We start from the raw sequence: 115,343 nt of genomic DNA on the forward strand, positions 1-115,343 counted from the left end.
AAAAATAAAAGTGAGGTGGATGGTTTTTACCGAGCTAAAGGTAGCAGTGAAGAATTTCTTATTAAACAACCCAAGGATAAAAAAGAATTATTTACTGAGCTATTTGCTGGTCTTTTATTAAAGGAATTTACTAATCGAATAGTAAAAGCTTTAATTGCAGAAAAAAAACTGCCCAAAGGCTCTGAAAAATCACTTATCTTTGCCGATCTTATCCAACTTGATGACGACTCCTATGCCCTCATTCAACCTAAAATTAATTTTATCGAATTATTTAAAATCATCGGTACTGGCTATAAAGATGGCTCTGATCGCGATCCTTTCTGGGAGATGGTAAATGGTCCTTCAGCTTACCCAGCGCTTACACAAAATGGCGAGTATTTTGGCCTATCCTTGTCAATTATGTTTTCTTTGCTGTTTTGTGCTCATAGTGTTCACAGCGGAAATATAGTTTGCCTGAAGCCGCAAGGTACCCATCCTCTAGAGCAGATTATTTCTCAGTTTGGTCGCATAGACTGGGGGGATGCTTTCCGCTTTTTTGCCACAAATGCCAATAATGAGGAAGAAAATATTCTTTTCCCCGCAGAATATGAGGGACTTTTAAATTTAAAAAAATATACGAAAGGTTATGTTCAAAATTATCGTAATATTGCAGGCTTATTCACAGCAATTGCTGAAAAAGGGAAGCGTTTCGCCAAAAAAATGGAAGAAAAAGGAGAGCAATTGATACAGCAGTTTGAGGCAGAAGAAAAAGAGGCCTTACAAAAAGCGAGCGAAGCAACAACATTGGCTATGGAAGAAATTAAAGATGAAAAGAATCTTTTAGTAAAAGCAGCTCAGGAAAAAGCAGAAAAAGCTCGTAAATCAGGTCCAATGGCAACTTTTCTGCTGGATATAGTAACAAGTGCTTTTAGTCAAATACCAGAAGATTTATTGGATGCACAGACTAAGAAAAAATTGGCAGAATACCTTGATATTCCAGCTTTTGAACATGTGATCTTTGGAAAAAAAGATGGGAATTATTTCCAGGTTACTGAAGAATTTGCCAGAGTTTTAAAGCATCGTATGGGGAGAATTACTCAATTAAAAGAACAAGTTTCTCTGCAGCAAATAAAAGAAACTGATCTCTATCAGAGCATTCTTTACACATCAACAATTGATTTGTCTAGCAAAGTAAACAATGAAACTGTTTTTTCTGATTTCGTTGAGGATTTAACAAACTTTGTCAACTATAAAGATGAACTCAACCTGGCACAGGCCATTTGGATTGACTTTAGTAGAATCAATTTGCAACAACTTGCAAAGCAATACAACCACTATATCGATCTACTTACCCAACAGGCTGAAATTTTTAATTTATGGCAACATCACCCATCTCGTAATTTAAACGCGTTAGTTCCTTATAATGCAAAGAGGACTGATGAGTTACAAGCCGGGCATGCTTTCGTTCCCTACTACCGTGAAAGCACGATTTTACGCCGCCTGTCTACTATAGAACCGCAAAGCTTAGGTCTTTATCGTTTTCAACCCTATGAAGAGCCTGCACGCCAATACAGCCAAGAGAACCCTACCTGGAAAAAACTGCAAGATATTACTTCTGCAGGAAATCAAATTATAGGTTTTTTAAAAGCAGCACAGGGCCAATATAATTTTATAACAGAAGAGATTCAATCCAGTAAAATTAAGCTTAATCCACAAGAGATTAAAATAAAATACGAGAAAGGCATGCAAGATGTTTTAAAACACTTATCAGATGCCATTATCGCATTTAATGAAAGAAGAGAAACACTAATGCCTCTGTTTACGTCTTCGACCTTAGACAAATCTTTCTCATTTGACAGTAATTTTTTCTATCCTATCAGTGATGAAGAATTGTCTGCTTTAAATGGGGTGCAGCTAGCTACTATTTGTCTCGAGGAGTTAAACGCTGCGGAAAGTCGTTTATTATTTCGTGTTATTAATAATACTGCTTTATGGCAAACTATGAGTGATGCGCTTTCTGAGAATGAGGACAAATTTAAAGCCAGAGCAGACAATATTCCCTTTAAACTAGCTCGATTAGGTGAGTTACGCGAAAGCCTGGTTTCTTTTAATACACAAAAAGAAGCTTTTAACAACGCGACCACCTTGGATGAGAAAAATGTAGCCTTAGAACGTTTACAGGAAAAAGCCGAGGCACTTCCTGAGGTATTTCAGACAGAACTTGCTAAAATCATTGAAACAGCACAGAACGAATTACAAGAGCAACGAAGACTTTTGGAGGAATATAATGTCGCGTACACTGCTTTTGAAAAGGCTGATAACCAGGCTGAAGTATTTTCAAAAATACGCGCTGCCTATGATAAATTACCTTCTTATGTACGAGATTTAGAGCTGGAACGGCTTAAGGCAGCTACACAATCAGCTTTTAACGCTTGTGTTGCCTCATTTGATGCCGTAATTATTGAACCGACGCTGGAAGAAGTGGATAAAAAACTACAACAATTTACTGCTTTGCAAACTTTCTTCACTTCATTGCCTGAATTCCTCGCCGAGGGCTACCGCACCGAATTTGCGCAAAAAGAAAAACAACAGAACTTTTATCAAGCATTAAAAACTTACAACAGTTTACAAACTCTATCGCAAAAAGTAGACGGTTTTAATGCCTTGGCGGCTAGTAAGAGAGCGCTTGCCGATTCTGATTCAGTAAGTAGTTATTATCCAGCGTTGGAAGAAATTCATAGAGCATTAACTACACTACTGAAGGAGCAAACCGTCCAGGTAAATGCGAAAGTAGCGCCCTTGGAACAACAGTTGACTAAATTAAAAGCTCATCTTAGCTCAATTCCAGAGCCTGAGAAGTCTCTATTCCTGCAGAGTGCTTTAAAAGATAAAACACTTTGGGAGGCTGTTGCCTCTTGCGAGAAAAAGCAGTTTTCTTCAGGGCTGGTTGCTGACTTGTTAGCCCTTAAAAAATTTCATGATGATAAGCTGGATTCCAATGAAGATAGCCAATTTGGTCAAGCCTATACAGATTCTTTGAATAATTTTTATAAAGAGGCGGTAAGGATTCGCTTATCCGATAAATCAGCTAAAGAACAGGCAAGCGCTATTCTTAAGACTGCTCACAGTGAATTTATTCATCGTCATGATAAGGAGCGCCTGATTGCTGATGTCATCATGGTTGTTAGTATTATAGGCCTTGTCATTGGTGCCGGACGATTGCTTGCTGGAAAATCCTTCTTCTTTAGCCAGGCCAAAACTGACCGTGAGGCTGAGTTTGCCAATCAGTGGCTGAAACAATTACCTGATGAAAATGAAGAAAGTGATCAAACTCGTCTGATATCTCCTCCTGCTGCATAAAGCATAGCAAGCAGGCAAAGAGAGGCTGGGGGCTCAAAATCAGCGGCGTTACCCTGTCCTCTCTCATGCAAGGATTGCGATAAGACTTCTCTTCATGTTAGCTTAGTCATAGAAAAAGTGATTCCTCCTGTTCTGGAGGCATGTTGATAAGTAAAAGGAATTTATGAAAGCATTGTTTTTAGTTTGTCTGACTTTTGCAACGCTCGCCTCAGCCTCCATAGTAAATCAACCAACTGATTTCAAAGACAAAGCAGTTCAGCAATTATTGCAAGAACATTTGCAAAAATATGGTACCATGGAATCCTTTTCAGCCATTCAAGCTTCAATTAAAGTGAAGGATGAATTATCCACCTATGTGACAGGACATCGCGATAAAAAACCTGATAGTCCCCCTATTGATGCCAACTCTCTTTTTGACATCGGCAGTATTACCAAATCGTTTACCGCAGCCATTGCTCTGCTTGCTGAAAGTGATTCCAAGCTCAAACTGACAACGACTTTAAGTACTTATTTACCGCAGTATCCACATTGGGGAGATGTCAGTATAATGAGCTTGATGGATATGAGTAGCGGTCTTCCCAATTATTCTGATGCGCCTAAAATTAATTACTTCATGAGTAAAAATTTACGTCAGTATTGGAGTCAGGATGACTTAATTAATCTGGTGTACTTTAAGGAGTTTAACCCACCTCGAAAACCTGGATTTTTTTACAGCAATACAGGCTACATTTTAATGGATAAGATATTGAGTAAAGCTTACAATACTCCCTTTCAAACCCTGATTATTGATAAAATCATTCATCCTCTCAATTTAAAAAATACGTTTTATCCAATACCTGAATATCCTGCTAATGTCTTACCACGCCTGGTTAGAGGTTATTCCTACAATGTCTATGATAATCCTGAGTTACTGGGCCAGGATGTCACTGAAAATAATTTAAGTTGGGCCGGTGCTGCCGGTGCCATCGTTGCTAATAGTGAAGATGTGGTTCATTGGGTAGAACATTTATTCATTGAAAACAAACTCTTGACTAAAGCACAACAAGAAAAAATGCAGCGACTTATCTCAACGAGCTCAGGACTACCTATTTCTGCTACCACCGAGCAAAATCCCTATGGCTTTGGTCTTGGAATTATTCAGGGCTATGATGCCAAAATTGGACGCTATTGGTTTTATGAAGGCGAAACTTTAGGCTATAGAGCCGTTTATATGTACGTACCTTGTAATCGAGTCATTATTGCTACTTTATTTAACAGCGCCACCAATCACGACAATGACCATTCACGTGAATTGATACTAAAAATTTATAATCATCTGCTTGAGACAGATGAAATGCTTATTTGCGGTCAAGATAAGATGGATGTATAACCTTGAATACAACTTGACAGAATTTCTAAAGGCTTTAGTATTTGCTTTTTATTGCGACGGGAACGCGCCAGAGGGGATGGAATGAAAAAAAGAGTGGTCATCACTGGGATGGAAATTGTATCTTCCATCGGTAATGGGCTTGAGGCTTTCTGGCAAGCAGCATCAAAGGGAGAGTGTGGCATAAGGCGCATTCAAGCTTACGACCCTTCCCCCTATCCAACACAAATTGGTGGAGAAGTTACGCTCTCTTTAGCTCATTTACCCAATTTTGACAAATCAAATCGTTTTCCTCGTGTCGCACAATATGCCTTATATTGTGCCCATCATGCCATTGAGCGAGCAGGACTTACGTCAGAAGAGCTCAGTAAAGCAGGGACTTACATTGGCACCAGTCTTGGCGGCACACCTGAACTTGAGCCTGCTTTTAATACATTTTTTACGCAAAGCTGGAAAAAAATCCCACCGCTTAGTGTGATTCGTGGCATGCCCAATTCTGTAGCCAATCATATTGCAATCGCTTTTGGTCTTGGAGGACCTAATTCCACCATCTCCAATGCCTGTGTCTCATCTGCCGAAGCAATTGGCTATGCCTACCAACAGATTGCCAATGGTCAATTGCCTCTGGCAGTATGTGGTGGTACTGAATCTCTACTCTGGGAAACAATTATGGCGGCATGGTGTAAATTACGCGTTATGTCGACACAAAATGAAAATCCGAAATTAGCCAGCCGACCTTTTGATAAACATCGTGATGGGTTAGTCATGGCTGATGGGGCTGGTATTTTAATTCTCGAAGACTTGCAACATGCCAAAGCCCGAGGAGCCAAAATTTACGCAGAAATTATTGGCTTTGGCGCCAGCTGTGATGCCTATCATGTCACAGCGCCCAATGTACAAGGACAGGTTCGTGCAATTCACGCTGCCCTGGATGACGCTAAACTTGCCATAAGCGATGTGCAATATATTAATGCTCACGGCACAGGCACTCAATTAAATGACATTACAGAAACAGAAACAATAAAAACTGTCTTCGGCAAACGCGCTTATGAAATACCTGTAACAGCACAAAAAGCAATGACTGGGCATGCCATTGGTGCTGCTGGAGCAATGGAAATTATTGCCACTACCTTAAGTTTACAGCACGATTTTTTATTACCAACCATTAATCTGGAAGAGCCCGACCCGGCTTGTGATTTGGATTATGTAGCCAATCACGGACGCAAGCAGCAAATTGATATAGCCCTGTCTAATCACTTTGCGTTTGGTGGTGCAAATGCCGCGTTGCTGTTACGGCGGGTATAAAGATTCACAATTGAAGCAGCATCGCGCTATAATCGCTCTATTTTGCACGATTATAAGGTACATTAATGAATGCTTTGCTATGTGAGGTTGCCAATCTAGTTAACGGAGTCGTGATTGGTGATGAAAAAATTCAAATTTCTTCATTGGCACCTATTGATAATATTATTGAAGGTTCACTGGTTTTTGCAGAAGGCCCTGATAATATTAATCTGGCCGAAAATTCTGCTGCAGCTGCCATTCTGGTAAACCCTGCGGTTACAAGCAACAAAAAATCAGTCATTCAGGTGGCTCATCCCTTCAAAGCGTTTATCCAACTGCTGAACTATTTCTATCCAGCCAGGAAAACACCTGCTGGCATTCATCCCACTGCTATTATTGCCGATGATGTTGTATTAGGCAAAGATGTTGCTATAGGTCCCTATGTCACCATTGAAGCGGGAACACAGATTGGTAACAATTGTGTCATAAAAAGCCATGTTTCTATTGGTGACAATGTAACAATTGGTCCAGACACCACCATTCATCCTCATGTTACTGTGTATAACGATTGTCAGATTGGAGCACGAGTGGCTATTCATGCTTCCTCAGTCATCGGTTCGGATGGTTTTGGCTATACTTTTATAGATAACCAGCATTTAAAAGTTCCTCATGTAGGAAATGTAATTATTGAAGATGATGTGGAAATTGGTGCCAATACTGTGGTTGACAGAGCAACTTTGGGTTCAACCGTTATTGGTGCTGGTACAAAAATAGATAATCTCGTGCAGGTTGCTCATTCCGTAAAACTGGGTAAACACAATATATTGTGTGCTTTTACTGGAATTGCAGGCAGCACAACCAGTGGAAATAATGTAGTTTTTGCTGCAAATGTCGGTGTTAGCGATCATGTGCGTATTGACGATGGTGTTGTCTTGGCCGCACGTGCCGGTGTACCTCCTAAAAAACATCTTAGGAAAGGGAATATATACTTAGGTAGTCCCGCCAGACCTAGAGAGAAAGCAATTGAGCAGGAATTAGCCGTAACACGCATTCCACTCATGCGCAAAAATTTAAAGAGTTTAAGCGACCGAGTTGAAGAACTTAGTCAGCGTTTAGCCCAACAAGAGACAGACTAATGGCCGCACCACTAATTTTAATTGATGGCTCCTCCTATTTTTTTCGCGCATTTCATGCGCTTCCCCCGCTGACTACCTCCAAAGGACAACCAACAGGTGCTGTCTATGGAGTAGCCAACATGGTCAAACGCTTAATCAAAGATTATAAACCCGAACAAATTGCTGTAGTTTTTGATGCCAAAGGAAAAACCTTCAGGGATGATTGGTACCCTGAGTACAAGGCACATCGTGCGCCGATGCCCGATGATTTATATTGTCAGTTTCAACCATTACTCACTTTATTGGAAGCCATGGGTTTGCCCATTTTAATTATCGAAGGTGTTGAAGCTGATGATGTCATTGGGACTATTGCCCATTGGGCAACTGCACAAGGTCAAGCGGTTTTAATTTCAACCAGCGATAAGGATATGGCGCAATTAGTTAATGAGCATGTAACACTCATTAATACGATGACTAATCAAGTACTCAATATAGAAGGGGTTAAAAATAAATTTGGCGTGGCTCCTTGTCAAATGATTGACTATCTCACTTTAATTGGCGACAGCGTTGACAATATTCCTGGCGTAACCAAATGTGGGCCCAAAACAGCGGCCAAGTGGTTACTTGAATATCAAACTCTCGATAATTTATTGGCCAATTCATCAGGCATTGGTGGTAAAATTGGCGAATACTTACGAGAGAGCCTGCCCCATCTACCGTTATCCAAACGCTTGGTAACCATTAAAACTGACGTGGCATTACCTTTAACCCTGTCCGATTTAGCCGTTAAACAAGCGAACCGTGAGCAATTGATTGCACTAACTCGCGAAATGGAGTTTAAAGCCTGGTTGAAAGAGCTCCTGGGTGAAGAAGAAGCAGAAACGGCAAGTATTGGCTTAGGACCACCTTTACCCGTTCATTTTTCCATTATTAACACCGAAAAACAATTAACTGATTTGGTGGCACAGCTTAAAAACTGCCAGCAGTTTTGTCTTAATATTGAAACAGACAATAAAAACTCGTTGGACGCAGCCATCATAGGTATTGGCTTGATTTTGGAGGAAGATAAGCCTCTTTATATTCCATTGGCTCACCGAGACGACAGTATGCAACTGGCGCGTGAGAAAGTATTAGTGACATTAAAACCAATTCTTGAAAACTCACAAATTGGCAAAATAGGCCAGAATTTAAAATACGATTACAATGTTTTAAAGAAGCATGGGATTCATTTAAAAGGCATCGCTTTTGATATCATGCTCGAATCCTATGTGCTTAACAGTAACGCAAGCAAACATGATAGAGATTCACTTGCATTGAAATATTTGGGACATAAAACCATCAGCTATGAAGATATTGCTGGCAAAGGGGGCAAACAGCAGGCTTATGATCAAATTCCAGTGACGCAGGCAGCACCTTATGCAGCAGGAGCCGCAGACGTTAGCCTAAGGCTGCATAATAAACTTTACCCCATGCTGGATGAATCTCTGAGAAAGGTGTTAAAGGAAATCGAAATTCCTTTATTAACTGTACTTGCCGAAATGGAATTGCAAGGGGTATTAATTGATGAGAAAACCCTGGAGAAACATGGAGAACGTTTAAAATTACGCATGGCAGAACTTGAGCAAGAAGCCCTAGAGCTTGCTGGCCTTCCTTTTAATTTAAACTCTCCAAAACAGTTACAAGAAGTTCTTTTCGATAAGTTGAAACTGCCTGTATTTAATAAAACACCAACTGGTCAACCCTCTACTGCTGAATCGGTTTTACAAGAACTCGCTTTTGATTATCGCTTGCCAGCGGTGATTCTTGAATATCGAAGCTTAAGCAAATTAGTCAGTACTTATATTGAAGCATTACCCAAATGTATTAATCCTCTTACTCATCGGGTGCATACTTGTTATAACCAGGCAGTAGCTGCTACAGGTCGCCTCTCGTCAAGTGAGCCTAATTTGCAGAATATCCCCATTCGAAATGAAGAAGGGCGTTTAATTCGCAAAGCCTTTGTTGCTCCTCCTGAGCATGTGCTAGTTGCAGCCGATTATTCACAGATTGAATTGCGGATCATGGCCCATCTATCGCAAGATGAAAATTTATTAAAGGCGTTTTCCATGGGTTGGGATATCCATACCGCCACTGCCAGTGAAATTTTTCAGGTTCCTTTAGAAGAAGTGAGCCATGAACAGCGCCGCCGCTCCAAAGCAATCAATTTCGGCTTAATTTATGGCATGTCAGCCTTTGGTCTTTCAAAACAACTCGGCCTTGAACGAAAGGATGCGCAAAATTACATGAATACTTATTTTCAACGTTACCCGGGCGTTTTGGAGTATATGGAGCGTACGCGAAAGCAAGCGCATCAACAAGGCTATGTTGAAACACTGTTTGGCCGTCGTCTGCATTTACCAGAAATTAATACCCGTAACATGGTTCGCCAAAAAGCGGCTGAGCGAATGGCTATTAATGCACCTATGCAAGGTACGGCTGCAGACATTATTAAAAAGGCCATGATTGCTATTGCCAAATGGCAAGAACACCAACAGCAATCTCACTGCAGAATGATTATGCAAGTCCATGATGAATTGATTTTTGAAGTACATCAGGCTTATGTCGAAGCAACCATTCATACCATTCGTGAATTAATGGAACATGCGGCAAAATTATCGGTCCCTCTACAAGTTTCAATAGGCGTGGGACAGGATTGGGACGAGGCACATTAATCTCAATATTCCAAACCTGGGTACAGATCCAGAGAACTAAGCCCAGGTCTATATTGTGTTGCCCAGCCTACATTTCTGGCTTAATTAAATAGCTATCTATGACACGATTAGGCACTAAGACTAATAAAATTGGTGCGCTTGGTAAAAATTACCAAATATTGAATGAGGAAATTGGCCATAAATATTAGAAATTCAGCAATGATTTTGCTGAGGTAAATGCTCAACCCCGTGTAATGAATTAAATTCATTACGTAAAATGAAGACACACTCATTATTACAACCAAAACACTATATTGAAAAGCAGACACTAACAGGTTTTTTTTTGATTTAAAGGACAAATTTTTGTTTAAAATAAAATTGACCGGGGCGGAAATAAGACGGGCACCAAATACGGCCCAAGCAGCTTGTTGGCTGACAAAATAAATCAGCGAAAACAAACTGAAATCCAGCAAAAAAGAAAAGATAGCCACCGAGCAAAAGCGCAAAAAGATAAAATAAATCCTGAGCGAATCCAAGAAGGGATTGAAATGAGAGCCTTTATTGTTATCAATGTAAATCGTTTCAATCGGTAATTGCTCTATCGACAGACGGAGTTTTTTTGCAATGAAAAACATTTCAAATTCAAACTCATAGCGCTTCGTGGAGGTCATTACCAAGCGGCGAATTAATTGATTAGGGATTCCTCGAAGACCTGTTTGCGTATCTTTAACCTTGCTGCGCGTAATTAAATTAAAGAGAAACTTAGTGAGAACATTACCGAATCGGCTGCGTAAAGGAATAGTCGCCTTAGCCATTTGACGAATCCCTAAATATAATTTTGAAGGCTCTGCATAAAAGCACTGGCTAAGACGGATAATATCCTGGACGCTATGTTGTCCATCAGCATCGGCAGTAATAACCCCAGGAGATTTATCCGAAAAAACAGCCAGGTAATAATTCATCGCCGTTTTAAGCGCCGCACCCTTACCTTGATTTTGCTCATGGTGCAAAACAATATAACCGTTTGCTTCCAATTGTTTAAACACGTTTAAGGAGTCCGCGTTAGAACCATCATTCACAATAATGCATTGTTGCTCTGGAAAAAGCTCACGATGTTTGTTTAATAATTGAATAAGCCCTTCATCAGGGTTATACGCTGGAATAATTAAAACTGGATTTATGGATGGCATAAACAGGACTTCCTGGTTCACGAAAGTCGATGGTTAAATGACTTCGTTCATTACTTCGGGCACAATTAAACTGCCTTTTAATTTAGGGCTTGTTTTCAAATAATTCTCGACGTCCCGCGACTTGGTTGTAAGATCTAAAAATCTTATTGTATCACTGGAATTTGTGGATAAACCCCGAAACTGGCAATCAAGAATTTTCCCTAGGCAAGTACTGCCAACAGACCTTACTTCTATTTACTTTTTATTGAACTAAGCAGATGATAAGCAACTTTTTGGTTCAATAAGTAAAGCAACGTTAGTTCGGCTAAGCTAACAAATTTCATGGGAGAGTTCAATCTTCCATAATTTAATTCTTATCCGGGCAGAGGATAATTATGGTACTGCTGTTTTGTATATTATTCTGTTTTATCTTGATTGGCTGGGGATTTTTCTTTACACGCTTACTAAAATGCACATTGTCTGTCGGTTTGGTAAACGCTACCAGTTTTTCAGGTTTAGTGATTTTTTACAGCTTTTTAGGAGCAGTTCCACAACCGGCAAGCATAATTTTGCTTGGATGTGGTGGTCTATTTTTTATACTTTATTTAAGTTATCTCATAAAAAACTCCCAGTGCAAACAGTTCATCCTTACCACACTGGCCTATTTGATTTTATGCGGTTTGTGCTTTTCCATCGCCTATGGCCTTAAATTCAGAAGTATCGACGATTATTCCTATTGGGGTACTATCAGTAAGTATTTATTCATCTTTCATGCATTACCAGACAATGCTAATTACATTAATCCTAGCTTTCTTACCTATATTCCAGGAATGGCCAGTGTCCATTATCTGCTTTATACCTTGGCTCACCAATACTCCCAACTGTTAGGCTATTTTGCGCAAGGATTAATACTCGTTTCAGCCATGATGGTACTTTTCGATCCCAAAACCATCGCTCGCTCGGTCGTTCGTTTAAGTCTTTGGTTAATTCTGTTTACGCTGGCCTATGGTACTGTCTTTGCCCGCATGGAAGTTGATGCCTATGTTGCTGCTTATTTATTGGCAATTACCTGGTTGATTTATAACAAAGAACACCCTGTGTCGATAGTTTTACCCATCCTCTTTCTTTCCATTATTAAAGAAATAGGCCTTGCCTTTTCCATTCTTTCTTTAGTTTTGTTGGCCTTGGTTGAATCACACAATCGCAAAATTTTGCTCCATTGCCTAAGCATGTTGATTGCCGTATTACTGACAAAATTTCTATGGAAATTTCATGTTAGCAGCTATGATTTTCACAGTTTTTCCCAAGAGGTTTCGTTAAAAACAGCCACTGCGGCACTTAACCCTTTCAATCCTGCCTATCACCAAGTACAACAACTGTACATTAAGGAAATGCTATTCGCCAGTTTTGATTATCTCATTAAGCTACCTTATCTATTACTTTATTTGTTCATTGCGGGGCTATGGTATTGGTCTTTAAAAAACGAGGATATCGATAAAGTCAGGCTCAACAGGGCGATGATGGTTTTTATCCTGTTTGCTGTCTTATATTTACTGATGTTGTATTGCCTGCAAGCCATTGTTTTTGCAGTTGGCCATGAAAATAAAAAAATATTAGGGTTTCATCGTTACTTTAATATGCTTTTTCTACCTTGGTTTTGCTTACTTATTTTTGCAATCCTGGATGCAACAAAATCACCAGCATGGGATAGTTTATCAAAGCCAGCTCCGCTAATGGTGATTATTGTCGCTGTTACTCTTTTGATTGGCGGAAAGATAGAGAGAATTAGAAAATTTTACCAGCCGCACCAACTCTATCAACTTCAGGCTTTAATTGAGGCGCAGGTGCAGCAGCTAAACAATAATAACTGGTCCATTTGTGTCATTAACCCGCCTAAACCAGCTTATCAAGTGACAATGCCTTTAAGCTATTTTTTCATGCCGAATCGAATTCTTTATCCGATTGATACTAAAGAACTTGCTAATTGCGAGCTGAAATTGGAGTGGGCTAAGGATGATAAACTAGTGGTTCGCACCCATTAGCCAGTAGCCGTGTAATTATGATTGGAAATTATGCTGAATCTTCTTTTCCACCTCTTCTTGAGCCACCCTAACTGAACCTTCCACACTTAAATGAGCCCAAGGTTTAACCGGTAGAAAGCGATTAATTAGTCGAATCAGCGTATCCCATATTCGATTGATCGTGGGAGCAGTAAATTTATTAGCGGGAAGTCTTTCGCTGATAATATCACGCAAGTCACCCATAATTTGCCGAGCAAAATTAAAATCCTGGCAAGTATCTTCATTTGCCTGTGTGATTTTGGCTTTTAAAGCATATAACGTTTTCGGTTGTTTTAAATGCACTGCAGTATACTCCTCATGCATGCCTAAGGCTTTTTCAATGGCTTCTTTTTCCAAAGGTTTTGCAACTTTAATTCTATCTTCTAACATGACGATGAGATCATTAACCATTTCTGCAACATTGTTTACCACGCTAGGTACTGCTGGAATTTTTAATATTTCTTTATCGTAAGTTTCCAGCATTTCGCTAAATTCATCAGGCTTAAGTCTTTGTGTGGGACTTTCCTTGATCATTTTTTTTATGATTTCCAATAGTGTGTTAATTTGCTCAGAATTTAAGTTAGGGAAAGCTTTAGCAAATCCTTTTTCCCAGTCACCAATGGGCCTAAGTCTTATTATATTTGTTTCCTGATTGGCTAGGATCAGTCTTTCTTTTTTTACTAGATGCAGTCCCTCAAGTATGCTAATACCGGCAGAATAAATATCCGCTGTTTGATTAATTGAAATTCCAATAAATAATTCCAAAGGAGAATAAAGTGGTGTACCACGAGATACCGACTCACCATGACCTTTAATAGCCGAAAAACCATAATCAACTGCTTTGACTGTAAAATCAGTATTTACAATAAAATTGGCTGGTTTCACATCTCCATGAATCACGCCCGCTTGATGCAGTCGATAGATTTCTTGGAACATACCGCGCATAATTACCAGAAAGTCTTGGCCGCTATACTTACCTTCTTTAATGAGTTCATCCATATTCGTACCAGGACAATACTCATTAACCATAATAGCCTTGGTCAAGCTTTCTCTTTTTTTGCTCGGTTGAAAAAAAAGGCCCTCTGTATATCCTAAATGAATACCGACTGACGCTTCTCTTTGAATATCGTCTTTTAGTTCAGCACTATTTGGTTTATGAGCCTCTATTTTTTGTACTTTAATTGCTTTAATAGTCCCTGTTTGTGAATTCCTTGCCTTAACCACTTTCCCCCAAGCCCCTTTACCCAGGGTATGAATTTTATCATAGGATTTTTTTATGCTTGTGTTTGTTACAGTAATTACTTTCTTAGGTTTATTTTCTACAGATTTAGTCATGATATATCTTTGTCCGAAGTGATTAGAATCTTATTAATACTGAATAATGCCATTAGAACCTTAATGTTTTCTTAAGAGTTGAATATTTTTTGCACTAAATGAGATAAATTAATAGAAACTTTGACTTAAATTTATGAATGACAAAATAGGTCGGCATTGAGCCCACCTATTAAATAGCTTTAAATTAATTCGCCCCGGAGTCGCCTTAGACGAGTTCAAAATCACCCAATAATATATTCCTGTCTTACCCAGGCTGATAGCTCGGATGTAACTCTAGAGGCATTACCTGTTGTAAACGTTCATAAACAGCAAGTAATTGCGTGCAAAAAACATGGAACTGCTGTCTGTCTTCCCAAAGTTCGTAATCATAGCCTCTTCGAAAAGCTTGCGATCTCGCCAAATTTTTAATAATTTGACGGTCTTGGCCCGGCAATTCCAGATCACTATTTAACTCCACCAACTCCATAAGCCGTTGAGGCTGATTTATTTTTTTATGTTCATGTAAAAGATAGGCCTTTAACGTTAATTCAAATGCTGTATACATTAATGAAGCAACTGCTGTTAATGCATCACTGGTTTCATAGCCCATTCCAGCTACTTCACCATTGTTATGCAATAAATGTTGCGCACAATAAGCATGCTCAGTTGCTATTTTAAGTAACTCCAGAGGCGAAAGATTTTTTTTATCCATGGATAACTCTCTTCAACACTAAATATTAAAAACTACATCCCTACATTTGAGGTATAATATAGTCCTCTTTGACGTTTTTATTTTTTATGCAACGCTTTTTAAATAGTTCTCTAACTATTGGTTCACTACAGTTGCCAACTCGTTTAATTCAAGGACCTTTAGCAGGTTTTAGTTGTGCTCCATTTCGTGAACTGTTTATGACATTCAAGTCCCCCGCTTACTGTGTCAGTGAAATGATTTCTGCGCACGATGTATTATACAAACATAAATCAAATTCCCGTTATCTTTTTCGTTCACCCCAAGAAGGATTACTTTGCTATCAAATTGCAGGCAATGAGCCTTCAGTCATGGCTGATGCTGCCGTACTGTTGCAACAGCATGGTGCTGATCTCATTGATATAAATTGCGGTTGTCCTAAAAGCAAAATTCGAAAAAAAGGAGCAGGGAGTGCTTTACTCGATAATCCGTCATTGTTAATTGCTATTATAGCTGCTATTCGACCAAAACTTAGCATTCCGTTGACGGTAAAAATTCGTCTTTCAGAAAATAACTATGATTTGACTTTAGCAAAAAAAATAGCAGAAGCCGGTGCCGATGCACTCATTGTGCATGGGCGGCATTGGTCAGAAAATTATGCCAAGCCCTGCAATTTGGCACAAATAAAACAAATTAAACAGGCTGTCGCTATACCTGTTATTGCCAATGGCGATATTAACAATCGACAATCGCTTTTAAATGCCGTAACTGTGAGTGAATGTGATGGCTATATGGTAAGTCGAGCTGGCACAGGTCAACCTTGGCTTTATAAAAATTTATTGCACGATTTACAAATTACGGTGGATGATGAGTGGCACAAGGCACTGTATATGCAACATCTGCTAGGACTTGCGCGTCTGGAAAATGATTACAAGGCGATGCTACAAAGCAAGTCATTGTTTCGCTATTATTTTAAAAACCGAGTGACTCAACAACAACTTCAAGCTTTTTATAGACTGGAAACATTATTTGACATTGAGTGTACGCTTAAAACTCTCAAACTTACTGAATAGAAATAGTCCGATATATTATTTTTACTCATGTCTGAAATTTTTTGGTGTCAAGACTGTTTTTTTAAAATTTATTTGGTTATTATGACAAACCCAGTTGAAGCTATTATTCTTAAGTTCTCTGTGGATAACTTTATTCTCTATTCGATTTTATTCTCTTGCTTAATCCCTCTTAAATTTTCCAATTGTCAAGTTACGCATGACTTTAAAGCTATTCTTCATTCTACAGTTTTGCAATCTTTTATCCACAAAATCTGTGGATAAAACTGTGTATAGACTGTAAAGTTGCTCAGGAAATACTACGACCTCCATCAACATTCAAAATTTGACCAGTAATAAATGGGTTTTCCACCAAGGCCAATACTGCCTGAGCAATAAATGCAGGATGACCATGACGTTTCAACGGTGTTTGTGCAATAATTTGTTGTTGGATTTCCAACTTAAGACGGTTGCCATGCTCAGGCCACATAATAGCCCCGGGGGCTACTGCATTAACACGCACCTTAGGTGCAAACTCTCTGGCTAAAGCTTTTGTCTGCATTACCAACGCTGCTTTGGTTTGGCTATAGACAGCGTACTCTTTAAGCGGTTTTTCAGCATGAATATCCGTTAGATTAATAATAACACCTTCCTGTTTTGCTAAATGAGGAAATGCCTCGAGACTTAAAAAAAAGGGTAGCTTGACATTTAGATTAAATAATTCATTCCAAGCGTCCTCATCTTGGGTTGCCAAATTCGTGCGATTGAAGATAGAGGCGTTATTTACCAGTAAATCAAGGCGCCCACCCCAGTCCAAAGCTGCAGCGATAAGCGCATTGGCGGCATCTGACGCATTTAAATTCTGTGCAATCACAACAGCACTGTCTTGACGTTGATTATTGAGTGAAGTTGCAAGTTGTTGTGCATCCTTTAAAGATTGATGACAATGAATAACTACTTTAAAATTGGCTGCATGTAATTTAGAAACAATAGCGGCTCCAATCCGTCTTGCAGCACCGGTCACCAAGGCCACTTTTACTGCTGGTTTATTGGCTTGAGTCAAAGTATTCCCCATTTATTAGTTAGCAATTATGAGCCTATTTTCTCTGATATGTGAACAAATTCAACAACAAGGCGCGCTACCTTTCGTTGAATTTATGCAGCAAGCTTTATATAACCCCTATTACGGCTATTATAGTGCCGGCTTGCAAAAATTCGGGAGTCAGGGAGATTTTGTCACCGCTCCAGAATTAACTCCCTTGTTTGGCTATACCATCGCGAATCAATGCCAACCAATTCTCTCACAACTTAAAGAGCCAATCTTATTTGAATTTGGTGCCGGTTCAGGCAAACTCTGCGTTGACATGTTGCAACAACTCGAATATTTAAACTGCCTCCCTCATCAATATGTTATTCTCGAAGTAAGCAGCAATTTAAAACAACGTCAGCAGTCTTTTATCCAGGAAAAAATTCCGCATTTGTTTTCACGCATTCTCTGGCTTGAGCGATGGCCTGAGAAGCCTTTTAAAGGCATCGTGATTGCGAATGAAGTACTCGATGCCATGCCCGTACATCGTTTTCTGCAAACTGAACAGGGTTTGCTGGAAAGCCATGTGGTATTGGATGAGCAAATGCAATTAGCAGAGACTTTTAAACCTTGTACTAACGAGCGCTTGCTCAACTATATTCAACAGGTCTTTCCTCGTGAATTGTTTCCCTATCAATCCGAAGCCAATTTATTCATCGATGACTGGATAAAACAATGTGCATTAATGCTTGAGCAAGGCGTTATGTTTCTCATTGACTATGGCTTTCCCCGGCATGAATTTTATCATCCGGATCGTAACACCGGCACCTTAATGTGCCATTATCGCCATCTTGCACACAGCAATCCCTTTATTCATCTTGGCGAACAAGACATTACCGCGCATGTTGATTTTACTCATATTGCAGAGGCAGGTTCTCAGGCGGGTTTTAATATCGCAGGCTACACCAATCAAGCCTCTTTTTTACTAGCCAATGGTTTGTTAAGCTTGCTAGATAAGCTAAACGATGAATTACTTCGCGTTCACGCAAATCAGGCAGTGAAACAACTACTGCAACCTAGTGAGATGGGCGAACTGTTTAAAGTCATTGCTTTAAGCAAAAATCTTGACATCCCTTTACTTGGTTTTCAATTGCAGGACAAACGAGCGAGTTTATGATGAAGAAATATTTGACTACAGTAGAACTGCAAAAAGAATCCATGAAATTTTCCGCAGGCCATACTACCATTTTCTCTGCGACAGAAAGAGAGCCCCTGCATGGACATATGTATGGTGTCTATTTAGCACTGACAACCTGGGTTGAAGAAAATGGCTTAACCTTCGATTATCGCTATTACAAAGAACGCATCCATAAACTTTGCCGCTATTTAAATCAAACCTTTCTAATGCCGCAATTCTCTCCCTTCTTGCAATTTGCAGAAGATGAAGACTATTACTATTTTACCTTTAATAATAAAAAAATCCCTTTTTTAAAAGAAGACGTTACCCTCATGCCACTCACCAATATTACCGTCGAGGAGCTCTCGCGATGGTTTGTGCAAGAGTTAATCAAGGATACTGCAGAGCTTAATAAGCATCGTATTGAAAAAGTAGTCGTGAAAGTATTCTCTGCACCAGGACAATCTGCTAGTCATGAGTGGTATCGTCAGCAATGATAAGTCAATTGCTTTATTAAATGAAAACGTCGATGGACAAAGTCTATAAAATTTGTATCCCCCATACCTCGCGTGATTTTTTTGACTATCACAGTGCTTCACCACTTTGCATGGGCGCGCGTGTCTGGGTGCCTTTTCGCAAACAGACACGTCTAGGATTTGTAATGGGTGAACAAACATCCCCATCCCATGAAAAGCTTAAATCAATTACTGCAATTGTTGATGAAACTCCTCTGCTAACCCCAACCATTCTGAAGTTGTGTCAGTGGGTTTGTAGTTATTATCAATCCCCTTTATCGGAAGTTATTCCCTTAGCATTACCTAAAAATTATCGGCTGGGCAAGCCCCGTCAATTGCCAATGGTGGAGCATTTTTATTTGGCCAGGCCTGTTCAGGAAGCTTATAACAGCATTGGCTTAAGAGCTCATAAAAAGCGCGCACTTCTTGATTTTCTTCACCAGCAAACTCATCCTGTAACCAAAAAGGAAATTCTACAGGCAGGCTTTACACAAGCACAATTAAATGGTCTGTTAACCCTAAAGTTAATCACAAAAAAGCAGGAATTAGCCCTTCCTCTCAATGAGAAAAAAAATAAAGATACACCATTACTCCTGAATGAAGAACAACGATTAGCGGTACAAGCAATAACAGCCCAATTAAATGATTATCATTGTTTTTTATTACAAGGTGTCACTGGCAGTGGCAAAACTGAAGTTTATTTGCAAGTTATTGCTGACGTTTTGGCGCAAGGAAAGCAAGTTCTTGTACTGGTTCCTGAAATTGGCTTAACACCTCAGCTACTTTCTCGTTTTACGGCACGTTTTAATGAACCCATGGTTGTTATTCATTCAAATTTAAATGAAACAGAACGGCAATTTGCCTGGCAGCTGGCTCATGATAATTTAGCAAAACTGGTTATTGGAACACGCACAGCAATATTCACTCCCATGCCTGCTTTAGGTTTAATCGTTATTGATGAAGAACATGACGCGTCGCTGAAACAGATGGATGGGGTGCGCTATTCCGCGCGCGATGCGGCCTTAATGCGAGCCTATATGAGCAACCTACCTATTATTCTTGGCTCGGCTACTCCAAGTCTTGAAAGCTTGTATAACTGCCATCAAAAGAAATATTCTTTACTGCGCTTAAAGCAAAAAGCCTTAAACACTACCCCCTTGCATTATCAGATTATTGATCTGCGTAATGTTCCCTTGCAACAAGGCCTGGCACCACAAACGTTGCAAATGATTGCAACGCATCTGCAGCAGGGTAATCAAGTCATGGTGTTTATTAACCGCCGGGGCTTTGCACCGGTGTTATTGTGCCATCACTGTGGTTGGATAGCCGATTGCAAAACCTGCGATAGTCACCTTACCTTACACCGTCAACTTAATCGTCTGGTCTGTCATCATTGTGGTCGCACAGAGATGATTCCTGCACAATGTAAGGCTTGCCATAATAGAGAATTAATTCCGATCGGTGCGGGGACACAACGGATTTATGATTATTTAAGTCACCAATTCCCGGACACTAATCTGTTGCGCATCGATCGTGATGAAGTACAGAAAAAAAATGCGCTGGAAAATCATTTGGACAGTATTCATCGAGGCGATGCGCAATTAATTGTGGGCACACAAATGTTAGCTAAAGGACATCATTTTCCCAATCTAACCTTAGTGGTCATACTCGATACGGATGCCGGTTTTTACAATCAGGATTTTCGGGCACTTGAACGTTTAGGACAATTGTTAACCCAAGTGTCAGGACGAGCAGGGCGCGCCGAACACCCAGGACAGGTGGTTATTCAAACGCATCTGCCTCACCACCCGTTGTTAACGACGTTGATTCAACAAGGGTATGACTCTTTTGCACAGGCGTTATTGGATTCAAGACAGCACGCTGAATTACCTCCCTATCATTTTTTAGCCCTAATTCGTGCGCAAGACAAATCAGCCAGCAAAGTATTAAACTTCTTGCACACTTTAAAAGAACAATTGTTAATGCAGGGTATCACTACCTTAGGTCCTGCTCCCGCACCTCTTGCCCGTAAAGCAAACCAACATCGTATGCAATTACTGCTAAAATCACCTTCCCGTAAAATTCTGCAAACTAGATTGACGCAGCTCAGGGAGTGGCTGACAATAATAAAATTAAATCATCATGTCCGCTGGAATGTGGACGTCGACCCTATGGATTTATCATGACTGAACATAAGATAGCTGTACATCAACGAATTTTTCCCATTGAGTGGGGTGACATGGACGCCTTGGGCCATGTTAATAATGGGCGCTATTTTGATTATTTCCAGCAATCACGCATTGAATGGCTAGAAAGTCTTCATTTAGACATGAAACAGCCAATTGGTCCTGTGGTCATTCATGTCGCTTGTACTTTTCTAAAGCCCATTGTTTACCCAGCAACATTAACTTTGGTAAGCAGTGTACACAGTCTTGGAAATTCCAGTATCATGATGGATCATGAAATTTATCAAAATGAGGTGTTAATGACGCAGGGAACCAGTAAAATTGTTTGGGTTAACTATATAGAAAATAAATCGGTTCCTATCCCTGATTCCATTCGCAGCTTATTTGTTCGACCATAAACCGCCATTTTGGAAAATTACATGTCGACACAGGATAATCAACATTTAATTTCTCATGCTCAAGATAAAAAATCCTTGGAATTATGTGTAAATAATATAGCGGCACACTTAAAAAAGGACATTGAATCATCTGAGGTATTAGGACAGTACCTGGATTTACTCCATCAATTACAACAATTTGACTTTGGGCGTTTCCTCATCCAAAACCAGGGTATTAACGGTTATTGGACTCACTACATAACCACTCATCCTTTCCATGGGCGAAAAACCGGTAAAAATAATCGTGAAGAGCCTTTTTCCCCATTGGAAATATTTTTGCTTGATAAGGCACCCATCATAGTAGCTACCCAGGAACGATTTGAGATTTTTCTTCGTGAAAATCAAAAAGCAGTGAGAGAAGGAGCAACGCTGGCGTGTATTCCTTGTGGCACAATGAGCGAGTTACTTTATTTACAATTACAGCAATCTAAAAACATTCGTCTGTTAGGCTTCGATTATGATCGCGACACGTTTGCCGATGCTCATAAGCTTGCTGAAAAACTAAAAATATCACATCCACTTGAATTGCATCATGCCGATGCCTGGCATTTAGGGATTCAAGAGGAATTTGATCTTATTTCCAGTAATGGCCTTACTATCTATGAACCGGATGAAGAGCGAGTTTTAGCCTTGTTTGAAGGGTTTTATCAGGCTTTAAAACCCGGAGGAAAGCTGGTAACCAGTTTTTTGACCCCTCCCCCGGTACTCACTGAACAATGCGAATGGGACATGTCTTCGATTAATTCACATGATTTACAGTTACAGCGAACCCTGTTTGTTGATATTTTAAAGGTAAAATTTCAGTGTTACCGCTCCACGGAACAAACAAGAAAGCAATTAAAGGTGGCAGGCTTTATCAACATGGAATTTTTTTACGATAGGGCGAAACTATTTCCCACAGTAGTTGCCTATAAGAAATAAGCAAGTTTTACCTCGCTTATTTCAATCATCGCTCATCACAAACCGTGTAATAACCATGGCGATAAGGATTGCTACGGGCTCGGAATATATAGTCACGGCATTGCTGCCCACGATCATCGGTATAGCGTTTATCCAAACGAAACGCGAAATCTTTAAAATCCATATCCTGTTGCCACTCACGTTCCTGACGAGCACGATCTTCTGCTTCCATTTTATTCAAAAATTTGCTTAGTTTGCTGGCATAACCTACTGAAAGGAACATTGCAGCAATTAGAAGAAAAATAATTTTTTTCATTATCGATTCCAAAAAACACAGGAAGGGCAATTTTAAATCATATTTGGCTGAATTACCAATTTTTGGCCATTCCTTCAAATAATATTGTTCCTACAATCATCGATACGTAATGGATGCATGGCACTAGCTAAAGAGGCAGAAATTTGCAGTTAAATCGATCCCCACTTACAAGGAGATGACCCATGTCTACATTCCGCGCTTTCTGCGCGAAATCCAGACACCTACCTCGATACAGGAGAATGTATCCCAAAAGCCGCGGCAATAACAAAATCAACCTTCTAATATTAGATGCATATGCTCATAATACTGTTGTTGGTTGCGATGTGGTTGTATTGAGTAAAAGTGGTTAAACTGTATGAAGTAGAAATATAAGGCTTAGCAGCTAATCAAGGATGTATTATGGCAGAAAAACTACCCCAAATGGGTATACTATTGTTCTTTTTAGGCGCAGCCTTTTATTTGGCTGTTTTACCCTTTATTGCTTATCCTGTTAACAGCTTTATAAAACCTGTTCCGATTTTTTTATTAATTATTATTAGCTGGCTAACCACCTCCGATAAAACAACCAAATTGTGGTTAATAACAGCCTTAGTGTTTTCATTGTTAGGTGACATCATTCTCACCGTTGCCGCTGAATGGGCTTTTAAATTAGGTATTCTTTTATTTGTACTCGCCCATTGCGCTTATATTCGATTGTATATCCAAGACGCTCAATTTAAGCTAACTCGTACTCTTTATTTTCTCCCGGTGCTGTTGTTTGTTATAGTCAGTTACTGGTTTATACTACCATCCTTGGGGCAAATGACCATCCCTGCCACCATTTACCTCTGCTTTTTAAGCTTTATGGTTTTTACTGCCTTTCAAGTTAAACAATATCCAGTATTAATTAGTGGTGGCTCCTGTTTATTTTTACTGTCTGATTTTATTCTTGCGCTCACGCAATTTGTGCTTGTAGAAACCAATATTACTAATTTTTTAATCATGGTGACTTATTACTTGGCACAATTTCTTTTAGTCCTGGGCATAACCAAGAGAAAAGTAGCTATTTAAACGTTGTTTCGTTTTGCTTTTAATGATTGCTTATTATCCCCATACCCCCCATATTGCTATTTTTTTATTAACCTTGCTATATAATTTAAATAAATTGCTATTTACATTAATAGAGAAAGATACAAGGAGACCTTTACTATGTTTAAAAGCACTACGGAAGAATACGACAAGAAATATGCCGGGGAACTCAGTAGGGATGAGGCAGTGAAACTCTTAAACTCTATGGAAGGAAAAACACCTTATATCTTTAGATACTCCCCCAATATAAAGGAACTAGTAATGAGCATAAAAGGCTTGGATGAACAGGGATTTTCAGGAATAACGCATTTTACTTTAGGTGTACTCGGGAAAATAGATAGGAATAATCCAGAACAACTTGAAGCCGCAGTAAGAGTTTCTCGTGATTTTATCGAAAATTATCTATCAGGTAACACAAAAGAAAAAAATATAGGAAAATATCTAACTGGCGAAGAATTAAAAAACGCTCTTTCAGAAAGCTCGTATGGAGAAAAGTACTTAACGGGTGAACAAACAACATTTCATCTTGGCAAGAAATAAAACATAGAAGAGGGAAACTTTTATTTTCTCTTCTTCTAAAATGAAACGTCTAAGGCTATCTACTATTTTTAGATATTCGCTCCTCACCCAATAAAAAATATTCTTCGGATAAAATAAAAACTACCTTCCCACCCCGCCTAAACAGCAATAGGCGCTTTTATTGTTGGGTGTGACTGATAGTTCAGAAACTCAAAGTCAGCAAATTCATAGTTAAATAAAGAAGCCGGCTTGCGTTTAATTCTTAATGTAGGCAGTGGCAAGGGCTGACGACTTAATTGTGTGTGCGCTTGCTCCAGATGATTGAGGTATAAATGGCAGTCGCCACCAGTCCAGACAAATTCACCCACTTCCAAGTCGCATTGTTGTGCCACCATATGCGTCAATAATGCATAGGAAGCAATATTAAAAGGTACGCCTAAAAAAACATCGGCAGAACGCTGATACAATTGGCAGGATAACTTTTTATCAGCGACATAAAATTGAAATAACGCATGGCAAGGCATTAGAGCCATTTTATCAAGTTCACCCACATTCCATGCACTGACGATTAAACGACGTGAATCTGGATTGGTTTTGATCTGCTGTACCACTTCTGTTAGCTGATCAATAGAGCGGCCATCGGGCGTAGGCCAAGAGCGCCACTGCCGCCCATAAATGGGGCCTAAGTCACCCTTGCTATCAGCCCATTCATCCCAAATTGTGACACCATTTTCATTCAGATAAGCAATATTGGTATCGCCTTGTAAAAACCATAGTAACTCATGGATAATGCTTCGCGTGTGCAATTTTTTTGTAGTCACTAAGGGGAAGCCTTCATCCAACTTAAACCGCATTTGATAACCAAACACGGAAAGGGTTCCTGTGCCAGTGCGATCAGTTTTCTCAACACCATTTTCAAGAATATGCTCTAACAAGTTTAAATAGGTTTTCATCGTTTAGCCCACCATAACCATAAGCCAATAACAAGCATTGGCAGTGATAATAATTGTCCCATTGTTAGCCAATTAAAGGCTAAAAAGCCTAGCTGTGCATCTGGCTGGCGAAAACATTCCGCTATTAAGCGACATAGAGCATAACCTATTAAAAACACCGCCGAAACACAACCTGCAGGTCGTGGTTTAGAGGCATACCACCATACTACAATAAACAACAGTATACCTTCTAATCCTAATTCATATAATTGAGAGGGATGACGCGGCTCACCATCAGAATTAGGGAATACCATCGCCCAGGGAACATCAGTTACTCGCCCCCAGAGTTCACCATTAATAAAATTGCCTGCTCTTCCTGCAGCAAGTCCCAATGGAACCAAGGGCGCAATAAAATCGCCTACTTCCAGAAAAGGTTTTTTGGTCTTACGGGAAAATAGCCATAGCGCGATAGCAACTCCGATTAACCCGCCGTGGAATGACATTCCACCTTCCCATAATTTAAATAATATCCAGGGCTGCGTAAAAAATTGCTCTGAGTTATAAAAGAGCATGTAACCCACTCTGCCTCCAATAATAACTCCCAAGGCCGCGTAAAAAATTAAGTCGCCGATTTGCTCTGAGGTCCAACTGAGTTGATAGTGCTTTGAGCGCCACAACGCTAATAACCAGGCGCTTACAAAACCCACTAAATACATTAATCCATACCAATGCACCTTAAGGGGCCCTATGGAAAAGGCAACAGGGTCTATATTAGGAAACACTAACATTCAGTCACCTCAATGATTCCAGAATAATAATTAAACAAGCAAATTACCCGCAGATACAAATAAAACAAATACAAAAGCATATTTTAATTGCTTTACCGGGATGTTGTAAGTCATTTTTGCCCCCAAAGGAGCAAATAGCACACTTAACGTGGCTAAACAAATGACCGCAGGCCAATAAATATACCCAGTGCTGTAGGTAGGTAACATGACTTCCTGACTTCCGATAATCATAAACGCAATTGCACCTACCATGGCGACAGTCAAAGTACAGAAAGCAGAGATAGGAATAATTTTGCGCAACTCGACACCACAATAATTGAGGTAGGGGACAATCAGAGTGCCACCACCAATGCCTAATAAACCTGAGTGCAAACCAATTAAGAAACTGACTGAGCTCATACTCTTCCATGCGGGTAAACGCTGCAATGGAGTAATTGCTCTCTCAAAGCACATTTTTATTCCTACCGCAATTAAAAATAGCCCTAATAAAATTTTAAGTCCATGCGTAGGTAATTGTTTGGCAAGTAAAGCACCAACAATGGTTCCGGAGATGATACCGGGAGTCAAGCGCTTATAAATATTCCACGAAATCCCATGGACTTTTATATGAGCACGCAAAGTCGACTGCGTGGTAAATACCATAACTGCCAAAGAAGTACCCACGGCCATATGCATTACTAGATTAGGAGGGAATGCGGGATTATGATAAAAAATAAAAAGGAGACAAGGGACGATAATAATGCCCCCTCCTATACCAAGCACCCCGGAAATTAAACCTGCAAAAGTGCCAGCCAGGGCATAAATACTGCCACTAAGAGCCATCGATAAAATCACGATTTTCCTGCCCGGATTAATCCACCCAGACCCTCTTCCTCTAAAGCTTTTTGCAAATACAATCTTATTTCAGCAGGATGTTCAAATTCTAATACATCGGCCAGCACCTTACGGGCATGGGCTAGAGAAATATTACGAATAACCCATTTCACACGCGGTAAACTCGTTGAGTTCATACTTAAGGTATCAAAACCCATGGCTAAAAGCAGAATTACCGCCAGTGGGTCACTGGCCATCTCACCGCAGATGCTTACTTCCACACCCGCAGCATGTCCTCCTTCAACCACCTTCATCAGGGTGCGTAGCATTGCCGGATGAAAGGAATCATAAAGACCTGCCACTCGAGCATTATTACGATCCACAGCTAGCAAATATTGTGTTAAGTCATTGCTACCTACAGAAATAAAATCCACACGCTTCGCCAGTTCACGCGCAAGATAAACTGCTGCTGGAACTTCTATCATCACGCCAAGCTTCGGTTTTTCAATGAGACAACCTTCTTCCAGCAATTCCTTAAATGCTTGATCAATCAAAAAGGAAGCTTCTTCAACTTCACTTAAGGTTGTCACCATAGGTAACATGATGCGTAAATTATTCAATTCCTCACTGGCACGCAACATGGCACGTACTTGCATTAAAAAAACCTCTGGGTGATCCAGGGTAACGCGTATTCCACGCCAACCAAGGTAAGGATTATCTTCTGCAACTGGAAAATACGGCAGTATTTTATCACCACCTATATCTAGTGTGCGCATGGTCACAAAACGCGGTGCAAATGCCTTTAGAATTTGGCGATAAATAATGTATTGTTCATCCTCGGAAGGAAAACGATCACGACTCATAAAAGGCACTTCCGAGCGATACAAACCTACCCCTTCTGCACCAACACTTAATGACAAACCGGCATCCATGGCAAGTCCTGTATTGACCTGCAAGGAAACGCGATAATTATCAAGCGTTTCAGCAGGCTTGTCGCGCAGACTTATTAAGCTTTGATTAAGTTCTTCCTCTTCTTGGGCTAATTTTTTAAATTCTGCGAGAACCGCTCGTGAAGGAGAAATGTAAACATGTCCATAGTAACCATCAACAATCACTGCTCGTCGTGAAAGATGCTCTACTTTAAGACCTCGTACCCCCATTACAGTAGGTACGCCTAATGCACGTGCCAGAATGGCTACATGAGAATTATTGGCACCTTTTGCAGAAACAACAGCCGCCAAGTGTCCTTCAGGCACCTCTGCCAGCGCAGAGGCAGTGATTTCTTCACCAATTAAAATAGTGCGCCGGGGATAGATGATTTCCTCGCGTTGTGATAATTGCAGTTCAGCCAGCACCCGACGCCCTAAATCACGAAAATCACTCGCACGTTCACGCAAGTAATCATCTTCCATATGTTCAAACTGCTGCACGTGCTTTTTAATGACAGAGGAAAGTGCGGCCTGGGCACTTAACTTTTCTTCACGAATAACTGTTTCAACTTCAGCGCCCAAGCTGTCTTTATCCAGTATACGCAAGTAAACGTCGAAAAGTGCATGTTCGTCTTCCGCAACGGTTGATTTTATGCGACGGCTTAGGCGTTGCATATCCTCTCGTGCTGCTTGCAGCGCTTCCATGAAAATAGCAACTTCTGCATCAATATCATCAACAGTATGACGAGGTACCGCATCAATATCAGCAGGTGGATAAATCACCACCGCGGTACCAATACCAACACCAGGAACGCTACCAACCCCGGTAAGCGCTGTAGATGTAACTTCCAGCTTACTGGAACCTAAGGGTTTAGGCTGTGTTAATAAGGCTAATTCTCCCGTTGCTTCAGCATGAGCAATAATGCCACCAAGTTGTGCAGCCAGGGTAATTAAAAAAGCCTCCTCAGCATCATCAAAACAACACGCTTCCACCCGCTGAGCCACTAGCACACCGTAAAGCTTACGATGCTGAATAATGGGGACGCCTAAAAAACCCTTTAAGTGTTCTTCACCTAATAAAGGATTTGCATAAAAATCAGGATGAGAAGGAGCATCTTCAATATTGATAGGCTCTTCGCGACGACCCACTAAACCAATCAAACCTTGATCAAGACCGACGCGAACTCTATATTCTGCCTGTTTATTTAACCCATCAGTCGCAATTAAAACATATTGAGCGTGCTTGTTATCAATCAAATAAACGGAAACGGACTCAGCAGCAACAGCTTTACGTACTCGCTGTACTAAAACTGCCAGTGCTTCACTTAGATGATTTGCCGTAGTTACATCTTGTACAATTCGCTTTAATATTTTTAACATTTATCGACTATGATTACCTCGCTTACGTCGCGCACCAAAAGGGGTACGCCGTCTTTTTAGCAAGTGCTCCAATTCCTTCATAGCCTGGGAATACACCTGCCTTTTAAAAAAAATAACCAGCTCTTGTGGCTCGTGGTAATCAATCCAACGCCAACTATCGAACTCAGGTGAATCACTTAAATCCAGGCGAATTTTTTGCTCAGAAGCAACTAATTTTAACAAATACCATTTTTGCTTCTGCCCAATAACCAATGGTTCACTGCCATGGCGTAAATATTGTTTGGGTAAACGGTATTTTAACCAGCGCTTGGTTGAACCGAGGACTTCTATATCCCCTCGTTCCAAACCAACCTCTTCTCGTAATTCACGGAACATTGCTTCTAGTGCCGTTTCACCGGCGGCGAGTCCACCCTGAGGGAATTGCCAGGCATCATGTCCCTGTCGTCTTCCCCAAAAAACTCGACCCGAGCCGTTCACCAGAATAATGCCGACATTTAACCGGTATCCGGCGCGATCAATAACCATAGTAACACTGCTTTAGCTAAACTTTTAATACATTGATTTTTCCATAAAGTGCAAGAGTTTGGCAAATAAATCTCTATTTTATACCTTAAAATTTCATATAAAGTCTCTGTTGTTTCCTCCGTTCTACGTGAATTGTGTAAGTTTAATCAGGCAAACTCTCAATATAAGGAAAATATACTAATTCAGATATCCTCATTAAGGGTAATTTTTACGCTGCGCTTCAATTTTTAATCGACTGGACAATCTTAGTTTCTTCAACAGCTTCACTAATAATTCTGATTTAAGTATAGATAATTTATGCCTTAATTCCCCAGACTGTACTTGAGCGTTATAATTCGCTTACTCACTAAAATCTGCGACTCATTTATGAAAAAGCGTATTTTAATTATCAACACCGGCGGTACCATCAGTAGTCTTAAGACCTCACGAGGCTACGAGCCTGCAATCGGCTATGTACAAACTGCTTTGGCACAAATTCCTGCGTTGAAAGGTCCACAGATGCCGGATTATCTCATTAAGGAATATGAGCCGTTGCTCGATTCATCCAATATGACGCTTACTGATTGGAATCGCATTGCTACTGATATCGCCAATGAATATCAACATTTTGATGGTTTTGTTATCTTTCACGGCACCGATACCATGGCTTATACGGCGTCGGCTTTATCTTTCATGCTTGAAAATTTAGGAAAACCCGTTATTGTGACCGGCTCACAAATTCCCTTGTCTGAGGTTCGTAACGATGCATTGGATAACATCATTACTTCCTTATGGTTATGCGCACATCAGCCCATTCATGAAGTCTGTATTTATTTCAATCAACAGCTATTAAGGGGTAATCGCTCACAGAAAGTGAGCGCGCAACGTTTTAATGCCTTTGAGTCACCTAATTATCCGCACTTAGCCAATATTGGCATCAACATTGAATTGCACAAGAAGGTCATGTTACCTAAACCTACAGAGTTATTTCACCTGCAAACACTAGAGCCCCAATTTATCGCCAACTTCCGCTTATTCCCAGGATTTGCTACCAATGTATTGGATTACATCTTACAACAACCCTTGAAGGGTCTGGTTTTGGAAAGCTATGGAGCCGGTAATGCACCAAATAATGATCCGCATTTCCTGCACAGTTTAAAAGAGGCTTGTGAGCGCGGTGTTGTCATTGTCAATTGCAGTCAATGCCAACAGGGTCATGTCGAAATGAGTCAGTACGCCACAGGGTATACCTTAAAGCAAGCAGGCCTCATCAGCGGTCATGACATGACACCCGAAGCCGCTCATTGCAAGTTACTATATTTATTTAGTAAGAATTTAAGTCTCCAACAAGTGAAAGAATTAATGGAGACTAATTTGTGTGGGGAATTAATGAATTAGACTAATGCTAAAGAGGTTGAATACTTCGGATCAATTTCATCCATAGCACTTCTTATACAGGTTTCTAAAAAACCACTATCAGGTTGTAAAGTAGGCAAACTAATGTTAATAGTGGAAAATAAAGCTATTGAAACTGGAATGGATAATGTTGAACCATATTTTTCACAAAGGTCTACATTAGCCCGTTCTAATTTACTTAACCATTCCAACACGCGACTTTTTTTAGTAGTTTCATATTCGTCATGCTCAACGTCTAAAGTTCCCAAATCTTTTTCACAGGCTTGCAGAATAGTGACAATTAAAGCTTCTTTTTCTTCTGCAAGTTTAACAAAGTAGGTCAGCTTGGGATTCTGAAGAAAACGACCAAAAGCACTAATATTATGTGAATCATGTATTTTTTGCGCATAATAGCGGGCAGCATAGAAACGAAAACAATTAAGAGGTTCATTATCATGTGGCGTGTCAGTTATCTTCGCTTCCTTTAGTTTCTCATAAAGGTTTTCCAATAACAGAATGACTTTTTGCATTCTAGGCCCAAATTTTCCTTCGCCGTAGTTTTTTTCTCTACTTTTTTTAGCAGCCTCTTTTTTACATTCAAGCAGTAAATTTTTAAGTGCTTCGAAAGTTGCTGCATCATCCTCTTTGTGTTGTAAGTCATGCAGCTTGATTAACAACTCATCTGCCAGATCACGCTTTGATTTTGATAGCTCTCCGTCACGCCCTAAACTTATCCAATTGAGAAGGGTATTGGCGGTACTTTTATCAGCACTGACGGACTTATCTCGGATTGCTGTAATGGCCTCCTTAAGAATGGGCTTGGTAATATCAAGAAAAATGGTCATGGCACTACTCCTTTGCTCATAATTTTTTTATCATATCCACTAATTGAAATCTTCGCAACATAAATGCAGACTGTATAATTAGCTTACTTTTTTGAATAAGTGTCTGTCTATAAAGAGGAATAATAAAAATCTATGTCATTACACATTGTCATTTTGGCAGCAGGCCAAGGAAAGCGAATGCTTTCTAAAACGCCCAAGGTACTTCATCAACTCGCGGGAAAACCCATGCTTACTCGCGTTGTGGAGACCGCTCAACAATTACATCCTGATGCCATCCACGTCATTTATGGTAACGGCGGTCAAAAAATTAAAAATGCCCTACCTGATTTAAATGTCAACTGGGTTCTTCAAGAAGAACAGTTAGGCACTGGTCATGCCGTGATGCAGGCTTTACCACATATCCCCTCCAGCTCTCAAATACTGGTTCTATCTGCTGATGTGCCCCTCATCCGCGCACAAACATTGAAAGCACTGATTGATTGCAAGAAAGATCAAGTAGGGCAGTTATCTCCCTTAAGCTTATTACTGGCTGCTGTTGATAACCCCACAGGCCTTGGCCGCATTGTTCGCGATGACCAAGGTCAAATTCGCGCGATTGTTGAGGAGCGCGATGCAACGGTTGAGCAAAAGCAAATAAAAGAGATTTACAGTGGTATTTGCTGTGCTCAGGCTAGCGATCTGGCACGCTGGTTACCGGCATTGGGTAATAGTAACGCACAAGGTGAATATTATTTAACAGAAATCATTGCCCTTGCCGTCAAGGAAAATCTTCCCATCACTTCTATGCAGGCTTTAGACAATCTTGAAATTCAAGGTGTGAATGATCGTTTACAACTGCATCAGCTGGAACGAGTATGGCAACAGAATTTTGCCAAGCAACTCCTACTGTCAGGGGTTAGCATAGCGGATGCCAATCGCATTGATGTTCGCGGCGAATTGCATTGTGGTGAAGATGTGTTTATTGATGTCAATACGGTATTTACTGGCAAAGTGGTTTTAGGCAATGGTTGTCTAATAGGTCCTAATTGTGTACTAAACAATGTTCAACTTGGTGATAATTGTGAAATTTTGCCCAACTCAGTGCTGGATAATTGTAGTATTGGCAGCAATTGTCATATTGGCCCCTTTGCCCGGCTAAGACCCGGAACCACAATGGCAAATGATTGCAAAGTTGGCAATTTTGTTGAAACTAAAAATACTCACTTTGCAGCAGGCAGCAAAGCCAGCCACTTAAGTTATTTAGGCGATGCAGAGATCGGCAAGGAGGTGAATATTGGTGCTGGCACTATTACTTGTAATTATGATGGCGCAAACAAGCATAAAACCGTCATTGAGGAAGGTGCTTTTATTGGCTCTGATACGCAATTAGTAGCTCCAGTTACTGTTGGTGCCTATGCAACAATAGGTGCAGGAAGTACTATTCGTAAAAATGTTCCTCCGGGTGAATTGACATTAACAGAAACCAGACAAAAAACCATTATGGGGTGGAAAAGACCTGTAAAAAAGGAGGATAGCAATTAACTTTATGCTTGTTTAATGGTGGAAAGACTCTTTTGCACCTGCTTACTAAAAAGATTATATAGCCACAAGGCAACGGGTAAGCCAAGTGTTATGGCAACCAATTTATAAATCCAGGCATTCACTGCCAAGTGGAAAATTTGTTCATAAGGATAAATTCCGCCGAACAGCAGACTATAGTTAACCAGACATAGTAAAGAAGCAGCCAGCACATTAGCAATTAAAATTCGCCAACTACGACTCTGTCCAAGTTCGGTTTTCTTTAGATGCTCAAGGCATAAGGCGTTGCTTGTAAAAGTAACAAACAAAGCCAATGTAGCAGCAGGGACACGTCGAGGGACAATAAAAGAATAAAACGGATTGAGATTAAAGAATTCCGGTGATGGTAATGCCACAGCACCCATTAATAATAAATCAAAGAGCAACTCAGTTACTAGTAAAACCACCGTTAAATACAGGTTTGCCCTATAGCCGTATAATTCCCCTATCAAATTACTAATTAGAAACGTAAGTGGGAATAGAAGACCGCTTGCTGCCAAAGTCCATTCATTTGACAAAGACACTAGCCGGTACTCACAAGCCAGACAGATTAACATGATAGTAACAGCAAAGCCGACCAGATAATGATAAAGAGTATGTGATAAATAATCAGGCAAAAATTTTCTAAAAGGCCAATGAAGCTGCCTGACAAATAGTAAACAACCAAGATAAATAATTCCTGCAGAGAACAAGATACCTGCAGCAATCATCAAGGAATCAATGTAAATCCGATTGAAGCTATGCACATGGGGTTCTGAAAAGAGTAAATAGAAATCCAATGAGAAAAAGAAAAAACCACCACTTAATGCTAATAATAATCTTTTTTTGGGAGAAAGTAGTACTTCTTTTCGTTTAGCACAGCAGAGTAAATGGGGCAAATAAAAACTTAACCCAAATGCCAACGTCGATGCAAAAAATTTTTTAGGAATATCTTCAAAAACAATTTGATAAGCCGGATTATCATGCATGTATTCAGCTGCAGGTAAATTAACCAATAAATAAATTCCGATAGAAAATAAGTAAAGGGCCAGTAAAGACTGATGCAGGACATGCCGCTGCTGAACAAAATTACATTGTTTTAACACAAGCAGGTAAATAATTGCCACAAGTGGACAAACCAAACTACTTGCAGTAAATACCATTCCCTGGATTTGAATTATTTTAAAAGAAACATTAATTAAAAGGATGAGGCAGGCCATCATGCTTATAGTAAGCGGTAAATAGCTTCGCGACTGTGGCGCTGCTGAAACAGTAGTCATAAAGGACAGTACTCATATTACAACGAAGGACTCACCATGCACGGCTTCCCTTAATATGTGCAGTAATATACCATCATTGCTTTTCTTTTTGCAAATTTATCCAATGCAGGACAAAGTCTTCATTGAGTATGACGTCTCATGCGCCTGCCAAGAGAAAAGAGATTTATAACATGCCCCTATACAGAGGCATGGATAATCAATAGTGGAGGTTCGAGGTATTTGTTTTTTGACGAATAGTATTTTCCGGTAAAAGTTTTCCTTCTGAACTTTGTAAAAAAAACTGCTTGGAACGCCCACTTACTGGTCTTCTTTTTATAACCATGCTTGGGTCAAGACTTACTGCCCCAGGGCCAGTTAAATATTGATTACTCTCTGTATTTTTCTTCTCTTTAACCTCTTCTGTAATTTCAACTATTCTTGGTGAAAATTTCCTGGATGGTGACATTATATGGTCTGGCGAAAGCAAGATTGAGGATTCTCTCTCATTCGTAATAGCCGCTGAAAAAGTAGCCATTTCATGGGTTTGACCCCCTAATAAAAATGCATCACTCTGCTCGGGTAACGGCGGAAGCTCTCCTGGACACAACCCAGCAATATAATTACGAAATGTACCCAACTTCAGCATAACCTCTTCATTTTTCATTAGGTTTAAAAGTAACTCCACCACAGCTTTAGGTGTTCCAAAGATAGGCCGTGCGATTTCGGCAGTGATACTGGGAGAAAGAAGTGCAGCTGTTGTTAATGGGTGTGCTTTAACATCTTCAATGTTTTTGATAGCAGCCAGTATACGTTCTTGCAACGGTAACCAGGGTATGACAGGATCATTAATAAATGCTTTTTCGTTACGAAGCATACGAGGAATCAAAAGCGGTTTAATTACATTTTCCGAAACAGGATTATTCCATGCAACTTGTGCATAAGCTGGAATTTTTTCCCAAGGAATAACTGGTACTGTTTGCTTTTTAAGCATTTCTGGAATTTTTTTCTTTAATCCCAATGCAGTGGTATCAACAACAAAACCTATAGCACTTTCATAAGCCGCAATAGGATCAGGTATATTTCGTTGGGAATCTTCCACTGCAGGAGGCAAGGTCATTTGTGAGGCAATGCCTATTTGTGAGATTAAAAGAAATTGTCGTACAGTAGACTCGTAGAATACAGCGGGAATTCCTGAATAGTATTCAATCATAGAGCACACAAACTTCGACAGTACATAATGCATTATACCGTTTGCTAACGCCAGCTCAGGATATTCGCGCAAATAACGTTCTTGATCGGGCTCACATAGCTCTGACAAAACAAGGGTAGTAACATAACGTCCATTGTGATAAACATCAAAGGCAGCTGCAAGCCCTTCACCCACAACTGGCACATAACCCACGAAAACAATAGCCGCTTTTGTAGACCAATATTTAATAAGATCACGAAAAGAACCTTTTAGAAAACGTAAGGTAGTACATTTTTTTTGCACACATAAATCCATGGGGGGTGTTTGTCGTATGCTCTTAAAAGCGCCACCCGCTTCCAGCGCCAGTATCGTGGTGCGTACCGTCAACTGTGTCTGCTTGCGGGCACTATAAATCCAGTGGACTCCCCACAGTAACCATAGCCCCATAGAAAGTGCAGTATTTGGAGACAACCAGGCTTCATCGGGATTATCTTCCAGGTAATCTTGTCCTTGCTGTGCTAAAATTTGATAAAAATAGGAAATCACTGCTAAGGGAATGGCATCCTCAATAATAATGCGCCCCCCTCCCTTGGCTACATGACTTAGCTTTTCTTTTGTTTCTTCTGGAATAACGGAAAAAGCAGCCCGCGTCAATCTCAATGCTGCCGGCACCCCCTCCAATACCCTACTTATCGTATTATAAGTAAAATTAGCCATTCCATTTACTGCACCCGTTAAAGACGCGTTATTCCATGCACTTTTCCCCCATCCTGAGACAGTATCCTTTGCTGTAGTCCATGTGTCCCACCAACCCATATTCATGCTCCTGCAAATAGTCGGAAATTTCATTCTAGGGGGAATGCTAAAAAATTACCAGAGTAGTAGATTTGAATGCAAAAGACGACGTGCTTCTTGTGAGTTTTACAAATACTGAAATTAGGACGAAGACGGTGGCATTAAATTTTTGTCGGGAAATTCACACAAATCACAAATGAGGCAGCGATAGCATTTTGGCTTGCGCGCGATACAGACATAACGACCATGTAAAATTAACCAATGATGCGCATCGTGCAAAAACTCCTTCTCCACATGTTTAAGAAGTTCATGTTCAACTGCCAAGGGAGTTTTCCCCCTCGCAAGACCCGTGCGATTTGCTACACGAAAAATATGCGTGTCCACTGCGATGGTAGGCTGGCCAAAGGCTGTATTTAATATCACATTGGCAGTTTTCCGTCCTACTCCTGGTAACTCCTCCAGCGCTTCACGTGTAGTGGGAACGCGACCTTCATGTTTGTCTACTAAAATTTGACAGGTTGAAATAACATTTTTTGCTTTGTTGTTATAAAGACCTATTGATTTAATATAATCTTTTAATTTTTCTTCACCGAGCTTAAGAATAGCCTGAGGTGTATTTGCCACGGGAAATAGCTTTGCCGTCGCCTTATTAACACTTACATCCGTTGTATGAGCCGATAACATCACGGCAATGAGTAATTCAAAGTGAGAACTATAATTTAACTCGGTTGTAGGATGTGGGTTTTGCGCACGGAAGCGTTCAAAAATGGCTCGTCTTGCTTGCTTATTCATTATTTTTTTTCGCTTGTACCCGAGCGAGTGCTTGCAGAATATAAGCTTGTTTTGCTTTAATATCTTGCAAATTATCCTCAGTTTTCTTGGCTAACTGTCGTTTTTGCCGATAGGTTTGTTGCTTCTCCTGTTCTTCACGTAATAAACGCGCCTGCCGCGCATTAAACCGCTCTCGTGCACGTTTTTTGTCATAAGTGGATTCAGCAACAGAGACCAATTCAATGCAATCAACGGGACAAGGTTCAATACAAAGCCCGCAGCCAGTGCATTCATGCGAAATAATGCTATGCATCAGCTTCCCACTTCCCACAATGGCATCAACAGGGCAAGCTTGAATACATTTGGTACAACCTATACACTCTGTTTCACGAATTAACGCCACCGTCGGGGCACGCCTATTTAATTTGGCTTCAGCAAGATAAGGAGTAGCATCAACGCCTAGCAACTCTCCTAACGCTTTAACAGTGGTCTCTCCACCAGGAGGACAACGATTGATGGGAGCTATTCCCTGGGCTAATGCTTCTGCATAAGGCAAGCAGCCTCCATAGCCACACTCTTTGCATTGTGTTTGTGGTAAAAGTTCGTCGATGGTTTTAACTGCTACCATTATTAACCTATTTAACCTTCATTCCAGGTGTTGCTCCTGAGTCAGGCTGCAACAAAAAGAGTCCTTTGCCATCTCCTGCAGCTAATACCATCCCCTCTGAAACTCCAAAACGCATGGTACGCGGTGCTAAATTGGCTACCAGGACAGTAAGTCTTCCTATTAAATCAGCGGGTGCATAAGCAGATTTAATACCCGCAAATACTTGTTTTTGAGAATCCCCAACATCCAATTGCAAACGCAACAGTTTATCAGCACCTTCTACTGCTTCAGCGGCAACAATACGGGCAATACGTAAGTCTATTTTACTGAAATCCTCTATGCTAATGGTATTTGCTGTATTTTCGACTGGCTTTTCCGCTTCGGACACGACACTATTCTCCTTCGTTTGTGTAAGCATAGCATCTATTTTCTCACGTTCCACACGTACCATTAAAGGGGTGAAGAGATTGATACGATGGTTCAGCAGAGGTTTTTCGATATTTTCCCAAGTTAAGGGTTCACAATTTAAAAATGATTCGGCAGCCTGTGCCATGAGTGGTAATACGGGTTTTAAAAAACTCATGAGTAAACGGAATAAATTGAGTCCAGTAGTACAAATCGCTTGAACTTCGGCTAATCGTTCAGAATCTTTTGCCAGCACCCAAGGCTTGTTGGTATCAATGTATTGGTTAACCCGATCGGCACACTCCATAATTTGACGAATAGCACGTGCATAGTCACGTTGAATGAAGCCATCAATAATATCCTTGCGGGTTGTCAAAAGCGATTCATACAAAGCTGGCTCGCTTAATTCAGTACTTAATTGATTATCAAATCGCTTGTTGATGAACCCGGCACAACGACTGGCAATGTTGACAATTTTTCCTACCAGATCAGCATTCACACGGTTGATAAAATCCTCAAAATTTAAATCCAGATCGTCCACTCGCCCATTTAACTTGGCCGCAAAATAATAACGAAGGTATTCAGGATTTAAATAATTCAGATAAGTGCGTGCCTCAATAAACGTACCTCGTGATTTGGACATTTTCTGTCCATCAATGGTTAAAAAGCCGTGCGTATACACTGCAGTCGGTAATCGGTGGCCACTGCCTGCCAAAATTGCAGGCCAAAATAAAGCATGAAAATAAACAATGTCTTTCCCTACAAAATGATAAAGCTCTGTGGTTGAGGTCTTGTCCCAAAACTCTGCAAAAGAAACTCCTTTTTCATCGCAATACTTTTTAAAACTGGCCATATAACCGATGGGAGCATCCAGCCACACATAGAAATATTTATCGTCAGTACCCGGAATTTTAAAACCAAAGTAAGGGGCATCGCGGGAGATGTCCCACTGCTTAAGACCTGCTGCAAACCACTCATCCAACTTGTTCGCAACTTCTATTTGTAAATGACCTTTACGAGTCCAATTTCTTAACAACGCTTCATAGCGAGGTAAATCAAAAAATAATGTTCCGAATCTTTCTCAATGGGCTTGGCACCTGAAATGGCAGAGACAGCATCAATTAAATCAGTTGGTGAATAGGTTGCGCCACAAGATTCACAGTTATCCCCATATTGATCCAAAGAACCACATTTAGGACAGGTTCCTTTCACATAGCGATCAGGCAGGAACATTTGTTTGACGGGATCATAGGCTTGGCGAATGGTTTTTTTAACAATATCCCCTGAATCCTGCAACTGTTGATAGATTTGGCTTGCCAACCACTGATTTTCTTCAGAGTGGGTGGTGTGATAACAGTCATAATCAATAGCAAAGGCCTTGAAATCTTGTTCATGGCTTTTTTTTATCTGAGTGGTTAATTCTTCAGGCGTTATACCCAACTGTTCAGCTTTTAGCATAATGGGAGTGCCATGGGCATCATCCCCACAGACACTGATACAGGCATGTCCGAGCATTTTATGGGTACGCACCCATATATCCGTTTGAATATGCTCTACCAAATGACCCAGATGCAAATGACCATTAGCATAGGGCAATGCACTGGTTACCAGCATTTTACGAACAGTTGTCATATCACAAGCCTAATGAATAAAATGGGAGATTATAACGCATCCGTAAGCAGAATACTGCTTTCTATCATTAGATTTTTTGCAGCCTAGAGAAAGGTTGGAAGATTATCCAATAAAAAACGCGGCTTAAGCCGCGTTTTTTATTCAGAAACTATCTTAGTTAGAAGAACCAAGATTTAAGCTTGAAGAGTTTTCTATACTCTCATCTTTTTGTGGAGGTGTGACAGAATTATGACGTGGTACAGGACTGCTGAAATTTTCAGGGTTGGTCAATTCTCTGGGCGCATCCTTCTTAGGACAGCACTTGGTGCGAAGAGCACTAAGAGGATTGCAACGTCTAGTTTCTTCTATGTCTGCCTCTTCGTCTTCTTCGTCCTCTTCAACTACTTTAACAGAAGGTTTGATAGTATTAGCAGGAGTAATTTTAGCATTCATGAAGTTATAAACACCAACCACTGCATTGAATACAGTACTAGCAGCTAAACTTGCAGCAAATGTCATAGCACCAATTGCAGCAACAGCAGCTGGGGTTGCCATGGTAGCCAGGAAGGCAAAAGGTGTAAAACCAAGAAAGCTAAAGCCAGCAATTGCAAGAATTGATGGTGGGAAGAGAATAACAGCTGTTACAGCAGCAGCGGCAGTTAATAATGCCAGGAATACTGCAGCAGAAGCTGCCCAGTGTTGACGTAAAAATCTGATAAAGCCCATAGTTTTTTTACTCCGTTGGTTAAAAAATCGTGCGAATGATATCAATGTATTAGGCAGAAGTGAACCGAAAATGCGCAATATGTTGTAACATTTTTGTAAAGATCACTGTGCATTTGTAGAATTTACTTATCCTAGGCAGCACAGTATTTTAGACATATAAGTTAAACAAAAGACGGAGTAACGACATTTGAATTTTTACCTTTCAGACAGAAAAAACCGCGCGGGAAAGAGGCATTTATTTATAATAGGTTGGATCAGGTAATTTGGCTGCCTTAAAACCTTGTTTACGGAAAGTACAGCTATCGCAAACACCACAAGCTTCGCCATTCTCTGTAGCCTGATAGCAGGATACAGTCAGTGCGTAATTTACTCCTAAACTTGTTCCTTTTAAAATAATTTCTGCTTTATTTAAAAATTGTAGCGGCGCATGAATTTTAACAGCATGGCCACTAACAGCAGCCTTTGTTGCCAAATTAGCAGCTTTTTCAAACGCAGCTATAAATTCCGGACGACAATCCGGATAGTGAGAGTAATCAATGGAGTTCACTCCAATAAAAATAGCGTTAGCCACTATTGTTTCCGCATACGCTAAAGCCAGGGCAAGAAAAATTGTATTGCGGGCAGGTACATAAGTGACTGGAATCTCTTGCGCTCCGGAATATTCGGGCACAGCAATGGATTGATCAGTTAATGCGGAGCCTGCCAGTTGTCCAATGTCCAGATTGACAATACGATGCTCCACTACATTCAAATGTTGAGCAACGCGAGTGGCTGCTACCAACTCAGCGGTATGTCGTTGACCATACTGAAAACTTAAAGCATAACAGGCATAACCTTCTTGTCTGGCAATCGCCAGACAAGTGGCAGAATCTAACCCGCCAGATAACAAAACAACGGCTTTTTTCATGTTGAACCCATAAAATTTGTCTCTATCTGCAGAATCTTTAACAACTCGTTACGCGGCATCATAGTGTAAAAATCAATAGTGTATTTTAAATATCCTCCAGTCGCAAATCATCCACTTTCGTATAAACTGCTTTTATGCACAGAAGTTAGACTTTTGCACCCTTATCTCGGCATAGCACTACTTTGTATAAATTCAAGCGCTTAGTTTCAGTAAATTAGGTTTCAAATGTGTAAATTTAAAAGCCACAGGCTTGTTCCTCGATTCCATGCTATGTTATAAAAAAGAACAGTTTGAACATTTCTGTAATATTTTTAAATCAGTCACCAGGCTCTTTATTAATTGAGGTGATATCATGGCCGCGAGCAAAGATTCAATGAATCATACTTCGATATTGTTTAATTTATCAGATCACCTCTACCGCCACCTTAATACAAGTAATAAAATGAGTGTGGATATTGCACAACTAGCAAAACAACGCACAGCAATTGGCAGTTTGTTGGGTTATTATCTTGTACAATTAGGTAGCATGAATCCAGTCATGTTTAACTTTTTAAAACCTGCACAAAGGGAGCAGGTTGAAAAACAGTTAATGTTTACACTTTATTTGTTAGCTGCCCAGACTCATCTTGATGACGCCGAAGATAGGACAAAAAATTTACCATCGTCTATTGATGGCATTAATCTGTGTTTAAAGCGTTTAGGGGAATTGAAAAAAGCAACAATCCCCGATGAAGATGAAAGAGAGAAGCAATTAGCGGAAGCCCGGCAAAGTTCAGAAATGTATTTGAAGTATTTGGGCTTAACTATTCTCGCTCCCTGGCTTGTGTCCCGCATGACAGAATTTGCTTTTAATGAAAAGAAAGCTTCAGAACAAGAAGGAAAAACTTCAGAAAAACCTGACGACAGTCCTGCGAATCATCCTTATTCAATGGCTATTAAAAAGCAATATTCTGACGCTATCGCGCCCGGCAAAAAAACTACCTTATTGGTTGAGTGGATGAGTCTGGTTAATTTTCGCCGTCTTTACTGGGTTTGGGGTGGTGGCATGCTGGCCTCCGCCTTGGATCTCATGGCGTTTCAAGGCACTTTACCCATTGACCAAATTGATCAGGCTCAACAGCATTTGAGTATACCTTCTCCTGCCATGGGCTACATGAGCTGGGTACTCTATTATACTCGCTTTGGTATTAGTCTTGGTTTGTTATTAAAACATACCATTGCAGGCCCATGGATGAGTGACAAAGAAGCGAACATTCCTGCCTGGGAGCGTTTTAAAACCCAATGGAATCAACGCAAATTTGCTCTACTGAATGATGCCATCTGGGCTACTGCCAATCTGGTCTGTTTCTTCTGGTTACGAGGCTCAGGCATGCTTGGCTATGCCGGTAATGTCGTGACAGCTTGTTTACTATTAATGGATTTAAGTTTGAGCATTTGGAGATTTGTTGAAGAAAGCACTAAGCATAATCAGGAAATGGCAGCCTTTATTGAGCGAGAAAAAGAATTAACCAAGCAAATTGAGCTACTTGCTGGTTCTGTTTCTGGAATTAAAAAAAGCTTAGAGCAATTTAGAGCCAAAATTGTCAATTTTGATGAGGACGAGGATGTAAAAAAACTCAAGCAGCAGCAAGAACAGTATTTACACCAACAAGCAGTATTGGAAGCTGAGCGTAAACAACTGCAAAAAACAAAAAAACAAGCTGAAATGGCCTGGAGATACAAAAAATATGGCTTAATTAATGATACCGCTTATGCAGCAGGATTGTTATTTGCCTTCTGCCTGTTCTGCTGCTTTTTCTTCCCTCCTGCAGCCTTGGCTCCTGCTTTGGTTTTGATAATGGGAGTAGCGGGGGCCGCCTTATGCTTCACCTTAACAGTTCTTTATGCGGCGGTGAGTGGTGGACTTGACATTGCCAAAAGCAAAGAGTCCATTAAAGATGCTCGTGCTGAATGCAAAGAATTAATGGTGCAGTTTGCCAACGAAAGTGATCCAGATATTAAAAAGCAACTTTATCTGGAAATGAAGGCATTAATGGCTGAGTCGGAATATCAAGAAAAAATGATTCGCTTTCAGGCCATTCAGTTAGCTCGTAGCATCTTCGTTGATGCTTTCATTCCTGCACTGGTATTCGCCTCATTGGTTTTTATGCCTTTAGGCATTGGTCTTGCCGTAATGGCAGCAGGTTTTGCGGTGGCTGTGATTTCTCATATCATTATTAATCGTTTTAAACCAGAAAATAAAGCGGCAGAAGATTTGCAAAAGTTGAGCCTTATCACTGTTGAATCTGATTTCAAAAAGTTTCAGGATAACTTTAATAAAGAATTTGCGGAGGCGCCAAAAGAAATTTCGGATAAACAATTGCTGGCATTTTTTAAAGAACCAAAGGTTGAATCCGAGGTTAAAGAGTCTAAGAAATCATTGTGTTTTCCTTTCTTTAAAGATTGCTCAAAAGAGGGTTATCAAAAATTACCTGAAGAAACTGGTAACGATTTTGATCCTGGAACAGAAATTCCGGGTAATGTAGCCACTAAATAGCAAACCACTTAACTTGAATGCCCAACTTGGGTTTGGGTATTCTGTTAAAAAAGTGTATAATTGCAAGATTTGTTGCGCAATTATTTTTTCTCATGAATTTAGAAAAACATTACGATGTGATTGTCGTTGGTGGTGGCCATGCCGGTACTGAAGCAGCACTTGCTGCTGCACGATTAGGCGCACAAACCTTATTGCTCACCCACAATATGGATATGCTCGGCCAAATGTCTTGCAACCCAGCGATTGGCGGAATTGGCAAAGGACATCTTGTGAAAGAAATCGATGCGCTTGATGGCGCTATGGCGTTAGCTGCTGATAAAGCAGGTATTCAATTTCGCATTCTTAATGCCTCCAAAGGTCCCGCAGTAAGAGCAACACGTGCGCAAGCGGATCGTGTCCTTTATCGCCAGGCAATTCGCCAGCAATTACAAAGTCAACCTAATTTAACTCTATTCCAGCAAGCCGTTGATGACTTGCTGGTCGAAGGCTCTAAAGTAACAGGTGTCGTCACACAAATGGGACTCACGCTAAAAGCACGGGCCGTTGTTCTCACCGTTGGAACTTTTCTAGGTGGTAAAATTCACATTGGTATGAAGCAGCATGCCGGTGGACGCGCAGGCGATCCTCCGGCAATTGCCCTTGCCAATCGTTTACGCGAGCTTGACCTGCCTGTGGGCCGATTAAAGACAGGGACCCCTCCTCGTATTGATGGTCGCTCACTGGATTACAGCCAAATGACAGTACAACCGGGTGATGAACCAGTACCTGTATTTTCCTATTTGGGCACTACGGCCTTACACCCTCAACAAGTGCCTTGCTACATTACGCATACTACAAATTTAACCCATGAGATTATTCAGGCGAATCTACATCAATCACCGATGTATGCCGGTGTTATTGAGGGCATTGGTCCACGCTACTGTCCTTCGATTGAAGATAAGATTGTCCGTTTTGCCGATAAATCCTCCCACCAAATTTTTGTGGAGCCTGAAGGATTAACGACGGATGAAATTTACCCCAATGGCATTTCAACCAGTCTACCTTTTGAGGTACAAGTGCAATTTGTCCGCACTATTAAGGGATTTGAAAATGCTCATATCACACGCCCCGGTTATGCCATTGAATATGATTATTTTGACCCACGTGGATTAACTCCCTTTTTACAAACTAAACCACTCAGCAATCTTTTCTTTGCTGGTCAGATTAATGGCACCACGGGGTATGAAGAGGCTGCGGCACAAGGTTTAATAGCCGGAATGAATGCTGCACTACAAACTCAAGATAAAGAATTGTGGTGCCCACGCCGAGATGAAGCTTATGTCGGGGTGCTAATTGATGATCTTATAACTTGTGGAACCCAGGAACCTTACCGCATGTTTACCTCAAGAGCAGAGTACCGCTTGCTTTTACGCGAAGACAATGCCGATTTACGCTTGACAGAAAAAGGACGTGAATTAGGTTTGGTGGGTGATACACGTTGGAAAGTATTTTGTGAAAAGCGTGAAGCCATTGCGTCAGCACAAGCACGTCTTAAAGCCAGTATTGTTCGCGTGGCTCATAGTGAAGCTCTAGGCCCTATTCTTGCCAACCCATTGCAACAGGATTGTAAAGCAGCAGAATTATTAAAACGTCCTGAAGTGAGTTATCATCATTTGCAAGCCATTTCTGCCCTGGATTTACCAGCATTAAGCGACGATGTCGCCGAGCAAGTCGAAATTCAAAGTAAATATGCAGGTTATATTGAGCGTCAAATGCTGGATATTGAACGCTTGCGCAAACATGAAAACACTCAACTACCGGCGACACTCGATTACAGCAAAGTGTCCGGTTTGTCGACTGAGGTGATGCAAAAATTAACTCGAATAAGACCCGCTACCCTGGCGCAAGCGGGCCGTATTTCGGGAGTAACACCAGCAGCATTATCATTACTTTTGGTACATTTAAAAAAATATCGAGAATCAGCATGACCCAGTCTGCTGCTCTCGTACATCAGCTTGACGAGGGACTTGCCAAGCTAGGTATGCAAATGGAAATTACCCCGCTGCTTCAATATTTGTATTTGCTGGATAAATGGAATCGTAGCTATAATTTAACGGCAATTCGTAATTTGGATACGATGATTACCCGTCATCTGCTGGATAGTTTGGCCATTGTGCCCTGGCTTTATGGCACACGCATTCTTGATGTTGGTACTGGTGCTGGGTTGCCAGGCATTCCCCTGGCCATCCATAATCGCCAATTACAAGTCGTCTTATTAGACAGTAATGGTAAGAAAATTCGTTTTTTACAAGAAGTAAAGCGTGTGTTGGGCCTTGATAATGTTGAAATTGTACAATCCCGCGTTGAGAACTACCACCCGCAACAAGGTTTTGATACAGTAACAAGTCGAGCCTTCAGTGAATTGGCGCAAATGATAAAATGGACATCTCATCTCATTAGCACCAACGGTATTTGGCTTGCTATGAAAGGGCGCTATCCTGAAACCGAATTGGCGAGCATCCATCAACCTTATCAGGTCGAATCTTACGCCGTACCTGGTCTGGAGGGTGAGCGTTGCTGCGTCATTATCAAAAATGCAATTAAGGAATAAACCATGGCAAAAGTCATCGCCATTGCCAACCAAAAAGGAGGCGTGGGGAAAACAACTACAGCAATTAACTTAGCAGCATCCATTGCCGCAAATCGTCAGCAAGTGTTATTGATTGACCTGGATCCGCAAGGTAATGCCACGATGGGCTCAGGTGTTGATAAAAATACACTGGTGCACACGACGAATGATGTGTTATTGCGCGATTGTCTGGCTGAACAAGCCTGTCTTACTACCGCTTGCGGTTTTGATTTAATGCCTGCTAATGGTGATTTGACTGTTGCTGAAGTAAGCCTAATGGAAAGAAATCATCGCGAGACCTTTCTTTTTAAAGCTTTACAATCTGTGCAGAGCGTTTATGACTTTATCCTCATCGATTGCCCCCCTGCTTTAAACACGCTCACGATTAATGCCCTCGTTGCTGCAGATTCCGTTTTAATTCCCATGCAATGTGAATATTATGCCCTGGAGGGATTGGCTGCATTAATATCAACCATTGAACAAGTCAAAGCCAGTGTAAATCCACGTTTGCACATTGAAGGACTGCTGCGCACCATGTATGATGCGCGTAATCGCCTGTGCTCAGAAGTTTCAAAGCAACTCCTTGAACATTTCAGTAATAAAGTGTACCGCACGGTGATACCCCGCAATATTCGCCTGGCCGAAGCCCCAAGTCATGGCATGCCGGCGCTACAATACGATAAAACCTCTCCTGGCGCTGCAGCTTATATGGTTTTAGCGGCGGAAGTTATCAGTAAACAGGTGGTAACCGTTTAAATTGAGGTAAATATGACAGTTAAAACCAGAGGTCTTGGACGAAATTTATCCGCGCTGTTAGGAACTGCTGGCGCTACCTTGACTGCTGAAAAACCAGCCCCTTCTGAATCTGCAGTTTTAAAGCTGGCCATTAACAGCCTGAAACCCGGAAAATACCAGCCTCGTGGTGAAATCGAAGAAACAGCACTTGCGGAACTGGCTGCCTCTATTAAACAGCAAGGTATATTGCAACCCTTGGTGGTACGTGAAATTGCCGATGATCAATATGAAATTATTGCAGGGGAGCGTCGATGGCGTGCCTCCCAATTGGCAGGTTTAACTGAAGTTCCCGTTATTCTTCGTCAAGTAGATGACGAAACTGCCATGGCAATTGCTCTTGTGGAAAATTTGCAACGAGAAGATTTAAACGCGATGGATCAAGCCCGCGCTATGTACCGCTTAACAACGGAATTTGGGTTAACTCATCAGCAAATCGCTGAATTGCTTTCTAAATCCCGAGCCGCCGTCAGTAATTTTTTACGCTTGCTACAGCTAACACCGGAAGTTAAACGATTTTTAGAAAATGGTGATATGGATATGGGGCATGCTCGTGCTCTGCTGATGCTTGATGATAAACAACAAATACAAGTGGCGCAATTAATAGTCGCCAAAAGTCTCTCTGTGCGTGAAACAGAAAAATTAGTTGCCAGAGTCAAGACGGGGAAAACTGAAACCACAGCCAAACATGAAATAAACGCTTGCTTACAAGAACAAGTAGATACTTTAGCGCAACGTTTAAATGCCGCGATTAAAATTAAGCATGGCAAAGCCGGCAAAGGTACCTTGGTGATTCATTATGATAATTTACAGAATCTGCAAGCGGTTATTGAGGAATTAATTGGTGACTAAGCTCAAGTTTTTTCCAACTCCGCCGACATAAATCAATATGACGCGCGGAGTGCTATCATGCAAATCCAACCCGTGCAACCTGTAGCCGTCAAACTTAAATGCGGACATACGCAGGCCTCCTGTTTGTTAGTTGAATTGACTGACACAGAGATGCAGGTGACGAGTCCTGATTATTTGGATAAAAACAGTCCAGTAATTTTTAGTGCGCAGTTTTTTCATGGTGAAGCAGTGATTACTCATATTCAATTTTTAAACTATCGCTTCACTTATACTTTGAGTATTAATAACATTAAATATCAGCCTGGATTGCTGGTAAATAAGCAGCTTTGATCAAGATTAATATCCAAGCGTGTAATTTATCTAATTCCTGACGACGCACATTAAATTTATCCATCAGGAGTTAAAATGAGTTGATAAATTAAATAATTTTTCTTGGTGCTCGTTAAACACAAATTCTTCTATTAATCCAAAATAGTTTTCCACATGCGCCTTATAGGAAGGCAAACGTCTTACTTCTTCTGGAATAACTTGCTCATAGAATTCTAATAAATTATTTTTCTCTTCCAGCTCTCCAATAATAAAACTCAAGGGTCTTAGCACTTCAAAAAATGAATGATGTCCAAGCGCAATGGTAGCGGATGCAATTAAAATTCCTAAAAGTTGATATTCTTTTTTTGAAAGCACAAGAAGAGAGCTTATCTTGCTTATAATTTTTCCGATACCACCCGATGCACCAGAAATAACAGGCAGGTAATGCTTCCTAAGCCATAGCGCCATTAGACTATCTTCTTTAGGGCTATAGTATTGGCGGGAGGGAAAGTGGGAAGATAAAAAATAATCTTTTAGATCATTGGGTGTGTCCGTAGGAGATAAGATACCCAGGTTTCGCGTTTTTATTTCACTATCGAAATCATCCACTGCTACTACGCCCCTATTTTTATCTGAAAACAGGTAATCCGGTCTCATTTTATCTAAGAACTGCGCTTCCCCAAATTGTTTTGATTTGAATAATGACTGTTGGGCTAAAGCACTGAGAGAGGGTGGCTGTATAGAATACTCCAGCTCTATATTGGGTAATTTTAGTGAGGGAAGTGACATGACACCTTCAGTAAAAAATTTACATAGCGTATTAAAAACAACCAGCGAGTTAGATTGTTTAACTGCATTCATATCGCTTATATGGGGGTGCTCCTCTATCAGAGTAGAGAATGTTGAGAACAGCATCCTGTTGAACAGGTAATTTTCAGAGTTACTAATAATAACTTGTTCAATTGCGTTAAGAATTTTATCAATGAGTGGTTTAAAGATTTCAGGATGCTCAATAAAATACTTTGCCAGATAGCTTTCGAATAAACCTACCTCAATAATATTGTTTTTGTCATCAAATATCATAAATATTGATCAAATAATTCAATTTATTACCCAAATGAGAATTCTACTGCACATTGAAAGCAAAATAAATGCATCATGATCAAAAAGAGACAATTTAAGATCTAGTTCCCTCTTAGCGCCAATAGCCATTAATAAATCTCCTAGATATTTTGGTAAATCTAAGGATGCATAGTAATCACTGGCCTGGCAAAACTAACTCTTCTTTCTAAAGAGCGTTCTATTTTTCTATGCAAATTAACCTTACCAATCATACCCCGATGAATCCCCTCCACTACCGCTTCGATAAGGGTACTGCAATTAAATACTTCACGGGTGTGTTTTAAATACTTTTCCACGGTATAGGGGCTAATTTTAAGAAGTTGAGCAATTTGTTTTACGGAATTACCCTGAGCGGCAAGCCATAAACATTCCTGTTCACGAAGCGGTATGGATTCTTTTTCAGAATAGCCCCCTTTTATAACCGCATGTCGGTGTGTCTTGTTAGTCAGGATAAACGAATACTTGTATTTCGTATTAGGAAACTAGTACAAGCTATATTATTCTTTGAGTAGTTACAATCTACTCATTTGGCCACAAATATAACCAATACGCATAATATTCTTCGGAAAATTTTTTATAATCATCAGAAAATAAAATATCGATTGGATTAGTTAGAATTTCCTGTTTTGTTTCAAGAACAAGAATACTTAATGTGGTTACCTTCTTTAAGTAATTTAAATTTCTCTTTTGAATTTAAGCTTTAAGCTGAAGTGGTCAAGGAAAATGTTACACCCCAGTTAAGCAATTTTCATAAAAGAATCACTCTGTTTTTCAAATTGATTTGGGCTTAAATATCCTAAATAAGAATGCAATCTGTGGCTGTTATAGAACATGGTGATGTAATTCAAGATGTCCTGTTGAGCTTCCCATCGAGTTTGATAGTTTCGCCATTGAACTCGTTTTTTTTTTAAACTTCCAAAGAAGCTCTCAATAACCCTATTATCCCAGCAATCTCCCTTTTTACTCATGCTACCAATATAACCTTTATTCTTTAATAAATTACGGTATGGGTAACTTGCGTATTGAGCTCCCTATCTGAATGAACAACGAGTCCTGATGATGGTTTTCGCTGCCAAATAGCCCTATTCAGAGCATCACAGACTAATGTTGCTTTCATTCTGGAACCCATACTCCAGCCCACTATTTTTCTTGAAAATAAATCCATAACAACCGCTAAATAAAGCCAGCCTTCTTGAGTCCATACCTAAGTAATATCGGATACATAAGCTTTATTTGCTTCTTTAACATCAAACTGTCTATTTAAAACGTTTTCATAAACCGGTTGTTTATGGCTGCTATTTGTTGTCACTTTGTATTTCTTCCGATAACGAACAAAAATTTGCGCCTCTTTCATTAAACTTTAAGTTCGTCTTCGACCTACTGGATAACCTAATGCATTTAAAGCATTCTTCATCCTGCGGCTTCCATAACAATAGTGGCTGGCTTCAGCTATTTTCTTGACCCATTCAATAATCTCCTGATGGTCAGGATTATCAGGTTTATTTCTTTGACGTTGCTGATAACTGTAATATCCATGTCGTGAATACCCATTAATTGGCACATTACGCCAACTGGCCAGCTCTTATGTTGGGCCACAAACGAATATTTTATTTCGCTTCTTGAGCAAAGAAGAGCGCCGCCTTTTTTAAGATTTCCTTTTCCATTTTAAGGCGTTTATTTTCTTCTTGCAGGCGGCGTATTTCTAATCGCTCTCCAGTTAACTTGCCATTGCCTCGAAATGCTTGGCTATCTTGCTCTTTATGTTCTTTTATCCAACGGCTTAATAATGCTTGAGCAATGCCTAAATTATTTGCAGCTTCCGTGACCCCATAACCTTGTTCCAATACCAGGCTAATGGCATCCTGTTTAAATTCTTTTGGGTATTCCTTTCTTATCGTCATTACTTTCTCCAGTTAAGTAAATTATCTCTTAACTGGGGTGTACAGATCTATTAAACCACTTCGAAGAAACAACCTTAAAAATAATTTTTTATTATATGACACAGCTCGCTATTTGTTCGAAATTTTACTGGAGGTAAAGCCCGGATTTGCACCCGCTAGTGATAATGCAATTGTACCACTAGACATTCTGCGTGAAGCCTATACAGAATGTTATAAACTAGAATATGAACCAATTATTATGGTTTCAAGTAAATTCAATCATCAGACAGGAAGCACTGTTTATTACTCGCTTCAACAACCCTCCTTATGCACCTATTCACCAAAAGCAAGAAATGCCTCGACGGCAATTACTGACTTAATTGAGCTCGTCGGAGTTGTAGGGAAATACAAAACAGATTTTTCGCTGCCAATCAGAGAATGTAAAATACTATCCTAGAAAAAATAGCTAAATACGCATGTTTTGAATATTATCACAGCCATGCTGATGACGATGGAATTATCAAATCTCCAACTGAACTACCTGAGAAAGATTCCAGATTTAATGTTTTTTCTAAAAAATTTCCCTTAGATGCAAAATTTTTTAAGGGATGCATTGCTCTAAATCTGAGTGATTTAAATAGCTAATAATTAAAGAGATAGTTACCACTGTAGCTGCAATTAAACTTGCTAAATACCAACAAGAATTAAAACTATAGTGATGCATTAACCATCCAGAAATAAGTGGCCCTACCATCAATCCAAGAGAGTAGGCTATTCTCCAAGAACCAATGGAAAAACCCTTTTTTCTTTCATCTGTTGATTCAAAACACAACACAGATGAGGCAGGCATAAACAACATTTCGCCCAAAATAAAAACAACTATAGCTAAAATTACACCGATTAAAGTTTTTACAATAGCAAGCAAAAATAAACCCAAGCCAAGAAACATTGCTCCTATAGCCATTACCATATTTAGTTTTATTGATGAAAACAGGTGAGTGACTTTTATTTGGAATAAAGACACAATAATAGGATCTAACCAAAATAATAGTCCAGTAGTAAAATAACTATTAAATCTTTCTTGCAAAAATAACGGATAAGCAATGCGTTGTTGAGCGAACAATATTCCAATTAAAAATACGCTACTAATAGCATAAAAGAATGTAGATTTTTTACCTTTTCTATTTTGAATCAGTCTATTAGCAGGATTTACAACATCCACTACATTTAATTCTTTTTTAATTATTTTTGCAGCTAAAACACCCAATACCAATAGTGTAATACCTAGTATTTGAAATATAGTCGCGTAATTTTGTGCTGCAAAAAACATAATTAGAAGAATAGAAAAACTGCTTCCGATATTTTCAGTGACTGCTTTTAGACTTTGCACAATTCTTAGTTTTTTTTCATTACGTGAAACTGATTTTAAGAGAAGAGTATTGTTACAAGAAATGAAGAGACTGGTAGATATTCCAATTAGCAGAGTACAAAACGCATAATAATAGCTTTCCCTACACATTGGTATAAAATAAAATCCTATGCTTCCCATTAATAAACTTACAACTACTATACTACTGGGACATATTAAATCAATTACTGCAGCAGATATTATTCCACCTAGTAAAGAGCCGAAACCTACAAAGAAGCCTATTTGTCCAATTTCCAATTTGGTTAGAAATGTTTTTGTTCCCAAATATAATGATATATAATAGACAATCCCCCTGCAGCAGCTTCAACCAGAGAAAAGAATAGCAAAATCCAGCAAATAGTAGGTAAGCTTCTAGATAAATTATTTTTCTTTAAGTATACCAGACTCATTATTTTCCTATAAAAAATCTTTTCCTGTAAGAGAAAGTAGGCTCATCATCTGTGTGTCCAATCTATTATTCTCAAGCGGTCTTATATAAAGAGTGGATAGCGTTGTAATTTTTTAATGTAAAATAATATTAAAGCGGTAAATTATCTAATTGCTCTCATATGTTCTAATCGTCGCCAGCATTATTTCATACAGAAGTTTAATTCTCCATTACTTAACTATTATTTTGTAAGTACTGGTTTCTTTCAATAAAAAATAGCCCTTATTCTATAATTAGGAGCACTCATGACACCTACATAACCTATTGGGTTGGCATTTATTAAATCATGTGCACTACATCACCAACAAAGAAGGTATTTTTGCATAATTTTAGAAAATATATTAAAGCCCTATTGCTTATTGACATACTTCTCTAGAGACGAAGATTCAGTTAATTGGCTAATTTGGTAATAAGTTGTGTAAATAATATAACAAATCGCACAAAATGAAATGATTAAGCTTCCGTAGTATAAAAGATTTTTTCCTGAGGAATGATGCAGCACCATGTCCATAAAAAGTAATAAAGCAAGATAGGAAATCCAAATAATAACCATTCCTAAAGATAACGAGTTCTTTAAATTGAAGTAATAACTGTGCAATATGCTTAACAAGGACAAAACCAGAAAAAAGGGAAATGATACAAAATAAAAGTACAGCTGCATTCCTGAAGGTTCATAGGAAATATAAAAAACATTATCCACCTTGGTAGAGCCAATTATTAATATATACCAGTATATTAAATATAACGCGGAAAAATTAATGACTACTAAAGAACAGAAACCGAATATTTTTTTCATATCCGAGGAATTCCTATGAATAGAATGACGATAAAGCTCGGGAAGAGCGCCGATTCCAAAAGTAAGTAATAATTCGTTTAACCTGTGGTTAATTATCATTTTTCTTTGCGCGTGAAGCAAAAAGAAAAACCCAAGCGGATAAGTCCTCTTGCTTTCAAAACAGCGATATAATCTTTTACTAGATTTAACATATTGACGACGCATCTCAAACTGCAATAGCCTTTCTCCTCCATCGCTTTATAAAATAGCTTATGGCCTGAAATTAGAGGTAGAGGAAACTACAGTTTTGTTGTCCAAGCTTTGATTTTTATTGGCACTTGAATTAACAAAGCTATTGGAATTTATACCACTTGAAATGGAGCGACGATATTGAGAATATTCTTCCATTAAAGTAAGCTGGTTGCTAAGTCTGCTCACTAGAGAAAGGTTGTCCTTATAATTCTGTTGATTTAGTGTAAATTGTTGCTTTACAAATGCACTGATTTCTTGTGGAGTCATTGGCTGATTTTGTTCAGATCTTAATTTTTTTTCATCATTTAACTCCGTTGTAGCCGCTGCCTGCAAAGCATGACAGATCATTAATTCAGGATTAGTACCAAGTACTTCAATAAAGTGATTTATTTCCTTTTCGCTTATACCCTCTAGCTCTCCCTGAGAAGCTGCATAGAGATTAAATGCTTTGAATACCGCTTGAAAACCCTTTATTTTCAAATTAGTCATAAATTCAGCAGAGACTCTTCCGGTGGTATCATTTTGTAGCCATTTATAGTAATCCTCAGCTTGAACACTTTGGAAAATAAGCAAACCTTTTGTATACATCCAATCAGAAGAGGAAATAGATAAGCGTGCATCTAGTTGATTTACTAAGTTTCTTACTTCCTTTTCCCAAATTCCAAATGTTGTAAACATACTACTTCCCCTCTCCAGAATTAAAGGCAAAATAATACCACTAACACAATATCATTGTCTTTAAGCCCTATTTAATACACTATAGGCAAAATTAACCACCTCTGAGTTACTTATGAGTCAAGAGAAAAAAGAGCTGTCTCCTCTGGAAACCCTAAATGAAGATCTCTTTACACTCATTTCCAGTTACCTGGATAAAACTGACGAACCCCAAGAGCTGAAAAGTAGTCGCAGGAAAGAGTTTCCCTTCTTTCGCTCTAGCCTTATGCAAAAAAACCGTATATTGGCCAAATTAGCACAATATGCTGCCGAAGGTAACGTGAAGCGAATTGTGGCCCTGCTAATTATACGCCCCGATTTAAGAGTACAGGTACTCTTTACTCTGGCTGGTTTGGCTGCGCAAGATGAGATGGAAACAATATTAAAGCAACACCCTGAGGATTTATTAGTGAAGGCTCCCTTAAGAGATATTTCAGGAAGAGTCTTTGAATCCATCAGTATTTTTCAGCATGCTATTTGGGCAAAGGATGTGCGGTATATGGCAAAAATGATGTTAAATTGTCTACCTCAGAATCCTCAGGGCGAGCAGATAAGACTTAAGCTACTAGAGCAATATAAAGAACTAAGAGATAAAGGGGTAGTCTATCAATTAAAGGGAGTAAGGCATGAAAATGAGCGACATTTTAGTCTAGACTCTTTGATTGAAGTACTCTGTAATTATAAAAAAGAATTTTATAATTTGAGATACAATGAGCGACAAACCTATTGGAGTACCATAATTGGCAGTCCCCAGGCTTTAACTCCTGCCCATATACGTCATCACTATTGTGATTCGCAAAATTTGTTTTCAAAAACCTCGAGCATTGAGGCACCACAGTTAAAGCGCTCACTCGAACTTCATAATTTTGAATTAAATAAGCGGCAATTGTGGACTGAAAATTTAGTGGAGCTTGGTAAGACGCTGGGTATTTGCAGCATGACCTATGGATCTGCTCCAGCGTATGCGCTTTCAGTTTACGGTGTAACTGAACCACCAGAATTGCCAGAAATAGAAACTTTACGCGCCTTAGACGAACACCGAACAAAAATTGATTTGCCGGCGCTTATAGAGCAGTTACAGACGCCGATACAAAATCTGGAAAAATATTCCGGTATTGAGACTTGTCCTTAAGTATTCTTAAAGTGAACAATTACTCTGCTTGTTGAGGCTGATGTTGATTGATGTATGGTTTTTTATTCATAATACATTTAATTTCCTTTTAAACAATTTTCGATTTTTGTTTAAAAGGAAATTACTTGTCTTTTCAACACATTACTTGCATTTCTGGTGTTGTGGAAAAGAGCAAATGCTGCAATGCCTCTGATAAAGACAATTATTGGAATAATGATTATCATCGTCACTCAACGTATAATAGCAGCAGCTATGATTCATTAACAATCGATTTTAAATACATTATGTCTATAACGCTTTCAGATCATGAGAAAGAAATAATTCGTTTGGTAGATAACCAAGTGAAGCTATGATTGAAAGAAAAGCCCCGATCATGTAATTATTTCGCCCCTGATTGATCTTTTACGGCCAATGGGAAGCAGAAAAATTTCTTCTTTGCTTGATCCAACTATTTTTTTGTTAAAAAGATGGTTCCATCACCCGATGATTTAGAGCGAATGGGGCAACAATGTCTGGGTAATCTATTTAATGAGAATAGCGAAGATAAAAAAGAAGCCCCTTAATACATAGCCATGGCTTTTGAATCTTGTTGGTGTGGTTTCGATAGAATGATCTTTCGAACATGTATAATCAACTCTTAAATCCTCTAAGTTTCAATAGCCGCACACTTAATCTCAGATTAGCTTGGCGTTGCTAACCTGAGATTGAGCATTTATAACCAATAAACAAAGATAAAAAGGAAGAGCCAAACGACGTCCACGAAGTGCCAGTACCAAGCTACGGCTTCGAAGGCAAAGTGGCGTTCGGGAGTGAAGTGGCCACGGATGCAACGGATAAGGATTACAATGAGCATGATGGTACCAATAGTTACGTGCAAACCATGAAAACCGGTTAGCATGAAGAAGGTGGTACCATAAATACCTGCGTCTAACGTCAAATTCATTTCAGTATAAGCTTCATGATACTCGTAAGATTGGAGAGCTAAAAAGAGAATACCAAGGGCGATAGTAAAAATCATCCCAACAATTAATTGCTTGCGCTTATTTAATTTTAAAGCCCAATGTGCCCAAGTGATAGTCGCACCGGAGGTTAATAAGATAAGCGTGTTTACCGCTGCCAACCCCCAAGCCTTCATCCCCTCATCGGCACCCACGAAAATCTGATTGTTGGGGTTAATAAGTAGCGGCCAATTTGCTTTAAAATCATTCCACAAAGTGATGTGAGTAATGGGATGGATTTCACCGCCTAAGAGAGGTATTGACCACCAGCGAGCGAAGAAGAGTGCGCCAAAAAATGCACCGAAAAAGCATACTTCAGAAAAAATAAACCAGCACATCCCCCATCGAAATGAACGATCTACTTGCAAATCATAAAGCCCTTTCTGATTTTCATAAATGACTTGACCAAACCAGCCAAACATCATAAACACTAAAATACCTAGACCAATAGTAAAGATATAGGGACCATACCAGTCATGATGCAACCAGGATGCTGCACCTACCAACGTGGTTGTTAAACCAATTGAGCCAACCAGAGGCCAGTGACTGGGTTTGGGTATGTAATAAGTGCCATGTGCTCCCATTCTTTAAAATTCTCCTCTCTATAGCTCACAATATTATTTTTATGTGAGTTTTTAATTAATTACTCTATTTGTTACGTCAAACAGTGTATAAGCCAATGTAATTGTTTTTACATTAGCAGGTAAGTCTGTATCTAAATGGAATAAAAGCGGCATATCCATCGCTTCATGCCCATTTAAAGTTTGCTGAGCGAAACAAAAACATTCTGTTTTTTTCAAATATTTCGCAGCAATGCCGGGTGTCACACTGGGAATGGCCTGCACCGTCATCCGGTGATTGGTTCTATTCTCTGCGTAAAACGACAACTTGGCAATTTCTCCTGGATGTACTCTGACTTTGGTAGTCTTGGGATAAAATGACCAAGGTAAGTTGCCATTATTGGTTGCCACAAATTCAACAAGCACTTCCCTGTCAGTAGCAATTTTTGCAGTCTTACTGTCATAGTGGTCAACTTGCATGCTCACTTTCCCATTAATGCCTAAAACCTTGCAAAGGCTATTGTAAATAGGTACCAGAGCAAAACCAAAGGCAAACATTCCAAGGACTAAGGTTGCCAAAATTACAATTAATCTTGTATGACTTTTCTGAGCCATTTTACGTCTCTCTCTCAAAAACTGTCATCTCACGCGCCGGAGAACCAGCTAAAGCATTAGGCCCTGAGATCTAATGCTTATTTATTACGTTTAGTGGATTTCAGGCGGTATGGTAAAGCTGTGATAAGGTGGTGGCGATGATAATGTCCACTCTAAACCACGGGCACCTTCCCAAACTTGTGCACTCGCTTTTTTACCGCCGCGAACTGTGGCGATGACATTGTAAAGGAATAACAACTGTGAGAAGCCAAAAATAAACGCACCGATTGTTACAACCACATTAAAATTGGTAAATTGCAGGGCGTAGTCAGGAATTCGACGAGGCATTCCCGCAAGACCCAAGAAATGCATGGGGAAGAAGGTCACATTGACTGAAATGACAGATAACCAGAAATGCCATTTCGCCAAACCTTCATTATACATGTGACCAGTCCATTTTGGTAGCCAATAGTAGGTGGCTCCCAGGAGTGCAAAAATAACACCAGGGACTAATACATAATGGAAATGACCCACCACAAAATAGGTATCCTGGTATTGATAATCGGCAGGTACCAAGGCAAGCATCAAACCAGTAAAACCACCAATAGTAAATAGAAATACAAAAGCTACCGCAAATAACATCGGTGTTTCGAAGGTCATTGCTCCCTTAAACATGGTGCTGACCCAGTTAAATACCTTTACCCCGGTCGGTACCGCAATCAACATGGTGGTATACATGAAAAACAATTCACCCCCTAGCGGAATACCCGTTGTAAACATATGGTGTGCCCATACGATGAATGACAAAAAGGCAATACTTGCAGTCGCATACACCATAAAATGGTAACCAAACAAAGGTTTGCGGCTAAAAGTAGGAATAATTTCCGATACCACACCAAATGCCGGTAGCACTAGTACATAGACTTCAGGATGTCCAAAGAACCAAAATACGTGCTGAAATAACACCGGATCACCGCCGCCTGCTGCGTTAAAAAAGCTGGTGCCGAAGTGTCTGTCAGCCAACATCATGGTAACAGCGCCTGCCAATACAGGCATAATAGCAATCAACAAAAATGCAGTAATTAACCAAGTCCATACGAACATCGGCATTTTCATTAGTGTCATACCCGGTGCACGCATATTAAGAATGGTTGCAATGATATTGATTGAACCCATAATGGAAGAAATTCCCATCATGTGAATGGCAAAAATCATAAAATCAGTACTAGGTGGCGCATAGGTTGTTGACAGTGGCGCATACATCGTCCAACCAAAATTAGGACCACCTCCACTATGAAATATGGTTGAGCCTAGCAGTCCAAAAGCAAAAGGCAATATCCAAAAACTCCAATTGTTTAAACGAGGCAAGGCCATATCAGGCGCCCCTATCATCATGGGAATTTGCCAGTTTGCCATGCCAGTGAAGGCTGGCATTACCACCCCAAATAGCATAATTAATCCATGCAAGGTGGTCATTTGATTGAAGAAGTTAGGGTCCACAAACCGATGGCCCGGCTGGAAAAGCTCTGCTCTGATAATCAGCGCCATAGTACCAGCCACAAAAAAACTAATTAAGGAAAGCCACAGATATAAAGTACCAATGTCTTTATGGTTAGTGGTAAACAGCCATCGTTTAATAAAACCAATTACCCCTTTACCTTGTTCAGGACCATGCTCATGTTCTTCATGATCCACATCGTGCGTTATCACTTGACTCATCGCAAACCTCCAGCTTGAGCTTTATTCACCATTGTGGGTGCTTGATTGTCGCCTTGACGTACTTTAGCGACGTCTGCGGGTTGTATCTCATCGTCTGTATTATTTTCCCAGGCATTACGCTCATAGGTGGTAATTGCTGCAACTTCAGCATCAGTTAGCTGATCTTTGAAAGCTTGCATTGCCGTACCTGGTACACCATTTAAAATAATACTGATATGACGCTCAATAGGCTTGCCCACAGCAACAGAACTACCCTTCAATGGCGGATACATTGGAGGAATACCTGTACCGTCAGGACGATGACAAGCACTACAAATTTGATCGTATTTCTGCTTACCCAACTTCATTAGCTCTTCGCGTGTCATTTTAACTTGGGCTTCAGGTTTTGCTTCTGTTTCTGCATACTGATCCCTTACTTTGGTTTGCTGAGAAACCCATTGATCAAATTCTTCTTCACTCACTGCCTTAACAACAATAGGCATAAACGCATGATTTAATCCGCAAAGTTCGGCACACTGTCCACGATAGACGCCAGGTTTTTCTATCCTTGCCCAAGCTTCATGCATAAAACCAGGCATGGCATCACGCTTAATACCGATTTCAGGTACCCACCAGGAGTGTATAACATCATTTGAAGTTACCAGAAACCGAATCTTTTTATGCACAGGAACAACCACAGGTTTATCCACTTCCAACAAATACCATTGTCCCTTAGGTGCCTGATTTTGGATCTGTTCGTAAGGTGTGGACAGATTGCTAAAAAAGCTAATTCCCTGATCAAGATATTGGTATTGCCATTTCCATTGATAACCCACCACCTTAATAGTAACGTCTGAGTCGCTTGCATCTTCAAGGTGCATCAATACTCTAGTAGCTGGAATAGCAAGACCAACAAGGATTAGAAAAGGAATGATTGACCAAACAATTTCTACACGCATGTTGTCATGGAAACTTGCCGGTTGAAAACCTTTTGACTTGCGGTGATGTATTAATGAATAAATCATTACACCAAAAACTGCAACTCCAATAATGGCACAGACAACCATGGCAATCATGTGCAAATCATACATGTCTTTGCTAAGAGGAGTGACTCCTTTGTACATGTTCATTTGCCAATTATCTGCTGCAGCCATTGCAATTTGGCTTATCCCCAGTCCAGTCGCAGTAGCAAATATTTTGCTTAGCCTCAACCCATTTTGCATCCCCATATCACCTCTTATAATGTCAGGTTTATTTTTAGAATGACTTTAGCTACAACTAAAGTCATTCACATGACAACCATGACTAATCATCAATTGTCTTAATCGAAATTTGAATTTGTTACCACAAAGAATAATTTCCTTCGGTTTTTGACTGGCTTACCATGTACTTAATTGCCTCAAGTATTTCGCCCGTGGTGCATTTTTTACAGCCACCATTCTTGGGGTGATACGGGCCACGTATCGTGTTTTCGACCAGTACATCAATATTCTTCTCGATAAGCGGCTTCCATACTGCTTTATCACCCAATTTTGGTGCACCTTGCTTACCCTCGTTATGGCACATGCTGCAGTTTTCATTGTAAACGTCTTTGCCATTAGCAGGATATTTTGCAGCACCGCCAGTTTCTAAATCGCGCCACTGAGAGCGAGACAGTGAAGCATTTAAAATGTAATCGACTGCTGAAATAACATCGTTATCTGAGCAAGTCACACAGGCACCTTTTACTGGCATACTGTTATAACCATGGATAGCATGACGATAAAGTCCGGTTAAACCTCGCGCCTTTAAACGTTCATACCAACCAGGACCGTTTCCTATAAGTGGTGCTCCCATCTCTCCACGTTGGTGACAAATAATACAAGCATTAACATAAACTTGCTTTCCACGCTTTAACGTAGGCTGGCTTTCTGAGGGAGGTACTCCTAGTGGTTCCTCACTGGTTACTGTCTTTAAATAGGTAGCGATTGCCAAGCGATCTTCTTCAGTAAGATAACTCAAACTATTATGATTAACTTCTGCCATTGGTCCGGCTACCGGTCCTGCTTTATTAATCAGTTGCCCTTGAGCAAATACGTCCGCTACTTCATAACGACTTGCTGAGCGCAACCCATATTTAGTAATGTTTGGTGCCCAGTAACCATCAATAAAGGATCCCGTCAGGTAAAATCGATTTTTAGCCGCACCGAATATATTTAAGGGTGTATGACACATGCTGCAATGACCTAAGCTATCAACGATATATTTACCGCGATTCCAGAGTGGGGATTTATCGGCTTCGTAAACCACACTATTGTCGTCAGGAAAGAAAAACAACAAATTCCATCCCCACAATGCAAAACGTGATCCCGGCACATTAAATGGGAAGGGCAAAGGCTTGTTCTTTTGTTTTACCGGGGGAATACTCATAAAATAGGCATAAAGTGCACGCGCATCATCGTCTGTCATTTTGGCGAAATAGACGTAAGGAAATACCGGAAAGTAATTGCGCCCCTTGGGATCACGCCCTTCTTTTAGAGCGCGAATAAAATCTTTTTCTGTCCAGTTGCCAATCCCTGTTTCTTTATCAGGAGTTATATTAGGACTATAAAAGGTACCGAAAGGGGTATTAATAGGCAAACCACCAGCAAAAGCAGGAGTGCCTCCTTTAACGTCAGTATGACAAGCAATACAATCACCCATTTTTGCCAGATACTCACCACGTGCTACTAACTCGGCTTGTACTCCGGGTGCCGGTTTAGTGGGTGGATAGGCAGGATAATAGCCATCGATTAAGGGTTCAACCGGTCGATTTCTATGATCAACGGCTTTAAATTCAACCGCTGACGCAGGGGTAGTACTTGTGGCCGCTGGAGCTGTGGTATCTGTTGAGACTGGAACTGCTGCATTCGTACTGCCATTTTCGGGTGTAGTTGCGGCAGGTGTCTTTGTTGTCTTATCTGTTGCAGCATTCCCTTGAGTAACAGGTGTTGCCTTGGGATTTAAAACAGCGTTAGTTTCCGGAGTAGTATTTGATGGAGTAACGGCCTTTGTGGGCGTAGTAGTCTGTGCTTTTTGAGTGGACTCTGCTTTATTCGCTGCGTTCACAGAGCCAAACAACATGCTATAGGTTACCAAAAAAGAGGCAACAATTGCGTTTTTTTTAAACAAAGAGCCCACGCTCCCTCCTTTAAATTTATTACCTTAAGGTAAATCACACTGGCAGGAAAATAATCTCGGGCATTTTATACCCCTCCCCACGCAACTGCAACGTTGATCATAAGGAGTTTTTAATTAAAATAGTTTGAAGCTGGCTGACAAGCTAAATCTGCACTGCTATTATGCACTTTTTAATAAAAGCGGAACTTTTATGGTTTGGAAAACAGCTATCAATTTACTACGTCTCCAGGATATAGAGCGCGAGACTCTCACCATCGATAATCATAAGATCCTTTTTATATGGCACAAAGAGCAAGTTCATGCGCTACAAGCACAATGTCCTCATTTTAAGTTACCTCTTCACAAAGGCAAAATCAATGAGGAATGTGCCATTGTTTGTCCCTTCCATCGAAGTGAGTTTGATTTGGAAACTGGTGCTGTAAAATGCTGGACTCCCTGGCCTAAAGCTGTAGGAAATTTACTGGGAAAAATGGTCAAGCCCAAGCACTTGAAAATTTATCCGACACGAGTGACTGAGGGTATGGTAGAAGTAGAAATTACCTAGCTTTCGTGACTCGCTTCAGAATTACTTATATTAGAAATTGCCTGGCTCCTTCTTCTACTTTTCTAATGAACTGTTGATATTGCTTTGCTGGTAGCTGCCAATAGTGCCAATATAGTGGTATTGGCCAACGCATAGCGGCTGAAATTTCCTGGAGCAGCCCTTGCGCCAGTTCATGAGTAACATCCAAAGCAGGTATCCAGCCATAGCCATAACCTTGCAGAGTGAATTCCTTATAAGCCTGGACTGAAGGAACCATATGATAGCGGCTAAGCGGCAATGGTTTTTTAAAAAAATGCTTAAAGAAGTGTTCTGGTAATCTGTCTCGGTTATCAAAAACAATTGCAGGAGCATGTGTTAAATTTTCCTCTAATGTTCTTTTATTATTAAAATGACGATTAACAAATTCGGGGGAAGCAACCAGTAAGTAGGTCATATGTCCCAATAAACTGCATTCACAGCCAGGTAAAGCTCGCTCGTAGCTGGTTACACAGGCAGAGACTAACCCTTTACGAAAATAATCAATCGTTACCTCCTGATCATCAGTAATAATATCAATATTCCACTTTTCAAGAAGACTTAATGTGGGTAATGCACGCGTAAACCAGGTTTCCAGACTATCGCGATTTAATGCAACAGAAAGACGGGCAGGCAATTCCTTATGAATTTCTTGTAGTAAATGTTCTTCCAACAAACGAGTACGACGTAATAAGCTTAGTAGCTTTTCTCCTAAAGGTGTAGCCTGATAAGGGAGGCTGCGAACTAAGAGCGGTTGACCAAATTGGTTTTCCAGTTGCTTGATTCGTTGTGTCACCGCTGGTTGAGTAATAAACAATTGTTTGGCAGCGGCGGCAAAACTCTGAGTTTGAATGACGGCATCCAGGGCCTGTAAACCACGATGATCGAGTCTCATAAGAAAAATTTATTAATCATTAAAATTATTAATTTTAATTATAATCAAAAATGATCAATAATTGCCACTCCTAAACAAAGAGTAAACAGTATTATGATGGTATATTTCAATGGCTTGATGTTGGGATTATCCTTAATTACAGCACTGGGTCCACAAAATGTATTTTTAATTCGTCAGGGTGCCTTGCGTCAACATGCGATACTTTCTGCTGCTATTTGCTTCTTATGTGATATTATTTTGGTGTGCGCAAGTGTTGCGGGTCTTCATCATGTCCTTGAACTTCATCCTACTCTGCAAATTTGGATAACCTGGTTTGGGGTAGCCTTTCTTCTTTATTATGGAAGCAAGGCGCTAAAGCGCGCCCTGTTCTATAAAAAAAGAGAGGTGACGCCTCCCTCCAATGTCACTACCCGCTGGCAAATTATCGCCTTTGCGCTGGGGTTTAGTTTACTCAATCCCCACGCCATTATTGATAGTCTGGTCATTATTGGTGGCGGCAGCACGCAATTTCCAGGACATCAACAAGCATTTTTAATGGGAGTAGTCACTTCAAGTTTATTTTGGTTTTCAGCCCTTACTTTTACCACCCATTATTTTTCCGAATTGCTTTCTCGGCCTCACGTTTGGCGACGTATTGAATTTGCCAGTGGTGTTCTCATGCTAGTTTTAAGTTTAAAACTAGCTTTGAGTTAAATTAATTTATTGTAATTTTAAAAACGCTGTAACCGCATCAGGAGCACATTTTTTTACAGATCCTAAGGCCAATTCTTTAAGATAAGCATTCGCTGCGGGAATTAAATTATCAGTGCCATCCTGCCCATAGACTGAAAACCAAATATTGTTGATTGCTGTTCCTTCCGCAAACTCCTTTAATTTTGCTTTCAATTTTTCCGAAGGCTCTATCCCACGTGAGGTAAATGTACCTGCAACAACATCCCTTTCTTCCCAAACGGCAATCGTGTCTTTTTTAGCCCAGGGGCCCAGGGTAGTAATCATTTCCTGAATCTCAAGAACACCAAGCTTATACCAGGTATGCTTTTTATTACTCATAGACCAGGTATACACGTCAAGTAAATCATTCAGTGCTTCACGGTATTGGGTAGTCAAGCCTGAGTTTGTGCGATTTCCTAAGAGATAACATCCATAACCACAGCTGGCCAAGGAAATAGTCCATAAAGGCAACGGCAGGGGTAATATTCCACCAGTCCAACTGGCAGCACTCACAGCCAGAGCCCCTATGATTTGATTATCATAATGAAATAATGCTGCTTGTGCTTGTTTAAACCGCAGCACGCGATTTTTGATAATTTCAATATGTGATGAATTGCGATAATCAAAAGCTGTTGAAGTGTCTAATTTAATGGAAGGGGGAATAGGGGCCGTTTTAAAAAAGCTGGTTGTATAGTTAACCATGCTACCAAACGCTTTTAACATGTTTCACTCCATTGATTTTTGAATAATCTTTTTAACGTATGGTAGAAAAAAATGCAAGATATAATGATTAATGACATGAGAAAAGAAAGGGCCAATCAGTGTGTCGCCAATTGACCCAGTGGAATGACACATAGCAAGTCCAACCTCGCAATCGAAATATCTCATAGATGTAGGAAGATTGTCAATATTTTAAGCGATTGATTAAATCGATTGTTGTTCTGCAACTCCTGCGCTAGACTCCACACATGAGAGATGATGATAGATAAGCTTATGTTCTACGGTGATAGCGTTCAAAATACTCGGCAACTTTTCTTTACAAGCTGGCAAAAATATCTCACCAAACAACCCCTGCTACCTTTGGAGCAGCAAATTGTCGATGTAATCATTGCACACCCTGAATATCATGCCTTGTTAGAATCCAACAATAAGGAACAAGCCTACTTTCCTGAGATGGGACAAACTAATCCTTTTTTGCATATGGGCCTGCACCTTGCCATTCGTGAGCAAGTTAGTACCAACAGGCCAGAAGGTATCACTAAAATTTACCAACAGTTGCTAAAAAAATATGCGGATGCCTTGGCAGTAGAACATTCGATGATGGATTATCTTGCCGAATGTTTATGGCGGGCCCAGCGAGATAATACTTTACCCAATGAAGCCGATTATCTACAGGCTTTAAAGCAGTTATTAAATTAATTCAGGGCTGGTACGATTAATTTTTTGAGCCCGCCACATAATAAACATGGGGAGAGCAACTGCGCAAATGCTGCTGAAATACATAAACAAGCCTCGCGCATAAGAAATATGCATATAAAAAGAGGCAATGAAAGGACCAATCATGGCTCCGACACTATAGGCAAGCAGTAAACTTTGCGTGCCAGCTACGATGTCGCAGTCATGCAGCTCATCACAGGCACAACTAATACTGATAGGGTATATTGTAAATGTAAACCCACCAAACAATGCCATGAGGATGACTATAAACCAGGTATTGTGATATCCCTTTATGAGTAAAATGGAAACAATGACCGTTGCCAGGGTAAGCAAAATTAAAACAATACCTCGTTCCATGAGATCCGATAGTTTGCCCACGGGATATTGCAATAGCATGCCACCAAAGATGATTACAAACATAAGTTTTGCAACTTCAGCCTTCTCATGAAAAATATGATTTAAATACGTGGGCATAAAACCAAACAGTCCACCCATAATTAGCCCTGAGAGTAAACAACCTACTAACCCAGAGGGTGATACCCGTAGTATTGTGGCAAAATTCAATGTCGAAGGCTTATCAAATTTAGGAGAGCTGACATAAGACATGGCGATAGGAATAATCGATAACGAGCACATCATAGAGGCGATGACATAGGGTATTAATGATTGCGTTTCGCCCACATTCAAAAAGAAATGGCCCAAACTTTGTGCACCGTAAAAGGAGATCATATACAGGGATAACACTTGGCCACGATTCACTTTAGTGCTTTTGCAAAGAAGCCAACTTTCAATGACAATAAATAGACCTGCTATAATAAATCCACCGATAAAGCGTAAAGCAAGCCATAAATTAACATTGTAAAAAATACCATGTATCAGACAAATGATTGCCAAGGTAGAAGCAAACACGGCATAAGCATTCCCATGACCTACGCGGGTAATAAAGCGTTCTGCTCGCAATGAACCTGCTACCAGGCCTGCATAATAAATTCCAGTAAGCGCACCAATTTCCACGGGAGAAGCATGATTTAAAGTCATGTTTAATGCGAGCAGGGTAGAAAAAAAACCGGCTCCCAATAAAAAGATAAACAGGCTCAACAAGGGCACGAAAGTTTCAAATAGGACAGTGATCATGACCGGTCTGCTTTAGTAGTACGAAGGGATTAGTAAAAGATTACAAGTTTATTGTGAAAAATAATAGTAGCCTTATAAAGGCTAGTGACAATCTCCTCATTAGTGTTGTCATTTTCGTTGGGTATACGGCCTCAGATAGGTTAATATAGGTCACCTGCGAATTTATATACCTATCAATGACCGATAACGAGAAATTGACTCATTTTGGCTTCGAATCTGTAGCTTGGAATGAAAAAGAGAAAAAAGTAGGTGCCGTCTTTAAATCGGTAGCTGAAAACTATGATCTCATGAACAATATTATGTCCATGGGAATCCATCATCTGTGGAAACGTTTTACGGTAGAACTTAGTCATGTGCGTCCAGGACAGAGCGTGCTTGATCTCGCAGGAGGGAGTGGCGATTTGACGCGGTTGCTCAGCAGAAAAGTTGGCCCTCAAGGGACAGTAATTCTGGCAGATATTAATGCAGCCATGTTGGCAGTAGGCCGCGATCGTCTTCTTGATGAAGGCTTATATCAAAACCTTGAATTTGTGCAGGCAAATGCACAGACATTGCCGTTTAAGGATAATAGCTTTCATTGCATCACCATTGGCTTTGGATTGCGCAATGTAACTGATAAAGAAGAAGCATTGTGTTCAATGTACCGGGTATGTAAACCCGGTGGAAAGGTCATGGTGTTGGAGTTTTCAAGCCCCACTTTGCCTGGTTTGAAACCAATTTATGATTGGTACTCTTTCAATGTGCTTCCTAAACTAGGTGAATTTTTTGCACAAGATGGAGACAGTTATCGCTACCTTGCCGAATCCATACGCATGCATCCTTCACAAGAAGGCTTAAAATCAATGATCGAGAAAGTAGGATTTGAAGATTGCCATTATTATAATTTAAGTGGCGGAATTGTTGCCTTGCATATTGCTTACAAATATTGAGGTGTTATGATTAAAAAATATTCATTAAAAGCGCTGCAAAAAGCGATTAATCATGCGCTTGCCCTGGATGAGTCAATACCGGATAAAATTATCGCATTGCATGGAAAAGTGCTTGAAATTATTGTTGCACCACTTGGCGCGAATTTCTTTATTTTGTTTGAGCAGGAACAATTGAAGTTGCTAGCCCATTATGACGGAAAGCCGGATACCATTATTCATAGTAGCCCTCTTGGCTTAATTCGCTTAAGTTTTCTGCCGGCTTCCAAAGCACGTTCCTTGTTTAATGATAAAATTAGACTCTCAGGCGATGTAGAGCTGGGGCAGGCTGTTAAAAACCTGTTTGATGAATTGGATATTGATTGGGAAGGTCATTTGGCTCATTTTACCGGTGATGTGGTTGCTCACCAGGTTGGTTCCCTGTTTCGCCAAGGCTTTGCTTTTAAAAAGCAACTCCAGGAATCCTTCCATCACAATATGGCGAATTATCTGCACGAAGAATTGCGTCTTTTCCCTTCTCGTGAAGAGATAGAGGATTTTTACAAGGATATTGATCAATTGGCGCTAGACGTGGAACGCTTGCAGGCTCATGTTAACCAATTCAAGGGAAAACATGAAATCGATTAAACAATTAATCCGGCTTCTCCATATTAACACCATCCTGGCTAAGAATGGACTGGATCAGGTTATTGTCTCTATTCGTCTTTTTTCACCCTTTCGTTTTATTGTTTACTTAAATCCCTGGAATTGGTTTCGCCGAGAAAAATTAACACGCGGCGAAGCGTTGCGAAAAACGTTAGAAGAACTGGGGCCTATTTTTATTAAGTTTGGGCAGGCTCTTTCTACACGCCCTGATATTTTACCTCCGGATATCGCACTGGAATTGTGCAAGTTACAAGATGATGTGCCGCCTTTCGCCAGTGAAAAAGCACTAGCTATTTTTGAATTGGCTTTTGGTCGCTCTGCATTTGATGTGTTTGCGGAATTTGACCCTGTCCCTCTTGCTTCGGCTTCGATGGCCCAAGTTCATGCTGCCAAATTAAAAACAGGCGAGGATGTCGTTGTAAAAATTTTACGCCCCAATATGCGCAAAATTATTGAGAAAGATTTAAGTATCATGCATACCATTGCTAATCTGGCTGATAGATATTGGTCAGAAAGCAAGCGCTTGAAACCTAAAGAAATTGTCCAGGAATTCGAGCACAATTTGCTGGATGAGCTTGATTTGCAACGGGAAGCTGCCAATGCAGCACAATTACGCAGAAATTTTAATAAATCTCCCTTACTTTATATTCCTGAAATTTTCTGGGACTACACTCGTGAAAATATCCTGGTTATGGAGCGCATTCATGGGATACCTGTAGCCGATGTCCCTTCATTAAAAGAACATGGGGTAGATATTAAAAAATTGGCAGAACGTGGCGTTGAGATTTTTTTCACTCAAGTTTTTAGAGACTGCTTTTTTCACGCGGATATGCATCCTGGTAATATATTTGTTTCACCATTGCGTCCTTATGATCCGCAATATATCTGTATTGATTTTGGTATTATTGGCACCTTAAGTGACAATGACAAACGTTATCTAGCCGAAAATTTATATGCCTTTTTTAATCGCGATTATCGCCGAGTTGCCGCTTTACATGTCGAGTCGGGATGGGTTGCACGTGATACGCGTGTCGAAGAATTTGAAAGTGCCATTCGTACGGTGTGTGAGCCTATTTTTGAGAAACCGTTAAAGGAAATTTCCTTTGCACAGGTTGTCTTGCGACTTTTCCAGGTTGCGCGACGCTTTCAAATGGAAGTACAACCGCAATTGGTTTTATTACAGAAAACACTGTTGGCTATCGAAGGGCTCGGCCGGCAACTTTATCCTGAGCTGGATTTATGGACAACAGCCAAACCGTTTCTGGAAAAGTGGCTTAAAGAGCAAATGGGCCCACGTGCCTTTATCAGACAATTGCGTGAAAATCTTCCTTTTCTATCAGAGCAACTGCCACATATGCCCCGTCTTTTAAATGATGTCTTGCAGCTAACCCGGGAAGAAAAAATACGCCATTTAATTCGTGATAATGAACGAATAATTACGCCTACACCGTCACCTTGGTATAAGGGCTTTGGCATTGGTATTTTTGCAGCCTTGGTTACCGTAGGTATACTTGATGTCTTGAATCAAGATAAACTGGCAGCGATGGCATTATCAGCTGCCATTGTAGGTGGGGTTTTAACTGTCCTTAACCGAACAACCAGGAGTTAATATGGGCTTAAGTGGCGTCAGTCCTCTATCATTACTACTAGTATTACTCATTGTTATCGCTTTATTTGGCACTAATAAATTAAAAAATATAGGCGCTGATTTAGGTGCAGCCATTAAAAATTTTCGTCGTGCCATGAATGAAGAAAGCGATAAAAAAGACGATAAAAATGAGTAGCGGCGAGCTCTTATTAATTTTGCTTGTTGCCATTGTAGTTTTTGGCCCCAATAAATTGCCTATGCTGGCGGAACATTTGGGTAAATTGTTCCAACACTTGAATCAATTCAAACAACAGGCAAAAGCTTTTTGGCAAGCACAACTAAATGAGCAGCAATTGCTCGAAAACACGCGCAAAGCAGAAAAAGTTGATGCACTTTATAAAGCCGGTACAAAGAACTCGGAAAATCAGGCGGAAAGCTCCAAGGCAAAAATTAACAGGAGTTGACAGTGAACAGGGATAAAGATGAAACTCACCCTAAAAAACTATAAAGAAAGTCACTTGGGAAAATTAAGATTTAATACAGATGCTAGCCCAGACCAAGTAGGTCCAGGCAAAGGATCACAACCTGGACACCAACATCAGGGTCAACAACCTGGTCATTCTGGTAAAAGTATTAATAAATTTTAATAACAAGCAAGCGGCTTTCTTAGTGTTGTTTGCCTCTCTCGTTTTTTAAGCCCAATAGCCAATCGGCACTTACTTCCAATTCATTGGCAATTGTTTCAATCGCCAGAGAATCTAATACCATTCCGTTTAACACGGCTTCTGTTTTAAACTTAGGTAGCTTAAATAGTTTGGAACATACTTCAATGCGTTCCATCATTAAACCGGGAACGCCAAGCGCATCTAATTCATTATTTAAACGCTCAGACAATTTCTTATTTGACATGGCAATCTCCTCTTACTTTTTTTATCAGTGTAAAACACTTAAGCTTAAGAATTGATTAACACCAATAGATTTTTTAGTGGGTAATTTTCCCCATTTCGCCATTAGTCACTATGCATTAAAATTGCTCTGCCGTGACTCATAACAATCGCAGTGTGAATACCCAGAACAATCATAAAAGTCATACTTCATGATGTATTGAACGGAACATAGATAAAATTTTCACTGTTGGAGTAGGTCAATGAAAATTAGCCATTTATTAAATTTAACCAATGAACAACTTGCTAAAGTAACTATTCTGGAAATTACCGAAGATAAATTAAATAAAACACATATTGAATCGTTAATCTCTTTATTACCAAAATTGCCTTCTTTAGAAATCATTGCCTGCAGAGGCAATTTGAGGGGTAAATTATTTACTAAGTTAGTTGCTGAATTACCTAAATGCCCTTCCCTCTCTTATTTACTATTTCCCAATAATAAACTGACTAATGCAGAACTCAAAGGTTTCATTGACGTACTACCAAAGTTTAATCATCTAGTAGCTGTTGAGTTAACCAATAATAAATTTAAGCAATTATCAGCAACCGATCTTGAGAGATTGTTAACAAATATCCAGTGCTGTGGGAGCTTAATTACCTTTGATGTAGCGAAGAGTAAATTTGGTGATGAAAAAAATTGTGCTCGAATTAATGAGGCCTTAGCGGCAAACAGAGAGGAAGCAGAAAAGTTAATCGATGCAGTACGCCAAGGCAATATAAAAAAAGTAGGTCACCTAATAAATAAAGGCGCCAATATTAATTGTCGTATCGTACCCTCTAAATCCAAAGATGGTGTTTTGCTATCTCCTTTACATGCAGCAATCAATGCCGCTGATTTCACCATGGTAAATTTTTTGGTAAAAAATGGTGCCAAACTGTTACCTGATGGGTGCGGTAGTAATATTTTGACCCAGGCACAAAAAACAAAAGAGTATTGGAGCAAAACGCCAGGGAAACAAACTTATTGTGCACGTCTTGGAGAAATAATCACCTATTTATCAAAATTTGATGAGAAAAAAGAAGAAAAAAAGGGTGAGCTGTTGAATAATCGTCCTCTTCAATCCTCTGCAAGTGAGGCTGGTTTTTTTGGTCTTCAAAAACGTCACCAAATTAAGCAACACGCGCAGACAGAAAAGGAACAACTACCTATGTCACAGTCATCATCTGCACTACAATTCTAAATCTCTCACGAACAAGGCTCAGTCTTGTGCGTGAGACCTGTGCGTAGATAGCACTGTTTTTTTCGAGGTTAGGCAATGGTAAATTTTTAATCTGACCTTTTAGCCAAATCTTGGTTCAGGTCGATGACAATAAGGCATTTTGCTATGTTTGCCGTAGTAGTTTTGATGATAACCTTCGGCAGGCCAAAATATTTGTACTGGTAATAAACGCGTGACTACCTCATACCCGCGACCTTTCAAGATTTGTATTAAAGCTAGCGCTTCTTGTAGTTGTTCTTCATTATAATAAAAAACTGCACTTTTATACTGATGCCCCATGTCAGGACCTTGTCCCGAACGTTGAGTAGGATCGTGAATTTCGAAAAACCGCTTAAGCACAGTGTGGTAATCTGTTTTTTCTACATCATAGACAACTCTTACCACCTCATAGTGTCCAGTATCTCCATGGCAAACTTGATCATAAGTAGGCTCCATTACGACTCCTCCTGAATAGCCTACCTCCACTTTGAGCACGCCAGGAAGCTGGCGCAAAAAATAATCCACTCCCCAGAAACATCCTCCAGCAACGATGGCTTCTTCAGTATCTAAAACGCCATCATCAGAGACATAATCAATCGAAGCTGAATTAACGCAATGACGTAGATTGGCCTGGGTAAAATTCTCGCCTATAAAAACGTGGCCTAAATGCGCATGACAACGACCACAAAGAATCTCCGTTCGTTGCCCATCACTGTCGGGCACTTGTAATACTGCTTGCACAATATCATTATCAAAGCTTGGCCAACCACAACCTGAATGAAATTGATTTTTTGCACGAAAGAGCGCCAAACCACAACGTCGGCAAAGATAACTACCCTTTTTCGCAACTGTATTATATTCACCCGTAAAAGGATATTCCGTCGCCTTGTCGCAAATAATTCGTTTTGCAGCTGGAGTTAAGCTGGCTGTTTTATCGAGATAGTTCTCCATAATAATCTCCTGTAAGCTTGCTGCAAGGTAGCTCTGAGTTATGACTATGCAATTTTAACTTAGTCGAACAGTACTTGAAAAACTTGGCATCTTAAAGACACCAAGTTTTGTTGCTGATTTATCTTATGCGATTACAAATTTTATCGGCCATATAACCAATTGCACCCGCATAATAAATAGAATTATTGTAGCGCAAAATCATTTTATAATTTGGATAAGCTAAAAATACCGGACCTCCATAAGGTTGAACAATACTTGCCTGTAGTTCCGGATAAGGCAAGGGCTCTCCTTTTTCAGTACGAACACCTAAAGCTGTCCATTCACTGACTGGTTTGGTAATGGACTTGCCTTCTAGTTTCATATCAAATTTTGGTGGTAATTTCACATGAATAGCCCAGGGTTGTCCAGTTTGCCAACCATTTTTTTTCATATAATTAGCAATTGAAGCAAATACATCAGGTTTGGAACTCCAGATGTCTTTACGGCCATCCCCATCATAATCCACTGCAAACTCCATCCAACTTGAAGGAAGGAATTGAGGTTGTCCGGAAGCCCCAGCCCACTCACCTTTAAAAAGATCCAGCGTTACATGACCATCATTTAATATGCGTAAAGCTAAAAACAGTTGCTTGCGAAAAAAATCACGTCGATTAGAATCGTAAGCAAGAGTTGCCAATGATTTAATAACAGGGAAATTTCCCATGTAAGAGCCGTAACTACTTTCCATTCCCCAAAAAGAGACTATAAAACAAGGATCTACACCAAATTGCCGGCCAATTTCTTCCAATATTTCTTTATTTCTAGCATAGTGCTTTCGTCCCATAGCAATTCTGTAATTATCTGCCCGAGAATGAAGGTATTTATTAAATGTTAGCCGATGCTCCGGTTGGGAACGTGCCAACCCTTTAACCTGCCGGCTTGGCTCACGAATACCTGCGAATGCTTCATCAAAAACGCTCGCAGAAATACCTTGCTCCAACGCCTCTTGCCTCACCTCTGCAAGCCAGCTATTCCAGCTTTGTTGATTTGCCATAGTCCACTGATATGACAATAGCAGCATGGCGCTAATAATTAGCTTTAGAGCCTGTTTTTTCATGACCACCCCTTTTGTTTAATTTCAAAAGATACAACTATTCATTTATCGAACGACGACAAAACTTGGCCTAATTTCTGATGCTCATTTTTACAAGCAGAAAACATGCCTTTCATAATAGCGTGAAAATTTAGCAAAGACTAATGGCCAACAATTTTTTGAGTGTAATTTAAAAAATTAGAGCAAAGAAAATACGCTTAATACTCGATTAAGGTTTTTTGGTTAAAATGCAGCCTTTCTAATAATAGAGCTTATTATGATCATTCTCTATATTCCTTTTTCGCAAACTCAAACAGGAAATCTTGCGGATGCAGCAAGAATTTGGGTAGCCAATCATTCCTTATATTCCACTGAGGAAATTCAGGTGATCCATCATGGAGAACCCCTTAACGACAATTTACTTGAAAAAGATATTACCGTTTTTGTTTTGGCACATGGGAGTGAGACAGATCCTACCATAGTAACAAATTTCACGGATCCCGCAACAGCAACCATCATCAGTACAGAAACGTTAGCTGAGCGTTTTAATTATGATTTTTTATTTATTGCCACCAGACTGGAAGCCATTCATCTTTATTGCTGTGGTCAGGAGAAAAAGAATGCTTTACTGGCTAAAAAATTTGAAGACTCGCTCTTACTGCTAGATAACGGTGAAATTAAATATTACGGTGGAGTAATCTTTACACCAGACGAAAAAGGTAATCACTGGTTAATTAGTGACTCTGGTATTCGGCAACCGGCTATTGCCAACACACATCGTTTTTTTAGAATGGCTCCTTCCGATTCTGCCAGCATTGGTAAAGACATAAAATCTCTAACTTTAGAAAAATACCTACAAGATTGTAAAATCCAAAGAAGAGGATCTGCCAAGCAACATGGCAATAGTATTAGAAAAGACAGGGTCACTCTAAATAGACATTTAGAAAGGGCTTTACAGAATCCAAGTGAAAACATTGACGCCATGGACTTAAACGTCACCTCAAGAAGTTGATAATATTAATACTTGGGAAGCTTCTTAAAGTATTTTGTACTATTTTATAAGTATGGTTAATTAGGGACATAGCCATGTCTAAAATTAAAAGGAAAGCCCCTATAGGAGAAGCAGCGATATTGTCGCAGATAGGGCCTGTTTTTAGAAATAATTTGCACTGCGACATCTGTGATACTCCTATTACCTCAGAGGAGTTGGACCAGTTTTTTGACTTATTAGACAGGTTTCATCAAGCTATCATTGCTAAATTTACGGCTGGAATATCTCCGGCTGCTCTGGCAACGGCCTATTTTTCATGGCTTTCCCAGTTGGCTTTATGTCCAGGACGAGCACTTGAACTTGCGCTTTACCCTGCTTTTCATGCGCAAGATTGTACCACTAAAATTATTTGTCATCTAAGACCCGGTGATGGCAGGGATGTTCGTTTTCATACAGACAGTTGGCAATCATGGCCATGGGAAATTTATGCGGAAAATTTTCTGCAATTTGAAGATTGGTGGCGACGAGCAACCACTGATATTCCCGGTGTTCCCTCTCATGTTGAACGCACGGTGTCTTTTTGCGCCCGTCAAATTATTGATGCATTATCGCCATCAAATTTTGTGCTTACTAATCCCGATCTGTTTCAGGAAACCATCAGCACATTGGGACTTAATTTATTTCATGGCACTAAACTCGCCATTCAAGACAGACTTGAACGGATATTTGATATACCCCCTGAAGGAGTGGAAAATTTTATACCGGGAAAACATGTCGCTATCACACCTGGCAAAGTCGTATTTCGCAATCACCTGATTGAGCTCATACAATATGAGGCAACAACAAAAACGGTGTATAAAGAGCCTGTATTAATTTTACCCGCCTGGATAATGAAATATTATATCCTTGATTTATCTCCGCATAATTCCTTGGTTAAATGGCTGGTATCACAGGGACATACGGTCTTTATTGTTTCCTGGCGCAATCCACGAAGTAAAGATCGCCACTTGGGATTAGATGATTATCATCGATTGGGTGCGATGGCTGCCATTGATGCTGTCTCTAAACGCAGGCCAAAAGCAAAGATTAATTTAATGGGTTACTGCCTTGGTGGCACACTGGCAATGATTTCAGCGGCATATATGGCAATAGAGGGTGACAAGCGTTTAAACACGCTTTCTCTTTTAGCAGCACAAGGAGATTTTAGCGAAGCTGGAGAGCTCATGTTATTTATTACGGAAAGTGAAGTAAGCTTTCTTAAAAATATGATGTGGGAAAAGGGTTATCTAGACACTAAACAAATGGCAGGCTCTTTTCAAATGCTCCGCTCCTATGACCTTATCTGGTCGAAAATGGTGCATGATTACATGAGCGGTAAACAACGAGGTATGATTGATTTACTGGCGTGGAATGCCGATGCCACGCGTATGCCTTACAAAATGCACAGTGAATACCTGGAAAAGCTTTTTCTTAAAAATGATTTTGCTGCTGGACGCTTTGCCATTGAAGGAAAACATATTGTAGCTGAAAATATTCATTTGCCCACTTTTGCGGTGAGTACTGAAAAAGATCACGTCGCACCTTGGCGTTCCGTTTATAAAATTCATCTCATGATGAATAACGATATCACCTTCGTTTTAACCTCAGGTGGCCATAATGCAGGCATTGTAAGCGAGCCGGGGCATAAAGGACGCTCCTACCGTATCCGAGAACGTAAGAAAGACTCTACGTTTATTGATGCGGATCACTGGGTTGACATCGCGGAAAAAAGAAAAGGTTCATGGTGGTTAGCCTGGCATGAATGGCTGACCACACATTCTTCGGAAAAGCGTGTGAACCCACCAAAACTTGACGCTTCCTTACCATCAGCGCCGGGAACTTATGTCTTACAGAAATAGCGTCATTGCTTTTGCGGAATAAAGAGCCATTAACTTAAGAATTATTAAATCTAGGATATACTCTATAGATCACGGCTTTAACCTGTGACAAGCTTTCACTTTCTTCTCTGTCTTCACTTTCAGGAGATACTTGCGTCAAGATACGATTAACCGTTTTGTCTCGCTCTTTTTCTACTACTTCCCTAATCAGATTATCTAAACTTTCAAAAAATAGCGCCTGATTTTTTTTCTTATAGAACTCTTGATAAGCTGATGTGCGAATACCAGCAATAAATAGACGCTCTAGCGTGTCGACAAGAAGCGCATAATTATATCCCTTGACATCAATGACTCTATCAAACTTTTCTTCTCTTATCCTATCCACAATCGTTTTCAGCAAGCTATTCTTAAGCTTGGAATATTCTCCTTCATCCATCCTGATATTGTTAAAGAAGCTGTAATATTGCTTATTGGTTTTATAGTTTGGGTTAGTTTTACTGTAGAGGTTTTTTTGAAATATTGTGCGATAAAACGCTAAAAATTGTTTTTTTTCTAGAGGCTCTCTTCCATGGCCACCGCGAATATAATTGTATCCTCCTGTATTGGCTGGGAAAGGTAATTTTTTTCCATTGGGATAAATGGTTTTATGCAGCTTAGACATTTCGGCTCTACTAAGTGAAATCTGTAAATGCTTTATCACAGCTGCCTCTTGGCGAAGATAAAGTAATGAATAATTCTCTTCTTGTTTTATCAAAATAAATGCCTGTGTATTTCCTGAGGTTGCTAAAATAGCAGCAGATTTCTCCTCATCCGGTACCGAGATCATGAGTAGCAAAGCACAGGGAGAAAATAGCGCCAGCTCTCTTTCGACTAACCGTTGGTTTATCTTCTTCTCTTCTTCTAATAACTCTACCTTCACTGAATTACAGGTAAGAAGAGTAATACGATTGATATTGGGATACTCCTTTAGAAGTTCGATAATCTCTAGATAATGGAGACCGCCTATCCTTCTTTCTGTTTCGAACATAGGATCATGACCTAATAAAACCAAATTAATCGTTTTATTATTACGCAGCCTATCAAGACAGGCTCGAACATAAGGGGCATCGACATGAACAGTTTTATTAGCGCGTTTGTTCGCGTTGGCGTACACTAAATAGGAATCATGGATCTCTGCATCAATATAAAATGCCTCTGGTTTTGTGACAACAACATGTTCCCAAGTAGTGATAGTCTGCAAAATGGTTTGCTCATACCCTCTATACGCAGAGAGTAGAGAAAAAGACTGAAAATCATTGGCTAAGATTTTGTCTGGCCCAATTTTTTCTATAACCGTTTTGCGTAATCGAGGTGGTAAATTACCAAGAGCCATACTGTAATGGCGCACTAGTTCAGTACAGACTTCAAGTCGTAATTCCTCAGGAATATATTCAAGTAACCCTATCTTTTTTTTCAAAGCAGTAAAACAAATCTCTTTGTTAAGAATTTTTTGCGGCATCCTCGAGAGTAAGTCCGGATCCTGTTCAATAGCAATGATACATAGCCTCTGCATGTCAAACGGCTCAGGAAACGGCAACTCTTTAGACAACCACGCTTTTTTTAAAGCTTCCAAAATCACTGGGTCTTCTCTGCGTTGTTCTGGAAGATAAAAAAAAGCACGCCAATTTTTTTCTATACCGGTGAGATAAACAGTGTGAAAAGCGTCATCGTCAGGCACCATATCCATACTTTGCCAATGCTTTCTCACACCACTCAAACAAATAGCGGGTGTTCGTAAACAAGGAGGAACAAACTCCAGATCGTCTATTGTATTTGCTACCACCTCTATGAGTTTGGGCGTGACATATTGGGGGGCAATGTCCTGGATGTAATCAGAAGATTGCTCTAAACAAGCAATGATTATGTCATCATTTAATAAATCTTCAGGAACTTGATAAATAATTGACCATTTAAGCTGTACCGCCAAAAGACATAGTTGCTGTTTCTGCATTACACTCAAAGACTCTAGACTAATAAACGCCTTTAGAACTTTGGGATTTCCACGAATTGCTGTTGCAGCAGAATCATACTCTATTGTTAAATGTTCTTTAGGCGTACTCATGACAATCTTAAGGGAACAGCGCTTAATATTAACTATAGAACAGGAAGCTTACTGCTTTCTTTAGTCATGCAGAAATGGCGTCGCAGGTTATTATTGAAAGGCGGCCCGAGGGAATTGCCACGGCACTGATAGCTTGTTACTGCAATTGAAAAAATAGCCAGAAATGGCTTCTGGCTACTTAGAGATTAATCAAGGTTAATGGTATAGGAATAAGAATTAAAGCCGTCGTAAGTGATACCTTTGTAGCTCATACCACTGCATGATGCAGTCACAGAGGGATGCATCATATAAGGACCGTCTTTAATATCCAATACACACCAGTTAAATGCATCGTAGGCAACAGTGACGTGGGCATAACCCTCTCTGCACTGATGAGTATCTCTGATTTCAAAACTTCTAGGGCCGATGACTTGCAGATAGATATCTGGAGTATTATTAGCACTGACAATAAAAATACCTGGATGCGTCTTGTCATCCAGATGAAAATAATCCCGATAACCGCAGAGCGTTTCCCTTGCATGAGCACTCATTATGAATAAGCTTGCTAACAAAAATAAAACTATTTTTTTCATGGGTTTATTCTTTCCTTAAGTGAGAAGAAATTGGATTATAGGGAAATGAAGTTGATGAAACAACTGGCAATTGAACAATACTAATGAAATTTGTTCAGATGGCACAGGTTTTGGTACTAAAATGATAGAATTACTCTATTAAAATTTTAAAAAACTTCTAAAAAAACCTTCCTTTTTAGGTTTTTCTATTCCAAGCGATTGTAATCCTTGAAGAATAGCATCATAAGGTCCTTTTTTCTTAAGTGTGGATTTTTTTAATTGCTGATTCACTCTCTCTATTTCTTCTATAGAGCCTGACAGATCTATAACCTGCTTATCGTCATGCATCTCAATTTCACGGCTTTTTTCTGCAGCACTTGCGCTCGAAAACTTATGCAGTAATTCCTGTTTTTCTTCAATAGTCTTAAAAAACTGCATATTTTTTGTCAGAATGATAGTATCGCCGTTAATGCAAGCAATGGCATTATAACCCTCTGGAAAATTAATGCGCAGAATATTGCTCTTTTTTAGCTCCACTGCTAAACCGCCTGCAATAATGGGCGCCTTAGCCATGCTTCTTGCTACCTTAGGATTTTGCATCACTGCGATAAAATCGGCACCGCCACCTTCTTCAATACTCTTTAAAAATTTACCTATTCCACCCTCTCTATCAACGCCAGACCCATCCGCATGATTAAGCACAAATTGCTTATCATTTTTTCGCTGACCCACTATTGGATTGCATGGACCAAAGCTCATTGAAAAAACATTCTTGCCAGTACGAGTACCTGTTATTTCCACCTCATTGGCCCGATCACCATTTAAACGAAGGTAACGAATGACTGTCGCTAATGTATTTTTATTATTGTCAGCAGGATTTACTTTACCACTCTCGGTAGGGTGTAATTCTTTCATCTTTTCCAGACTGTAGCCACACGATAATTCCACAGGATAAGGGGAAATTAATTTCCCTTTTTCGATAAAATAAGCTTTTCTATCACGTTGCGTGCCAACGAGCACAATGGCATTTTGTTCGCTGTTTTCAATATTTTCTAGTTTGGCAGATAAATTTTCATCATTATCCAACAAATATAAAACATAATCAGGGGTAATCAGCTCTTGTTGTACTAATAGTGTGGGTACATACAGTATTGGCTTGTGGCTATCCGTTAGCAATAACTTACCTTCGCTATCACAACAATCGATGTGTTCAGTTGTTGTCGAAGAGAGAACGACTAGAGGAGGTAGTTGATCAGGTTTCACGATATTTCTCTATTCGAACAGATTGCTTAATAAAGTATATACTAGAACAATATATTAACAAATATTTGCAAGTATGATTAACAACAATAACTAACTCGGGCAATTTTTCTCTGAACTATAATAAAATTACCAGCAATTCATTGGATGAGCGCTATGAATAAATGTAAATTAAGTCCAGTTGCTCTCGGGCTGAGTTTAGGCATTATTTGGGGCATTTCTGTACTTATTCTGGGATTAATTGCGACTTACCATGCTTATGGAAAACCATTTGTTGCCGCGTTAGGCACATTATATATTGGCTATGAGCCCACTATCTTAGGTAGCTTTCTAGGTGGCCTGATTGCATTCATTGACTCCTTTATCTGTGGTTTGCTCATCGCCTGGCTTTATAATCTCTTTGCCTGCTGCGGTTGTCGCAACAAAGAAAGAATAGACTAGAACCTGGTCTTGCAGAGATTAAAAATGTCGAAGTCCTGTGAATGAAGCGCTTTGCGTTTCACTTTCAATAAAGTTGAAGGCTGTCTTGAATTCTTCAGTTTTAAGATAATTTTTTGTTTTCTCATAACTGCGGGTTGCCAACTCCATGTAAGCTTCTGGAGCACAGGCATTGGCATTGTTGGCTATTTGGGTCCAGGACCAAATGGTATACCACCAGCCAATCACCGGCTTGTATAAATATAACCAAGAAAGAACGGTTTCATTACACTGTCCGAAATAGCTCTCGACAAACAGCTCAGTATGTTGAGGCGATAAATCTGCATCCCAAAAGAGATAAGCAATATCACAGGCACGATCATTGTTAGCAGAAAGTTCGAAGTCGAGTAATTTTACCCACTTTTCCTGTGTCTCTGGATTTTCAGACACTAAGAAATTGGAGGCAGTGACATCATTATGACAAGGAGAGAGAGGAATAGTATAGTTATTGGTGAGCGTTTGAATTTGCTCCATCACGGTTTCGACTGATTCAACATCCATCGGCAGCAACTTAGCGTGTTTATTTTTTAATACCGCCATTAATTCCTTATTGCGCCTAAATAGATTCACTTCATTCGGGAATGGCGTTGAATTGTGCAAACTTTTTAATACGGCAGCCACTGCTTTTAATATTAATGGATTTGTTTTTAATTCTTCTTCAAGCGTGCGATTATTATTAAGATAGCGGGTTAACTGTAAACCATCATGAGGATCAAAAAAATCTATTGCCACATTAATGTGCAAGTTTGCTGCTTGTCTAGCATTGTTCGCCTCTATTTTTCTATCGACAAAAACAGTTGAACCCTCACCAGGAACCCGCAATACCCAACGATTTTTTTTACGCAATCGTATTTTAAAAGTACAATTAGTCATGCCTCCTGATAAGGGATAAATTCCTAATTGCCCAAGATCATAAGGCTCCAGAAGCGGGATACGTTTAATAGAAGGCATGAGTGCCATGTGACTTTTTGTTTTCTTAATCAATTCCTTCCAGGTTTGGCTAACTAACATCAATCGATCCAGATTATTTGGTTCAATGAAACTTAAGATGTGAATGCAAATTCGTTCAGGAAGCTTAAGGGTTTTAAAAGACTCAGTCGATGTTGTTCCAAAAAAGTTTATCTTCATCCCTCTCTCCTTTAACTTATAGTATTTCGATAGCATCCTGCTACTTTCTAGGGATGGCTACAAAACTAATGTGAAACGGTTATTCCCTTTATCGTGTTATTTTGCAAGAGTAACTTTAAAATAAAGCCGTACAAAGGTAAAAAAGAAACCATACTTATTAATAATTTAAAAACTAAATCGACCGTAGCAATCTCCACCCAGTGTGTGCTTAGAAAACTATTTGTGCTGTGGAAAAAAGCGACATAAAAGAAGCAATAAGTATCAAAAAAATTACCAAAAATGTTAGCGATGCTTGGTGCCACCCACCATTTTGGTTGCACTCTGAATTTTTGAAAAACTGCTATATCTAGTAATTGACCCAGCACATAAGCTAGAAAACTTGCAAAAGCAATGCGTAGAACCATCGGATTATAGGACAACAAAGGATTTTGTGCATCAATATTCGCGATCAAATAGGAACAAACAAGCCCAGGTACCATTGCATAATAAACAATTTTTCTGGCCATCTTTTGCCCCAATAGCCGAGTCGTTAAATCAGTCAAAATAAAAATCAAAGGATAGCTAAATGCTCCCCAGGTTGTCTTAAATCCCACCAGGGCGAAAGGATATTGAACCAGTGTATTGGATAAAGCAATGATGGCAATGTGAGCTAACGTTAAATAAGTTCTTTTTCCTGAAATTAACACAAAGACACCTGAATTTATCACTTAACTTATCAGCAGAGATGACATTTCAAATATACCATCAAATGCCTCAAATAGCTCCTGAACATAGCAAAAAGCCATGAATGCCATCTCGCGCAGGAGTAGGAAAGAAGATGGCTTTATTTCATCATACTGCTCTTCCAACTGTAGCTCTTCTATCTGCTGGGCAATATATTGTTGTAACGCCTCTACCATGGGCAAACGACGACTAACTTCCTGACGCTCATCTTTCCAGACTTCAATGGCTATCATTAATTCCTCAAGACCTTTACGTCTGTCCAGGACAATGCTGTTAGAAAACCATTTAATAGCACTATCTAGTTCTTTGGTTGCAGCAGAGCGTCTTGAAAGCCATCCCAGATTACTCATATTTTTCCACCAACGATACAAGTGCTGATCGGAGATTTCAATTCCTCCATAGGGATTTTTGGTCTTTGATGGTAGAGTGACTCTTATATCGTTACCAAGCTGGCTTTCAAGCCAAGTAGTAAGAACTTCCACTTGTATCGCACGCTGACTTTCCTGTTGCTTTATAGCGTGCATATGCTTCCAATTACAGGCTTGCAGATAAAGTTTATGCAAAGCTTTGCGTCGATATTCAGTGCGTTCAGCCTGATAATCTTCAATCAGCTTGGATAATTTGGCTATACTCGCGTCCAATTGTTTAGTTTGATGGGAGTATAAAAAGCCAACGGTATTTTTATCGCGAACTTTTTGCCACCATGCTTGCAAATCCGGTTTTGTCTTCAAAAGAACATATAATGCTGCAAAATCGCGGTCAGGAGCTTTAGCTTTAAAAAAACACATGGTAGGCAATTGTTGTAAATGTCGATCAAATATAACACAATTACCGGTGTGATTACAATTTTTAACTGTTGTGTTACAAAAATAAGACCCAAAAGCGAAGGTAATTTAAGAATAAGCCAATTACTGGAAGCAGAACGCGCAGGAAATTAGTATAGTTACTTTTACCTTCTGAGAAGTCTAGTAGCCAAAGAAAATGAAAATTCAAATCTGAGAGAAATACAGAAGGATTGCCCTGCATGGGGTCCTCATCTTATGATTAATAATTCAATAATGTAATAGAGGGACTCTATGCCTGAGATTATTACCAAATATCCCCAAACCGTCATAAAGGTACTAAAAGGAGCAAACATCCCATGTGGTAGCGGTAATAAACAAGTCATTTTACGCGGCTGCCCACAAGACCGTTTTTGCTCACTTCCAACTGGTGAACTTTGTATCTATGGCATGAATGATATTTCCAAAATGAAACAAATTCATCGAATTGACCTTTTTAAGAGTATTGATGTCATCATTCCCTTAATTGGATTATTAATTATGGCCTTTGCCTTAGGTGTGCTTGCTGGAGTAAACGTGGGTCACGCTAAGAAAACCTCCTCTAAAAGCACCTCTTAGTTGCTAGTTGTGCAGTCTCAGGAAGTGGCAAACTTTTATTCTTGGCCATCTCTAAAAATTCGGTAACGCTTGCAGGCAGAGCCCAGAAGTGGATGGGATTACGCTTCATGTGGCAAATAGCCAAAACATCCTGCATAAATTCAGGCAGTTCTTTATCTTTTGTTTCTTCTTGAAGCAATTGATCCTGTACCTGATAAAACCTTGTTATTTTCTGAGAACCTAAACCTGAGGTTCTTCGATTGGCACCCTTTTCAATGTTACTGATGAGCGTCGCAATAATAAAATATAATTCTATTTTTTGCCTGATCTTGTTTTCGTCAGGTAGTGCTTGCAAAATAACTTTTATTTGTTCTGGATCATCTTTCACCAGAGATAAAAGAGTCTGCCCCCGTTGATTTCTTTCTCTAATGGCTTGCAAACGTTTTGACTCAGGAATAGCCTCTAAAAGTCTGGGTAAAACTTGTTCATCAACAGCTGCCTGATGAAGAGCAGTATTACCATACAGATCTTTTTGCATAATCACCTTGAAAGCATGCTCTTTGGATAAGTAATTTATAAGAATTAGCATTGACTGAGTGTAAGGCCATGCAGCTTGTAATAAAGGAGTTCCCCTGTAATCTACTTCTGTACACAGCTTAATATAATCATTAGCAGGCAGCTCCTGTATTACAACTTCTAGCGAGTCAGGGAATTCAAGTAGGGATTTTAAAATATTTTCTTCTTTGATTTTAAATTGGGTGAGAACTACCAAGCGTTGATTAGCTTCAATGCTTTTTAATAGTTGTCGCAGCATATTTTGGTAGGTTAAATACACTCCAACATTAAATACGTTTTCCAACCCCAGCCTTTTCCTGTTTATAAAAAGAGCGTTCTCTAAGGCCCTATGTTGTTCGTCATCGAGTAGATTCTGTAGTGCAATGGCTAATTCCAGTGGGGGAAAATTGGAAAACTGTACTTCTTGCAACAGCGTTACATAGAGAGTGGGGGAGCAGGTTAATAACATCGTTATCCAATCGCCCACAGTATCAATTTCTATACCCCCCAAAATTTGACTCAGATAATAATCGGGTAAGCTTCCATTTGATTCATCATTTCGCATCGTCATCAAACTGGTGTTAGTGGATTGTTTCTCTAAAGCTTTTCTTTCTTCAGATGAGAGATAGGGGTAACTATCTAATATTTCCGTATTAGCAGGATTTTTTAAGATATCCTCCAAATACTCTGAGGTTAATTCCACACATTCTCCCGCATATAAATCATCCACGATATCCGCCAGTGTTTTCCCATAGGGTGTTGCTGCGGCAAGCAAGGTGGATTTAAAAATGGCAGGAAGTGCTTCCATATAACCCAAAAAATCTTTATAAAATGCCTGATTAGCTGCTGCTGTTGCATAGGTTGCTCCCGTAATCATTTCGCCGCCCGAAACAAAATTCTTCACCAAGGTAGAAATAGCTTCTCTTGGCGTTTTTCCTGCTCTGTCCAGCAACTGCAGTTGTTGGTGCAAAGTAGTTAAGGCATTATTGTGGCGATAAAGATCAGTAACCATCTCTGGGTAGCTTTTTTTTAGGGTTTGATAAAACATCTGATGCAGGGAAAAACTTAAATTGGCTATTTGCCTCACATCGAAAAGACATGACTTATAAACCACAAAATGGGTTAATTCACTAACATTACCGATTGTTGTTAGCTCAGGAAGCGGATGCTGGCATAACCGCATCCTTATATCTTGCATTTTTGGCTTCTTTACGGCGTTTTCAAAATAAAATTCAAGCTCAATAAATGTCGTGATTTCTGGTTGAAGAATGGAAAGCATCTTTCCAAGGGTTTGACTCTCTCCAAAGAGTACTTGCGTGATATTCCAGTAGAGTTGATTGCAAAATCCGCCAGGATCTGCAACTAAACTTAAACTCGATCCTGCATTACGAGCCGCTCGCTTACCAGATTGCGCTTTAAAATTGGTGGAAAAATTTTGCCTGTCTTTTGTCAAAAAGTCGCTTAGTATTTCCACTTCCTGGGCGAGTTCCATGGCAATAACATAGTCTTTAATAGTCGAAGGCTCAAGCACCATGGTAAAATTTTTTTGAATGAGAGTTTTTGCTTTAGCAAGTAAATCTGTAACCTGATCAGTCATATTTCTTTTAATACAAAAAAAGGATGTTAAATAAGAAACCAAAAATTGCAAACAATGGCTTTGAATAAACTAGACAGTACATTTATTCTACATTTTTAGCAAGCGAATTTTGATGATCACATGGCCTCGCACGAAACCAGGTTAACGCAATTAGTGTTGCGCTATCCACTATTTTCATTTCATCCATGAGCTCATAGACTTTATTGCGCTTCATCATTGTAGTTTTAATTTCCTCACCCTCCAGTCCATAGATTCCAGTTTGCGGTATTTCAACCACCTCAGCGTAGTAAAGATGACATTTCTCAGTCATAATACCCGGGCTTTTGTAGGCTGCTGCAATCTTAATCAGATTATTAATCGTAAGTCCTGTCTCCTCATGAATTTCTTTCTTTGCTGTTTCTTCGGGATTACTATTTTTATCGATAATGCCTGAAACACATTCCAGAATGAAAGGATTATCTTTATCCGGGTTTAAATATACTCCGAGACGAAACTCCTGACACAACAGAAAGCTATCTGCAGCAGGTACATAAAGAAGCACAAGAATCGAGTCTGCACCAGATATCAGCTCACGATTCTGCATCTTAATTGCTTCTTTTGCTGTATCTAGACTTGGAATTTCAAAATTATATTTGGTAACATTCAAAAAACCTTTATGACAGATCTCTTTTGAGAGACATTTAATTTTTTGAGTCATTTTTCTTTCATTTGTCGGACATTCAACATAGATTAGCTGAATTTCCGCAAAAAAACATCGACCGAAATTTTTAAGCTAATTCTATGGACAAGCTAAATCACTTATTTATGGCTGCTATTTGCGGATTTTTACTGTGGTTTTTGAACTTATTTATCATGAGTCCACTGATTAACCTAGGGCTTAATTGCTTGTTAATAGTGATGCTCGTTATTTATCTCATGCAATTTTTAGGTGTGGTAAGACGAGTACTTCCGGTTATCAGGCTATTTTAGTGTCACAGGCAATAATTTACTTCCCTATTCCATTGCTCTTCCCCTTATAATAATACTGTATATGTACTATTTGAACAATGATTTGACATTTTGTTTTTTGTCTTTATCATAGTCAAATTGAACAATAATAAAAATTCCTGACAATGATGTTCCTCATTAACCGTTATTTTAGGAAATATTATGCGAACTTTACACGTTTTTGATTTTGATGAGACAATTACTCTACATCATACCGCCCAAAATCCTTCGTCCTATGAACCTGAGACAAATACCAAAGAAGGCTTAAAAGGACATTTTTTTCATAATAATGAATCGCTATTTGCCGTAGCAACCTTTCATTCACAACCTGACTATGTTTTAACTTATATACTACCACTCCTGGGAAAAACAAAAGAAGATATTACTAAGGAAGAAGTGGTAACGGGTACCCATCATCAGCTAATGAAAGTTTACTTGAAAGACTGCGAATATCCCATAATCATAGGAACTCCAAGACTGGATAATTATAAAACTCATCTTATAGCCCTTGCACGCTATGGAAAAAATGACTTACTTGATGCAATAGAAGCTAATTTGCCTCCTTGTCATGAGAAACATTACTATGACGATAAAGAACCCTTTTATAATCTAGCAGCCTGTAAAGCGGAATTTCACCGCTATCACGCTAATGCGGCCAGTCCTACTTTAAAACCCTTTATTCACGAAAAGGCGCCTGATGCTCTTTATAGTCTAAGGGCGATGGTTAATGCTCATTTGGCAGACCTTACCAAGCAAGTAAGCAGTCCCAGTCAACCTGGTTCCTTGGTACATTTATCGATATTTGCTCCTACTGCAGACAGTGTTAACACGAGTGAATCTTCTTTAAAAGACACCATAGCAGCACTTACTGATCTTTTGGGTTTTATTGAGTATAAAGCATTGCAATCAAAGACACTCGATGTATTGACAGAAAGTTCCTTTAAAGAAATTCTTGCCTATTGGGAAATAAAAACCGAAAAACAGCTCGCTCCTTTTATTGCTGAAATTCTTCATCAACGTGAAGAAGCAGCCCAGTTTGAAAGCACTTTAGACTATGAGAGCGATGATAATAATGCGCCTGGAGTCTTTAACTAATTACTCACTTCGCAAAGAAATAATCGGCTCCAATTTTGCCGCTCGTCTTGCAGGATAGAATCCAAAAAAAATACCTGTTGCCACGGAAACGGCAAACCCTGCAAGCGGTGGCATCCACAAGAAGGTGAAGGGCCAATGACTAAAATAGGCCACTATCCAGGTAAAAACCAATCCAAGAAGCACACCCAATAGACCACCAAAGAAAGACAGCAAAACTGACTCAACCAGAAAAAGGCGTTGAATTTCCCCATTTCTTGCTCCTACTGCTTTACGAATACCTATTTCTTTTCTTCTTTCGCTCACGGATACTAACATGACATTCATTACACCAATCCCACCTACCAATAAGGAAATGCCACCAATAACGGCAAGTAACAAGGTAAAAATACGTCCTTGACTTTCCATGCTCGCAATAATTTGTTTGGCGCTGCGTGAAAATAAGCTAAGCTTAGGCGTTTGTGCATGAACAAGTTGCTTAACTTGCTCAATGATGTCATCAATCGCACTATCTTCCTCAAGTTGCAAGACCACATTATTAATTTTACTGTCCTTGCTGACCAAAGAGACTCCTGCAATGGGAATAATGACTGCTTGATTAATATCTTCATTAAAAAAAGCATTTTCTTTCCAAGGTTTTGCCACCCCTATAATGGTGTACAAAGTCTGGCCGATACGTAATTGCTTGCCAACAGGATCATCCAGACTTATTTCTTGAAATTGACGCGCAAGACCTGCGCCGATTACACAAAAATGCTCAAACGATTCAACGAAGGAAACGAAATGTCCTCGTTCCAATTCCACATGAATAATCTTTGCCAGCGATTCATCGGCACCAATAACTGCTCCTTGCAAAGTCTTTCCTTCGAAACTCATAGGTTGATAAGTCGTGGTGTAGGGTGCTATTTGTTTTACTGCCGGAATGCGTTCAGGGATAGTTCGCCAGAAATCAAGCGGTAATTGCTCTTCACCACCGCTTGTTTTTCCAGGCGTTTGTTGAAAAATAGAAACGGCTAATAAATCAGTCCCTAAGGCTTTAAATTCTTCCAGTGCTTTTTCTGTCGCCAACTGACCGCAACTAATTAAAGCAACGACAGCTGCGGTTCCCACAAGAATTCCCAACACCGCAAGTAAAGAACGAAGCTTGGCAGCCGTAAGGTTTATCAAAGCCTGTTGAAAATGACGAAACAGCTTCATTGCGATTTCTCCGCAATGATTTCACCGTCAGCCAGAGTAATTTGCCGCCTGCATTGTGCTGCGATTTGCTCATCATGGGTAATCATAATAATGGTGCGCCCTTCATGATGTAAATTTAAAAATAAATTCATCACTTCAGTGCCCGTGCGAGAATCCAAAGCCCCAGTGGGTTCATCTGCCAGGATAATTTGTGGGTCTCCCACCAAAGCACGAGCGATAGCCACACGTTGCTGCTGTCCACCAGACAATTGGGTGGGACGATGACTGGCAAAATCTGCCATGCCAACGCGTTCTAAAGCATCTCTTACCCGCTCTTTAATAGCTACAGGCTGCATAGCACGATAAGTTAAGGGTAAAGCTACATTTTGTTCGGCGTTAAAACGGGGCAATAAATTAAACTGCTGAAATACAAAACCGATGTTTTCATTGCGAAGCTGAGCCAGTTCATCTTCACCCAGCTCAGCAATATTACGCTCATGCAAAAAATAAGTACCGCTATCTGCTTTATCAAGCAAGCCCACAATGTTCATCAATGTTGATTTACCGGAGCCCGAAGCACCAACAATCGCCAGCAATTCACCGTCCTTAACCTCTAACGAAACTTTTTTAAAACCCTGGAAGGCACGCCTCCCACCTGGTAAGTTTTAGTGATATTTTGCAGACGAATGAGTGGAGAGTTAGTCATAAGCTACGACATCCCCTGGCTTTAAGCCTGAAGCAATAATAACTTTATCGGCCATGGCAGCACCCGTGGAAACAACGCGAGTACTGATGGAGCCATTATTCATTTTTACTTTAACAATGCTATTTCCCTTCTCTTGCTTTACCGCCGCAATCGGCACGAGCAATTGGTTTTGCGAATCAATATCAATGGCAATAGACGCACTCATGCCTACTTTAATCCAGCTACGCTGAGCTTCGGTTAAATTTTTAACCTCAACCACGGCGTTAAAAGAGGGTAGTGCCCCATTGCCACTATTAGTCGCCTGGGCATTAACGGCTACTATTTCGCCTTTGAGCACTTGTTTCCCCAGGGCGACTCCAGTAATGGCAGCAGACATGCCCGTATGGATTTTATCTATATCAACTTCAGGAATATCGATTTCAACACTTACGCCCGTCAAATCGCCAACAAGTGCAATGACCTGATTGGATTTAACCGCCGCACCGACATTTAACTTGCCCGATTTATCCTCACTTGATTTTGGGGGATACAATAATACACCTGCAGTCGGCGCTTTAAGTCGAATCAAATGATGATTCGTCGTTAGCGCCTGTCTCACTTTATCAAATTCAGCAATAGTTAACGAGGACAGCGTTTTGGCAGAATCATCATCCATCTTCTCAAGCATCTCCGTCAGTTTGCGGCTGGCTTGCATTAAACTCATTTGTGTTGTTGCCAGACTTGATTTTTCACTAATATAATTATTTTTTGACAATAAACCGGCATCCCACAATTCTTGAGTACCGGTAAATTTAGCTTTGGCAATGGTGTAATTGTCTTTTGCTTTCAAATAATCCGTAAGCGTTTCATTATATTGCCGTTGTAATTCACTGGAGTTTAAGGTCATTACTACATCACCTTTTTTTACTAATTGACCATAGTGGTAATGCATGGTCTCAACGACAGCATCCATAGGGCTGGTGATTGCGCTTTCGTGTAGTGGTGCAATTGTCCCGGTAAAAAACAGCGTTTTATGGACAGGCTCAGGCTTGACTATATAAGTTTGCAGAGTTTTGGGGGGAGATTCTTTATTACCACAAGCAACAAGAAGAGCAGCCAAGAGGATATTAATTAGCATTATTAATTTTGTGTTCATTTGCCATACCTAAGGTTAATTTGCCAATAATCAAGCGTGGTCCCTAACAAGCGTTGCAATGCCGACAGTTGATTAAGATAAGCGATTTTTGCACTGATTAAGTTAGCCTGCGCCTGGATTAACTGATTTTGGGTATTGTTGACGTCAAGTGCTGTGGCAATACCAGCAGCCAATTTCTTCTTTTCTAATTCATACGATTGCGCCGCCAATCTAACCTGCTTTTTCGCCAACTCATAGCGTTTTGCCAAGCTTTTAATATTATTAACAATATTTGTCACATTAGTTTCCAACGCCCGTTTTACCGCAATCAAATTAAGTCGGTCTTTTTCCAAAGCCACTTTTGCCGTAATTAATTGATTGCGACGCCCAATATCATTAATCGGAATAGTCAACGTCACCTGTGCCGATTCGGTTAAATTATGTCCATTATAAATATTCCGCAAACCACCGTTACCATCCACATCGCTAACTCGTCCACTTTGCACATTGGCACCCACATCGAGTTGCCATAATTGTTGATTTTTTGCCACTTTATAAGCTCTTTCATCAGCACGCACGAGCATTTTTTGTGCAAGATACTGGGCATTATGATTTAAAGCAACTTCTATAGATCCTTTTAAGTCCGGGATTATTAGTTGATCCAAAGCCACATCACTGGGAACCGATAGACGCATTTGCGGATCAAGACCTATCGTTTGCAGAAGATCCTGCGCTGCCGTTTTAAAATCATTCTCAGCCTGCTCTACCATAAGCTTTAGAGATTCAATTTGGTAAGATTGCTGAATATTACCGGTCGGCTCCAATTGACCTGCTGCAATCTTTTTCTCATTAATTTTGTAAGTCTTGCGTGCCTCTTTTAATTGCAAGCGCTGATTTTCCAGATTATTACCGCTTAAAATTAAGGCACGATAGGCGATGATAACCTGCGTGATTTGGTCAATTGTCGCTTGTTGTAAGTTCAGTTTGTTTAACCATTCATTATCAATGGCATTGCGTAAATTACTTTCATTCACCTCTCTGCCAAAACCCCGTAAAAGCGGTTGGGTAAAAGAAAAATTAAGTACTGGCGTGTAACTGTTATAATTCGACACATTATTATCCAGGTCTAAAGACAGTTGCCCACCTGTTTTAGTTTTTAAACTGAACTCAGGGGTTGCCAAGGCACTGCTATTGTTGGTGCTGCCGACACCACTAAAGTGCGTTCGTTGTGCGACTGCTGAGCCTGCAAGCGCATATTGCAGTTCAAACTCATTATGGGCAAGACGTAATTGATAGCGCTGAATAATGCGATCCAATTCTGCATTTTGAATATTGGGGTTATAGCGCAAGGCAAGGAGAATGGCTTCTCGTAAGGTTAATCGTTGCGGCTTTTTATGGCGTACCTCAGGGGCTGTAGGTAACTCCACCCAATGATGAAGTAAATATTCTGGATTGATAATGGCTTGCTGCAGTCGAGCTTCAGCGTCCGCAACGCGGTCTGCTTCTTCTTTGGGTGCATTAGTAAACGCATAAAGAGAGGTTGCCGGTGCAGAAACAAGCGTTGCAGAAAATACGGGTTGAGTGAAAACAATAGCGAGGAGAACATTAACTCGCCATTTCATTCGCGCTGACACCAAAGCCTAACCTTGTAAATCTTCATGTTTAAAATTAAACCATATATTCGGTCGAGACAGAAGAGATTTGCTGAGTTTATCAGAAATCTGCAAGTCTGTGGCATGAAAGATATTAGGTAGTATGACTTACTGCATCGATACTACCTGATTAAACAAACTATGCTGAAGGTGTTATACGAGCACAACGCACATTAAGCGTAGTATTCTTGGCCGTAGAAATCTCTACACCATTGGCAAAATTTAAAGGAAGGGCATTGGTTATAGGATCTCCAACGTCCTCAGTAGAACTCCAATAATTGGTGTTGGTAAAATCACCAAAACCTAACAAATGCACGTTGGTGTAGATGAATATTAATTCCTCAATGGCAGGCAAATACCAATCATTAAAGGTATTTAAAACTAAATTATTACACTCAACTGCGGCACCGTTAGCTGATGCTCCAGCGATTAATGTCGTATTAGTCGCACCATCAGTATCACTGGTTGCTCCTGTAGCAACGCTGGCACCCCAAATATTAGGCGCTAAATCCTCTTCGGCCACAATATAGATATTACCGCCACCATCAATATCATAAACTAATCCCCCATCGGTAAAAAATGCCAAACCAAAGGTGGTCGTAGCCGTATTATCACCGCGAACAGCAATACCTATTTGTGGTTGAGCAACAAAAAAGTTTGAACTAAAAGCCAAGGTACAAGATGTACCAGGGGCAATTGTCACACAATCAGAACTGTCCTGAACCACATTTCCTCCCCAGGCAGCAGGTAACTCTGCCGAAACTTGCGTGGCAGTGAATAGTGTTGACGTATTGGTTACCGTTACCAAGGTTTGCGGACTGGTTCCATCCACTGTAATGATTGCCCTCAAAGGAGACACTACCAGCACAGGTTGAGCAGCAACCGTGATGCTAAGTAATTCCGTATTGGTATTTGTTCCCCTGATTGCTACCTGCGTTGTCTCTTGCACAGTCCCTGTAAATTCAATGGTGCAATTTGCTCCTACTGCGAGACTGGCAGGACAAGTTGAGTTAGTTACGGTGATTGAGCTACCAGCAGGAATACTGGCAGCCACATTGAGCGCTGGCAATCCGGCAAGATTAGTTACTGTAACACTGCCTGTGCTATTAACAGCAAAGGTAAGTGAAGTGGGTGAGATCCTAATCAAAGATGCCGTCACAACTACCGATACATTCACCGCATTGGTATTTGAACCTTGAATTCTGACAGTAGTGGTTGTAGGTATTGCTGAAGTAAACGTAATTTGACAGCTGACTCCGGGAGCTAAATTTACCGGACAAGTAGAGCTTTGCACACGAAGTGGGCTGGTGGAGGGAATCTGTGCCATTACATTTGCAGCAGCCCTTGTTGATGCCGCACTATTTGTCACTGTCACCGAAGCGGAGCCATTTTGCGCAAATCTTAGGATTCCAGGATTTACCGAAATAATTGCACTTGGTGTAGGAATAATGGTTACATTTAGCAGCTCAGCTGAACGTGGCTGTGAGCATAAAAACCGATCAGGCTCATTCGTGCTTCCTTTCGTTTTACAAATGATAGGCCCGCCGTGCACACCGGCACCCATCGCACTGCCAACGAGCCGCAAATTTAATAAACAAGAACCGCCAGGTGCTAAAGTAAACACGGATGAACAACCACTTGACATTACCTGAACACCAGGAATGGGAACCAGCGTTAATCGTCTGGTTATCGTTGTATTATTGGTGATACTGTATTGCGCAAAGCCAATTCCACTATTGATTAACTCCAGCGGCGCTCTAACCTTTACTTCGACAGAAAATTTTGGTTGTGGTGTACCCGCTTGCCCGCCAACAGCCAAAAACAGCAAAGCAACGCCTAAAAGAAAACGATTGAAAATCCTTTTCATAAATTATCCTTAGCAAAAATAACTTAAGCTCAACTGAAACTGCTGCGTATACAGGTGGTTAATCCCATAACTAGAGCCTGGAATTTGACCTGGAGCCAGACCGAACTCAACCTTCCCCCAATCAGCAAATTCATAGCCTAAGCCAATGCGCCAATTTTCAGCAAAAGCCCACTCTATTCCGGCACCCGCCGTATAAGTAAACGTGGACGTGTTGGCATCAGTAAATGCTGGTGCGGGAACTTCTTGAAAAATTTTAGGTGTAATTGTGAAGTTAGTCGCGCGATTGTAGCCATAGCCTAAACTGCCACTCAGATAAGGCATAAAACTATAGCCCAAATTGCCTACCAGCTTTGCCTTGGCCGCCACGTGGAAATGGCGTACTTTATAGCTGTAACTATAATTATCGAAATTTGGATCAGCATCTTCCCAAATACTACCTTTCAAAGTTGCTTGTGAGCTGCCTGCAATAGCCAAACCCAATTGCCCCTGAACGCTGGAATTGGAAGCCGTATTCCAGCCAATAAATAATTCCGCCATCCCTAAGGTTTTATCATCGCTATCTGCTGTGTAAGTTTTTACTACATCAGGCTCTACAGTAATCGTCTGATCATCTTCGCCAGTAATCCATGCTGGTCCACCGCTTAAAGTTACCACCAGGGGCCACACGGAATAATCATCCCCTCCCATACCTCCTGCTAAAACAGAAGAAGAAAAAAAACAAAGAGCGACTATTTGCAATTTCATTTTGCTCATATTCCATCCTGATTGAGTTATAGCAACATTGTTAGCACCAGTGGTTATACCTTATTTAATAAAATTTATCTATCCGCTTTTTTCCTACTTAGGGCTCTATCGCTTTGCCTGCAGCATGTCTGATAAAGAATTTTTTTAAAGGCACAAAGTGATTACAAAGCTGTAAACCAAATCCGCGAAGCGCTACAACAGGTGTTAAAGGATTGGCAAATAACGCCTTTAATCCCTCCATTAAAGCAATAATTTGCCATACTGCCGATTTTCGCTCACGTTGATAAGCCTCTAGCGCTTTTTTACCTAGCTGATTATTGGTTTTGTCCAGACACTTTGCCCAACTGCTGACATCAGCTAAACCTACATTAAGCCCCAAGCCTGCTAAAGGATGAATAGTGTGCGCCGCATCGCCCATTAATAGCCAGTTTCTGCCAGTGTATTGTCTGACATGACGCATGGTTAAAGGAAAGCAGTACCGTTTACCGCGCAGGGTTATTTGACCTAATTTTTCGGCAAAGGCTGCTGTTAACGCTTGATTGAACTCTTTTTCTGAGAGCGCCATTAATCGCTTTGCACGAGCCGGTGTCGTTGACCACACAATAGAACAACATTGCTTATCAACAAGCGGTAAAAATGCCAGAGGACCATCCCGATTAAACACTTGATAGGCTGTCTGTTCATGTGATTTTTCAGTGTTTACCAGAGCAACAATGGCTTCCTGATGGTAAGACCAACTCGCCAACGATACACTTAGCAAGTGTCGGCAAGGGGAGTTGGCGCCATCAGCAATTACAAGTAACCTTCCTTTCCAGCTTTCTGCCTCATTCGCTATCGTAATCGTTTCCTTTTCTTGTTGAATACTGGTTATCTTGTTTGCAGGGAAAAGGGTTATTGCCGCTTGTTCTTTAACTTTTTTTAACAAAGCATCCTTCAGGATGGATTCTTCCACGATATGACCAAGTGCTTTGGCGATAACTAATCGGGCGTCAAAATCGATAACAGCCTTGTTTGCAGCATCCCAAACATGCATTTTTTTGTAGGGGGATAGCCGATTTTTGTCCAGTACCTGCCACACACCCAGCTGCGTTAATAAGTCCTGCGAAGCAAGATTAATAGCATAAACTCGGGGATCAAAATCGGTTGTTGTCACCGTCAGTGGAGTTGCATCAATGACAGCCACCATAAAGCCGCGTTCAGCCATGGCCAAGGCTGCCGTCAAACCAACAACACCTCCACCAACAATTAACACATCAAATGCTTTTGTCATGTTGCTTCCTTGGAATCCAGCGCCATACCACACACCAAATCCGGTGTAACGCCAGCGAAACCGCGAGCATAATAGGCCAACCGGTTCTTTAGAAAAGGCAAATTATCGACTGCAACAAGCCCTACATTGCGTGCTAAAGAAAGCCCTGGCAAGCGACTGGTAAAAATTTTAATCAAACCATCCGTTAAATTTATAATGCTCTGTTGGTCCTGCCTTCGCATTCCCCCATATTGCTGCAGCATACTCGGATTAAGCCCATATTGAAGGATGCATTGCGCCAGAGCAGCTACGTCCCGTAATCCTAAATTAAATCCCTGACCTGCAACCGGATGTAAGGTATGAGCAGCGTTCCCCACAAAGACAAAAGGCCATGGTGTTTGTTGAGTCATTACCACTTGACGTAATGGAAAAATGACACGTTTTCCTACACGCACCAGACGCCCCAGGCGATAACCAAATTGTCGTTGTAAAGTCGTTAGAAATTCTTTTTCATTTAAGTGAAATAAACGTTGGGCCTCTTCAGGCTTAAGAGCCCAGACCAAAGAAGCGCGGTTATCAGTCATTGGCAGTAGTGCTAATGGACCTGAAGCCGTGAAACGTTCATAGGCCCAATAATGATGGGCACGAGCCAGGCCAATATTGGCCACGATGGCTAGTTGCCCATAATCCTTTTGTCTGGCGGGAATATTTAACAGCCGACGTACAGCAGAATCCGTCCCATCTGCCGCCACAATTAACTTGGCCTGGATGCTGAATTCGCCTGTTGAGGTACTAGCCGTTACCACCCCTTTTTGCTGATCGAGAAATTGTAATTGTGCTGGCGCCAAGATTTCTTGGAGTGACAACAGTTGATGAAGCGCTCGATTAATATATTGCATCTCGACCACATACCCCAGGGGCTTATCAGGTTTCCCTGTCAAACGTGTCGTGCCAAAATGGTGCTGATCAGAAACATGAATGGTATTAATTGCAGTTGCATTAGCCTGTAATAAGGGCCATACATTAAGCATGTCTAAAATGCGTACACTCGCAGGAGACAAAGCCAAACTGCGTGCGTCAAAATCTGCATGAATTTTATCACTGAACTTGTTAGCATCAACCAGCAAGACAGAATATCCCTTATCTGCCAGAGCAAGCAGTAAAACTGCACCAGTAAGACCGCCACCAACGATCAGTATATCGACTTGTTTATCAACCACGCATTAATGCCTCAATTTCTGCTATCTCTACGGGTAAAGCAGCGGTTAAATTCTCATGCCCATCTTTAGTAACGAGAATATCATCTTCAATGCGAACCCCGATATTCCACCAACGTCTATCAACGCCCTTCATGCCAGACATAATATACAGACCAGGCTCAACCGTTAACACCATGCCGGGCTCCAGCAATCGCCATTCATCATTAATTTTATAACGGCCAGCATCGTGGACATCGAGACCCAACCAGTGGCCAGAGTTGTGCATGTAAAAAGGTTTGTAAGCCTCGGCGGCCACAAGTTTACTGACATCGCCAGACAATATCCCAAGTTCACAAAGACCTGTAGTTAATAAATGGACCATCCGTTGCTGAATTTCATTCCAGGCTACACCAGGCTTCACAGCAGCCACACCAGCTTTTTGTGCTTTAAGTACAAGCTCATAAATAGCACGTTGTTCTGCATTAAAGCATCCACTTACCGGAAATGTTCTGGTAATATCTGCCGCATAATTTTGATATTCGCCACCTGCGTCAATTAATACTAAATCGCCTTCCTGCAAAGGTTGATTGTTATCAGTATAATGTAAGATACAGGTACCAGCCCCACTACCAACAATGGGGTCATAAGCAACACTTCGACAGCCTTCCAGAGTAAACTGATGAAGAAGCTCTGCCTCCAACTCATATTCATAGTTAGCTTGAGAACAAAACCTCATGGCACGCTTATGAGCATTAACAGAAATAGCAGCAGCTTTGCGCATTAACTGAATTTCTGCCTCGCTTTTAAACAACCGCATTTCACTAAGGACAGGTTCTAAATCAAAAATTCCCTCTGGTGCCTTTAGTCCACGCCGAATTTGATTTTTCACCGTCTCCAGGGCACCAAGGATTTTTTTTTCATAAGCAGGATAACGACCAAGCACATAATAAATAATCGTTTTATTTTTTAATATTTCAGGCAACCGCTCGTCCAGTTCGTCAATTGAATAAGCTTCACTGACTCCAAGAACCTTAGGTGCTTGCTGTTGCCCCAAACGTCTACCAGTCCATTGTTCCTGAGCCACATTACAAGCACGATTAAATAAATAACTTTCCCCCTTCTCTCCAGCCTCTATAATCAGCAACGCTTCAGGCTCATTAAACCCGGTTAAATAGTAAAAATTACTATCCTGACGAAAACGATAATGGGCATCCCCATTGCGCAACACTTCATTAGCAGCAGGAATAATTGCCAAGGCGCCTAGTGGTAATTGGGCGGCTAATCGTTGCCTTCTTGACTGATACTCTTGCTTTGTAATCATTTTTTACTTCCTTTTGGGTGAGCGCATTGCAACTAGTGGGCTGTACGAGAGTCACGCGGATTATCTTCCAATAAATCGCCATAGATTTTCAGTACTGCCATACGCGTATATTCACTAACTTCAACAAGCGCTTTTTCATCTTCTTCATCGACTTGCAACGATTCGTAATCCAATTGCGCAAATTCAAGAATATGATGTAAAGCTTCTTGTGCCTCTTTTTCTTGAAGTTGTTCATAGTTTACGCCTGCCATCGCGATGCCTTGAGTAAATCCTTCACACCACTCACCGAATGCCTGGGCGCGGGTCATCAAAGACTCTTCATCATCAGGTAACAATAACTGAAATTCAAAATCGAAATTAGTAAGCTGCTGTTGACTAATCAAAAAAACATCAAACATTGCCATAGCAGCAGCGCGTGTTGCTTCATCTTTTTTAGCTTTAACCGTCAATGCACGTAAATAAGCTTCACCTTCTGTTATAGCTCCAGCACAAAGATAACCGCACATCACTCCATGCAGTTCGCTTCCGGAAATAGGTAATGCCAGTACAGAAATAGTGTCAATAAACATTTGATACGCTGGGAGATGTAAGGCTTTATTTTCAGTAAACATAATACACTCTTTTTTAGAAAATAATTAATTCTATTGACACTTTGTTTCATCAGCGCAAAATATCAATCCGTCTAATCATAACTGATTTGCCCGAGCAAGCCAAAATTGTTACTATTTAGACAGCACTGTCACATTGTATAGGCTAAGGAAAAATGACTATTTCAAAATCGTGCTCTATTAAATTAATGAATAAATCCTATGAGATTAAATGTCCAGACACTGAAGTAGAAAATCTTCAGCAAGCGGCAGAAAAATTAAATGAACATTTATTGCACAACAAAAAGAAATTTAAACAACTTGATGAATTTCATACTTTATTACTTGCCGCCTTAAATGTCAGTCATGAATTAATTACTTGCCAAAGACAGCAAGAACAACAGCGTTTACAGGTCACTCAGTTTATTAGTTCATTGGAAAATAAGATTCATCAGGTTGTTCATGGAAATCTTACCCAAGATCCACAGACTGATTAACCAATCTAAACCCTGACTCTGCCCAACTGTCTATGTCTACTGGCTCTGATAAATCTTTAAGCCTGCAGCATTTATTCCTTTTTTATTGGTTTTAAGAAAATTCTTGATCGAAGTCTTCAGGAATTCTTGCCATTTACTATACTTAACGTTATAAGTTAAGACTCAAACACCAGCTTGATTACAAGGACAACGCACTGCAACTAAAGGGAGGTTACTATGCAACAGAATTACATCACCAACTGGACAAATATAATGACTCGAATGCAAAGACCTTTACAGGCCATGATGGAATTAAATACTCGTACTTTGCAGAATATTAGTTATCTAAAACCCGAAGATCTTTCAAAAATACGCAAACCTGAAGAACTGATGGAAAAACAAATGAACATGTTTGTAGAGAATGCTCACAAGGCATTGGACTATATGCAAAAAAGTTTTGCCATTTTTGAAGAAAGTCTATTGTCTATCTCACAGGAAGCTAGAAATAGTACCGAAAAGACAGCCCGACAAGCCGAAGGTATGATGAAAAAGGGTGAAGATGTGATGAAAAAAGGGGCTAAACAGCAAAATGGCAGTAATAAAGGAAGCTAAATTAACAATCATGTTATTCTGAATTGAATAACATGATTTTGTATTATATGAAAAAATACTGTAAATCCTGATCGAATTTGCTGCGTTTTCACTACTGGATGGTATATAATTGCCAGTAACCCGACAGCGAGTGATTTATGAACCAATACTCGCATATAGGAGAGCGTTCTGCAGCCGGCGTTGAGCAAGCCCACCTTGAGTGGGAAGCCTGAACCGTCTCATCTGCTCCCCACCTGAACCTCAGGGTTCAAAATCTTAGTCTGTCGGGCTACTTTAATTCTACATCTACTGATTGTACGTCATTTTTTTCAAAAGTATCAATTAATTGACCGAGTCGTCCCTGTTTTAAAGCAAGTGATTCTCTCCAACCCAATTGACTTCTTGTACCGGTTAAGAAATCTATTTTTTTCAAGGCAGCACTGCATTTGGTTCCCCGCGAAAACCCAAAAAAACCATCAGGGCGTGGGTCTTCCTTGCGCTCATTTTCATAAGCTTGTAAACAAAAAATATACAATAGAGCATTAATAGAAAGTCTTTCCTCGGGCAACTTCACGTCTTGTTGTATTGTCGAGGCAAGGTTTATTGCATCAAAATAAGAGCGTTTCTTCAGAAGAAGAAAGTCATTGAACAATTGTTGGGCGTTTCTTGTGAGCACTTCTGTTTTATTCTCTGTTTGCATTCCCTTTAATAAAATTTTACTCCAGGGGAGTGGATCCAAGTGTTTTTTTAGGGCTGTTATATTTTTGGGTAATAAGGGAGCTAGTGTAGAAATATCTCTACTTTCTACCCAATCACGGGAAGAAGTAATGTAATCTTTTTCATAATCTAGAAAAAATTCTTGTGAACAGAGGACTTGCTCTAGCATATAACGCACAACCGCCTTCTCGGAACGACGCTCCTCGTTGGTAGTTGACAAGCGGTAATCACACAATAAAGGCAACAACTGAAGTTGTTCGGCAGTACAGTGGTAATGAAGAAGATAAAATACCACGGCCAAGGTAGTTACTATTTGTTCTTGTTTCATTCTTTCATGAGGAAGATGTCCTTTTGCATCAATTTCAGCACGTAGTCTATCGAATGGATATTGTTTCTTTGTTTTTTCTTCCACATACCCTAACATTCGAGTCGCACATTTTAACAAATTTAACAGGGCGGACACATTTAGCAGTGGATCTTTGGCTGAAAATCTTGCAGCTAACTGCTGAAAACGTTGAGGGTGATCGGCATCTTCCCAACCGCCCTCACTTAATGTGGCTTGAAAATCAAGCCACGGTTTTATGCGCGAATTTTTTCCGCCCACAAGGCGATTAATCCTAAGAGTATCAGCAGGAATTGATGACCAAAATTCGTTTAGTACACCATAAATCTCTTTTTTTAATGAGGAGACTAGTTGCTCTTCTTCAAACTGGTCGTCCTTTAACAACTCCCTTAGCTTCTGACCTAGTTCTCTATCTAGGTGAGAAAGGGTTGCATTTAATGCTTGGACAGCTATTTTTAATTTTTCGATTTTCATGTTTCTACTCCCTGAGAAATTACCCTACCTAGCGCTCAACTTTTGCTTTAAAAGTTTTAGAATAGAGCAATTTACCTAACTTAACAGGTATTTCAGAAAGTGCAAATAGTTTCAAATTTTAGGAATTGGTGATGATTAACTGCTCCTTTAGTGCCAGTAGTTGATCGCGTACTTTGGCAGCTTGTTCAAACTCCATATTCTTAGCATGTTGATGCATTTGTTTTTCCAGAGTTTTTATTTCTTTAGCCAAATCTTGAGGGGGCAGAGGAAGATAGGATGATTTATGTTCTTGAACTTGCCCTCTACGTCTCGTGCTATAGGCCCCTTCCATAATGTCTTCAACAGATTTGCGAATCCCCTGGGGGGTGATGCCATGTTTTTCATTAAATTCAATTTGTTTATTACGACGACGCTCGGTCTCATCCAACGCTCTTTGCATCGAGCCTGTGACATAATCAGCATAGAGAATAGCACGGCCATTAATATTTCGAGCCGCACGGCCTATTGTTTGTATTAAGGAGCGCTCTGAGCGTAGAAAGCCTTCTTTATCCGCATCCAAAATAGCAACCAAAGCCACTTCAGGCATATCCAGGCCCTCGCGTAGCAAGTTGATTCCCACGAGGACGTCGAATTCTCCCAACCGCAAGTCTCGAATAATTTCCATGCGCTCTACCGTATCGATGTCAGCATGAAGATAGCGCACTTTGATGCCATGGTCGTGCAAATAATCCGTTAAATCTTCTGCCATTCGTTTTGTTAGCGTGGTCACCAAAATGCGCTCGCCTTGAGCGATCACCTGATGAATTTCTGAAAGCAAATCATCAATTTGGTTTTTAACCGGCCTTACAAAAACTTGCGGATCAACCAATCCTGTGGGTCGAACCACCTGTTCAGCGATATTGTCGGCATGTTCACGCTCATAAGGCCCAGGTGTTGCCGAGACATAAATTGTTTGTGGTGAACGAGCCTCAAACTCTTCAAAACGCAAGGGCCGATTGTCGAGTGCGGAAGGAAGCCGAAAACCATATTCAACCAAGGTTTCCTTGCGTGCCCTGTCACCTCGATACATCCCTCCAATTTGGGGCACAGTGACATGGGACTCATCAATAATAAGCAATGCTTCGGGTGGTAAATAATCAAATAAAGTAGGTGGTGGCTCGCCCACCTTGCGGCCGGATAAATAACGGGAGTAATTTTCAATGCCGGAACAATAACCCAGCTCCAGCATCATTTCGATATCAAAACAGGTGCGTTGTTGTAGCCGCTGTGCTTCTAATAATTTATTTTGCGAATTAAATTCAGCCAAACGTTCCTGTAACTCTTCTTTAACCCAATCAATAGTTTGCAAAATACGTTCGCGGGGGGTCACATAATGCGTTTTTGGAAACACAGTGACACGGGGTAGTCGTTGTAAAATTTCACCTGTTAATGGATCAAAGCGCGCAATGTTTTCCACCTCATCATCAAAAAGTTCTATCCGGATGGCTTCTTTTTCAGAATCAGCCGGAAAAATATCAATGACATCCCCATGAACACGAAACTGGCCGCGCTCCAGGGATTGTTGGCTACGGGTGTATTGCATTTCCGCCAGTCGTTTTAATATTTTCCGTTGATCGCATTGTTCTCCGCGAGAAAGATGTAATAACATACGCAGGTAGGAATCAGGATCACCTAATCCATAAATGGCAGAGACTGTCGCGACAATAATGGCATCCTTGCGTTCAATTAAGGCCTTAGTCGCCGAGAGACGCATTTGCTCAATGTGCTCGTTAATGGAGGCGTCTTTTTCTATGAAGGTGTCAGAAGCAGGAACATAGGCTTCGGGCTGATAATAATCATAATAAGAGACAAAATATTCCACGGCATTATCAGGAAAGAATGTTTTGAACTCGCCATAAAGCTGCGCTGCCAGGGTTTTATTGGGCGCCATAATTAGTGTTGGCCTTTTCATTGCCTGAATAACATGAGCAATGGTATAGGTTTTTCCTGAACCTGTGACACCCAAAAGAATTTGCCGTGCTAATCCGGACTCTAGACCGTCAATTAGAGACGCAATTGCTGTTGGCTGATCACCGGCAGGCTGGTAATTTGAGTAAATTTTGAATACATTTTTCATACTATAAACTATAACCGATCAATCTGATTTTGTGAGCTTCGCGAATCGTTTGGTCAGAAATATACCACAGGAGTTTAAAGATGGATATCGCACTGGCGAAACGCGTGCATGCTGTAAAACCTTCTCCCACTCTTTCCGTGGCTGCAAAAGCAGCAAAAATGCGAGCAGAGGGACTTGATGTGATTAGTCTGGGTACTGGTGAGCCCGACTTTGATACACCACAGCATATTAAAAAAGCCGCTATTGCAGCGATTGAAGCCGGCTTTACCAAATATACTGCTGTGGATGGCATTCCTGAATTAAAACAAGCCATCATCAACAAGTTTAAGCGAGATAACCATTTACATTATGAGACCAACCAGATTTTAGCTTCTGTTGGGGGTAAACAAAGTATTTATAATTTATGTCAGGCTTTAATTGAGGAAGGGGATGAGGTCATCATCCCTGCACCTTACTGGGTCTCTTATCCCGATATTGTTTTGCTGGCAGGCGGTACTCCAGTTATCATTCCTACAACACCAGGGGACCGCTTCAAAATTTCGGCAGCACAACTTGAAAAAGCCATTACAACCAAAACAAAACTGCTTATTTTAAATAGCCCGTCTAACCCCTCAGGAATTGCTTATTCACTGGAAGAATTGACTGCTTTAACCGATGTGTTAATGAAACATCCTCAGGTATTTGTTGCCACAGATGACATGTATGAACATATTTTATGGACACAACCCTTCGCCAATGTACTCACTGCCTGTCCAGCATTGTATCCACGTACTATCGTGTTGAATGGTGTCTCTAAAGCTTACTCCATGACCGGTTGGCGTATAGGTTACGCTGCTGGTCCAGCGCCACTTATTGCGGCAATGACAACCATTCAATCCCAATCAACATCAAATCCCTGCTCTATTGCCCAAAAAGCGGCAGTTGCCGCACTTAATGGTGGTGATGAGACTATCAAGGAAATGGTAGCTGCATTCCAAAGCAGACATGATTATATCGTACAACGGATGTATGACATGCCTGGTGTTGAAGTCATTCCAGCCGACGGGACCTTTTACAGTTTCCCGAATGTGCAGGCGATTATTGTCAAACGCGGTTTTGCCAATGATATTGAATTTGCCGATAAGCTACTCCAGGAAACAGGATTAGCGCTTGTTCCTGGCTCAGCTTTTGGTAACGAAGGGTGCATACGCCTTTCCTTCGCCACCAGCATGGAAACGTTACGTGACGCAATGGACCGCTTGCAGCGTTTTTGTAGTTAATTATCTTATTGGCTTGGCCATTTTTGAAGTGGCTAAGCCAATCTTTACTTTCTAAAGCCACCATTTGATTTGCATCAATAATAGACTACAATTGATAACGTCAGGTAAAATGTGTTTAACCACAAAAAATATCATAATCCACTTGATCCTTACGCAAAATAGCATTAAGATGCCACCTCATTCCCCGGTAGCTCAGTCGGTAGAGCGGATGACTGTTAATCATTAGGTCGGCGGTTCGAGCCCGTCCCGGGGAGCCATATACAGTATATGGTTGTGGCGATTATTGAGTTTTTTAGGGTCTTCCCCAAATCCGGGGGCACTTTACTCATCCACAAAGCACTCTAACTCTTAATCTATAATTTTCAAAATTTCTAAACCCATAAGCCCTGCGTTGAATCAATTTCATCTTTCGATGAAACCCTTCAGTTATTCCATTATTCTTAGTAAAACGAAGCATTCTAACGACTTCCTCTCTCCATTTAAATAGTGTATTTCCTAAAGTTCTAAGCGATTGAAAAGCGCTTTGCTTTAGTTCTTTAACCATTTCCAAGAATTGCGGTAATAAGCGTTTACACTCTTTTGCTGTACAATGCTTCTTAGTTAATAGTTCATGCAACTGTTGTTTAAAATCATAAATCGCAGCAATCGCGGGTTGTTGTTTCAGGTATTGGTCGCGTTTGCTTAAACGTAATGACGTTAGATTCTCTGGCTTTGTCTTCAAAGCCATGAGTGTGCCTCTTTGATACTTCATTGTGGGATCAATTTGATGAAAGGTTTGCATGCTCAGTTGGTTAATTAATCGGATGACATGAAAGCGATCAGCCACAATCTTGGCCTTAGGAAAGTGGCGTTTCACCAAAGCCCGATAGCTGCTACTTAAATCGATACACACGACACGTACACGCTCTTTGCCTTCCAATGTTTTAAAATAAGCCTCTAAATCTCGCCCTGAGCGGCCTTTAACAATATCAAAAACCTTATGCTTACCTAAATCACATAAGGTAGTTACATAGCCCTGCTTCTTTGTAAACGAGTGTTCATCAATACCCAATACACGAGGACATAAGGGTGATGTAATCCGTTTCTCTTGCCGTTCATAACCATAATGATACCAACGTTCTATCGTTGATTTGCCTGTATGGAAATGACGGCTTAAATCTTTTTGACTAACACCCTCTGTATGATGGTGAAACACCTCTTTACGCAAGCTTTCTGTAGCTCGCTGGTATTTACCTATCCCCGGAAAACGCTGATTAAAATAGCGCTTACACCCATAGCACTGAAACTTATGCGATTTAATAAGTAAATAGCTATAACGTAATCCGATAGACTCATGACGTATCTTTCGATTAAAGCTATCTTTCTTCCTTAATCGCTTGCCATTGCAGTAAATACAACGCACAACTCGAGTATATCTTACTTCAATATAAACAGGATTGTTTCCTGTCACCTTGACTATTGTATAGCCAGGTAAATTTAGGATAATATCTTTTCTTGGCACTTTAATCCTCTTTTGATTGCGGAATCAAAGAGTTAGATTACTATAATCTGATTAAAGTGCCCCTACATTTGGGGTAGAGCCAGTTTTCTAAGGATGCTGTTTAACTCCTATACATTTTTATTCGCTTATCTTCCTCTTACAGTTCTGATGTCTTATTTCTTAATGCGATTCTATGCGATAGCTGTCGTTCCTTGGCTATTATTTGCCTCACTTGTCTTCTATGGTTGGTGGAACCCACGTTATCTTACCCTTTTGCTTTTATCAATATTATTTAACTTCTTAATCGCAAAATGTATAGTTCACACAGACTCGGTTTCAAGAAAAAAAATTGCATTACTAATTGGTATTATTGGAAATTTATCCACACTATTTTATTTTAAATATACTAATTTTTTTCTTCAGAATGCCAATGCTTTATTAAATTCAAATTTTAATTTTTACAATATTATCCTCCCACTTGGCATATCGTTTTTTACATTTACACAAATGGCATTTTTAATCGATGCCTATCATAAAAAAGTAGATGAAGTTAAGTTATTCAACTATTCGTTATTTGTGACTTATTTTCCACACTTAATTGCTGGCCCAATTATTCACCATAGTGACGTCATGCCTCAATTTAAAAGGATACTGCAATCAAAAGATTCTCCGATGATGCGATATTTTATTATTGGGCTATCGATTTTTGCTATTGGTTTATTCAAAAAAGTATGTATTGCAGACATGCTTGCCCCTAAAGTTGATACTATTTTTCAAATACCAGGAAGAGGTTATGATATTTCAATGCTCGATGCCTGGACAGGAGCATTAGGTTATACATTTCAATTGTACTTTGATTTTTCAGGTTACTCCGATATGGCGATTGGTTTGAGCTATATGCTAGGTATAAAATTACCCATAAATTTTTTCTCTCCTTATAAAGCCATAAACATAATTGATTTTTGGCGGCGTTGGCATATGACTCTATCTCGGTTTTTTCGTGATTATCTGTATATTCCTTTGGGTGGAAGCCGACGTGGTGCTGTCCGTAAATATGTGAACCTTTTCATCGTCATGGTTATCGTTGGATTTTGGCATGGAGCTGGTTGGACGTTTATTTTGTGGGGTATTTATCATGGCTTATTGTTGATATTAAATCATGGGTGGCATGCACTAAAATCAATGTTTCCTCTAAAATTGAAAACAATAATTCAGTTAAAGCCTATAGCCCTCTTACTTAACTTCATTTCCGGTGCGGTTACTTTCTTTTGCGTTGTTTTAGGTTGGGTGATGTTTAGAGCAAATGATCTTGCAACAGCTAAAAGTTTTTATGCGGGTATGTTTCATTACCACCGCTACTACTATGGCAGTTTAGGCTTGCTTACGGCATTGAATTATGTATTTTTTGGACTGTTTATCTTAGGTTGCGCTATTATTGCATTTGTTTTGCCCAATAATATTGAGTTGATGAAATCAACAGGCGCAGTACTTGATTCCAAATCTTTAAACCCTCCTCATTTCGGCGTTCTGTCTGCTAATCGTTATACGTGGTCGCCAAGCTTGGGGTATGGTTTACTAATTGGTGTGATGATTTATTTTGCTCTAACTGGCATCGCCAATACCCCTAGCAGTTTTTTATATTTTAATTTTTGAAGCACTTATGTTTAAAACCATTTATTATAAATATATATTTACAATTGGGGTGGGTGTTATTATAACCCACCTAGCTTTTAGCTATTGTATGGGCTTTTTGACCTCTTATTTTTATCGTGAATTTATGATAAATGTTCGGAATCTAAATGCTGGTGAATACAAAAGCGCGTCACAGGCCTACTTGGCAGCAAATATAAAAACCTCTAAAAAACCCGTCATGCTGGTACTTGGCACATCCTTCTCTTATGGGTATGGTTTGAATGCGAGCAACACATATAGCAACTTACTAACCAAGCAGTTTCCTAATTACTTTATTATGAACGCTTCTGTTGTTGGTGATCATGGAGAGGGCATATTAGAAAAATTAATTTATTTAAAAAATAAAAAACTTGCCGTAGATAGTCTTATTATTGAAATTAATCTTTTTAATCTAACAGCAGGGACAGTAAAGAATAAAAAAAATCAACAATCAGGGTATGAAAAAATTCAGAAAAAAAAGAATAAAAAAAATCAACAATTAGTGTATGACAAAATTCAGAAAAAAATAGCTGGCCTTATAGATTCGTTAACGGATTCCTTTTCTCTGTTTTACCTGTTTCACCCCCATGGTTTTAATTCCATCTCCAATTTAGATCTAAATCGTTTATATGTTCTTGGTCCTAAAAATGAGCATAAATTCTCGTTTGTACCTCTCCCTGATACTTATTCTCAAAAATATGCTGAATTCAGACAAACTCTTCCAAGATATAAAAAATTTATTACTGCTGTATTAACCGCGTCTAGAGACATCTCAAATCATGTGTATTTTTTTGTTTCGCCTATTTATGGTGATGGGGTAAGAAAAACACAATTTAAGTTAGAGGATATAGAAAAAGAACTACAAGATCTTAATCAGATATGCCATCAAATGTCTGGTGTAAATTGTTTGAATCCAGGTATCCAACTTTCAGAGTCATACTTCTCTAATTTATCACATTATAATGAGGAAGGTCATAGAGCTTTGTCAAAATGGTTAGCACAAAAGTTACATGGTTCCTCTCAAGGTTATTTGGCGTCGAACTAAAATGTTTCATCTGATTAAAAGGTTTGAATGAAGTACTGCAAGTCACCCCTTTACTATCAGCTGCGCTGGTAGCGGAACACAGTAAATTACGTTCCACCGGAAGACAAGGTAATTTCCAAAATCCTGACAGCCCCTCCCACCACAGAAAAATATTCAAAATTGGAATCCAATCAATTTATTTAACCAAATCCTTTTATAAGATTGTTACTACGATGAACTACCCGCTTAATCTCATCTTTTAAAGCTTTAGACTCGGCTGTGGTTTCTCCATGCTTTAAAGCGTTAAGGTTGAATTGTGGAGCACCAGAGCCTTTTGCGCCACCATGTGTACACGACAATGTGCTTTTCCCTTAACAGCAGGGCAGCGACAAGGTTTACCATGATTACCCTTCGTTCGTGCGCCACATCTAGGCGCAGACTCAAACGCATAGCGTTTTTTCTCGGTTCTTGAGGTTGTTTTCATGTTTTTTTCCTTACTACCCATACCTCCTTGATATTTCCCACAACAGCTTGGCCTCCTTGGGAACGTCAACGCGCTCAACAATAATTTTTTGCCTCCCAACACCCTGTAGTTTTGCTAGAATGTTGGCCTGTTGGACAAAGCAATTTGCTAATTTTACCGCAGAATTGGAATAGTATTTCTTTAGCTCCAAGCTATCAACACCATTGGCATAGGTCATTGTTCGCTGTTGTAATTCATGGATAGATAACATTTGCTCAGCAAGCATGGATTGCAAGCCACCATCTACGCCATCGTTTAATTGGTTCAGCTTTGGAGCTAGGGACTGATTGAATCAGACGCAGTATCACTTCAGCGGTAGCAACATCTGTGAGATAATTTTACCATCGGCAGCCTCTAATTTCAGTCGGTTACATTTGTAACCGACTCACTGCCTTCCTTATTTAAACGATTTTTTAATACTTTCCAATAGTTTCGGCCGCTTGGAAATCAGGCTGCTGTATCAATGCCTGAATAATATCAACAACAGAGAAATACCAGACTTCATTTTCCTCATCAACAATCTACGAATTTCATATTGTTCAAATATTACCGGATTACTATCCATGATAACTCCCTTATGTTGTTATGCCATTTTCACTTGAATAGGCACGAGATTATCTTGAAGAAGATTTTCAAGATATTGTGCCCACATATTTAATGCTTCTTTTTGTTGAGGAAGCATTTCATTTTTATTGTAAGTCGCCATAATTTTGACATTTTGTGGCCTAAGCACTTTTCAATCACAACAGGATCTACATGGAGGCTTTTCTCCAAGCTGGGTAGCAATGTTCTACGTAGATCATGCGCTGTCCAATCAAGAATGCCAACTCGTTCTTGAATTCTTTTAATTGCCCTTGGAAGTGCATTCTCGGTAAGAGGTGTTAATTTATCAGCACCAGATAACACAAAGGAAGAAGCGACATGTGCTTTAAGCTCGTAAAGAATAGCTCTCGTTTGGGGGCTTAAATGAATCTTGGTAATAATACTTGTTTTAGAGTGGCTGGCTGGTATTGTCCACAAAGACTGCTCAAAATTAAACTCACTCCACTGCGCCAGCCTTAATTCCGCAGTTCTAATCCCAGTAAGCAAAATGAGCTTGATAGCGCTCTTTGTTTGGAGAGACATAGGATTTTCGGGCTATCCAAAAAAGCCATAAAGTTCTAATTTCTTCTATGGAGAGATATCTCTCGCGGGGGGTGTTCTGTTCTACCAATATTTTTAGGGCGAATAACAGCAGCAGGATTATGGCTCATATTTCCTTGGCTAATAGCATAATTAAAAAGCTTTTCAGTGAGCTGAGTACCCGATTAGCATGGACAGGGGCATCGCGATCCACAATTGTTTTTTAACGCTGTAGAGATATCTATGGTTTGAATACCATCAAGCTCACAGTCGCCTAGCAACGGAACAATATCACAATCAATTTGTTTCTTTATTACCAAAGGACGTTTGATCTCCTTTCCGGCATAGTCCACATACCACTTCTCAACAAGCTTTTTAACCGTATTCCTTTTCTGTCTCTTTTTCAACCTTTTGTTGCTTAATTAATTGGGATTTTTTTGATCTCTACGTAGACCGCTAAGCTCAAGAAACTTATTCTGGCATTAGCCAAGCTCATGGTCGGATAATGCCCCCAAGGTGATTTGGTCAGTTTTGTCAGCTATCTTGTAACGGTAAATCCAGCTTTTAACACCCTTGGGGGTGACACGAATACCAAAGCCGCCACCCTCATATTTTCATAACGATTTGCTTTAGGCTTAAGCCCTTTAATGTAAGTATCAGTGAAAATGCCCATAATTACCTTTATCAAAGTTGGGTACACTTTCGGGGTACATTTAAAAGTGTTCTCTCTTGGTACGACATGTTATTACTTGGATGTGATAATATAGAGTAAGCCTTTGTGTATCAAGGATTATATTGAATTTTTGGTAAAAGATGATTTTACTTAATACTGAATAAAAATGACTGTTAATCATTAGGTCGGCGGTTCGAGCCTGTCCCGGGGAGCCATATGCAGTCTGGGTTTTGGCGAAATTCAAATTTCTACCAGCTTCTCTCTGGGTGCACTTTAATGGAAAATGAGAGCTATCAAGTAAACGAACTTAGACATGGATGCATCAAAAAGAAGTAATCGCCTTAAAAATTTAAATAAATATTCTTGGTTCATTCTTATAACATTTATTTTCGCTGTATTCGCAATGTCGTATCAGACAACAAATGCTTCTCTTGATGGTTTTATTCAAACACTTCCTCTAATTATCTTCGCTTTCTGGAGTGAAAAATCTGCACGACTTATAAAACAAGCTGAAGCTAACTTAAAAAAGGTAGAGCTCTTTAATCGAGATACGTTTCTATTAAGCGTTAGTTTTTATTCGGATGTCTTATTTCATTACTATTTGCTTATGATAATAGTGATGCCAAAGGTTGGTGGGTATTAATTATTTACTTCATTACCTTGTATGGTTTGATTTTTTCTCCAATTTTCTCAGGAATAGCCCTTCAGATAAAAAATCATAAAACATACACCCTGGTTTTTTCACTTTTAATCATAGTATTCGTATCAATGGGAAAATTTTTCCCCCGTTATACGTTCATTCCAGTGCTAGGATATATTGACACTTTCTACGCAGTAACTTGCGTATTGTTAATTATTCATTGTTTATTTGCCATTAATTGCAAAATAGTCAGAACAATTAAGAGAAACACACCGTAGCAAAAAGTTCAACAAAAGATGGAGCTGTAAATGAAAAATAAAAAATGCTCGTATTAGGGTTAAGCATTACATTAACCGCATATATAATGACCTTAATATGCATGTTGAGAT

Annotated in this window: 102 protein-coding genes, 1 tRNA gene, 1 other RNA gene and 3 pseudogenes (1 of these 107 running past the window's edge); 48 read left to right on the plus strand and 59 right to left on the minus strand. The window is 40.0% G+C overall.

The genetic code is table 11. The features are described 5' to 3' along the window. The 5 genes from clem_RS13905 to polA all read left to right on the plus strand — a co-directional run. Positions 1-3,339, plus strand: partial view of a LepB GTPase-activating domain-containing protein gene (locus clem_RS13905; protein ID WP_094092096.1) — the 3' portion only. The gene continues 54 nt to the left of window position 1, outside the view; only the last 3,339 of its 3,393 coding nucleotides appear in the window; its start codon lies beyond the left edge, outside the window; it ends in the stop codon at positions 3,337-3,339. 163 nt (positions 3,340-3,502) lie between these two features. After that, the gene (locus clem_RS13910; RefSeq protein WP_094092097.1) at positions 3,503-4,708 is read left to right on the plus strand and encodes a serine hydrolase domain-containing protein; all 1,206 of its coding nucleotides are present in this window, start codon (positions 3,503-3,505) and stop codon (positions 4,706-4,708) included. 81 nt (positions 4,709-4,789) lie between these two features. Continuing rightward, entirely contained in the window at positions 4,790-6,010 is a 1,221-nt protein-coding gene (locus clem_RS13915; protein ID WP_094092098.1) for a beta-ketoacyl-[acyl-carrier-protein] synthase family protein, read from the plus strand. Positions 6,011-6,075: 65 nt separating this feature from the next. Beyond that, the gene (gene lpxD, locus clem_RS13920; protein ID WP_094092099.1) at positions 6,076-7,125 is read left to right on the plus strand and encodes a UDP-3-O-(3-hydroxymyristoyl)glucosamine N-acyltransferase; all 1,050 of its coding nucleotides are present in this window, start codon (positions 6,076-6,078) and stop codon (positions 7,123-7,125) included. Next, positions 7,125-9,815, plus strand: coding sequence for a DNA polymerase I (gene polA, locus clem_RS13925; protein ID WP_094092100.1), 2,691 nt, complete (start codon positions 7,125-7,127; stop codon positions 9,813-9,815). Before lpxD ends, polA begins: the two co-directional genes overlap by 1 nt. 107 nt (positions 9,816-9,922) lie before the next feature. Here the strand turns inward: polA and clem_RS13930 are convergent, their stop codons facing one another. Then, the gene (locus tag clem_RS13930; protein WP_094092101.1) at positions 9,923-10,984 is read right to left on the minus strand and encodes a bifunctional glycosyltransferase family 2/GtrA family protein; all 1,062 of its coding nucleotides are present in this window, start codon (positions 10,982-10,984) and stop codon (positions 9,923-9,925) included. A 374-nt stretch (positions 10,985-11,358) separates the two neighbouring features. Here clem_RS13930 and clem_RS13935 point away from each other — a divergent pair, with 374 nt between their 5' ends. Further along, positions 11,359-13,005: a hypothetical protein gene (locus clem_RS13935; protein ID WP_094092102.1), complete on the plus strand. Its 1,647-nt coding sequence runs from the start codon at positions 11,359-11,361 to the stop codon at positions 13,003-13,005. A 15-nt stretch (positions 13,006-13,020) separates the two neighbouring features. Here the strand turns inward: clem_RS13935 and clem_RS13940 are convergent, their stop codons facing one another. Both clem_RS13940 and clem_RS13945 read right to left on the minus strand, forming a co-directional pair. After that, entirely contained in the window at positions 13,021-14,358 is a 1,338-nt protein-coding gene (locus clem_RS13940) for a protein kinase domain-containing protein (RefSeq protein WP_094092103.1), read from the minus strand. A 244-nt stretch (positions 14,359-14,602) separates the two neighbouring features. Next, complete coding sequence (locus clem_RS13945) at positions 14,603-15,049, minus strand: hypothetical protein (protein ID WP_094092104.1); 447 nt, start codon at positions 15,047-15,049, stop codon at positions 14,603-14,605. A gap of 86 nt (positions 15,050-15,135) precedes the next feature. Between clem_RS13945 and clem_RS13950 the strand changes: the two genes are divergently transcribed. Continuing rightward, positions 15,136-16,098, plus strand: a complete 963-nt coding sequence (locus tag clem_RS13950; protein ID WP_094092105.1) for a tRNA dihydrouridine synthase — start codon at positions 15,136-15,138, stop codon at positions 16,096-16,098. 286 nt (positions 16,099-16,384) lie between these two features. On the opposite strand, the gene clem_RS13955 is transcribed toward clem_RS13950, so the two are convergent. Then, positions 16,385-17,149, minus strand: a complete 765-nt coding sequence (locus clem_RS13955; RefSeq protein WP_094092106.1) for a pteridine reductase — start codon at positions 17,147-17,149, stop codon at positions 16,385-16,387. A 16-nt stretch (positions 17,150-17,165) separates the two neighbouring features. On the opposite strand from clem_RS13955, the gene clem_RS13960 reads away from it, so the two are divergent. Genes clem_RS13960 through clem_RS13980 form a run of 5 tightly spaced genes read left to right on the plus strand, consistent with a single transcriptional unit; the run spans position 17,166 to position 22,337 of the window. Continuing rightward, positions 17,166-18,278 (plus strand): class I SAM-dependent methyltransferase, encoded by a 1,113-nt coding sequence (locus clem_RS13960; RefSeq protein WP_094092107.1) that lies wholly within the window; start codon positions 17,166-17,168, stop codon positions 18,276-18,278. Beyond that, a complete protein-coding gene (locus clem_RS13965; RefSeq protein ID WP_094092368.1) occupies positions 18,278-18,775 on the plus strand; it encodes a 6-pyruvoyl trahydropterin synthase family protein in 498 nt (165 codons plus the stop codon). The genes clem_RS13960 and clem_RS13965 overlap by 1 nt, the downstream gene beginning before the upstream one ends. Before the next feature lie 32 nt (positions 18,776-18,807). Beyond that, the gene (locus tag clem_RS13970; protein ID WP_094092108.1) at positions 18,808-20,979 is read left to right on the plus strand and encodes a primosomal protein N'; all 2,172 of its coding nucleotides are present in this window, start codon (positions 18,808-18,810) and stop codon (positions 20,977-20,979) included. After that, positions 20,976-21,377 (plus strand): acyl-CoA thioesterase, encoded by a 402-nt coding sequence (locus clem_RS13975; RefSeq protein WP_094092109.1) that lies wholly within the window; start codon positions 20,976-20,978, stop codon positions 21,375-21,377. The genes clem_RS13970 and clem_RS13975 overlap by 4 nt, the downstream gene beginning before the upstream one ends. 21 nt (positions 21,378-21,398) lie before the next feature. Then, positions 21,399-22,337 (plus strand): SAM-dependent methyltransferase, encoded by a 939-nt coding sequence (locus clem_RS13980; RefSeq protein WP_094092110.1) that lies wholly within the window; start codon positions 21,399-21,401, stop codon positions 22,335-22,337. 25 nt (positions 22,338-22,362) lie between these two features. Here the strand turns inward: clem_RS13980 and clem_RS13985 are convergent, their stop codons facing one another. Beyond that, positions 22,363-22,632, minus strand: coding sequence for a hypothetical protein (locus clem_RS13985; RefSeq protein ID WP_094092369.1), 270 nt, complete (start codon positions 22,630-22,632; stop codon positions 22,363-22,365). Between the two features lie 399 nt (positions 22,633-23,031). On the opposite strand from clem_RS13985, the gene clem_RS13990 reads away from it, so the two are divergent. Together clem_RS13990 and clem_RS13995 are read left to right on the plus strand one after the other, a co-directional pair. Then, the gene (locus clem_RS13990; RefSeq protein WP_094092111.1) at positions 23,032-23,682 is read left to right on the plus strand and encodes a lysoplasmalogenase; all 651 of its coding nucleotides are present in this window, start codon (positions 23,032-23,034) and stop codon (positions 23,680-23,682) included. Positions 23,683-23,820: 138 nt separating this feature from the next. Then, positions 23,821-24,240 carry an SH2 domain-containing protein gene (locus tag clem_RS13995; RefSeq protein WP_094092112.1) on the plus strand — a complete coding sequence of 140 codons (420 nt, stop codon included), beginning with the start codon at positions 23,821-23,823 and terminating at the stop codon, positions 24,238-24,240. A 137-nt stretch (positions 24,241-24,377) separates the two neighbouring features. On the opposite strand, the gene thyA is transcribed toward clem_RS13995, so the two are convergent. Genes thyA through clem_RS14020 form a run of 5 tightly spaced genes read right to left on the minus strand, consistent with a single transcriptional unit; the run spans position 24,378 to position 29,586 of the window. After that, positions 24,378-25,172 (minus strand): thymidylate synthase, encoded by a 795-nt coding sequence (gene thyA / locus clem_RS14000; protein WP_094092113.1) that lies wholly within the window; start codon positions 25,170-25,172, stop codon positions 24,378-24,380. After that, positions 25,169-25,939, minus strand: coding sequence for a prolipoprotein diacylglyceryl transferase (gene lgt / locus clem_RS14005; RefSeq protein ID WP_094092114.1), 771 nt, complete (start codon positions 25,937-25,939; stop codon positions 25,169-25,171). Before lgt ends, thyA begins: the two co-directional genes overlap by 4 nt. 30 nt (positions 25,940-25,969) lie before the next feature. After that, a complete protein-coding gene (locus tag clem_RS14010) occupies positions 25,970-26,773 on the minus strand; it encodes a sulfite exporter TauE/SafE family protein (protein ID WP_232505501.1) in 804 nt (267 codons plus the stop codon). Continuing rightward, entirely contained in the window at positions 26,770-29,061 is a 2,292-nt protein-coding gene (ptsP, locus tag clem_RS14015; protein ID WP_094092116.1) for a phosphoenolpyruvate--protein phosphotransferase, read from the minus strand. Before ptsP ends, clem_RS14010 begins: the two co-directional genes overlap by 4 nt. Next, entirely contained in the window at positions 29,062-29,586 is a 525-nt protein-coding gene (locus tag clem_RS14020) for an RNA pyrophosphohydrolase (protein ID WP_094092117.1), read from the minus strand. It abuts the gene before it with no gap. A 366-nt stretch (positions 29,587-29,952) separates the two neighbouring features. Here clem_RS14020 and ansA point away from each other — a divergent pair, with 366 nt between their 5' ends. Continuing rightward, positions 29,953-30,963: an asparaginase gene (gene ansA, locus clem_RS14025; protein WP_094092118.1), complete on the plus strand. Its 1,011-nt coding sequence runs from the start codon at positions 29,953-29,955 to the stop codon at positions 30,961-30,963. On the opposite strand, the gene clem_RS14030 is transcribed toward ansA, so the two are convergent. After that, a complete protein-coding gene (locus clem_RS14030) occupies positions 30,960-31,805 on the minus strand; it encodes a hypothetical protein (RefSeq protein WP_094092119.1) in 846 nt (281 codons plus the stop codon). The genes ansA and clem_RS14030 overlap by 4 nt on opposite strands. A gap of 132 nt (positions 31,806-31,937) precedes the next feature. On the opposite strand from clem_RS14030, the gene glmU reads away from it, so the two are divergent. Further along, positions 31,938-33,326 (plus strand): bifunctional UDP-N-acetylglucosamine diphosphorylase/glucosamine-1-phosphate N-acetyltransferase GlmU, encoded by a 1,389-nt coding sequence (gene glmU / locus clem_RS14035; RefSeq protein WP_094092120.1) that lies wholly within the window; start codon positions 31,938-31,940, stop codon positions 33,324-33,326. 2 nt (positions 33,327-33,328) lie between these two features. Here the strand turns inward: glmU and clem_RS14040 are convergent, their stop codons facing one another. The 7 genes and pseudogenes from clem_RS14040 to queC all read right to left on the minus strand — a co-directional run bounded on the left by clem_RS14040 (position 33,329) and on the right by queC (position 41,611). Continuing rightward, positions 33,329-34,621, minus strand: coding sequence for a VUT family protein (locus clem_RS14040; RefSeq protein WP_094092121.1), 1,293 nt, complete (start codon positions 34,619-34,621; stop codon positions 33,329-33,331). A 196-nt stretch (positions 34,622-34,817) separates the two neighbouring features. After that, positions 34,818-36,605, minus strand: a complete 1,788-nt coding sequence (locus tag clem_RS14045; protein WP_094092122.1) for a hypothetical protein — start codon at positions 36,603-36,605, stop codon at positions 34,818-34,820. Between the two features lie 120 nt (positions 36,606-36,725). Beyond that, complete coding sequence (nth, locus tag clem_RS14050) at positions 36,726-37,376, minus strand: endonuclease III (RefSeq protein WP_094092123.1); 651 nt, start codon at positions 37,374-37,376, stop codon at positions 36,726-36,728. Beyond that, positions 37,369-37,983, minus strand: a complete 615-nt coding sequence (locus clem_RS14055) for an RnfABCDGE type electron transport complex subunit B (protein ID WP_094092124.1) — start codon at positions 37,981-37,983, stop codon at positions 37,369-37,371. The genes nth and clem_RS14055 overlap by 8 nt, the downstream gene beginning before the upstream one ends. Positions 37,984-37,990: 7 nt before the next feature. Beyond that, a pseudogene (gene metG / locus clem_RS14060) lies at positions 37,991-39,999 on the minus strand (methionine--tRNA ligase). 153 nt (positions 40,000-40,152) lie between these two features. Further along, entirely contained in the window at positions 40,153-40,704 is a 552-nt protein-coding gene (locus clem_RS14065; RefSeq protein WP_094092125.1) for a hypothetical protein, read from the minus strand. A 235-nt stretch (positions 40,705-40,939) separates the two neighbouring features. Then, the gene (queC, locus tag clem_RS14070; protein WP_094092126.1) at positions 40,940-41,611 is read right to left on the minus strand and encodes a 7-cyano-7-deazaguanine synthase QueC; all 672 of its coding nucleotides are present in this window, start codon (positions 41,609-41,611) and stop codon (positions 40,940-40,942) included. Positions 41,612-41,963: 352 nt separating this feature from the next. Between queC and clem_RS14075 the strand changes: the two genes are divergently transcribed. The 6 genes from clem_RS14075 (at position 41,964) to clem_RS14100 (ending at position 48,729) form a co-directional block, all read left to right on the plus strand. Then, positions 41,964-44,147: a hypothetical protein gene (locus clem_RS14075; protein ID WP_094092127.1), complete on the plus strand. Its 2,184-nt coding sequence runs from the start codon at positions 41,964-41,966 to the stop codon at positions 44,145-44,147. A gap of 92 nt (positions 44,148-44,239) precedes the next feature. Continuing rightward, the gene (gene mnmG, locus clem_RS14080) at positions 44,240-46,114 is read left to right on the plus strand and encodes a tRNA uridine-5-carboxymethylaminomethyl(34) synthesis enzyme MnmG (protein WP_094092370.1); all 1,875 of its coding nucleotides are present in this window, start codon (positions 44,240-44,242) and stop codon (positions 46,112-46,114) included. Next, a complete protein-coding gene (rsmG, locus tag clem_RS14085) occupies positions 46,111-46,737 on the plus strand; it encodes a 16S rRNA (guanine(527)-N(7))-methyltransferase RsmG (RefSeq protein ID WP_094092128.1) in 627 nt (208 codons plus the stop codon). Before mnmG ends, rsmG begins: the two co-directional genes overlap by 4 nt. 3 nt (positions 46,738-46,740) lie before the next feature. Then, positions 46,741-47,511, plus strand: coding sequence for a ParA family protein (locus clem_RS14090; protein WP_094092129.1), 771 nt, complete (start codon positions 46,741-46,743; stop codon positions 47,509-47,511). A gap of 12 nt (positions 47,512-47,523) precedes the next feature. After that, entirely contained in the window at positions 47,524-48,399 is an 876-nt protein-coding gene (locus clem_RS14095) for a ParB/RepB/Spo0J family partition protein (RefSeq protein WP_094092130.1), read from the plus strand. Between the two features lie 57 nt (positions 48,400-48,456). Next, complete coding sequence (locus clem_RS14100; protein WP_094092131.1) at positions 48,457-48,729, plus strand: hypothetical protein; 273 nt, start codon at positions 48,457-48,459, stop codon at positions 48,727-48,729. Between the two features lie 63 nt (positions 48,730-48,792). On the opposite strand, the gene clem_RS14105 is transcribed toward clem_RS14100, so the two are convergent. The 3 genes and pseudogenes from clem_RS14105 to clem_RS14115 form a co-directional block, all read right to left on the minus strand. Beyond that, a complete protein-coding gene (locus clem_RS14105) occupies positions 48,793-49,791 on the minus strand; it encodes a hypothetical protein (protein WP_094092132.1) in 999 nt (332 codons plus the stop codon). 158 nt (positions 49,792-49,949) lie between these two features. After that, complete coding sequence (locus clem_RS15355; RefSeq protein WP_094092133.1) at positions 49,950-50,282, minus strand: response regulator transcription factor; 333 nt, start codon at positions 50,280-50,282, stop codon at positions 49,950-49,952. Between the two features lie 285 nt (positions 50,283-50,567). Continuing rightward, positions 50,568-51,731, minus strand: a pseudogene (locus clem_RS14115) (IS3 family transposase). Between the two features lie 224 nt (positions 51,732-51,955). Here clem_RS14115 and clem_RS15330 point away from each other — a divergent pair. Next, positions 51,956-52,090 (plus strand): hypothetical protein, encoded by a 135-nt coding sequence (locus tag clem_RS15330; protein ID WP_269766795.1) that lies wholly within the window; start codon positions 51,956-51,958, stop codon positions 52,088-52,090. 221 nt (positions 52,091-52,311) lie between these two features. Here clem_RS15330 and clem_RS14125 read toward each other — a convergent pair whose 3' ends face one another. Together clem_RS14125 and clem_RS14135 are read right to left on the minus strand one after the other, a co-directional pair. Then, positions 52,312-53,403 (minus strand): MFS transporter, encoded by a 1,092-nt coding sequence (locus clem_RS14125; protein WP_094092135.1) that lies wholly within the window; start codon positions 53,401-53,403, stop codon positions 52,312-52,314. Positions 53,404-54,611: 1,208 nt separating this feature from the next. Next, positions 54,612-55,271, minus strand: a complete 660-nt coding sequence (locus tag clem_RS14135; protein WP_094092136.1) for a hypothetical protein — start codon at positions 55,269-55,271, stop codon at positions 54,612-54,614. Positions 55,272-55,383: 112 nt separating this feature from the next. Between clem_RS14135 and clem_RS14140 the strand changes: the two genes are divergently transcribed. Both clem_RS14140 and clem_RS14145 read left to right on the plus strand, forming a co-directional pair. Beyond that, positions 55,384-56,439 (plus strand): hypothetical protein, encoded by a 1,056-nt coding sequence (locus tag clem_RS14140; protein WP_094092137.1) that lies wholly within the window; start codon positions 55,384-55,386, stop codon positions 56,437-56,439. A 125-nt stretch (positions 56,440-56,564) separates the two neighbouring features. Further along, complete coding sequence (locus clem_RS14145; protein ID WP_094092138.1) at positions 56,565-56,792, plus strand: hypothetical protein; 228 nt, start codon at positions 56,565-56,567, stop codon at positions 56,790-56,792. 359 nt (positions 56,793-57,151) lie between these two features. On the opposite strand, the gene clem_RS14150 is transcribed toward clem_RS14145, so the two are convergent. The 5 genes from clem_RS14150 to clem_RS14170 all read right to left on the minus strand — a co-directional run bounded on the left by clem_RS14150 (position 57,152) and on the right by clem_RS14170 (position 63,448). After that, entirely contained in the window at positions 57,152-58,021 is an 870-nt protein-coding gene (locus clem_RS14150; protein WP_094092139.1) for a cytochrome c oxidase subunit 3, read from the minus strand. A 51-nt stretch (positions 58,022-58,072) separates the two neighbouring features. Next, positions 58,073-58,612, minus strand: coding sequence for a cytochrome c oxidase assembly protein (locus tag clem_RS14155; RefSeq protein ID WP_094092140.1), 540 nt, complete (start codon positions 58,610-58,612; stop codon positions 58,073-58,075). Positions 58,613-58,702: 90 nt separating this feature from the next. Beyond that, on the minus strand, positions 58,703-60,310 hold the full coding sequence (gene ctaD / locus clem_RS14160) for a cytochrome c oxidase subunit I (RefSeq protein WP_094092141.1): 1,608 nt from the start codon (positions 60,308-60,310) through the stop codon (positions 58,703-58,705). Beyond that, entirely contained in the window at positions 60,307-61,512 is a 1,206-nt protein-coding gene (gene coxB / locus clem_RS14165; RefSeq protein WP_094092372.1) for a cytochrome c oxidase subunit II, read from the minus strand. The genes ctaD and coxB overlap by 4 nt, the downstream gene beginning before the upstream one ends. Before the next feature lie 118 nt (positions 61,513-61,630). Then, the gene (locus clem_RS14170) at positions 61,631-63,448 is read right to left on the minus strand and encodes a c-type cytochrome (RefSeq protein ID WP_232505503.1); all 1,818 of its coding nucleotides are present in this window, start codon (positions 63,446-63,448) and stop codon (positions 61,631-61,633) included. Between the two features lie 190 nt (positions 63,449-63,638). Here clem_RS14170 and clem_RS14175 point away from each other — a divergent pair, with 190 nt between their 5' ends. Continuing rightward, complete coding sequence (locus tag clem_RS14175; RefSeq protein WP_094092374.1) at positions 63,639-63,992, plus strand: Rieske (2Fe-2S) protein; 354 nt, start codon at positions 63,639-63,641, stop codon at positions 63,990-63,992. Between the two features lie 25 nt (positions 63,993-64,017). Here the strand turns inward: clem_RS14175 and clem_RS14180 are convergent, their stop codons facing one another. After that, positions 64,018-64,902: an ArgP/LysG family DNA-binding transcriptional regulator gene (locus clem_RS14180; protein ID WP_094092142.1), complete on the minus strand. Its 885-nt coding sequence runs from the start codon at positions 64,900-64,902 to the stop codon at positions 64,018-64,020. Positions 64,903-64,995: 93 nt separating this feature from the next. On the opposite strand from clem_RS14180, the gene clem_RS14185 reads away from it, so the two are divergent. Continuing rightward, positions 64,996-65,595 carry a LysE/ArgO family amino acid transporter gene (locus tag clem_RS14185; protein WP_094092143.1) on the plus strand — a complete coding sequence of 200 codons (600 nt, stop codon included), beginning with the start codon at positions 64,996-64,998 and terminating at the stop codon, positions 65,593-65,595. 6 nt (positions 65,596-65,601) lie between these two features. On the opposite strand, the gene clem_RS14190 is transcribed toward clem_RS14185, so the two are convergent. Beyond that, positions 65,602-66,336 (minus strand): hypothetical protein, encoded by a 735-nt coding sequence (locus clem_RS14190; protein WP_094092144.1) that lies wholly within the window; start codon positions 66,334-66,336, stop codon positions 65,602-65,604. 270 nt (positions 66,337-66,606) lie between these two features. On the opposite strand from clem_RS14190, the gene clem_RS14195 reads away from it, so the two are divergent. Continuing rightward, positions 66,607-67,032, plus strand: a complete 426-nt coding sequence (locus clem_RS14195; RefSeq protein WP_094092375.1) for a DUF1841 family protein — start codon at positions 66,607-66,609, stop codon at positions 67,030-67,032. On the opposite strand, the gene clem_RS14200 is transcribed toward clem_RS14195, so the two are convergent. Next, positions 67,024-68,184 (minus strand): MFS transporter, encoded by a 1,161-nt coding sequence (locus clem_RS14200; protein ID WP_094092145.1) that lies wholly within the window; start codon positions 68,182-68,184, stop codon positions 67,024-67,026. The genes clem_RS14195 and clem_RS14200 overlap by 9 nt on opposite strands. Before the next feature lie 176 nt (positions 68,185-68,360). On the opposite strand from clem_RS14200, the gene ubiE reads away from it, so the two are divergent. From ubiE to clem_RS15240, 6 genes are read left to right on the plus strand one after another with little or no spacing between them, the layout of a single operon-like run. Then, positions 68,361-69,113, plus strand: coding sequence for a bifunctional demethylmenaquinone methyltransferase/2-methoxy-6-polyprenyl-1,4-benzoquinol methylase UbiE (ubiE, locus tag clem_RS14205; protein ID WP_094092146.1), 753 nt, complete (start codon positions 68,361-68,363; stop codon positions 69,111-69,113). 6 nt (positions 69,114-69,119) lie between these two features. Beyond that, positions 69,120-69,737, plus strand: a complete 618-nt coding sequence (locus clem_RS14210; RefSeq protein ID WP_094092147.1) for a ubiquinone biosynthesis accessory factor UbiJ — start codon at positions 69,120-69,122, stop codon at positions 69,735-69,737. After that, positions 69,724-71,364, plus strand: a complete 1,641-nt coding sequence (ubiB, locus tag clem_RS14215; RefSeq protein WP_094092148.1) for a ubiquinone biosynthesis regulatory protein kinase UbiB — start codon at positions 69,724-69,726, stop codon at positions 71,362-71,364. Before clem_RS14210 ends, ubiB begins: the two co-directional genes overlap by 14 nt. A 1-nt stretch (position 71,365) precedes the next feature. Then, on the plus strand, positions 71,366-71,539 hold the full coding sequence (gene tatA / locus clem_RS14220; protein ID WP_094092149.1) for a twin-arginine translocase TatA/TatE family subunit: 174 nt from the start codon (positions 71,366-71,368) through the stop codon (positions 71,537-71,539). After that, positions 71,532-71,807 carry a twin-arginine translocase TatA/TatE family subunit gene (locus clem_RS14225; RefSeq protein ID WP_094092150.1) on the plus strand — a complete coding sequence of 92 codons (276 nt, stop codon included), beginning with the start codon at positions 71,532-71,534 and terminating at the stop codon, positions 71,805-71,807. The genes tatA and clem_RS14225 overlap by 8 nt, the downstream gene beginning before the upstream one ends. A gap of 18 nt (positions 71,808-71,825) precedes the next feature. Further along, positions 71,826-71,990: a hypothetical protein gene (locus clem_RS15240; protein ID WP_232505504.1), complete on the plus strand. Its 165-nt coding sequence runs from the start codon at positions 71,826-71,828 to the stop codon at positions 71,988-71,990. Positions 71,991-72,009: 19 nt separating this feature from the next. On the opposite strand, the gene clem_RS14230 is transcribed toward clem_RS15240, so the two are convergent. Further along, positions 72,010-72,252, minus strand: a complete 243-nt coding sequence (locus clem_RS14230) for a hypothetical protein (protein WP_094092151.1) — start codon at positions 72,250-72,252, stop codon at positions 72,010-72,012. Positions 72,253-72,490: 238 nt separating this feature from the next. Here clem_RS14230 and clem_RS14235 point away from each other — a divergent pair, with 238 nt between their 5' ends. Then, on the plus strand, positions 72,491-73,471 hold the full coding sequence (locus clem_RS14235; RefSeq protein WP_094092152.1) for an ankyrin repeat domain-containing protein: 981 nt from the start codon (positions 72,491-72,493) through the stop codon (positions 73,469-73,471). A 99-nt stretch (positions 73,472-73,570) separates the two neighbouring features. On the opposite strand, the gene clem_RS14240 is transcribed toward clem_RS14235, so the two are convergent. Together clem_RS14240 and clem_RS14245 are read right to left on the minus strand one after the other, a co-directional pair. Beyond that, on the minus strand, positions 73,571-74,440 hold the full coding sequence (locus clem_RS14240) for a bifunctional methionine sulfoxide reductase B/A protein (protein ID WP_094092153.1): 870 nt from the start codon (positions 74,438-74,440) through the stop codon (positions 73,571-73,573). 118 nt (positions 74,441-74,558) lie between these two features. Next, entirely contained in the window at positions 74,559-75,536 is a 978-nt protein-coding gene (locus clem_RS14245) for a lytic murein transglycosylase (RefSeq protein WP_094092154.1), read from the minus strand. Between the two features lie 253 nt (positions 75,537-75,789). Between clem_RS14245 and clem_RS14250 the strand changes: the two genes are divergently transcribed. Together clem_RS14250 and clem_RS14255 are read left to right on the plus strand one after the other, a co-directional pair. After that, positions 75,790-76,524: a hypothetical protein gene (locus tag clem_RS14250; RefSeq protein ID WP_094092155.1), complete on the plus strand. Its 735-nt coding sequence runs from the start codon at positions 75,790-75,792 to the stop codon at positions 76,522-76,524. A 74-nt stretch (positions 76,525-76,598) separates the two neighbouring features. Beyond that, positions 76,599-78,401: a PHA/PHB synthase family protein gene (locus clem_RS14255; RefSeq protein ID WP_094092156.1), complete on the plus strand. Its 1,803-nt coding sequence runs from the start codon at positions 76,599-76,601 to the stop codon at positions 78,399-78,401. A gap of 34 nt (positions 78,402-78,435) precedes the next feature. On the opposite strand, the gene clem_RS14260 is transcribed toward clem_RS14255, so the two are convergent. The 3 genes from clem_RS14260 to clem_RS14270 form a co-directional block, all read right to left on the minus strand. Continuing rightward, positions 78,436-80,481, minus strand: coding sequence for a DUF4116 domain-containing protein (locus clem_RS14260; protein ID WP_094092157.1), 2,046 nt, complete (start codon positions 80,479-80,481; stop codon positions 78,436-78,438). A 185-nt stretch (positions 80,482-80,666) separates the two neighbouring features. Beyond that, the gene (locus clem_RS14265; protein WP_094092158.1) at positions 80,667-81,053 is read right to left on the minus strand and encodes a hypothetical protein; all 387 of its coding nucleotides are present in this window, start codon (positions 81,051-81,053) and stop codon (positions 80,667-80,669) included. Positions 81,054-81,191: 138 nt separating this feature from the next. Continuing rightward, positions 81,192-82,295, minus strand: a complete 1,104-nt coding sequence (locus clem_RS14270; protein ID WP_094092159.1) for a hypothetical protein — start codon at positions 82,293-82,295, stop codon at positions 81,192-81,194. A 153-nt stretch (positions 82,296-82,448) separates the two neighbouring features. Here clem_RS14270 and clem_RS14275 point away from each other — a divergent pair, with 153 nt between their 5' ends. Further along, positions 82,449-82,733, plus strand: coding sequence for a bacteriophage holin (locus clem_RS14275; protein WP_094092160.1), 285 nt, complete (start codon positions 82,449-82,451; stop codon positions 82,731-82,733). A gap of 18 nt (positions 82,734-82,751) precedes the next feature. Here clem_RS14275 and clem_RS14280 read toward each other — a convergent pair whose 3' ends face one another. From clem_RS14280 to clem_RS14290, 3 genes are all read right to left on the minus strand, one after another. Further along, positions 82,752-83,897 carry a phosphotransferase gene (locus clem_RS14280; RefSeq protein WP_198333138.1) on the minus strand — a complete coding sequence of 382 codons (1,146 nt, stop codon included), beginning with the start codon at positions 83,895-83,897 and terminating at the stop codon, positions 82,752-82,754. A 65-nt stretch (positions 83,898-83,962) separates the two neighbouring features. After that, on the minus strand, positions 83,963-84,583 hold the full coding sequence (locus clem_RS14285; RefSeq protein ID WP_198333139.1) for a 7-cyano-7-deazaguanine/7-aminomethyl-7-deazaguanine transporter: 621 nt from the start codon (positions 84,581-84,583) through the stop codon (positions 83,963-83,965). A 21-nt stretch (positions 84,584-84,604) separates the two neighbouring features. Then, positions 84,605-85,408 carry a hypothetical protein gene (locus clem_RS14290; protein WP_094092162.1) on the minus strand — a complete coding sequence of 268 codons (804 nt, stop codon included), beginning with the start codon at positions 85,406-85,408 and terminating at the stop codon, positions 84,605-84,607. 288 nt (positions 85,409-85,696) lie between these two features. Between clem_RS14290 and clem_RS14295 the strand changes: the two genes are divergently transcribed. Continuing rightward, on the plus strand, positions 85,697-86,020 hold the full coding sequence (locus tag clem_RS14295; RefSeq protein WP_094092163.1) for a hypothetical protein: 324 nt from the start codon (positions 85,697-85,699) through the stop codon (positions 86,018-86,020). Here the strand turns inward: clem_RS14295 and clem_RS14300 are convergent. Beyond that, positions 86,004-88,151, minus strand: a complete 2,148-nt coding sequence (locus clem_RS14300) for a hypothetical protein (protein WP_094092164.1) — start codon at positions 88,149-88,151, stop codon at positions 86,004-86,006. The genes clem_RS14295 and clem_RS14300 overlap by 17 nt on opposite strands. Positions 88,152-88,233: 82 nt before the next feature. Next, the gene (locus clem_RS14305) at positions 88,234-88,848 is read right to left on the minus strand and encodes an NUDIX domain-containing protein (protein ID WP_094092165.1); all 615 of its coding nucleotides are present in this window, start codon (positions 88,846-88,848) and stop codon (positions 88,234-88,236) included. Positions 88,849-89,300: 452 nt separating this feature from the next. Here clem_RS14305 and clem_RS14310 point away from each other — a divergent pair, with 452 nt between their 5' ends. Continuing rightward, the gene (locus clem_RS14310; RefSeq protein ID WP_094092166.1) at positions 89,301-90,233 is read left to right on the plus strand and encodes a hypothetical protein; all 933 of its coding nucleotides are present in this window, start codon (positions 89,301-89,303) and stop codon (positions 90,231-90,233) included. On the opposite strand, the gene clem_RS14315 is transcribed toward clem_RS14310, so the two are convergent. The 10 genes and pseudogenes from clem_RS14315 to clem_RS14360 form a co-directional block, all read right to left on the minus strand. After that, on the minus strand, positions 90,234-91,427 hold the full coding sequence (locus clem_RS14315; protein ID WP_094092167.1) for an ABC transporter permease: 1,194 nt from the start codon (positions 91,425-91,427) through the stop codon (positions 90,234-90,236). Next, positions 91,424-92,112: pseudogene (locus tag clem_RS14320) on the minus strand (ABC transporter ATP-binding protein). Before clem_RS14320 ends, clem_RS14315 begins: the two are co-directional and overlap by 4 nt. Further along, positions 92,105-93,247: an efflux RND transporter periplasmic adaptor subunit gene (locus clem_RS14325; RefSeq protein WP_094092168.1), complete on the minus strand. Its 1,143-nt coding sequence runs from the start codon at positions 93,245-93,247 to the stop codon at positions 92,105-92,107. The pseudogene clem_RS14320 and the gene clem_RS14325 overlap by 8 nt, the downstream one beginning before the upstream one ends. Next, positions 93,244-94,848 carry a TolC family protein gene (locus clem_RS14330; RefSeq protein ID WP_094092169.1) on the minus strand — a complete coding sequence of 535 codons (1,605 nt, stop codon included), beginning with the start codon at positions 94,846-94,848 and terminating at the stop codon, positions 93,244-93,246. The genes clem_RS14325 and clem_RS14330 overlap by 4 nt, the downstream gene beginning before the upstream one ends. A gap of 169 nt (positions 94,849-95,017) precedes the next feature. Beyond that, entirely contained in the window at positions 95,018-96,745 is a 1,728-nt protein-coding gene (locus clem_RS14335) for an Lcl C-terminal domain-containing protein (RefSeq protein WP_094092170.1), read from the minus strand. A gap of 9 nt (positions 96,746-96,754) precedes the next feature. Continuing rightward, the gene (locus tag clem_RS14340; RefSeq protein ID WP_094092171.1) at positions 96,755-97,498 is read right to left on the minus strand and encodes an outer membrane protein; all 744 of its coding nucleotides are present in this window, start codon (positions 97,496-97,498) and stop codon (positions 96,755-96,757) included. Positions 97,499-97,586: 88 nt separating this feature from the next. After that, positions 97,587-98,759: an FAD-dependent oxidoreductase gene (locus tag clem_RS14345; RefSeq protein WP_094092172.1), complete on the minus strand. Its 1,173-nt coding sequence runs from the start codon at positions 98,757-98,759 to the stop codon at positions 97,587-97,589. Then, positions 98,756-99,958: a 2-octaprenyl-6-methoxyphenyl hydroxylase gene (ubiH, locus tag clem_RS14350; RefSeq protein WP_094092173.1), complete on the minus strand. Its 1,203-nt coding sequence runs from the start codon at positions 99,956-99,958 to the stop codon at positions 98,756-98,758. The genes clem_RS14345 and ubiH overlap by 4 nt, the downstream gene beginning before the upstream one ends. Next, complete coding sequence (pepP, locus tag clem_RS14355; RefSeq protein ID WP_094092174.1) at positions 99,951-101,258, minus strand: Xaa-Pro aminopeptidase; 1,308 nt, start codon at positions 101,256-101,258, stop codon at positions 99,951-99,953. The genes ubiH and pepP overlap by 8 nt, the downstream gene beginning before the upstream one ends. Before the next feature lie 32 nt (positions 101,259-101,290). Next, positions 101,291-101,869: a UPF0149 family protein gene (locus tag clem_RS14360; RefSeq protein WP_094092175.1), complete on the minus strand. Its 579-nt coding sequence runs from the start codon at positions 101,867-101,869 to the stop codon at positions 101,291-101,293. A 152-nt stretch (positions 101,870-102,021) separates the two neighbouring features. On the opposite strand from clem_RS14360, the gene clem_RS14365 reads away from it, so the two are divergent. The 3 genes from clem_RS14365 (at position 102,022) to ssrS (ending at position 103,207) form a co-directional block, all read left to right on the plus strand. Further along, positions 102,022-102,342: a cell division protein ZapA gene (locus clem_RS14365; RefSeq protein ID WP_094092176.1), complete on the plus strand. Its 321-nt coding sequence runs from the start codon at positions 102,022-102,024 to the stop codon at positions 102,340-102,342. A gap of 216 nt (positions 102,343-102,558) precedes the next feature. Beyond that, complete coding sequence (locus clem_RS14370) at positions 102,559-102,933, plus strand: phasin family protein (protein WP_332460229.1); 375 nt, start codon at positions 102,559-102,561, stop codon at positions 102,931-102,933. Between the two features lie 114 nt (positions 102,934-103,047). Then, positions 103,048-103,207, plus strand: a non-coding RNA gene (ssrS, locus tag clem_RS14375) — 6S RNA. Here the strand turns inward: ssrS and clem_RS14380 are convergent. Together clem_RS14380 and uvrB are read right to left on the minus strand one after the other, a co-directional pair. Beyond that, on the minus strand, positions 103,202-104,446 hold the full coding sequence (locus clem_RS14380) for a hypothetical protein (protein ID WP_094092177.1): 1,245 nt from the start codon (positions 104,444-104,446) through the stop codon (positions 103,202-103,204). The two genes, ssrS and clem_RS14380, sit on opposite strands and share 6 nt — an antisense overlap. 118 nt (positions 104,447-104,564) lie before the next feature. Further along, positions 104,565-106,562 carry an excinuclease ABC subunit UvrB gene (uvrB, locus tag clem_RS14385; protein WP_094092178.1) on the minus strand — a complete coding sequence of 666 codons (1,998 nt, stop codon included), beginning with the start codon at positions 106,560-106,562 and terminating at the stop codon, positions 104,565-104,567. Between the two features lie 80 nt (positions 106,563-106,642). On the opposite strand from uvrB, the gene clem_RS14390 reads away from it, so the two are divergent. After that, a complete protein-coding gene (locus tag clem_RS14390) occupies positions 106,643-107,821 on the plus strand; it encodes a pyridoxal phosphate-dependent aminotransferase (RefSeq protein WP_094092179.1) in 1,179 nt (392 codons plus the stop codon). 181 nt (positions 107,822-108,002) lie between these two features. Then, positions 108,003-108,078: transfer RNA gene (locus tag clem_RS14395), tRNA-Asn, on the plus strand. A gap of 68 nt (positions 108,079-108,146) precedes the next feature. Here clem_RS14395 and clem_RS14400 read toward each other — a convergent pair. Beyond that, positions 108,147-109,322 carry an ISL3 family transposase gene (locus clem_RS14400; RefSeq protein WP_094090993.1) on the minus strand — a complete coding sequence of 392 codons (1,176 nt, stop codon included), beginning with the start codon at positions 109,320-109,322 and terminating at the stop codon, positions 108,147-108,149. A 486-nt stretch (positions 109,323-109,808) separates the two neighbouring features. Here clem_RS14400 and clem_RS14405 point away from each other — a divergent pair, with 486 nt between their 5' ends. Continuing rightward, a complete protein-coding gene (locus clem_RS14405) occupies positions 109,809-110,954 on the plus strand; it encodes an MBOAT family O-acyltransferase (protein WP_198333140.1) in 1,146 nt (381 codons plus the stop codon). A gap of 7 nt (positions 110,955-110,961) precedes the next feature. Beyond that, complete coding sequence (locus tag clem_RS14410) at positions 110,962-112,017, plus strand: SGNH/GDSL hydrolase family protein (RefSeq protein WP_094092181.1); 1,056 nt, start codon at positions 110,962-110,964, stop codon at positions 112,015-112,017. A gap of 274 nt (positions 112,018-112,291) precedes the next feature. On the opposite strand, the gene clem_RS14415 is transcribed toward clem_RS14410, so the two are convergent. From clem_RS14415 to clem_RS15250, 4 genes are all read right to left on the minus strand, one after another. Continuing rightward, on the minus strand, positions 112,292-112,480 hold the full coding sequence (locus clem_RS14415; RefSeq protein ID WP_232505505.1) for a hypothetical protein: 189 nt from the start codon (positions 112,478-112,480) through the stop codon (positions 112,292-112,294). Positions 112,481-112,493: 13 nt separating this feature from the next. Then, positions 112,494-112,745, minus strand: a complete 252-nt coding sequence (locus clem_RS14420) for a hypothetical protein (RefSeq protein WP_094092182.1) — start codon at positions 112,743-112,745, stop codon at positions 112,494-112,496. Between the two features lie 428 nt (positions 112,746-113,173). After that, the gene (locus clem_RS15245; RefSeq protein ID WP_232505506.1) at positions 113,174-113,644 is read right to left on the minus strand and encodes a tyrosine-type recombinase/integrase; all 471 of its coding nucleotides are present in this window, start codon (positions 113,642-113,644) and stop codon (positions 113,174-113,176) included. Between the two features lie 479 nt (positions 113,645-114,123). Next, positions 114,124-114,231, minus strand: a complete 108-nt coding sequence (locus clem_RS15250) for an Arm DNA-binding domain-containing protein (RefSeq protein ID WP_232505629.1) — start codon at positions 114,229-114,231, stop codon at positions 114,124-114,126. Positions 114,232-114,627: 396 nt separating this feature from the next. Here clem_RS15250 and clem_RS15255 point away from each other — a divergent pair, with 396 nt between their 5' ends. Then, a complete protein-coding gene (locus clem_RS15255) occupies positions 114,628-114,957 on the plus strand; it encodes a hypothetical protein (protein ID WP_232505507.1) in 330 nt (109 codons plus the stop codon). The last annotated feature ends 386 nt before the right edge of the window (positions 114,958-115,343 follow it).

Origin of the sequence: Legionella clemsonensis (assembly GCF_002240035.1) — a bacterium.
GTDB lineage: Bacteria > Pseudomonadota > Gammaproteobacteria > Legionellales > Legionellaceae > Tatlockia > Tatlockia clemsonensis.

Bases quoted from the DNA above. Each gene is read 5' to 3' on its own strand.
- clem_RS14370 (WP_332460229.1), top strand. From the start codon at position 102,559: ATGCAACAGAATTACATCACCAACTGGACAAATATAATGACTCGAATG.
- clem_RS14040 (WP_094092121.1), bottom strand. From the start codon at position 34,621: ATGACTACTGTTTCAGCAGCGCCACAGTCGCGAAGCTATTTACCGCTT.
- clem_RS14280 (WP_198333138.1), bottom strand. From the start codon at position 83,897: ATGAAGATAAACTTTTTTGGAACAACATCGACTGAGTCTTTTAAAACC.
- mnmG (WP_094092370.1), top strand. From the start codon at position 44,240: ATGAATTTAGAAAAACATTACGATGTGATTGTCGTTGGTGGTGGCCAT.
- clem_RS14045 (WP_094092122.1), bottom strand. From the start codon at position 36,605: ATGGGTTGGTGGGACACATGGACTACAGCAAAGGATACTGTCTCAGGA.
- clem_RS14235 (WP_094092152.1), top strand. From the start codon at position 72,491: ATGAAAATTAGCCATTTATTAAATTTAACCAATGAACAACTTGCTAAA.
- rsmG (WP_094092128.1), top strand. From the start codon at position 46,111: ATGACCCAGTCTGCTGCTCTCGTACATCAGCTTGACGAGGGACTTGCC.
- clem_RS14195 (WP_094092375.1), top strand. From the start codon at position 66,607: ATGTTCTACGGTGATAGCGTTCAAAATACTCGGCAACTTTTCTTTACA.
- clem_RS14135 (WP_094092136.1), bottom strand. From the start codon at position 55,271: ATGTTTACAACATTTGGAATTTGGGAAAAGGAAGTAAGAAACTTAGTA.
- clem_RS14225 (WP_094092150.1), top strand. From the start codon at position 71,532: ATGAGTAGCGGCGAGCTCTTATTAATTTTGCTTGTTGCCATTGTAGTT.
- clem_RS13985 (WP_094092369.1), bottom strand. From the start codon at position 22,632: ATGAAAAAAATTATTTTTCTTCTAATTGCTGCAATGTTCCTTTCAGTA.
- clem_RS13960 (WP_094092107.1), top strand. From the start codon at position 17,166: ATGAGCCTATTTTCTCTGATATGTGAACAAATTCAACAACAAGGCGCG.
- clem_RS14255 (WP_094092156.1), top strand. From the start codon at position 76,599: ATGTCTAAAATTAAAAGGAAAGCCCCTATAGGAGAAGCAGCGATATTG.
- clem_RS14310 (WP_094092166.1), top strand. From the start codon at position 89,301: ATGCGAACTTTACACGTTTTTGATTTTGATGAGACAATTACTCTACAT.
- queC (WP_094092126.1), bottom strand. From the start codon at position 41,611: ATGAAAAAAGCCGTTGTTTTGTTATCTGGCGGGTTAGATTCTGCCACT.
- clem_RS14090 (WP_094092129.1), top strand. From the start codon at position 46,741: ATGGCAAAAGTCATCGCCATTGCCAACCAAAAAGGAGGCGTGGGGAAA.
- nth (WP_094092123.1), bottom strand. From the start codon at position 37,376: ATGAATAAGCAAGCAAGACGAGCCATTTTTGAACGCTTCCGTGCGCAA.
- clem_RS14075 (WP_094092127.1), top strand. From the start codon at position 41,964: ATGGCCGCGAGCAAAGATTCAATGAATCATACTTCGATATTGTTTAAT.
- clem_RS15240 (WP_232505504.1), top strand. From the start codon at position 71,826: ATGAAACTCACCCTAAAAAACTATAAAGAAAGTCACTTGGGAAAATTA.
- clem_RS14420 (WP_094092182.1), bottom strand. From the start codon at position 112,745: ATGCTTGCTGAGCAAATGTTATCTATCCATGAATTACAACAGCGAACA.
- lpxD (WP_094092099.1), top strand. From the start codon at position 6,076: ATGAATGCTTTGCTATGTGAGGTTGCCAATCTAGTTAACGGAGTCGTG.
- clem_RS14095 (WP_094092130.1), top strand. From the start codon at position 47,524: ATGACAGTTAAAACCAGAGGTCTTGGACGAAATTTATCCGCGCTGTTA.
- ubiE (WP_094092146.1), top strand. From the start codon at position 68,361: ATGACCGATAACGAGAAATTGACTCATTTTGGCTTCGAATCTGTAGCT.
- clem_RS13980 (WP_094092110.1), top strand. From the start codon at position 21,399: ATGTCGACACAGGATAATCAACATTTAATTTCTCATGCTCAAGATAAA.
- clem_RS14410 (WP_094092181.1), top strand. From the start codon at position 110,962: ATGTTTAAAACCATTTATTATAAATATATATTTACAATTGGGGTGGGT.
- clem_RS14150 (WP_094092139.1), bottom strand. From the start codon at position 58,021: ATGGGAGCACATGGCACTTATTACATACCCAAACCCAGTCACTGGCCT.
- clem_RS14275 (WP_094092160.1), top strand. From the start codon at position 82,449: ATGAATAAATGTAAATTAAGTCCAGTTGCTCTCGGGCTGAGTTTAGGC.
- clem_RS14365 (WP_094092176.1), top strand. From the start codon at position 102,022: ATGACTATTTCAAAATCGTGCTCTATTAAATTAATGAATAAATCCTAT.
- clem_RS14360 (WP_094092175.1), bottom strand. From the start codon at position 101,869: ATGTTTACTGAAAATAAAGCCTTACATCTCCCAGCGTATCAAATGTTT.
- clem_RS13915 (WP_094092098.1), top strand. From the start codon at position 4,790: ATGAAAAAAAGAGTGGTCATCACTGGGATGGAAATTGTATCTTCCATC.
- clem_RS14315 (WP_094092167.1), bottom strand. From the start codon at position 91,427: ATGAAGCTGTTTCGTCATTTTCAACAGGCTTTGATAAACCTTACGGCT.
- ptsP (WP_094092116.1), bottom strand. From the start codon at position 29,061: ATGTTAAAAATATTAAAGCGAATTGTACAAGATGTAACTACGGCAAAT.
- clem_RS14105 (WP_094092132.1), bottom strand. From the start codon at position 49,791: ATGATATTTGATGACAAAAACAATATTATTGAGGTAGGTTTATTCGAA.
- clem_RS14405 (WP_198333140.1), top strand. From the start codon at position 109,809: ATGGCATTTTTAATCGATGCCTATCATAAAAAAGTAGATGAAGTTAAG.
- clem_RS14020 (WP_094092117.1), bottom strand. From the start codon at position 29,586: ATGGTTATTGATCGCGCCGGATACCGGTTAAATGTCGGCATTATTCTG.
- clem_RS14330 (WP_094092169.1), bottom strand. From the start codon at position 94,848: ATGAAATGGCGAGTTAATGTTCTCCTCGCTATTGTTTTCACTCAACCC.
- clem_RS14230 (WP_094092151.1), bottom strand. From the start codon at position 72,252: ATGTCAAATAAGAAATTGTCTGAGCGTTTAAATAATGAATTAGATGCG.
- clem_RS14345 (WP_094092172.1), bottom strand. From the start codon at position 98,759: ATGACAAAAGCATTTGATGTGTTAATTGTTGGTGGAGGTGTTGTTGGT.
- clem_RS13970 (WP_094092108.1), top strand. From the start codon at position 18,808: ATGGACAAAGTCTATAAAATTTGTATCCCCCATACCTCGCGTGATTTT.
- tatA (WP_094092149.1), top strand. From the start codon at position 71,366: ATGGGCTTAAGTGGCGTCAGTCCTCTATCATTACTACTAGTATTACTC.
- clem_RS14325 (WP_094092168.1), bottom strand. From the start codon at position 93,247: ATGAACACAAAATTAATAATGCTAATTAATATCCTCTTGGCTGCTCTT.
- clem_RS14200 (WP_094092145.1), bottom strand. From the start codon at position 68,184: ATGATCACTGTCCTATTTGAAACTTTCGTGCCCTTGTTGAGCCTGTTT.
- clem_RS14055 (WP_094092124.1), bottom strand. From the start codon at position 37,983: ATGGTAGCAGTTAAAACCATCGACGAACTTTTACCACAAACACAATGC.
- clem_RS14335 (WP_094092170.1), bottom strand. From the start codon at position 96,745: ATGAAAAGGATTTTCAATCGTTTTCTTTTAGGCGTTGCTTTGCTGTTT.
- clem_RS13945 (WP_094092104.1), bottom strand. From the start codon at position 15,049: ATGGATAAAAAAAATCTTTCGCCTCTGGAGTTACTTAAAATAGCAACT.
- clem_RS14265 (WP_094092158.1), bottom strand. From the start codon at position 81,053: ATGAAAAAAATAGTTTTATTTTTGTTAGCAAGCTTATTCATAATGAGT.
- ubiB (WP_094092148.1), top strand. From the start codon at position 69,724: ATGAAATCGATTAAACAATTAATCCGGCTTCTCCATATTAACACCATC.
- clem_RS14065 (WP_094092125.1), bottom strand. From the start codon at position 40,704: ATGGGCTTTATCAGATTTTTACGTCAACACTGGGCAGCTTCTGCTGCA.
- clem_RS14415 (WP_232505505.1), bottom strand. From the start codon at position 112,480: ATGAAAACAACCTCAAGAACCGAGAAAAAACGCTATGCGTTTGAGTCT.
- clem_RS13975 (WP_094092109.1), top strand. From the start codon at position 20,976: ATGACTGAACATAAGATAGCTGTACATCAACGAATTTTTCCCATTGAG.
- clem_RS14190 (WP_094092144.1), bottom strand. From the start codon at position 66,336: ATGTTAAAAGCGTTTGGTAGCATGGTTAACTATACAACCAGCTTTTTT.
- clem_RS14305 (WP_094092165.1), bottom strand. From the start codon at position 88,848: ATGACTCAAAAAATTAAATGTCTCTCAAAAGAGATCTGTCATAAAGGT.
- clem_RS13910 (WP_094092097.1), top strand. From the start codon at position 3,503: ATGAAAGCATTGTTTTTAGTTTGTCTGACTTTTGCAACGCTCGCCTCA.
- clem_RS13955 (WP_094092106.1), bottom strand. From the start codon at position 17,149: ATGGGGAATACTTTGACTCAAGCCAATAAACCAGCAGTAAAAGTGGCC.
- glmU (WP_094092120.1), top strand. From the start codon at position 31,938: ATGTCATTACACATTGTCATTTTGGCAGCAGGCCAAGGAAAGCGAATG.
- clem_RS15255 (WP_232505507.1), top strand. From the start codon at position 114,628: ATGGATGCATCAAAAAGAAGTAATCGCCTTAAAAATTTAAATAAATAT.
- clem_RS14240 (WP_094092153.1), bottom strand. From the start codon at position 74,440: ATGGAGAACTATCTCGATAAAACAGCCAGCTTAACTCCAGCTGCAAAA.
- clem_RS15330 (WP_269766795.1), top strand. From the start codon at position 51,956: ATGAACCAATTATTATGGTTTCAAGTAAATTCAATCATCAGACAGGAA.
- clem_RS13930 (WP_094092101.1), bottom strand. From the start codon at position 10,984: ATGCCATCCATAAATCCAGTTTTAATTATTCCAGCGTATAACCCTGAT.
- clem_RS14340 (WP_094092171.1), bottom strand. From the start codon at position 97,498: ATGAGCAAAATGAAATTGCAAATAGTCGCTCTTTGTTTTTTTTCTTCT.
- clem_RS14260 (WP_094092157.1), bottom strand. From the start codon at position 80,481: ATGAGTACGCCTAAAGAACATTTAACAATAGAGTATGATTCTGCTGCA.
- clem_RS14030 (WP_094092119.1), bottom strand. From the start codon at position 31,805: ATGACCATTTTTCTTGATATTACCAAGCCCATTCTTAAGGAGGCCATT.
- clem_RS13950 (WP_094092105.1), top strand. From the start codon at position 15,136: ATGCAACGCTTTTTAAATAGTTCTCTAACTATTGGTTCACTACAGTTG.
- coxB (WP_094092372.1), bottom strand. From the start codon at position 61,512: ATGCAAAATGGGTTGAGGCTAAGCAAAATATTTGCTACTGCGACTGGA.
- clem_RS13995 (WP_094092112.1), top strand. From the start codon at position 23,821: ATGTTTAAAAGCACTACGGAAGAATACGACAAGAAATATGCCGGGGAA.
- clem_RS14155 (WP_094092140.1), bottom strand. From the start codon at position 58,612: ATGGCTCAGAAAAGTCATACAAGATTAATTGTAATTTTGGCAACCTTA.
- clem_RS14250 (WP_094092155.1), top strand. From the start codon at position 75,790: ATGATCATTCTCTATATTCCTTTTTCGCAAACTCAAACAGGAAATCTT.
- lgt (WP_094092114.1), bottom strand. From the start codon at position 25,939: ATGTTAGTGTTTCCTAATATAGACCCTGTTGCCTTTTCCATAGGGCCC.
- clem_RS13935 (WP_094092102.1), top strand. From the start codon at position 11,359: ATGGTACTGCTGTTTTGTATATTATTCTGTTTTATCTTGATTGGCTGG.
- clem_RS14245 (WP_094092154.1), bottom strand. From the start codon at position 75,536: ATGAAAAAACAGGCTCTAAAGCTAATTATTAGCGCCATGCTGCTATTG.
- clem_RS14390 (WP_094092179.1), top strand. From the start codon at position 106,643: ATGGATATCGCACTGGCGAAACGCGTGCATGCTGTAAAACCTTCTCCC.
- clem_RS13990 (WP_094092111.1), top strand. From the start codon at position 23,032: ATGGCAGAAAAACTACCCCAAATGGGTATACTATTGTTCTTTTTAGGC.
- clem_RS14185 (WP_094092143.1), top strand. From the start codon at position 64,996: ATGATGGTATATTTCAATGGCTTGATGTTGGGATTATCCTTAATTACA.
- clem_RS14175 (WP_094092374.1), top strand. From the start codon at position 63,639: ATGGTTTGGAAAACAGCTATCAATTTACTACGTCTCCAGGATATAGAG.
- clem_RS14180 (WP_094092142.1), bottom strand. From the start codon at position 64,902: ATGAGACTCGATCATCGTGGTTTACAGGCCCTGGATGCCGTCATTCAA.
- clem_RS13965 (WP_094092368.1), top strand. From the start codon at position 18,278: ATGAAGAAATATTTGACTACAGTAGAACTGCAAAAAGAATCCATGAAA.
- ansA (WP_094092118.1), top strand. From the start codon at position 29,953: ATGAAAAAGCGTATTTTAATTATCAACACCGGCGGTACCATCAGTAGT.
- polA (WP_094092100.1), top strand. From the start codon at position 7,125: ATGGCCGCACCACTAATTTTAATTGATGGCTCCTCCTATTTTTTTCGC.
- clem_RS15245 (WP_232505506.1), bottom strand. From the start codon at position 113,644: ATGTCTCTCCAAACAAAGAGCGCTATCAAGCTCATTTTGCTTACTGGG.
- clem_RS14140 (WP_094092137.1), top strand. From the start codon at position 55,384: ATGAGTCAAGAGAAAAAAGAGCTGTCTCCTCTGGAAACCCTAAATGAA.
- thyA (WP_094092113.1), bottom strand. From the start codon at position 25,172: ATGAAAACCTATTTAAACTTGTTAGAGCATATTCTTGAAAATGGTGTT.
- uvrB (WP_094092178.1), bottom strand. From the start codon at position 106,562: ATGAAAAATGTATTCAAAATTTACTCAAATTACCAGCCTGCCGGTGAT.
- clem_RS14290 (WP_094092162.1), bottom strand. From the start codon at position 85,408: ATGTGTTTTTTTAAAGCTAAAGCTCCTGACCGCGATTTTGCAGCATTA.
- pepP (WP_094092174.1), bottom strand. From the start codon at position 101,258: ATGATTACAAAGCAAGAGTATCAGTCAAGAAGGCAACGATTAGCCGCC.
- clem_RS14100 (WP_094092131.1), top strand. From the start codon at position 48,457: ATGCAAATCCAACCCGTGCAACCTGTAGCCGTCAAACTTAAATGCGGA.
- clem_RS14210 (WP_094092147.1), top strand. From the start codon at position 69,120: ATGATTAAAAAATATTCATTAAAAGCGCTGCAAAAAGCGATTAATCAT.
- clem_RS14295 (WP_094092163.1), top strand. From the start codon at position 85,697: ATGCCTGAGATTATTACCAAATATCCCCAAACCGTCATAAAGGTACTA.
- clem_RS14300 (WP_094092164.1), bottom strand. From the start codon at position 88,151: ATGACTGATCAGGTTACAGATTTACTTGCTAAAGCAAAAACTCTCATT.
- ctaD (WP_094092141.1), bottom strand. From the start codon at position 60,310: ATGAGTCAAGTGATAACGCACGATGTGGATCATGAAGAACATGAGCAT.
- clem_RS13940 (WP_094092103.1), bottom strand. From the start codon at position 14,358: ATGACTAAATCTGTAGAAAATAAACCTAAGAAAGTAATTACTGTAACA.
- clem_RS14380 (WP_094092177.1), bottom strand. From the start codon at position 104,446: ATGAAAATCGAAAAATTAAAAATAGCTGTCCAAGCATTAAATGCAACC.